An 83,011-nucleotide genomic window follows, 5' to 3' on the forward strand; every position below is an offset into this window, starting at 1 on the left:
CGTCAACCCGGCACCGCCACGGCGGGCAACACCGGGACCGTCCCACCGCAAGGTAGGACATCCGATCATGTGCTCACTTGCGCACCATGAGAGGAACGGCTGCTCGCGTACAAGGAGCGCGCGCGGCCGGCACGGGTTGGCCCGGCCGCTAAGCGCGCTGCTCGCTGAGGTGGCCGCGGCGGTGGACCGGTCGCGGCCGGTGCTCCTGGTGCCGGTGTCAGACACCGCGCCGGCGGCCCGGGCCCGGTACGGCGACCACCTCGACCGGTTGGCCGGCCACGCGGCGGCCCGGCTCCGCGGGGCCGGCTGGCCGGTGCGGGTGGTCCGGCCGCTGCGGGCCCTGCCCCGGCCGGACTCGGTCGCCCTGGACAGCGCGGGCCGGGCCGCGGCGGCGGACTCGGCGTTCCGGCTGCGCCGGCTCGGCGTTGCGCCGCGGGTCGGCGCGGACACCGCGGTGGTGGTGCTGGACGACATCGTCACCACCGGGGTGACCCTGGCCGCGGTGAGCCGAATTTTGCGCCCGGCGGGAATGACGCCAGACGTCGCGGCGGTGCTCGCCGCAACGCAAAAACGACGCCACAGGTGACGCTTCGTGTTTCCGTTTCACCCCTTGGTGTATGAGCTGTGAAAATTCCTGGGCGGTCTCGACAACAAGGGGTGACTGCCGCACGAACAGGAGTTAGCGTTCTGCTGTCGGGGGTAGGAGGTCTTCCCAACCGCCCCCGGCGGTGAGAGGAGGCGTAGCCGTACTGAACCGGTCGACGCCGAACGGGGATCTCCCAGGCGTGCCGACCGGGTACCGGACCGAACGACCGTCCGAACAAGGGAGGTCACGTGGACATCGTGGTCAAGGGCCGTAACGTCGAAGTGCCGGACCATTACCGGGTGCACGTAGCCGAGAAACTCGCGAAGATCGAACGCTACGACCACAAGCTCATTCGGGTCGACGTGGAGTTGTTCCACGAGCGCAATCCGCGCCAGGCCGATCATTGCCAGCGGGTGGAAATCACCTGCGTCTCACGGGGCCCGGTGATCCGGGCCGAGGCCTGCACGCATGATTTCTACAGCGCGCTGGACGCGGCCATCGCCAAGCTGGACACCCGGTTCCGCCGGGCGGCCGACCGGCGCCGGGTCCACCGGGGGCGGCACGCGCCGCTCTCCGTCGCCGCCGCCACCGCGGGTCTGCCGGTCGCCGACCTCGGCGAAGCCGTGCCCGCCGCGCTCGCCGACGGCGCCAAGACGGCCACCGCGGTCGCCGAACGACCCGAGGACAGCTACGAGGAGTACGACGACGATCAGCCGTGGCACATCGCGCGGGAGAAGGTGCACCCCGCCGAGCCGATGACCGTCGACGACGCCCTGTTCCAGATGGAACTGGTCGGCCACGACTTCTACCTGTTCCAGGACAAGGAGTCCGGGCGGCCGAGTGTCGTCTATCGTCGGCACGCCTACGACTACGGGATCATCTCCCTCGACGCCTGACCCCTGACCACCCCGCAGACACCGGCGGCGGAGCCGTGGTGGGCGACCACCACGGCTCCGCGTCGTCTCCCGCCTCAGCGCGCCGCCGGCAGGTCGGCCGCGAGCAGGCCGTACACGACGGAATCGACCCGGGTGCCGTCCGGGCCGGGCAACCGGCCACGGGCCAGCCCTTCCCGGCGGAAGCCGACCTTCTCGAGCACCCGCTGCGACGCGACGTTCTCCGGCCGGGTGCCGGCCCAGAGCCGGGCCAGCCCGACGCCGAGAGCCCAGCCGGCGAGCAGCCCCACCGTCCGGGTGGCCAGCCCCCGCCCGCGGGCCTCCGGCAGCAGGCTGTAGCCGAGCATGGCCTGGCCGGTCGACGGTTCGTCGTACACCAGCGCGCAGCCGCCGGCCACCGCCCCGGTCGCCGCGTCCAGCACGGCGAAGTCGGCCGAGCCGCCGGCCAGCCAGTGGCTCTCCGCCCGCCGGCAGCGCCGCTCGATCGCCGCAGTGGTGGCCGCCACCGGCGGTACCCGGTTCGCCACCACCTCGGGCCGGGTGTGCAGCCGGTACATCGCGTCCACGTCGTCCGGGCCCAGCCGGCGCAGGGTCACCACGCCGTCGGTGAGCCGGCCGTCGGGCAGGTCGGGCAGGAGCCGGGCGGCCGGCCCGGGCGGGTCGTCGGCGAGGCGTACCCAGGCGATCAGGTCGTGCCAGCCACCCCCGCGGACCGGGCTGGCGGACCGGCGTACCCCCTCGTGCCGGAAGCCGGCGGCGAGGGCGACCCGCTGGCTGGCCGCGTTCTCCGGGTGGGTGAGCAGCTCCAGCCGGGCCGTCCCGGTGGCGAAGGCGTGCCCGGCCAGGGCGCGGGTGGCGGCGCTCGCCACGCCGCGGCTCCGCGCCCACGGCGCCACCCAGTAGCCGATCTCCGCCTGCGCGCGGTAGGGCACCACGTGGCTCAGGCCGATGCCGCCGAGCAGCCGGTCGGTGGCCGGATCCGCGATCACGTACGCGCAGCCGCCGCCGGCCCAGGCCGCGGGCGCGCCTTCGGTGATCCACCAGCGGGCGGTCTCCTCGGTGTACGGGTCGGGCATGCCGGGGATGAACCGCTGGGTCAGCGGGTCGGCGCAGCCGGCCGCGGTGTCCGCCACGTCGTCGTCGCGGAACAGCCGCAGCCGGACCCCGTCGGACTCGATCACCTGCGGGGTCACGTCAGCCCTCCCGTGAGGTCCTCGGCGAGCAGGGCGGCGACCCAGGCGTCGCCCCGGCCGTCCCGGGCGGGCAGCACGCCACGGGCGGTGCCCTCGAAGGCGAAGCCGGCCTTCTCGGCGACCCGGCGGGAGGCGGTGTTGCCGGCCAGCGCCCGCCACTCGATCCGCGCCAAGCGCAGTGTGGTGAAACCCCACGCGGTCAGGGCGCCCACCGCGGCGGGCATGTAGCCCCGGCCCCGGGCGCTCGGGGCGGTCATGAAGCCGACGTCGCCGTTGAGCGGGTCGGCGGGTGAAATCCGCAGGTCCACCGATCCGACGTATCGGTCGTCGCTGTCGGCGATGGCGTAGTAGGCGCCGGTGCCCCGGGCCCAGGCGGCCGCGGCGAAGTCCCGCATGAAGCCCTCGGCGTGCGCGCGCTGGTACGGGTGGGGGACCGTGGTCCAGCGGATGGTGTCCTCGTCGCGGCAGGTGGTGACGACGGCGTCGAGGTCCCGTTCCTCCATTGGGCGCAGCCGCAGCTCGGTGGCCCCGGCGGTGGCGAACAGGACGGGCTGCGGCCGGCCGAAGACGGCGGCCCGGCGGGCCTGGAGGGTGTCCGGGCCGGCCGGCGTGGGCTCGCCCGGCGCGGCCAGGTCGGCCGGGAGGAGGGAGCCGATCCAGCCCTCCGGGCGACCGCCGGCCGCCGGGTGGGCCAGTCGCAGCTCGCCCTCGATCCGGAAGCCGGCCCGGAGCGCCACCAGCCGGGAGGCGTGGTTGCCGACCTCGGCCTGCCAGATGACCCGGCGCAGCTTCAGCGCGTCGAACGCCCAGCGGGCCACCGCCCGGGTGGCCCGCACCGCGACGCCCCGGCCGCGGGCCCAGGGCGCGGTCCAGTAGCCCACCTCGGCGGAGTCGAGGCCCCGGTCGATGGAGACGAGGCCGGCGGAGGCGAGCAGTTCGCCGGTCGCCGCGTCGCAGACCGCGAACGGCGCCCCGGTGCCGTCCGCCCAGGCCTTGCCGCTGATCTCGGTGACGAACCCGAGGGCGTGTTCGGGCAGGTACGGGCGGGGTACGGTGGTCCAGCGCTGGATGTCCGGATCCTGGCAGGCGCGGTGCACCGCGTCGGCGTCCTCCGCCCGCCAGGGTCGTAGCAGCAGGCCGTCCTCGGTGATCTCCACAGGCTCCACCCGAGCCATCGTGCCGGATCGTTCGCGCTGGGCGTAACCCGATAAACCGCCGGTCAGGGCGTGGGCCGCACGTTATGTCGGTTTCGCTGCCCCGGACCGCCGCCACCAGTGACCATCGCCGCGGCGGAGCGCCTACGATGGTTCGAGACTGTCTAGGGGAGCGTTGATCCGTGTCGATTCTGGAAAAGGTCCTTAGCGCGGGCGAGGGCCGCATGGTGCGCCGGCTCAAGGCCATCGCCGCCGCCGTCAACTCGATCGAGGACGACTACGTCAACCTCACGGACGACGAGCTGCGCGGCCTGACCGAGCAGTACCGTGAACGGCTCGCCGACGGTGAGACCCTCGACGACCTGCTGCCCGAGGCCTTCGCCACGGTCCGCGAGGCGGCCGCCCGGGTGCTCGGCCAGCGGCCGTACGACGTCCAGGTGATGGGCGGCGCGGCGCTGCACTTCGGCAACATCGCCGAGATGAAGACCGGTGAGGGCAAGACCCTGACCTCGGTCATGGCGGTCTACCTCAACGCGCTCTCCGGCAAGGGCGTGCACGTGGTCACGGTCAACGACTACCTGGCCCAGCGGGACGCCGCCTGGATGGGCCGGGTGCACGAGTTCCTCGGCCTGACCGTCGGCGTGGTGCTGCCGAACCGGCCGGCCAGCGAGCACCGCGCCGCGTACGAGTGCGACATCACCTACGGCACCAACAACGAGTTCGGCTTCGACTACCTGCGCGACAACATGGCCTGGTCGAAGGACGAGCTGGTGCAGCGCGGCCACAACTTCGCCGTGGTCGACGAGGTCGACTCGATCCTCATCGACGAGGCCCGCACCCCGCTGATCATCTCCGGCCCGGCCGAGCACTCGGCCCGCTGGTACCAGGAGTTCGCCGGCGTGGTGGCCCGGCTCCAGCCCGGCACCGACGGCGAGGGCGACTACGAGGTCGACTACGCCAAGCGGACCATCGCGATCAGCGAGCGCGGCGTGGCCAAGGTCGAGGACCGGCTCGGCATCGACAACCTCTACGAGTCGGTGAACACGCCCCTGGTCGGCTACCTGAACAACGCGATCAAGGCCAAGGAGCTCTACAAGCGCGACAAGGACTACATCGTCAGCGACGGCGAGGTCCTGATCGTCGACGAGTTCACCGGCCGCATCCTGCACGGCCGCCGCTACAACGAGGGCATGCACCAGGCGATCGAGGCCAAGGAGGGGGTGGAGATCAAGCAGGAGAACCAGACCCTGGCCACCATCACCCTCCAGAACTACTTCCGCCTCTACGAGAAGCTCTCCGGCATGACCGGCACGGCCCAGACCGAGGCGAGCGAGTTCAACAAGGTCTACAAGGTCGGCGTGGTGACCATCCCGACGCACCGGCCGATGGTCCGGCTCGACCGGGCCGACGTGATCTACAAGACCGAGAAGGCCAAGTTCAACGCGGTCATCGAAGACATCGCCGAGCGGCACCAGGCCGGTCAGCCGGTGCTCGTCGGCACCGTCTCGGTGGAGAACTCCGAGATCCTCTCCACGCTGCTGCGCCGCCGGGGCATCCCGCACTCCGTGCTGAACGCGAAGTTCCACGCCAAGGAGGCGGAGATCGTCGCCCAGGCCGGGCGCAAGGGCGCGGTCACCGTCGCCACGAACATGGCCGGTCGCGGTACGGACATCCTGCTCGGCGGCAACCCCGAGTTCCTCGCCGCCAACGAGCTGCGCCAGCGCGGCCTCGACCCGGTCGAGCAGCCGGAGGAGTACGCCAAGGCGATGGAGGAGGTCCTGCCCCAGTGGAAGCAGGCCTGCGACGTCGAGGCGGAGGAGGTCGCCGCGGCCGGTGGCCTCTACGTGCTGGGCACCGAGCGGCACGAGTCCCGGCGCATCGACAACCAGCTGCGTGGTCGGGCCGGTCGCCAGGGTGACCCGGGCGAGTCCCGCTTCTACCTCTCGCTGCAGGACGAGCTGATGAAGCGCTTCCGGGCCGGCGCGGTCGAGGCGGTGATGGAGCGCTTCAACATCCCGGAGGACGTACCCATCGAGTCGAAGATGGTCACCCGCCAGATCAAGAGCGCGCAGGCCCAGATCGAGGGTCAGAACGCCGAGATCCGGAAGAACGTCCTGAAGTACGACGAGGTGCTCAACAAGCAGCGTCAGGTGATCTACGCCGAGCGCCTCCGGGTGCTCAACGGCGAGGACCTCTCCGAGCAGGTCCGCAACATGATCGACGACGTGATCAGCGCTTATGTCGTGGGCGCCACCAGCGACGGCTACGCCGAGGACTGGGACCTGGACCAGCTCTGGTCCAGCCTCAAGCAGCTCTACCCGGTGGATGTCACCGTCGAGGAGCTGGAGGAGGAGGTCGGCTCCCGCGCCGGCCTCGACCAGGACTTCCTGCTCGCCCGGCTCAAGGAGGACGCGCACGCCGCGTACGACCGGCGCGAGGAGACGCTCGGCGAGGAGGCGGTACGCCAGCTCGAGCGGATGGTGCTGCTGCAGGTCATCGACCGCAAGTGGCGCGAGCACCTCTACGAGATGGACTACCTGCAGGAGGGCATCAGCCTGCGGGCGTACGCCCAGCGCGACCCGGTCATCGAGTACCAGCGCGAGGGCTTCGACATGTTCGCCACCATGATGGACGGCATCAAGGAGGAGACGGTCGGCTTCCTCTACAACCTGGAGGTCCAGGTCGAGGAGCCCGAGCCGGAGGCCGAGGAGGTGCAGCTGCTGGAGAAGCCGGTCGAGATCCGCGCCAAGGGCCTCAACCGCGCCCCGCAGCAGCAGGGCCTGCAATACTCCGCGCCCACCATCGACGGTGAGGCGGGCGCCGGTGCGGTGGCCGTCGAGCCGGCTGAGCAGCAGGCGCCGGCCCTCGGCCTGGGCAGCCCGGAGAAGACGGCCCGGCCGGCCGCCCCGGCCAACCCGTCCTCGCCACGTCGCCCGGCGGCGGCCGGCATGAGCGGCCACGCCGTCGCGGCGAGCACCGCGCGTCGGGCGGCCCCGGGTCAGGTGGACGGCGCCGAGGCGGGCCCGTCCCGCAACGCGCCCTGCCCGTGCGGCTCCGGCCGCAAGTACAAGCGCTGCCACGGCGCGCCGAACAACGGCGCCTGAGCAACCCGCAGCAACGACGGGCCCCGGTCGGAAACGGCCGGGGCCCGTCCGCGTCCGCGCCCGTCCGGCATCCTTCGCCACGCGCGGATTGAACGGAAACTGCTGGCGTGTCATTAGTGATTCTCGGTTCTTCTCAGTGATCATCAGTGGGTGACGTTGTCGGGTGGGCGTGTCGGAATGGTGTGCACTACCAGACCGGTCGTCGTGGGCTCGGACTCGGCGGATGCCGGTGCCGGTGCGTCGAATGGCGACCGGCCGAGGTTGGCGAGGCTGCTGTTGCGGGATCCGGGGGTGACGACGGCCGTGGTCGAGCATCGCGGTCGGCTGGCCCGCTTCGGGGTGCAGGGCTCGTCGTGCGCGCTGGCCGCGACCGGCCGCCGCATCGTCGTCCTCGACGAAGCTGAGGTCGCGGATGAACTGGTGGAAGACGTCGTGGACGCTGTGACCTCTTGCTGTGTCCGCATGTATGGGTGTGGTTCGGCGGCCCGGTAAGGCGGGAGCTGCGATGGAGGCAATTGTGGCGGCCGGATGAGCCGGGTCAGACAAGGTTTCCGGGTCGAGTTGGATCCGACCGTGCAGCAATGTGCCCGGCTGGCTCAGCACGCGGGGTTGTCGCGGGTGGTGGAGAACTTCTGCCTCGCTCTGGTCAAGGCAGCCCTGGATCAGCGCAACGCCGAGCGCACCTACGGCATCGGCGAAGAACGGTTGACGCCGGTGCCGTGGTCGGCGCCGGCGTTGGAGAAGGCGTGGCGGGCGGCCCATCCCACCGCATACCCCTGGTTCACTCAGGCAGGGTTGTCGTCGCGGGTGCCGAAGGAGGCGTGTCGGGTACGGGCGGCCGGGTTGAGGAACTGGGCCGATTCGCGTAAGGGTGCACGCCGGGGCGGCAGGGTCGGGTTTCCGACCTGGCGGAAGCGCAGGCATGGGTTTCGGTTCCGCTATGACGCCGACCGAGCCCACCCCACCGGCCCGAGTATGGTCGCGTTGCCCGGGGTCGGCCCTGTGCGCACCCGGGAGGACATGTCGTGGTTGACCGGACGCATCGGTGACGGCCGGGCCCGGATCATCGGCGCGACGGTGCGCCAGCGGGCGGGACGCTGGTGGGTGTCTTTCCAGCTCGAGATCGATCGCACGGACGTCGACACCCGTCGTGCGGTTGCGGCCGACGCGCCGACCTGTGGCATCGATCTGGGACTCGCCACGTTCGCGGTCATCGCCGACGACACGGGCCAAGTGGAGGAGATCCACGCGCCTCGGGCGTTGAAGGCGGCGCAGCGGAAGCTGCGCCGGGCGAATCAGGCGCTGGCCCGCTGCCAGCGGGGGTCGGCGAACCGGGCCAAGGCCGTCCGGAAGATCGCTTCCGTGCACCTGAAGGTCGCCCACCAGCGGGCCGATTTTCTGCACCAATTGACGACGAGGCTCGCGACATCCAAACGCGCCATCGCCGTCGAGTCCCTCAACGTGGCGGGCATGCTCCGCAACCGCCGCCTGGCCCGCGCCGTCTCCGATGCAGGGTTCGCCGAGTTCGTACGGCAGTTGCAGTACAAGACCACCTGGTACGGGTCGACGGTATGGGCCGCCGACCGCTGGTACCCGTCCACGAAGACCTGCTCCGTCTGTAGGGCGGTCAACGCCGGACTGACCCTGTCCGACCGGTCCTGGACGTGCCGCTGCGGCGCCACCCACAACCGAGACCACAATGCCGCCCGAAATCTCCTCACCGCCATGCACGCCGCCACCTGACACGCAACTGTCGCCGGGCAGTTCCCCGGAGACACGAAACGCCTGTGGAGGACCAGTAAGACCTCGGCTCACCGAGGCATGGACCAACGAAGCAGGAAGAGAATCACTCAGATTCTCTGAACGGTTGACGTCGTTTGCCTCAGTTTCACCATCAGTGGCGTCGCTGAACCAGCGGTGTTCCGGTCGCGTCCGGCCACGACCGACGGGACACACCGGCGGGAAACTTCTCCCGGGCGGGTGCGAGGTGTATGACGGTCACGGCGTAAGGCATCATCGGCGCCCGCGGCCGGCGTCCGCCGGTTGGGGCCTGAGCAGGGGAGACACCGTGACCGACGAGCTTGTCCGGGTGTACGTGCCGGCGACCGTCCCGATGCTGTCGCGGCTGCGCGAGCAGGGACTCGCCGACGGCGAGGCGCACGCGGTCACCCCCCAGCTGCGCGAGTGGTACGCCGAGGGTGACGAGGAGGAGTTGGAGTACGTCGCCTTCACCCGGGCCGCCCAGGACGCGCTGCTCCTGCTCCGGGCCGACCCGGCCGCGCCCCGCCGTCGGGTGGTGGTCTCGGTGGATCTGCCGGCGTCGGCGGTCGGCCGGATGGACGGGGATCTCGGGTCCAGCCTCGTCCGGCTGACCGGGCCGGTGCCGGTGACGTCGGTCGCCGCGATTCACGTTGACGGCGCGGAGGCGGTGGAGGACGTGGCCGCCGCAGCTGAGGTGATCGCCGAGGCGCAGGCCGGCGACCCGGACGCCCAGTTCACGGTCGACGGTGCGGAGGACCACGAGCTGGAGTGGTACGACGTGACCGAGCTGGACCTGTTGCTCCGCTCGGTCTCCTGACCGCGGCCTGCGGCGCGCCGGCCGCCGGACCTCAGCGGGCCGGCTCGTCCTCGGCCGGTTCCGCCTCGTCGGCGCCGGGTGCCGGGCCGAGGGTGCGGCCGAAGGCGATGAGCGTGGTCAGCGCCCCGACGAAGAGTACCCAGATGCCGTTGTCCACCCGCGAGGTGCCGAGCGCGGTCTGCGCGACCGCGTCCGCGTCGCTGAGCGCGGCGGCCAGGTCGAGCAGCGTCCGGCCGCCGACCCGGATGATCACCTCGGTGAGCAGCAGGAGCAGGCCCGGTCCCGCCCCGGCGAGCAGGTAGGCCGGCCAGCGCGGCTGCGGCGCAGCCGGGTCCCGGCGGGCCCGGCGGCGCGACCAGGTCAGGTAGCCGAAGGCGACCAGCCCGGCGAGCAGCCCGGCCAGCAGGGACTCCGTCCGGGAGACCCACTTCGCGGCACTGAGCACCGACTCCTGGGTGTCGCCCGCGCCGAACAGGTCGGAGAGCGGGTCCCGGGCGCGGCTGAAGGCCACCACGAAGATCAGCGCGGCCAGCGCGGCGGTCGCGGTCGCGCCGACCACCCGGGCGTTGCGGGCACCGGCCACCGCGCCGCCGATGATGGCCGCCGCCGCGGTGGTGCCGGCGATCGTGTTGGTGGTTGCGTTGTCGGCGTAGGTCAGGTTGATCGCCACCGCGGCGGCCAGCCCGACCAGCAGGCCGGCGCCGACGGTGGCGAGGAAGCGCAGCGTGGCGCGTTCGGTCCGCCGGGTGAGCGGGTTGGTCACCGCCAGGGCGACCGCGGCGCCGGCGACCAGCGCCGCCGAGATGACACCGGGCAGCGCGTACGCGGAGAGGCTGATCGCGGTGACCCCGGCCGCGGTCGAGTGGATCGCGGCCCGGGTCGACCAGAGCATCGCCGCCAGCCAGCCGACGGCCACCAGCGCGAGCACCACGGCACCGGGCGCGAAGGTGCCCCGTCCGGTGCCCGCCGGCACCGGCCCGGTCGCGTCGACCGGGGCGGTCTCCTCGGCCGGGGCGGCCGTGGGCTGGTCCGGTTCCGCGGCCGTGGAGCTGCCGGGGTGGTTGCTCATCGTCTCCCCTTCGACGGACGCCGGATCGGCCGCGACGGCCGGGCAGGTCACCGGCCATCCAGGGTACGCGTCGCCGGGCGCCCCCCTCCGTCCACGGCCCGGGCCTGCCCGGTGGTCGCCGCCGACGTGGACGGGCCGGGCGGCAGCGGCGCGCCGAAGGATCGCAGGAGCATTGGACTGCTCGCCGACGGTTCGCCCCCTCTGTGGCTGTCCCTGCCTACGGTCCGGTGTGCGGTGGTCCGTCCCGATCATCGGCGGGAGGAACGACGGGCGGGGCCGGCAGAAGCCGGGGTGGGGTGGCCCGAGGGGGGTCGCATGGAAGAATCGGCGCAGGTCCCGCCGCCGCGACCGGTCCACCGCGCGGTGCCCGGCGACCGGCCGTCCGGTCGGTGCCCGCGGGTCCGGTTTCGCCACCGCCGTCGAGATCGCACAGGAGCCTGTGATGGACGCCGTGTTCTCCGTACCCGAGCCGCGCAACGAGCCGGTACGCACCTACGAGCCGGGCAGCGCCGACCGGGAGCGGCTTCAGCGGCGGCTCACCGAGCTGGCCGCCGAGCGGATCGACCTGCCGATGACCATCGCCGGTGAGCAGCGGATGGCCGGCGGCGAGTCGATCAACGTGGTCCAGCCGCACAAGCACGCGCACGTGCTCGGCGTCACCGGCCACGCCACCCACGACGACGCCCGCGCCGCCGTCAAGGCCGCGAAGGACGCCGCCCCGATGTGGCGCGCGCTGCCGTTCGAGGAGCGGGCCGCGATCTTCCTGCGCGCCGCCGAGCTGCTCGCCGGGCCCTGGCGGGACACCCTGAACGCGGCCACCATGCTCGGCCAGTCCAAGACCGCCGTCCAGGCGGAGATCGACGCGGCCTGCGAGTTCATCGACTTCCTCCGGTTCAACGTGCATTTCGCCCGGCAGCTGCTGGAGGCCCAGCCGAAGTCGTCGCCGGGGGTGTGGAACCGGTTCGACCACCGCCCGCTCGAGGGCTTCGTCTACGCGGTCACCCCGTTCAACTTCACCGCGATCGCCGGCAACCTGCCCTCGGCACCGGCCCTGCTCGGCAACACCGTGGTCTGGAAGCCGGGCCCGACCCAGCAGTTCGCGGCGCACTTCACCATGCGGCTCTTCGAGGCGGCCGGCCTGCCGCCCGGCGTGATCAACATGGTCACCGGGCGCGGCGAGGAGGTCTCCGACGTCGTGCTGGCCGACCCGGATCTGGCCGGCATCCACTTCACCGGCTCCACCAAGGTCTTCCAGCACCTGTGGCGGACCGTCGGCGAGAACATCGCCGGCTACCGGGGCTACCCGCGGCTGGTCGGCGAGACCGGCGGCAAGGACTTCGTGGTCGCGCACACCAGCGCCGACGTGGACGCCCTGCACACCGCGCTGATCCGGGGCGCCTACGAGTACCAGGGCCAGAAGTGCTCGGCCGCCTCTCGGGCGTACGTCCCGCGCTCGCTCTGGGAGGGCGGGCTGCGCGACAGGCTGGCCGCCACCACCGACTCGCTGACCTACGGCGACGTCACCGACTTCAGCAACTTCGGCGGGGCGGTCATCGACGACAAGGCGTTCTTCCGGCACACCGCCGCGCTCGAGCTGATCAACAACGACGACACCTGCCGCGTCCTGGCCGGCGGCACGGCGGACGAGTCGGTCGGGTACTTCGTCCGGCCGACCCTGTTCGAGTGCAGCGATGCCGCGCACGAGACCTTCACCACCGAGTACTTCGGGCCGATCCTCGGCGTGCACGTCTTCGACGACGCCCGCTTCGACGACGTGGTCGCCCAGGCCGAATCGATCGCGCCGTACGCGCTGACCGGGTCGATCTTCGCGACCGACCGCCGGGTGGTCGACGCGGTGGCCGAGAAGATGCGCTACGCGGCCGGCAACTTCTACATCAACGACAAGCCGACCGGCGCGGTGGTCGGGCAGCAGCCCTTCGGCGGCGCCCGGGCCAGCGGCACCAACGACAAGGCCGGTTCCTGGCACAACCTGGTGCGCTGGATGTCGCCGCGAACGATCAAGGAGACCTTCGTCCCGCCGACCGACCACACGTACCCGCACATGGGCTGAACCGGCGACGGCCGCCGGTGGCGCACGGAGCGTCACCGGCGGTCGGGCCGGCCCCTCCGGCGGGACGGAGCTGACCGGCCGGTGGAGAGGATCGATGTCCTTGGCGGACTGTCGTCCGCCGACAGTGCACATTGGAAGTCCCATCGGGTGGCGAAAACGGCAAATCCTGGACGCCGGGTCAGCAAAGTGGCAGCTTAGAGGGCATGGCGGAATCCGGAGTCAACCCCACGGCGGCGGCCCTGCTGGGCCTGCTGCACGAGGGCCCGATGACAGGCGGCCAGCTGATGGCCGCCGCTGAACGGCGGCTGGCGCCGTACTGGTCGATGACCCGCAGTCAGGTCTACCGTGAGTTGCCGGTGCTGGCCGAGCGGGGTTTCGTGCGGCTCGGCAAGCCCGGGCCGCGGATGAGTCAGCCGTACGCGATCACCGCGGCCGGGAAACGGACATTTTCCCGCTGGCTGGCGGAGAACCCGGGGCGGGACACCATCCGCAACCCGATCGCGCTGCGGATCGCCTTCGGCGACCTGCACTCGGCGAGCCAGCTGAAGAACCTGTACGCCTCGGCGAACGAGTACCACACGGAGGCCCTGGCGGCGGTCCGAGAGCAGGTGAAGAACGCCAAGAAGGAAGGCGACACCTACGACGCCAGCGCGTTGGAGTTCGCCGTCGCCTACCACAAGGCGGCCCTGTCCTGGCTGAAGAGCGCACCGGTCGGCTGACCTGCCCCGGCGGGTCGGGCGGCTGAGGTGAACGGACCGTCGGGAGCCAAGTACGCTTGTTTGTCGTGACCGCTGCCGATTATGCCGAACAGCTCAAGGAACTCGACGCCACCCTCCGGAACATCGAGGCCGTCCTCAACCTGGACCGGCTGCACGAGGAGAAGGCCCGGCTCGAGGAGCAGGCGTCCGCGCCGGACCTCTGGGACGACCAGGCCAAGGCCCAGGCGGTGACCTCGCAGCTGTCGTACGTCAACGGCGAGATCAGCAAGCTCGGCAGCCTCCGCTCCCGGCTCGACGACGCCGGCGTGCTGCTGGAGCTGGCCGAGGCGGAGTCCGACCCCGGGGTGCTCGCCGAGGTGGAGAGCGAGATCACCGGGCTGACCAAGGCCATCCAGGAGATGGAGGTCCGCACCCTGCTCTCCGGCGAGTACGACTCGCGGGAGGCGCTGGTCGCCATCCGGGCCGGCGCCGGTGGCGTGGACGCGGCGGACTTCGCCGAGATGCTGCTCCGGATGTACCTGCGCTGGGCCGAGCGGCACGGCTACCCGACCGAGGTCTACGAGACCTCGTACGCCGAGGAGGCCGGCCTCAAGTCCGCCACCTTCACCGTGAAGGTGCCCTACGCGTACGGCACGCTCAGCGTCGAGTCGGGCACCCACCGGCTGGTCCGGATCAGCCCGTTCGACAACCAGGGCCGCCGGCAGACCAGTTTCGCGGGCGTCGAGGTGCTGCCGGTGGTGGAGCAGACCGACCACATCGACATCCCCGAGAACGAGATGCGGATCGACGTCTACCGCTCCTCGGGCCCCGGCGGGCAGAGCGTCAACACCACCGACTCGGCGGTGCGGATCACCCACATCCCGACCGGCATCGTGGTCACCTGCCAGAACGAGAAGTCCCAGCTGCAGAACAAGGCCTCCGCGCTGCGCGTGCTCCAGGCCCGGCTGCTGGAGCGCAAGCGCCAGGAGGAGCAGGCCAAGATGGCGGGCCTGAAGACCGACGCCGCCGGGTCGTGGGGCGACCAGATGCGCTCGTACGTCCTGCACCCGTATCAGATGGTGAAGGATCTGCGTACCGAGCAGGAGACGGGCAATCCGTCCGCGGTCTTCGACGGCGAGCTGGACAGCTTCATCGAGGCGGGTATCCGCTGGCGCAAGCAGCAGCAGATGGCCGGCGACACTGTGTGATCAACCGGGGGCGGAGCGCGTCATCGATCTCCACGTCAGGCAGTAAATAGATGACGCGACTCGCTACCGAGGGGCGGGGGGCTTGGCTCTCCGGTTACACCGCGTAGACTACCGACCCGTGATTCAGCTTGAGCAAGTGACGAAGACGTACCCGAAGGCGTCCCGGCCTTCGCTCGACAACGTGTCCGTCTCGATCGAGAAGGGCGAGTTCGTCTTCTTCATCGGTCCATCCGGCTCCGGCAAGTCCACGATCATCAAGATGCTGCTCCACGAGGTCAGCCCCAACAAGGGTCGCGTCGTCGTGAACGGCAAGGACGTCACCTCGATGCGTTCCTGGAAGCGACCCCACTTCCGGCGTTCCATCGGCTGTGTCTTCCAGGACTTCCGGCTGCTGCCCAACCGCACCGCCTACGAGAACGTGGCGTTCGCCCTCGAGGTGATCGGCAAGACCAAGGCGGTCGCCCGCCGGGTCGTGCCGGAGGTGCTGGAGCTGGTCGGGCTCGGTGGCAAGGAGCACCGCTACCCGCACGAGCTCTCCGGTGGTGAGCAGCAGCGGGTCGCCGTCGCCCGGGCGTTCGTGAACCGTCCGCTGATCCTGCTGGCGGACGAGCCCACCGGAAACCTGGACCCGGACACCTCGATCGAGATCATGCGCCTGCTGGACCGGATCAACCGCACCGGCACCACCGTCGTGATGGTCACGCACGACTCCAACATCGTGAACCAGATGCGCCGCCGCGTCGTCGAGATCGAGAGCGGCCGCATCGTGCGCGACCAGGCCCGCGGCGTCTACGGCTGAGCCGGCGCTCGGCCGCGAGCCGTAGACCCTGACGACGAACACCTCATGCCGGAGAGCCGGAGGAATTCCCGATGCGCGTGAAATACGTCCTGTCCGAGGTACTGGTCGGACTGTGGCGCAACGTCACGATGACCATCGCCATGATCATCACGCTGGCGGTGTCACTGTTCATGCTGGGCGGCAGCGGTCTGCTGTTCCAGAAGGTCGGCGACATGAAGGACCTCTACTACGAGAACATCCAGGTCTCGATCTTCCTGAAGACCGACGTCAACGAGCAGCAAAAGAACGATCTCGACGCCAGGCTGAAGGGCGACCCCCTGGTGAAGGAGGTCGTGTACGTCAACAAGGACGAGGCGTACAAGCGCTTCCAGGAGATGTACCAGGACGCTCCGGACCTGGTGAACGCGGTCAAGCCGGACCAGCTGCCCGAGTCCTTCCGGCTCAAGCTGGTCAACCCCGAGCAGTACAAGAAGATCTACGACCAGTACAAGGACACCGAGGGGGTCGACGAGATCGTCGACCAGAGCAAGCTGCTCGACAAGGTCTTCGGCGTGCTCACCGGGATCCAGAACTTCGCGCTGGCCATCGCGATCGTGATGGCGGTCGCCGCGCTGCTCCTGGTGGCCAACACCATCCAGGTGGCCGCCTACAGCAAGCGGCGTGAGGTCGCGGTCATGAAGCTGGTCGGCGCCTCCAACTGGTTCATCCAGGCGCCGTTCGTGCTGGAGGCCGTGGTCGCCGGGCTGATCGGTTCGATCCTCGGCCTGGTCGCGCTGGCCGCCCTGAAGGTCTTCGCCGGCGGCGGGTCGATGCAGGCCCTGGAGGGCCTGATCACGCCGGTCTCGTGGGGGGACATCTTCCTGATGTTCCCGCTCATGGCGGGCGTCGGCGGTCTGGTCAGCGCCGTCACCGCCTGGGTCACGCTCCGGTTCTACCTGCGCGTCTAGTCGCGTACCGGCTCTGACAGGACCCTCCCGCGCCAGGAATAAAGGGCGCGGGAGGGTCCTTGTCATTCGGGTAGCATGATCTCCGCCCCGCGGCCGGCCACCGGTCGTGGGTCAGCCGGAAGGGGGTGGCGCCGATGCCACGGGAAAAGGGTCGCAAGGTGGTCGCCTCCAACAAGAAGGCGCGGCACGACTACGCCATCCTCGACACGTACGAGGCGGGCATGGCGCTGACCGGCACCGAGGTCAAGTCGCTGCGGGCCGGGCGGGCGTCGCTGGTCGACGCGTTCGCCCAGGAGCGCAACGGCGAGCTCTACCTGCACGGCATGCACATCCCGGAGTACACCCAGGGCACCTGGACCAACCACGAGCCCCGGCGTACCCGCAAGCTGCTGCTCAACCGGCTGGAGATCGACCGGTTGATCGGCAAGACCCGCGAGGGCGGCCTGACCATGGTGCCGTTGCAGGTCTACTTCTCCGACGGCTGGGCGAAGGTGGAGATCGCCCTGGCCAAGGGTAAGAAGTCGTACGACAAGCGGCAGGACCTCGCCAAGCGGGACGCCGACCGGGAGATCGCCCGGGTGGCCGGCCGGCGTGGCAAGGGCATGGACGAGTGATTTGCCCGCTTTGTCCTGGTCGGCATGTCCGGCCCCGGGGCTGGGGATGAAACCCGTTGCAGCAGGCGTTAGGCTTGTCAGTGCCACCACGAAGGTGGCCCGTCGAGGGGGTGACTGGTTTCGACTTCGTACGTTGCGGCAGGGGAAGCGAGCCGAGGAAGCCGACGTCGTCTCGAGAATCGTTCGTCGGAAACCAATAAGCGCCAAGAACAATCGCGCTGACTTCGCTCTCGCCGCCTGAGGCGAGTAGTGAGTCTGTCGGCCTGGGAGCGCCTTCGACCCAGTTAGCCGGCATCAGCTAGAAGGCTGGCCAATCGGACCCGGTCGCGGGGTCCGTGCGGCGAGATGAATCAGCGACTGGGCCCGTCACACCAACTCGCTCGCGTGAGCGGTGGGGCCGAGTAGAGGCATAGCGAGCTGCGCTCGGAGAAGCCCTGACAAACCGGCGAAGGACCCGGGTTCGATTCCCGGCACCTCCACCACCTGACTGTGCGCCCCGGTCCACCTGGACCGGGGCGCACAGTCGTCTCCGGACCAGGCGGTCCCACCCCGGTTGCCCGGCCGCCCCACACTGCCGGCGGCGCGCTGGGCACCCGCACCGTCGACCTGGCCACCGCCGAGGTGGCCGCCGGGGCGGTCGCCTACCGGGCCGGGGACGAGGCGTGGGTCCGGGTGGCGATTGTGGTCGCCCGCGACCGGGGCCGGTGAGCGCTGCTGGGGCGGGTGGGACGGATGGGGCAGATGAGGCGTCAGGGGGCCCTGGACAGGGCCGTCGGGCGGGTTCACCATCGCTGTACGCGGTAGCACAGCAGCGCGGGAGGTGCCCATGGTCACCGGTCCGATCCAGCAGCCGTCCACCGCCGTCGCGGCGGCCCCTCCGCCCGTCGCGCGCCAGCACCGGCCCACCCTCCACGGCGAGGTGCGCACTCTCGCCCGGGCGCTCGCCGCGCCCGCCGGAGAACCCCACTGGCGGGAGCGGCTGATCACCCGCCTCGGCCCGGTCCGGCAGGGCTTCGCCGAGCACGTCCAGCTCACCGAGGGACCCACCGGCCTCTACGTGGAGCTGCTGCACCAGGCCCCACGCCTGGACCCGGGGGTCCGCCTGCTCACCCGGGAGCACGCCGCCATCGCCACGGCGATCGCCGCCCTCCAGCACGTCGCCGAGCTGCCCGGCGTACCCGACGAGGAGCTGCGCGGTCGGGCGGGGCAGTTGCTGCGGGCGCTGCACCGGCACCGGCAGCGCGGCGCCGACCTGCTCTGGGAGGCGTACCAGGCCGATCTGGGCGGGGAGACCTGAGCCTCGCTCGCCCGGACGGGAACCGGCGGGGCGGGCGCGGCGTCCAAGCGGCATGCGTCGCGCGATAGCCCTGCTGGGGCTGCCCCTCCTGGTCGCCGCCGGGTGTGCCCCGGCCGGCTCCGGCCCGGCCGCCGGTGGGCCGTCCGCCGGCAGCCCGGACCACCGGTGGGAGGCGTTCGACCAGCGGGCCGTCGAGGTGGCCGAGGCCTGGCGCCCCGGCCCGGCGTGGCGGACCGGGTACGTGCCGTTGCAGGACGCCACGGTGCTGACCGGCGACCCGGGCTTCGGCTCCGACACCGAGGCGGCGTTCCGGGCGGGCTGGTACCGGGACCAGATCGAACTGCCCGCCGCGAAGCCCGGCGACGGGACCGTCCGGTTCCTGGACGGGACCCTACGGGTGCCGCTGATCAGCGCCGCCGACGCGTACGCGCAACTGGACCAGGGCGACCCGCCGCCGTGCGCCGGTCGGCCGAAGGAACCCGGGCGGTCCAAGGGCGGCCCGACCATCGAGCCCGGACCGGACGGCTGGGTCACCAGCCCCGCCGACCCGGGCGCCTGCATCCCGCTGACCGTGACCGCGGTGCGGCTGGGCACCGCCCCGGTACGGACCAGCCGGGGCGTCGCCGACGTGCCGGCGTGGCTGTTCACCGTGACCGAGCTGAAGGCGCCGGTGGCCCGGCTCGCCGTCGCGCCGAGCGCGGTCACCGCCGTACCGCAGGGGGTGGCGCCGACCCGGCCCGCACCCGACGGTGTGGTCGGCGCGCAGGATCTCGCGGCGCCTGCCGAGGGTGCGCGGCTGACCTACCGGCTCGGGGTCGGCGCCTGCGACACCGGCGTCACGCCGCTGGTGCTGGAGCGCGACGACGTGGTGGTGGTCGGCGGGGGCGCGACCCGCTCGACCGGCGTCTGCACCGACCAGCTGCTCATCCACCCGGTCACCGTCACGCTGCGGGCCCCGCTCGGCGCGCGACCGGTCCTCGACGTGCTCACCGGCACGCCGCTGGTGGTCGGCCCGCGCTGACCCGCGCCGGCTGGGGGCTACAGGATGTGCGGCACGTCGGTGCTGATCTGCACCGGCAGCACCGTCGGCCGGTCGGCGGCGAGGGCCGCGCGCAGGGCGTCGCCGAGCCGGTCGAGCGGATCCACCACCTCGGCGGCGCAGCCGTAACCGTGCGCCACCGCGATGACGTCCAGCCCGGGCAGGTCCAGCGCGGGCACGCCGGGCGTGTGCTTCAGCTCGGCGAACGCCTTGAGGATCGCGTACTGATGGTTGACCGGGACCACGACGGGCAGCGGCAGCCGCAGCTGGGCGGCCGTCCAGAGCGCCTGCACGGAGTAGTGGAACGAGCCGTCGCCGATCACCGCCACCACCGGCCGGCCGCGCCCGGTGTCCCGCTCCGCCAGGGCGATCCCCACCGCCGCCGGCAGCCCGAACCCCAGCCCGCCGCTGGCCATCGTGAAGTACGACCCGGGTCGGGTCATCCGCACCCGGCGGCGCAGCGCGGAGAGGTTGGACGGGGACTCCTGCACCAGCACCCCATCGGTCGGCCAGTGCCGCGCCAGCGCGGCGAAGAGGGCGTCCGCACTCGGCGGGTTCGACTCCGCCGGCGGCCCCGGCGCGGGGCGGGCGGCCGGGGCGGGACGGTCCGTCGCCGGCAGCAGGTCCAGCAGGCCCGCCAGGGCCAGCCCCGCGTCGCCGAGCAGGCTCTCCCCGACCGGGGCCCGCGCCGACTCGTCCGGGTCGTCGGTGACGTGCAGCAGCCGCGCGTCCGCCGGCAGGTAGTCGCCCGGCACGTGCGGGTAGTAGCGGAACACCGGCGCGCCGACCACCAGCACCGTGTCGTGCCCGCGCAGCGCCTCCGCCAGCGGCTCGATCGCGTACGGCAGCACGCCCCGGAAGTGCGGATGGTCCTCGGGGAAGACGGCCCGCTCCGGCGCGGGGGAGGCCCAGACCGGCGCGGCCAGCCGCTCGGCCAGGGCTACCGCCGCCGGCCAGGCGTCGGCCCGGTCCACCGCCGCGCCGAGCACCAGCACCGGGGCGCGGCTGGCCGCCAGCACGGCGGCGAAGTCGCGCAGCCGCCCCGGATCCGGCGCGTACCGGGTGGCCACGCCGCGCACCTGCGGCGGACGGTCCGCGGGCCGGGCCCAGTCGTCCATCGGCAGGGAGAGGAAGACCGGCCCGGTCGGGGGCTGCACCGCGGTCGCGTACGCCCGCATCAGCGCGGCCGGGATGTCCTGCGCCCGGGCCGGCTCGTAGCTCCACTTCACGTACGGCTGGGTCAGCTCCGCCGCGCGGCGGCTGGCCAGCCGGGGCTCGATCAGCAGCATCTCGCGCGTCTGCTGGCCGGCGGTGACGATCAGCGGGGTCTTGTTGTGCCAGGCGGTGACCAGGTTGCCCATGCCGTTGCCGGTGCCCGGGGCGGTGTGCAGGTTGACGTGGGCGGGCCGTCCGGTGGCCTGCGCGTACCCGTCGGCCATCGCCATCGCCGACGCCTCGTGCAGCGCGTGGACGTAGCGGAAGTCGGCCGGGAAGCCCTGTAGGAACGGCTCCTCGGTGGAACCGGGGTTGCCGAAGACGGTGGTCAGGCCCAGCTCGCGCAGCAGGTCGTAGGTGATGTCGCGAACCGTTGCCATCGCCGGCTGCCTCCGTCTGTTGTTGCTGCGCCGGAGACGGCTATTGATCAGTCCCCCGACCAGCCGAATCTATCGGGGCGGGCCGGGCTTTTCGGGCACTTCCTAGGTCTCGCGGGGCGCTCTCAGGGCAGCGGGAACGGCAGCTTGATCCCGTCCAGCGCCCGGCCGCAGGGGCAGTCCCGGTCGGCGGGCAGCGCGGCCACCGCGTCCATCAGCACCCCGCGCAGCCGGTCGGTGTTCGCCGCGAAGACCCGGAACACCTCCTCCTGGGTGACCGACTCGCCGCCCTCCACCCCCGCGTCCAGGTCGGTGACCAGCGCGATCGAGGTGTAGCAGAGGGCGAGCTCGCGGGCGAGCACCGCCTCCGGGTGGCCGGTCATGTTGACCACCGACCCGCCGATCGCCGCGAACCAGCGGGACTCGGCCCGGGTGGAGAAGCGCGGCCCCTCGACCACCACCACCGTCCCCCCGTCGACCGCCGGGACATCCCGGCCCGCCGCCGCCTCCAGCAGGGTGCGGCGGCCGGTGGGGCAGTACGGGTCGGCGAACGGGACGTGCACCGCGCCACGGTCGTAGTAGGTCTGGGTGCGCCCGCTGGTCCGGTCGATGAGCTGATCCGGCACCACGAAGGTGCCCGGGCCGAGCTCCGGCCGCAGGCCGCCGACCGCGCAGGGAGCGAGCACCTGGCGTACCCCGAGGGAACGCAGCGCCCAGAGGTTGGCCCGGTAGGGGATCAGGTGCGGCGGGTAGCGGTGGTCGCGTCCGTGCCGGGGCAGGAAGGCCACCCGGCGACCGCCGACGTCGGCGATGGTGACCGGGTCCGACGGCGGCCCGTACGGCGTCTCCAGCACGTGTTCGGTGGCGCCGTCGAGCAGGGCGTAGAGCCCCGACCCACCGATCACCGCCAGCTCGGCCGTCGGCCCCATCGAAACTCCCTCGGTCATGTTCGATCACCCGCCCGTCAGACCTTAGCCACCGTGCGGGGCGCAGGCTATGGTGCCAGGCATGGCGTTGACAGCGCGGATGGTCGACGGCGTCGGGCTCCCTGTCCCGGCGTGCGGGTGACGAATGTCCGACATGCAGGAGGGGCAGGCGATCGGTGGTCGGGCCATGCAGTCGATGACCGGACGGCTGCTGGTCGCGACTCCGGCACTGAAGGACCCGAACTTCGACCGTACGGTCGTGCTGCTGGTCGCCCACGAGCCCGGCGGCGCCCTCGGCGTGGTGCTCAACCGCGCCACCGAGGTGCCGGTGGCCGACGTCCTCGGGGACTGGTGCGACCTGGCCCGTCACCCCGCCGTGCTCTTCGAGGGCGGTCCGGTGCAGCCGGACTCGGCCATCTGCCTGGCCCGGATGCGGCACCCGATCAAGCCGGTGAAGGGTTTCCACCGGGTCTCCGGCGCGGTGGGCACGGTCGACCTCTCGGTGGACCCGGAGCGGCTGCGGGACGCGCTCGGTGGCATCCGGGTCTTCGCCGGCTATTCCGGCTGGGGAGCGGGCCAGCTGGAGCGGGAGATCGAGGAGGGGTCCTGGTTCGTCCTCGACGCGCTGCCCGGCGACGCCTTCGTCGACCGGCCGGACGACCTCTGGCCGATGGTGCTGCGTCGGCAGGGCGGCATGATGGCGGCGGTGGCCCATTTCCCCCCGGACGTGGCCCTGAACTGAGCCCGGCGGAGGGGACCCCCGCGAGATGACCATGCCGACCGGCGTGTGTATAGTTCTCTGCGTGCCCGGGCGACCGGGACGACCGCACGGGGCCGTGGCGCAGCTGGTAGCGCACCACACTGGCAGTGTGGGGGTCAGGGGTTCGAGTCCCCTCGGCTCCACCCGAGCGACCAGGGCGTTCGTCAGACATGACGGACGCCCTTTGTCGTTCCTGCGGGCGGAAGTAGCCAAGCGAGTAGTTGGTGAACTGATGACCCGGCCTCGGAGATTACTGGTAGCGGGGGTTGCCCGCTGGACCGCTCCCAGCTCCGATGCAGCGCCGGTCGGCCGAAGGCCCTGAAGATGTCTCGAGCACCCCGTATGGGCAAACTTCACCCAGTCCGGGTGAGGTCGAACCGCAGGGCACGGGCGTAGCGTCCGGCTCATGGTGCTGGAGCGTCCCACCCCGGCCTATCCAACGCCGACCAAGCCGCGGGACCCGGCACGCCCTGGCGCGCAGGCGCGGGCCCTGCCGCCGGAGCTGGGCCCGAACGCGATCGCCGTGGTCAGCGGTGCCACCTTCATGTACTCGGATCCGGTGGGCGACGTGCCGGCTGGCACGATCGGCGGCCTGGTGCACCGGGACACCCGCCTGCTCAACCACTGGGTGCTCACCATCGACGGCCACCGCCTGCTCGTGCTGCGCTCCCACGTGGTCGACCACTACTCGGCGCAGTTCTTCCTGACCAATCCGGCGCTGCCCGACCTGCCGGCAAACACCATTGTTGTCCGGCGGCTGCGCTACCTGAGCGACGGGTTGCACGAGCGGATCGAAGTCGGCTCCTTCGCCGGCGAGCGGGTCCGGCTGGAATTGCGGCTCGAGGTGGGCAACGACTTCGCCGACATCCTCGAAATCAAGACCAACGTCCGCGACCGGTCGGAGCGGATCCAGCGGCGGCACGCGCGAGACGGCTCGCAGCTGGTGTTCAGCTACGAGCAGGACGGCTTCACCGCGGATACCCGGGTCTGGTCGACCCGCCCGCCGCGGCGGCTGGAGGGCGACCACCTGGTCTGGGCGATCGACCTCGGACCGCGCGGGGAGTGGCAGGTCGACCTCAAGGTGCCGGTGCCGCCCGGCATTGGGGTGACCGAGCCGGTCCGGGGCGATGTCGCCGACGTCTTCCACCACCGGGTGGAGGATCCGGCGGCCCGGTGGCTCGCCCGCGCCGCCGAGCTGACCAGCGACCATCGGGTGCTGGAGCGGGCGACCGCGCAGACCCGCTCGGACATGTCCGCGCTGCGGTTGGAGATGGAGGTCGGGGAGGAACGGATCAGCCTGCCGGCCGCCGGCATGCCCTGGTTCCTCGCCATCTTCGGCCGGGACACCCTGATCACCTCGTACCAGGCGCTCACCTTCGGGCCCCGGATGGCCAAGGGAACCCTGCTGGCGCTGGCACATCACCAGGGCCGGCAGTGCGAGGACTTCACCGACGAGGAGCCCGGCAAGATCCTGCACGAGGTTCGCTTCGGTGAGCTCACCCAGCAGGGACTCATGCCGTACAACCCCAACTACGGCAGCGCCGACGCCACCCAGCTCTGGCTGGTCCTGCTGTCCGAGTACTGGCGCTGGACGCGCGACGACGACCTGGTCCGGTCGCTCCGGGACAACGCACGGGCGGCGGTGAACTGGATCGACCGGTACGGCGACCGGGACGGCGACGGCTACGTCGAGTACGCCACCCGCTCCCCGGAAGGGCTGGGCAACCAGTGCTGGCGCGACTCCTGGGACGGGGTGCGCTTCGCCGACGGGCGGATGCCGGTGCTACCGATCGCCACCTGCGAGATCCAGGGCTACACCTACGACGCAAAGCTACGCCTGGCGGAACTCGCCGACGGGCCGCTGGCGGACCCGGCCCTCGCGGACCGGCTGCGCGCCGAGGCGTACCGGCTGCGCGAGAGCTTCAACCGGGACTTCTGGATCGAGGGGCGGGGCGGCTACTACGCCGTCGGCCTCGACGGCGACAAGAACAAGATCGACTCCATGACGTCCAACCTGGGACACCTGCTGTGGAGCGGCATCGTCCCGCAGGAACGCGCCGCCGCGCTCGCCCGGCAACTGCTCTCCGAGGACATGTTCAGCGGTTGGGGGATCCGGACGCTGTCCCGGGCCGACGCGCCGTACAACGCGCTCGGATACCACCTCGGCACGGTCTGGCCGCACGACAGCTCGATCAGCGTGCTGGGCCTGGCCCGATACGGCTTCCGCGACGAGGCCAACCGAGTGGCCCTCGCCCTGCTCGACGCCGCCGCCGAATTCGGCGACCGACTGCCGGAGGCGATCGCCGGCTTCGCGCGCGAGCGGGCCCTTGCCGCCATCCCGTACCCGACCGCGTGCAGCCCCCAGGCCTGGGCGTCCGGGGTCCCACTGAACCTGATCCGGGCCATGCTGGGGCTCCGCCCGGTCGATGGCCGGCTCGTCGTCGACCCAGCGCTGCCGCACGAGGTCGGCCGGATCCACATCCGCGGCGTCGCCGCGTTCGGGCACCGCTGGGACGTGGAGGCCGTCGGCTCGGAGGGGTACGTGCGGCTGGCCGCCGATTGAGCGCCCCGACTCGCACCGATGTCTCGGGTGTCGGCGGGAACGGCACCCGGGACGACGAAACCCCGTGTGGCGATCGTGGAGGCCGGGCTCGCCGGTCACCACGGCGGGAGTCAGCAGTGAGTCAGCAAACGGCTGGCTACGCGACGACAACGGGCGGAAGAAGCGAGACAGACCCCACCAGGGCCTTTGCCGTTCTGATCTTCTCGGCCCGCCGTGTGCCAGAACCCTGCCTGATCCGGGCCGGGTCCGACCCGACGGGCCGAGGTGTGCCCCGGCCGGCTGCGGGTAGTCGCCGCGGTCGGTGCGGCGAGGACGGGAGGTCCGGTGGACTCGTACCCTGCTGTGGAGGACCACGGCTTGATCGGCGACCTGCAGACTGCGGCGCTGGTGAGCAAGGACGGGACGATCGACTGGTTCTGTGCCCCGCGCTGCTGACGCGAACGCCCTGGAGCGGGAGTCGATCCCGATCCAGGGCGTTCCTCGGTTACCCGCCGCAGGTCACCGCGTACGGCGGCTCTTGGGCAGGTCGAACTGGTCCGCGGCCCGGCAGTCCTTCGGCCCGCCGACGGCGTCCTCGCCGATCCGGTCGAGGGCCTGACGGGCCCGGTACCGGCCCAGGTTCCAGGCATACCAGGGGTCGGGCTCGGCCAGGTCGTCGTCGATCCAGCTCAGCGTGCACCGGCGCACCGGGTCCGGCAGCCGGGTCAGGGCCGGCGTGGCGTCGGCGGAGAGCGCCCGCAGGTACCAGGCGTCGATCTTGCCGGTCTGCTGGTACCGGGCGATGTTGCGCCGGGCGGCGTAGTTCTCCGGGTTGAGCACGGCCAGGCTGAGCAGCATCACCACGGCCAGCCCCACCGTCGCGCCGGGGATCCACCGGCCCCGCCACCGGACCCCGGCGGCCAGGATCATCACGAAGACCGCCCCGAGCAGCAGCTCGAACGCCATCACGAAGATCCGCTCGCCGGTGAAGCTGTAGACCTTCTGGTACGTGTACATGCGGGATAGCGCCGACACCACGATCACCACGCTGAGCGCGCTGAGCAGGCCGAGCAGGACGCGCAGCACGGTGCGTTCGACCTTGCGGTCCCGGCTGGCCCAGCGGCTGACCGCACCGAGCACCGCCACGGTCAGCAGGGTGACGAAGAGCAGCTGCCAGAAGCCGCTGCGGGCGTACTCGGAGTAGCTGAGGCCGGCGACCTTCTGGACGTGTCGCTGGCCGCCGAACAGCACGGTGAACTGCACGACGACGAAGCCGGCGAAGAGCACCGTCAGCGCGCCGATGGCCGGCGCCCACTCCAGCAGGCCGAGGCTGCGGTTGCTCGGCTTGTCCACGGTGGACAGGTCCGGCGGGGCGGGCAGGGTGTAGACGGCGGCGACCGCGATCAGCGCGCCCACCACGGCCAGGAAGATCCAGCGGAACACCGTACCGGCGTTGATCTCCGGGACGATCGCGCCGAGGACCTCGGAGAACGCCGCGTCGGCGGAGGAGAGCAGGCTGCCGAAGACCACCAGCACCACCACGGTCGCCACGACCGAACCGGTCACCCGGCGGACCATGCCCGTGTCGGGGGTGGCGGTGATGTGCCGGCGTACCCAGGGCAGGCCGCGGAGCGCCGCGAACGGCGCGGCGACCAGGCTGAACAGGATCGAGCGGACCAGCCGGCCGCCCACGATGGCCAGCGTCGCGCAGCCGAGCGCGCCGAGGACGCAGAACGTCACCAGCCACCAGGCGTTGCGGAAGGCGAGGACGGCGAGCAGCGCCAGGGCCGCCACCGCCCACCCGCCGCGGACCAGGCGTTCGGTGCGGGGCAGTTTCGCCGTCCCCCGCCGGACCGCGGCGACCACGCCGGCGGTCAGGACGAGCCAGCCGAGGAACCAGCCGATGCCGGTCCGGCTCAGCGGGACGAAGAACGCGATCCCGAGCGCGCCGGCCAGCACGGCGAGCGGCGTGGCCCGGCCGGTGGCCGGCTTCGGCCCCGGCCATCTGGCGCCGAGGAAGGAGGTACGGGGCGTCGACGGGCGGGGCGTCCACGCCACGCCCGGCTGCGGCGGGTGCATCGGCCAGGGCGGTGCCGGCTGCGCGACGTACGGCGGCATCGGGGCCCCCGGGGCGACGTTCGGCTGTGGCGCGGCCCCGCCCGGGACGGGACGCTGCTGCGGCACGGCCGGCGCAGGCCCGGACGGCGCCGCGTCGGCGGCCGTCGGCGCCGCCGCGGGCTGGGCCGCCCCGGCGGACGCGGGCACCGGCTGCGGCGTCCCGGACGGTGCCGGTGGGGTCGCGGGCGGGGCCGGCGTGGCGGAGGGCTCCTCCTCGGCCGTCGCCGCGTCGCCGGAGCCCGTCGCCGTCAGGGCGGCGGTCGGCTGTGCGGACGTACCGGTGGCGGACGTGGAGCCCTCGGCCGTGACCCACGGGACGGCCGGGACCGGGGCGGCCGTCCCCTCGCCGGCGGGGGCCGGGACCAGCGGCAGGAAGACGGCGTAGCCGCGGGTGCCGGCCGGGACGGTGACCGGAATGGCCCAGGCGGGCTGGCCCTCCTGGCCGGGCCACACCAGCCCGGGCGGTGCCCCGTCGGTGGTGGGCATGACGAGCAGGTACGGCGTGGCGTCGGCGGGTGCGTCGCCACCCGTCGGCCCGGCCGCCGGGGCGGTCCGGGGGGAATCTGGCGCCGGTGGCGGCTCGGACACGGGACGCTCCTTGATCACGGGGTGTCGTCACTGTAGGGCCAGACCCGTGCCGGCCGCCGCCCCGCGGGCCACCGTCCGCACCGGAACGACCGTTCGGCCGACCCGCGCCGCCGCGCTGCGCGGGAGTAGCGGAGCCGCGACCCGTCCGGGCAACCGTCGAACCTTTGCCGCGCCCCGCCCGTACCTCTGCCCGGGAGGTCGATCACATGGCCGTACGCCGAATGCTCGCCGCCGTTTCCGCCGTCGCCGCGACCCTGCTGCTCACCGCCGCGCCCGCCGCCGCGCACGGCGCACCGACCAACCCGCTCAGCCGGGCGGCGGCCTGCGGCCCGGAGGGCGGCCGGGCGGCGACGCCGGCCTGCCGTGCGGCGATCGCGGCCGGTGCCGCCGTACGGGAGTGGGACAACATCCGGGTCGCCCGGATCGACGGCCGGGACCGGGAGCGGATCCCCGACGGTGAGCTGTGCAGCGGCGGGCTGTCGGCGTACCGGGGGCTGGACCTGGCCCGTACCGACTGGCCGGCGACGACGCTGACCTCCGGTGGCCGGTACACCTTCACGTACCGGACCACGATCCCGCACAAGGGCACGTTCCGGCTCTACGCGACCACCGCTTCCTACGACCCGAGCCAGCGGCTGACCTGGGCGGACCTCGAGACCCGGCCGTTCCTGACGGCCACCGACCCGCCGATCCGCGCCGGCGCGTACCAGATGTCGGGGCGGCTGCCCGCGGGCCGCAGCGGCCGGCACCTGATCTACATCATCTGGCAGAACTCCGACACCCAGGACACCTACTACTCCTGCTCCGACGTGGTGTTCCGGTCGTCCTCCGGCACCGCCTCCGGCGCCCGTGGCGGCCCGTCGGCCAGCCCGGCCGCCACCACGAAGCGGGCTGCCCCGGGTTCCGTCCCACCGGCCGTCCCACCGGCCGTCCCACCGGCGGCGGAGGCCGGGGTGCCGGTCGCCTCGGTGACCGACCTCGGCGGCGTCCGCTGGCCGCTGGTGGCCGGGGCCGCCGCGGTCGTCACCGTGCTGCTGGCGGCCACCGTCGGGATGCGGCTGCGCCGGGCCGGCAGCGGGCCGGTCGGCCGTCCCTGCGAGGTACGCAACCACCGCGCCGGCCGGCGCCGGATCTGGTGAGCCCGGTCAGTCCCCGGAGTAGCCCCAGAAGTGCAGCTCGGCCGGTTCGCCGGCGGCGTCGTGCAGCACGACGCACCGGCCCATCCACCGCCCCCGGACGAGATCGTCGAGCGCGTCCTGGTGCTCCCGGGTGGGCCGGTCCGTGCCGGTCACAGCCCGGCACTGGGGTCGGGCTGCCAGGGGACCGGGTAGCTCCAGCCGGAGGCGCCCATCGGGCCACCCTTCGTGGTCGGACCGCACCGCCGCCGTCTGGCGACGGACATTGGCGGCGCGGTCCGACAACGCGGGTCAGCCCAGGTGGTGGTCGATCTCGCTCAGCTCCTCGGTGCTGAAGTCGAGGTCGTCCAGCGCGGCCACGTTCGCCTCGAGCTGGGCCACGCTGCTCGCGCCGATGATCAGGCTGGTCATCCGCGGGTCGCGCAGCGCCCAGGCCAGCGCCAGCTGGGCCAGCGACTGGCCGCGCCGCTCGGCGATCGCGCCGAGGGCCCGGATGGTGGCCATCCTCTCCGCGCTGAGGTCGCTCTCGTTGAGGAAGACGCTGGTGCGTACCCGGGAGTCGGCGGGGATGCCGCCCAGGTAGCGGTCGGTGAGCAGCCCCTGCGCGAGCGGGCTGTACGCGATGCAGCCGGCGCCCACCTTCTCCAGCGTGTCGAGCAGCCCGTCGTCCTCGGTCCACCGGTTGAACATCGAGTACGACGGCTGGTTGATCAGCAGCGGCGTACCCAGGCCGCGCAGGATCGCCGCGGCCCGGGCGGTCTGCTCCGAGTTGTAGTTGGAGACGCCGACGTAGAGCGCCTTGCCGGAGCGGACGACGGCGTCCAGCGCGCCCATCGTCTCCTCCAGCGGGGTGTCCGGGTCGAACCGGTGGGAGTAGAAGATGTCGACGTAGTCCAGCCCCATCCGGCGCAGCGACTGGTCGAGCGAGGAGATCAGGTACTTGCGGGAGCCCCACTCGCCGTACGGGCCGGGCCACATCAGATAGCCGGCCTTGCTGGAGACGACCAGCTCGTCCCGGTACGGCTTGAGGTCGGTGGCGAGCATCCGGCCGAAGTTCTCCTCCGCCGAGCCGGGCGGTGGGCCGTAGTTGTTAGCCAGGTCGAAGTGGGTGATCCCCAGGTCGAAGGCGCGGCGGACGATGTCCCGCTGCCGTTCGAACGGGCGGTCCGGCCCGAAGTTGTGCCACAGCCCGAGCGAGATGGCGGGCAGCCGGAGCCCGCTGCGTCCGCTGCGCCGGTAGGTCATGGTGTCGTAGCGCTCATCGGCGGCAAGGTAGGTCACGCCAAGGACCCTAGCCCCGCCCCGACCGGGTTCCGCGCCCAGAGGTGGTGGCGGAAGTGCGCAACGCCCGGGCGTCGGAACGGGCGTGCCGACCGGCCCCGCCGGGTAGCTTCGAGGCCATGCGCTTCGTCCCGCTCGACACCCCCAAGTCCATTTCCAAGATCGGTCTCGGCACCTGGCAGTTCGGGTCGAAGGAGTGGGGCTACGGGGCCGACTACGAGCGCCGGGCCGGGGACATCGTCCGGCGGGCGCTCGACCTCGGGGTCACCCTCTTCGACACCGCTGAGCTGTACGGCTTCGGCCGCAGCGAACGCATCCTCGGCGCGGCGCTCGGCGACGACCGGGCCAAGGTCGTGGTGGCCAGCAAGATCTTCCCGGTGCTGCCGATCGCCCCGGTGGTCCAGCAGCGCGCGGTGGCCTCCGCCGCCCGGCTCGGGGTCAGCAGCATCGACCTCTACCAGGTGCACCAGCCCAACCCGGTGGTCGCCGACACCACCACCATGCGCGGCATGCGCGCGCTCCAGGACGTCGGGCTGGTCGGCGAGGTCGGGGTGAGCAACTACAACCTGCGCCGCTGGCGGTTCGCCGAGGCCGCGCTGGGCCGCCGGGTGCTGAGCAACCAGGTCCGCTACAGCCTGGTCGACCGCGGTCCCGAGGAGGACCTGATCCCGTACGCGGAGCAGGCCGGCCGGATCGTCATCGCGTACAGCCCGCTGGCACAGGGCTTCCTCTCCGGGCGGTACGACGCGAGGAACCCGCCGAGCGGGGCGGTACGCCGGGCCAACCCGTACTTCCTGCCGGAGAACCTGGACCGCGGCACCGCGCTGATCGCCACGCTGCGCGAGGTCGCCGGCGCCCACGACGCCACCCCCAGCCAGATCGCCCTGGCCTACCTGCTGCGCCACCCCAACGTGGTGGCCATCCCCGGCGCGTCCAGCGTGGAGCAGTTGGAACGCAACGCGGCCGCCGCCGAGATCGACCTGACCGACGACGAGTACGCCGCCCTGTCCACCGAGGCCCGGCAGTTCCGCCCGATCACCGGGCTCGCCGCGGTGCCGAAACTGGTCCGCGCCCGTACCGGAAGGTGACCACCATGGATGACATCACCGCCCTCATCCTCGACGACCACGCCGCCTTCCGGCGCGGCTTCGCCCGGCTCGACGACGCCCGCGACGACGCCGAGCTGCTGGCGATCTGGGAGGCGCTCGCGCTGCACCTGGACATCCACGCCGAGGCGGAGGAGACCATCCTCTACCCGCACCTGGTGCGCCGCGGCGACGACGGCGAGGAGGAGACCGAGGACGCGGTCGGCGACCACAACAAGATCCGCGACGCGATCGCCGAGTCCAAGCTGCACCCGGTCGGCTCGGACCAGTGGTGGGCGGCGGTGTGGCGGGCCCGCCGGGAGAACAGCGAGCACCTGGCCGAGGAGGAGGACGAGGCGCTGCCGGACTTCCGCCGGCACGTCGGCGTTGAACTGCGGGCCGAGCTGGGCTCCCGCTGGCTGAAGTTCTACGGCGAGCACAAGAACGGCCGTAACCTCCGCTTCGCCGACAAGGACCCGCGGAAGTACGTCGACGAGCACCGCTGACCGCTGGTCCCGCGGGCGCGGGTGTCCGCCCGGCCGTACCGACTTCGGGCGATCAGGTCCGAACCGGGCGGTCCGGTGCCGGGGCGCGCTAGCGTGGGTCGGGTGACTGCGCCAAACCAGGTTCCCCCGGTCCCGCCCGCCGACCTGCCCGGCACGCTCGGCGAGCTGCGGACGTCCGGCCACCACTACCGCACGGTCAAGGCTGAGATCCGCGACAACCTCCTCGCCCGGATGCGCTCCGGCGAGGACCGCTTCCCCGGCATCGTCGGGTACGAGGACACCGTGCTGCCCGAGGTCGAGCGGGCCCTGCTCGCCGGCCACGACATGGTGCTGCTCGGCGAACGCGGCCAGGGCAAGACCCGGCTGATCCGCTCGCTCGGCGCGCTGCTCGACGAGTGGACCCCGGTCATCGGAGGCTCGGTGCTCAACGAGCACCCGCTGCACCCGCTCACCCCGGCCTCCCGCGCGCTGGTCGCCGAGGCCGGCGACGACCTGCCGATCGGCTGGCTGCACCGCTCGATGCGGTACGGCGAGAAGCTGGCCACCCCGGACACCAGCGTCGGCGACCTGATCGGCGACGTCGACCCGATCCGGATCGCCCAGGGGCGTAGCCTCGGCGACCCGGAGACGATCCACTTCGGGCTGGTGCCGCGTACCAACCGCGGCATCTTCGCCGTCAACGAGCTGCCCGACCTGGCCGAACGCATCCAGGTGGCACTGCTCAACGTGCTGGAGGAGCGGGACATCCAGGTCCGCGGCTACCAGCTCCGGCTGCCGCTGGACCTGCTCCTGGTGGCCAGCGCCAACCCGGAGGACTACACCAACCGGGGTCGGATCATCACCCCGCTCAAGGACCGGTTCGGCGCGGAGATCCGCACCCACTACCCGGTCGACCTGGAGCTGGAGCTGGCCCTGATCCGGCAGGAGGCCGACCTGGTCGCCGAGGTGCCGGAGCACGTGCTGGAGGTGCTGGCCCGGTTCGCCCGCGCGGTCCGCGAGTCGCCGTCGGTGGATCCGCGCTCCGGGGTCTCCGCCCGGTTCCCCATCGCCGCCGCCGAGACGGTCGCGGCCGCGGCGCTGCGCCGGGCCGGCCTGCTCGCCGCCGCTCCCGCACCCGAGGGGGTACGCCCCGAGGCGCCCGTCGCCCGGGTCGGCGACGCCGTCTCCGTCACCTCCACCCTGCGCGGCAAGGTCGAGTTCGAGAGCGGCGAGGAGGGGCGGGAGATCGAGGTGCTGGCCCACCTGCTGCGGACCGCCACCGCCGAGACGTTCCGGGCCCGGCTGGCCGGGCTGGACCTGTCCGGGTTCACCGGGCTGGTCGCCGAGGGCGCGGTGATCGAGACCGGGGAGCTGGTCTCCTCGGCCGAGCTGTTGCGCCAGGTCGGCCCGGTGGACGGGCTGGCCAAGGTGCTCGACCGGCTCGGGCTGGGCGACGCGCCCACCCCCGAGGAGGCCGCCGCCGGCGTCGAGTTCGTCCTGGAGGGGCTGCACCTGACCCGCCGGCTCGGCAAGGACGTCACCGAGTCCGGGCGCACCGTCTACGGCGGCCGGGGCTGACCATGGCCGGCAACCGGTTCCGGTACGGCCAGTGGCGTGGCGGGCCCGACCCGCTCGCCCCGCCGTACGACGTGCGCGCCGCCGTGGACGCGGTCGGCGCGGAGGTGCTGAACGGCGGCAGCCTCCGGGAGGCGCTGCGCGACCTGCTGCGCCGCGGCCCGCGGGGGCGGGGTGGCCTGGACGAGCTGGCCGCCCGGGCCCGGCGGCTGCGCCGGGACGCGCTGCGCCGGGGCGACCTGGACGGCGCGGTGACCCGGGCTCAGGCCCTGCTCGACCAGGCCCTCGCCGCCGAGCGGGACGAGCTGCGCGGCCGCGACGGCGACGACGCCCGCTTCGCCGAGGCGGTGCTGGACAACCTGCCCCGCTCCACCGCCCGGGCGGTCGCGGAGCTGTCCGGCTACCAGTGGGCCAGCGACGAGGCCCGGCAGACGTACCAGCGGATCCTCGACGGGCTCCGCGGCGAGGTGCTGGAGCAGCGCTTCGCCGGGCTGCGGGACGCGGCACGAGCCGCCGGCGACCCGGCTGTCCAGCGGCAGCTCGCCGAGATGATGCGGGACCTCAACGACCTGCTGGGCCGGCACGCCCGCGCCGAGGACACCACCGACGCGTTCGCCGAGTTCATGCGCCAGCACGGCGAGTTCTTCCCGGAACAGCCGAAGGACGTCGACGAACTGGTCGACGTGCTGGCCCGCCGGGCGGCGGCCGGGGAGCGGCTGATGCGGTCGCTGTCCGACCGGCAGCGGGAGGAGCTGGCCGGGCTGATGCGCCAGTCGCTCGGCGAGCAGTTGGCCGGCGAGCTGTCCGCGCTCGACGCCCACCTGCGGGCGCTGCGCCCCGACCTGAACTGGCAGCGCGGGGAGCGGGTCCGCGGCGACCAACCGCTCGGCTACGGCGAGGCGACCGGGGCGCTCGGCGAGATCGCCGAGCTGGACGAGCTGCTGGATCAGCTCGACCAGGAGCACACCGGCGCCACCCTCGACGACGTGGACGTCGACGCGGTGGCCCGGACGCTGGGCCGGGACGCCGCAGACGACGTACGCCGGCTGCGGGAGCTGGAGCGGGAGCTGCGCCGGCAGGGCTGGGTGAGCCGGGACGCGGACGGGTTGACCCTGAGCCCGAAGGCGCTGCGCCGGCTCGCCGGCACCGCGCTGCGCCGAGTCTTCGCCGACCTGACCGCCGGGCCGCGCGGCCAGCACGACCTCCGCTCGGCGGGCGCCGCGGGCGAGGTCAGCGGGGCGTCCCGGCAGTGGGAGTACGGCGACGAGCAACCCCTCGACGTGGTGCGCACCCTCACCCGCGCGGTACGCCGGGCCGGCCCCACGGTCCCGGTGCAGCTCGCGGTCGAGGACTTCGAGGTGGTGGAGACCGAGCGGCGGGCGTCGGCGGCGGTGGCGCTGTGCGTGGACCTGTCGTACTCGATGATCTCGCAGGGGCGCTGGGGGCCGATGAAGCAGACCGCCCTCGCCCTGTCGCACCTGGTGGCGACCCGGTTCCCGCAGGACGCGTTGCAGATCGTCGGCTTCGGCCGGGAGGCGCTGCCGCTGACCCAGCAGGAACTGGCGGCGGTGGAACCGGACATGGAGCAGGGCACCAACCTCCAGCACGCGCTCCGGCTGGCCGGCCGACACCTGCGCCGGCACCCGGGCGCGGAGCCGGTGGTGCTCGTGGTCACCGACGGCGAACCCACCGCCCACCTCGATCCGGACGACGGGGAGGCCTACTTCCACTGGCCGCCGCTGCCGGAGACGATCGAGGCGACCATCCGCGAGGTGGACAAGCTCACCCGCTACGGCGCCACGCTGAATCTGTTCATGCTCGGCGACGACCCGGGACTGCGCCGCTTCGTCGACGCGGTGGCCCGCCGCTCGAAGGGCCGCATGTTCACTCCCGACCTCGACGACCTCGGCGAGTACGTGGTCAGCGACTACCTCCGCGCCCGGCACGGCCGGCGCTGACCCGCCCGTCGCCGGCGGATCACGGTCGTGGGCGAATCCCCTCATCCGGGTGAAACGGGCGCGATAACTCCCTGACCGACGGGTGGGGGCGGGGTTGACTGCGGAGGTGGAGAGCGCGGAGCTGCGGCGGGCGTACGAGGCGGTGCTCGCGGAGGTGGATGCGGGCGGGTTCGGGGCGCCGGCCGAGGGGGAGCTGAGCGCGGAGCAGATCGTGGCGCACCTGGCCGCCAACGACGAGCTGTTGAGCGAGGCGACCGAGGCGGTGCTGGCCGGGTCGCCGTTCGCCTACTACGACCTGGAGACCATCCACCGGCCGCAGCTCGACGCCCTGGTCTCCGAGTGTGGCGGCCTGGACGGGCTGGCCACCCTGCTCCGGGCCACCAGCCAGAAGGTCTGTACCCTCGCCGACCGACTCGGCCCCGCCGCGGACACCCCCGTCGACACCGTGCTGCGGGAGGGCGCCGATCTGAACGTGGACCAGTCCCTGCCCTGGGGTCGCACCCTCGACCTGCACACCCGTGTCCACCTGCCGATGCACCTGACCCAGCTCCGAGTGCTGCGCAACGGTGCGAGCCGCGCACCCGTGGCCGGGTCGTGAGCCGCCCGGCCTGGTGCGGCCCTCCCGCTGGTGGCCGGCCCGCCGAGGAGGTCGCGGCGACCGACGTCTACCTGCACGATGCCCGCGCCGCGCTGCGGCGTCTCGGCCCCCCAGCGGCCGACCCCACCCCCTGACTCCGTTGGCCCGGCATGATCGGCGGGGCTGGACCTGGCCTGCTCGGGGGCGGGCTCAGCGCAGCGGCCCAGGGCCCCCTGTTCCGGCGGAGGCGTCAACAGGGGGCCCGGGTGCCGGTCAGGCGGGCAGGTGCCAGACCTGGTTGGCGCCGCCGAAGCAGTCCCAGATCTGCAGTCGGGTGCCGTCCGCGGAGCTGTTGTCGGTGGCGTCCAGGCACTTGTTCGCCTGCGGGTTGCGCAGCGTGCCGTTGGACTGGGCCTGCCAGACCTGCGCGCCGGTGCCGTTGCAGTCCCAGAGCTGGACCTTCGCGCCGTTGGCGGTGGAGCCGCTGGTCACGTCGGCGCACTTGCCGAGCGCGCGCAGGGTCCCGTCGCTCGCCACGGTCCAGCTCTGCGCGGCGGTGCCGTTGCAGGTGTAGAGCTGGATGGCGGTGCCGTTGGCGGTGCCGGCGGCGGCGACGTCGACGCACTTGCCGCCGATGCCGGTGATCGGGCCGGTGCGGCCGCTCGGCGGCGGGGTGGTGCCGCCCATCACGGTGGTGTAGATCGCGCTGACCAGCGAGGTCGCGCCGGTGGTGTCCTGGGAGAGTTCCCAGTTCATCATCCCGCCGGCGTTGGCCAGTGCCCACTGGGTCTTGCGCTTGATGGTCGGGATGCCGTTGTAGCACTGCTGCGTCCCGCCGACCGTGGTGCAGTCCCGGTTGGCGTTGGCCGGGTCCATCCCGACCAGCGCGGAGTAGGTGTAGTAGCCGGGCCGGCTGTAGAAGGGCACCCCGAGCACCGCCTTGCCGGCGGGCAGGCCGCGCGACTTCCACCCGTTGACGCTGGCGATCGACCAGTCGTAGTTGGCGTGTGGGCTGCCGCCGTCGTACGCCATGATGTTCAGCCAGTCGACGTAGCCGAACACGGCGGTCGGCACGCCCTGCACGTAGTAGCCCTCGGAGACGACGGCGGCGGTGAGCAGCTTGCCCCGGCTGTGCAGGGCGCTGCTCAGTTGCTGCATCAGCAGGCTGTAGTTGGTGGCCGAGGCGCCCGGGTCGGGGTACTCCCAGTCGATGTCGACGCCGTCGAGGTTGTACTGGTTGACGAAGTTGACCACGTTGGTGACGAAGGCGCCGCGGCTGCCCGAGTTGGCGGCGAGCGCTTCGAACGCGGAGTCGTTGCCGTCGTTCCAGCCGCCGATCGCGATGGAGATCTTGACGTTGTTGGCGTGCCCGAGCGAGACCAGCGAGGAGAGCTTGCCGGGGTTCTCCACGGGGCGCAGGCTGCCGTCGTTGTTGGGCAGCGCGAACGCGTAGTTGATGTGGGTGAGCTTGCCGTACTGGACGGTGTTGACGTCGCCGCTCCAGGACGGCAGGTAGCCGACGCTCTTGAAGTTGTTCGGCAGTACGGCGGCCTCGGCGGCGGCCGGGGTCAGGGCGAGGGTGGCGCCGGCGGTGGCCAGCGCGAGCAGGCCGGCGGCGAGCGGCGAGCGGCGGCGGGGACGTGGTGAGGACATCGAGGGCCTTCCCGTGGACGGGTCGCGGCACCGTGCCGCCCGGCGGCGGTCGGATGGGCCGGCCGCCGCCGGGCGTACGGGGTGGGGACGGTTCCTCGAGGAAGCCAAATCTTAAAGAGTGTTAACTGTCACCGTCAATGACGGTTCTCGATGAAAGGGGGAGAGCCGCCGGCCCGAAAGCCGGGTGAGCGGGCGCAGGGGCGGGTCAGAAGGTGTGACGGAAGGTGCGGCGGTAGGTGGCGGGGGCGACGCCGAGGCGATGGTGGAAGTGCTGGCGCAGCGCGGCGGTGGTGCCGAAGCCGGCGTGGCGGGCCACCTGGTCGACGGTCAGGTCGGTGGTCTCCAACAGCAGCCGGGCGTGCTCGGTGCGCTGCTGGAGCAGCCACTGCGCCGGGCTCAGCCCGGTCTCGGAGCGGAAGTGCCGGGTGAAGGTCCGTACGCTCATCCGGGCGTGCGCGGCCAGGTCGCGCAGCGCGACCGGCTCGTGCAGCCGTTGCCGGGCCCACTCCCGGGTCGCCGCGGTGCCGGTCTCCGCCGTCCGGGGGACCGGCCGCTCGATGTACTGGGCCTGGCCGCCGTCCCGCCACGGCGGCACCACGCACCGCCGCGCCGCCCGGTTGGCCACCTCGCTGCCGTGGTCGGTGCGGATGACGTGCAGGCAGAGGTCGATGCCGGCGGCCACCCCGGCCGAGGTGAGCACCCCGTCGTCGATGAAGAGCACCGCCGGGTCCAGGTCGACGTCGGGGTGCAGCCGGCGGAACAGGCTGGCGTACGCCCAGTGGGTGGTGGCCCGGCGGCCCTCGAGGAGCCCGGCGGCGGCCAGCACGAACGCCCCGGTGCAGATCGACATGATCCGGGCGCCCCGGTCATGGGCCGCCCGGAGCGCCGCCGCGACGTCCGGGTCGAGCGTGCCGTCGGTCAGCGCCGACCCGCCGTGGATGCCGGCGACGATAACCGTGTCGGCGGCCTCGATCAGCTCCAGGCCGTGGTCGGGATGCACCTGGAAGCCGGCGGTGCTGCGGACCGGCCGGCCGCCCGGAGTGCAGACGCCGACGGTGTAGAGCTGCTCGAAGTCGGCGGTGCGGGCGGTGCCGAAGACCTGGGCGGGGGTGCCGAGGTCCAGACCGACCACCTGGTCGAGGGCGAGCACCGCGATCCGGTGCGGGGCGAGGGACATGGCCCGATTATTGCGCACGATGGCTTTCCGGCCACTCGTCGTTCCGGCCGAGGTTGCCGAGACTCGTACCGTGACCCGATACCGCCGTCTCCACCCGGCCTGGTCCGTCGCCGCCGTCGCCTTCGTGGCACTGGTCGGCGCGGCCGGCTTCCGCGCCACGCCCGGGGTGCTGCTGCACCCGCTGCACGCGGAGTTCCGCTGGCCGCTGGCGACCATCTCCGCCGCCGTCTCGGTCAACCTCATGCTGTACGGGCTGACCGCACCCTTCGCCGCCGCGCTGATGGACCGCTTCGGCATCCGCCGGGTGGTGGCCGGCGCGCTGGTGCTGGTGGCGCTCGGCAGCGGGTTGACCGTCTTCATGACCGCGAGCTGGCAGCTGATCCTCTGCTGGGGCGTCCTCGTCGGGCTGGGCACCGGGTCGATGGCGCTGGCCTTCGTGGCGACCGTCACCGGGCGCTGGTTCGTCCGGCGGCGGGGGCTGGTGACCGGGGTGCTGACCGCGGGCGGGGCCGCCGGGCAGCTGGTCTTCCTGCCGCTGGTGGCGGTGCTGGTCCGCGACCACGGCTGGCGGGTGGCGGCGCTCGTCGTCGCCGGGGCCGCGCTGGCGGTCGTACCGCTGGTGGTCTGGCTGCTGCGCGAGCACCCGGCGGATCTCGGGCTGCCGGCCTACGGCGCGACCGAGGTGGCGCCCCCGGCGCCGCCGGCCGGCGGCGCGGCGGCCCGGGCGGTCGGCGCGCTGGCCCAGGCCGCGCGGACCCGGCCGTTCTGGCTGCTCGCCGGCGGCTTCGCGATCTGCGGCGCGACGACAAACGGCCTGGTCGGCACCCACTTCGTGCCGGCCGCGCACGATCACGGCATGCCGGAGACGACCGCCGCCGGGCTGCTCGCCCTGGTCGGGCTCTTCGACATCGTCGGTACGGTGGCCTCCGGCTGGCTGACCGACCGGATGGACAGCCGGCTGCTGCTCGGCATCTACTACGCGTTGCGCGGCGCGTCGCTGCTGATGCTGCCCGCCCTCTTCGCCGGTACGGCCGAGCCGAGCATGCTGGTCTTCATCGTCTTCTACGGCCTGGACTGGGTGGCCACCGTGCCGCCGACGGTGGCGCTGTGCCGGGAGTACTTCGGCGCCTCCGGCGCGGTGGTCTTCGGCTGGGTCTTCGCCGCCCACCAGGTCGGCGCGGCGGTCGCCGCCACCGGCGCCGGACTGGTCCGCGACCGGCTCGGCGACTACGCCGTGGCCTGGTACGTGGCCGGTGCCCTGTCGATCGGCGCGGCCGGGCTCTCGCTGCTGCTGCGCCGCCGGCGGGGGCCGCTGCCCGTGCCGATCGCGCTGCCCGTCGCGGCGGGCGGCCGGGCCTGGAGCTACCGGGGCTGAGGCCGTCCCGGTCCGGGCCGGCGCCGTCCCGGCCCGGGGACGGAGCCGGTCAGCCGACCGCCCACTGCTGCTCGGGCGCGCCCGTGCAGGGGGCCTGTTCGAGCTGGTCGCCGGCCTCGGTGCCGGCGTCGTCGACCTGCGCGCACTTGCCGCTGTGCACGGCGACCAGCAGCACCGGGCCGGCCCCGGTCGGGGCGAGCCGCCACTGCTGGTTGGGCTGGCCGTTGCAGGACCACTGCTGCACGTCCACGCCGTCGTCGGTGCGCTGCCCGTCCACGTCCAGGCATTTGCCACTGGCCGCGCTGGTCAGGGTGAACACGTCGGCGGCGACCGCGGTCGCCACCCACTGCTGCTCGGGCCCGCCGGTGCAGTCGGCCAGTTGCGCGTCCGCGCCCTCGGGGTCGTCGTCGGTCACCCCCACGCAGAGCCCGGAGGCGGTGGCCCGGAACACCTTCGGGCCGGCCGCCGGTGCCGGCGGGGTGATCGGCGCGGCGGTGAGCGACGGCGCGGCCGGGGTGGTCGGCGCGGCCGCGGTGGTCGGCGCCGCCTCGGTCGGCCCGTCGGCCGGCGGGGTGGGCGCGGCCGCAGCGGGCAGCACCGGCTCGTCGTCGCCGCCGCCGAGCACGCCGGTGGCGAAGAACGCCCCGAGCAGTACGCCCACCAGCGCCACCCCCAGCGCGATCCGCAGCAGCGGGTCCCGCGGCAGGCCGGGGCGGGCCGTGCGGCGGGCGCCGTACACGGTGCCGGGCGGGTCGGTGTGTGGGTCGGACATGGGGGCATCCTGACCCACCGCGACCGCCGATGGCCAGCCGCCCCGGTGTCGGGGTGACTCAGTCGACGACCCGGACGTCCTTCCAGAAGGCCACCCGGTCACGCACCATCGCCGCCTCCGGTTTCGGGTCCGGGTAGTACCAGACGGCGTCGGCGCTGGTCTTCCCGTCGTGTTCCAGGCTGAAGTACGAGGCGGTGCCCTTCCACGGGCAGACGGTGTGCGTGGCGGAGTCGCGGATCAGGTCGTCACGCAGCGCCGCGCGGGGGAAGTAGTGGTTGCCCTCGACCACCACGGTGTCGTCGCTCTCCGCGACGATCAGGTCGTTCCAGACGGCTTTCGGCATGGGCCCCACGCTATGCCGCCCACGCGCCGGCGGCCAGCGGTCAGCGCGCGGGCTCGGGATCGGTGACGTCGGCGACCGTGGCTCCCAGCCACATGACGGCCGCGTCGGCGTCCACCGCGACGGCCACTCCGGGCTCGCCCGCGCCGAGGGTGATCTCCCGGCCGCGCAGCCGCTCGTCGGCGACGACCGGCCAGGCGGTGGTCGAGCCGAACGGGGTGATCGTGCCGCGCTCGTAGCCGGTGGCGGCCCGGGCGGCCTCGGCGTCCGGCATGGACAGCCGGCTCACCCCGAGCAGGGCCCGCAGCTTGGGCCAGGAGACGACCCGGTCGCCGGGGGTGAGCACGAACAGGTGGTCGTCCTCGCCCCGGCGTACCACGATCGTCTTGACCACGTCGGGGACCGCGACGCCGCGGGCGGCGGCGGCCTCGGCGAGGCTGGTGACCGGGCCGTGCCGGATGACCCGGTAGGCCAGGGCGGCGGCGTCGAGCGCGGCGAGCGCGGGGGACGACATGACCGCAACGCTAACCCGATGGTCGGATGTCTGACGCGAAATGGCCACCGTGGACATCCCACGGATCCGGTGCGTCGGGCGTAATGTGATCTCATGCACGCTGTCCGTGATCATGAGCGGGCGGTGGACACGCTGCGGCGGTCGTATGCCGCGGTGCCCGCCGGCGAGCCCGTACGGCTGGCCAAACGCACCTCCAACCTGTTCCGGCCCCGATCCGCGCCCCGGACCCCGGGGCTGGACGTCAGCGGCCTGACCGGCGTGCTCGCCGTCGACCCGGCCGCCCGCACGGCCGACGTGCAGGGCATGTGCACCTACGAGGACCTGGTCGGCGCGACCCTGCCGCACGGGCTGATGCCACTGGTGGTGCCACAGTTGCGCACCATCACCCTGGGCGGCGCGGTGACCGGGCTGGGCATCGAGTCCACCTCCTTCCGCAACGGCCTGCCGCACGAGTCGGTGCGGGAGATGGACCTGCTGACCGGGGCGGGCGAGATCCTCACCGTCCGGCCGGAGGGCGAGCACGCCGACCTGTTCCGGGCCTTCCCCAACTCGCTGGGCAGCCTCGGCTACGCCACCCGGCTGCGCATCGAACTGCAACCGGTCCGCCGGTACGTGGCGCTGCGCAACATCCGGTTCAACCGGCTGGAGGAGTTGACCGACGCGATCCGCGACGTGGTCGCCAAGGGCGAGTGGGCCGGCGAGCCGGTCGACGCGATGGACGGGGTGATGTTCAGCCCGGGCGAGGCGTACCTGGTGCTGGGGACGTTCACCGACGACGCGGAGCGGCCCAGCGACTACACCGGCCAGGACATCTACTACCGCTCGTTGCGCCGGCGCACCCGGGACGCCCTCACCACGTACGACTACCTCTGGCGCTGGGACACCGACTGGTTCTGGTGCTCGGCGGCGTTCGGGGTGCAGCACCCGGTGGTCCGTCGGCTCTGGCCGGCCCGGTACCGGCGCAGCGACTTCTACCACCGGCTGGTCCGGCTGGAGCACCGCCACCAGGTGGCCGCGCGGGTCGACCGCTGGCGGGGCCGGCCGGCCCGGGAGCGGGTGGTGCAGGACGTGGAGATCCCGCTCGACCGCACCGCCGACTTCCTGCGCTGGTTCACCCGGCACGTCGGGATGACCCCGGTCTGGCTCTGCCCGCTGCGGCTGCGGGAGCCGGCCGGCCCCGGATCCGCCCGGGCCTGGCCGCTGTATCCCCTCCAACCGGGCGAAACCTATGTGAACATCGGCTTCTGGGGAAGCGTGCCGATCGCTGAGGGCGCCGCCGACGGCGACGTCAACCGGGCGATCGAGCGCGCCGTGTCGGAGGCGGGCGGGCACAAGTCGCTCTACTCGGACGCGTACTACGACCGCGCGGCGTTCGACCGGCTCTACGGCGGCGAGACCTGGCGCGCGGTGAAGGACCGTTACGACCCGGACCACCGGCTCACCGGACTCTATGAAAAGGCGGTAGCACGGCAATGAGCCTCATCGACCGTGAACAGGGGGCGGCGAACGCCCCGTCCAGCCCGCCGGCGGGAGGCCGGCGCACGAGCCCGACCGTGGCGGACGTGATCCGCGCGGTCACCACCGGCGCGCTGCCGGTCCGCGTCACCGGGTACGACGGCAGCGCCGTCGGCCCCGCCGACGCCGGGATCACCCTGTCCATCCGCACCGAGCGGGGCCTGTCGTACCTGCTGACCGCCCCGGGTGACCTGGGCATGGCCCGGGCGTACGTCAGCGGCGACCTGGGGCTGGACGGCGTCCACCCGGGCGACCCGTACGAGGCGCTGCGGGTGCTCAAGGACGAGATGCCGCTGCGGTTGCCGTCGGTGGCGGAGGCGCTGGCCCTGGTCCGGGGGCTCGGCTGGGAGAAGCTGATGCCGCCGCCGCCCCCGCCGCAGGAGGCGTCGCCGCGTTGGAAGCGGGTGATGAACGGGCTGCGGCACTCCCGCACCCGGGACAGCACGGCGATCTCCCACCACTACGACGTCTCGAACGCCTTCTACGAGAAGGTGCTCGGCCCGTCCATGACGTACACCTGCGCGGTCTTCCACAGCCCGGACGACACCCTGGAGCAGGCGCAGCAGGCCAAGTACGACCTGGTCGCGAACAAGCTGGCGCTGAAGCCGGGGATGCGGCTGCTCGACGTCGGCTGCGGCTGGGGCGGCATGGTGCGGCACGCCGCCCGGGAGTACGGCGTGAAGGCGCTGGGGGTGACCCTGTCGAGGGCGCAGGCGGAGTGGGCGCAGGCGGCGATCGAGCGGGAGGGGCTGGGCGAGCTGGCCGAGGTGCGGCACCTGGACTACCGGGACGCCCCGCGCGAGCAGTTCGACGCGGTCTCCTCGATCGGGCTGACCGAGCACATCGGGGTGCGCAACTACCCGGCCTACTTCGGCTTCCTGCGGGACCGGCTGCGGCCGGGCGGCCGGCTGCTCAACCACTGCATCACCCGGGCGGACAACCGGGCCCCGCACCGCTCCGGCGCGTTCATCGACCGGTACGTCTTCCCGGACGGCGAGCTGGCCGGGCCGGGCCGGCTGGTCAGCGAGATCCACGACGCCGGGCTGGAGGTGCACCACGCGGAGAACCTGCGGCAGCACTACGCGCTGACCCTCGCGGGCTGGTGCCGCAACCTGGTGGAGCACTGGGACTTCTGCGTCGGCGAGGTGGGCCAGGGCACGGCCCGGGTGTGGGGGCTCTACATGGCCGGTTCGCGGATGGCGTTCGAGCGCAACGGCATCCAGCTGCACCAGGTCCTCGCGACCCACAACGGGCCGGACGGCGTCAACGGCTACCCGCTGCGTCCCGACTGGACGCCGTGACGATCTGACGAGAGGGGCGGCCGCGCGGCCGCCCCTCTCGTCATTCCTATTGACAAAGAAGTTTTGTACGTACAAACTGATTTTGCCATGAGAGACGTCCTGTACCTGGAGCAGATCGAGCAGGCCGAGGCCCTGCTCAAGCCGCAGCGCGTGGAGGTGCTGCGGCACCTGGCCGAGCCACGCACCTGCACCGAGGTCGCCGCCCTGCTCGGGCAGACCCCGCAGCGGGTCTACTACCACGTCAAGCAGCTCGCGGCGGCCGGCCTGGTCGAGCAGGTCTCCACCCGCAAGGTGCGCGGCATCAGCGAGGGCATCTACCAGGCCGCCGCCCGGTCGTACTGGCTCTCGCCGCGGCTCGTCGGGCGGATCGGCGGGCTGCGCCGGGCCAGGGACGAGCTGAGCCTGGGCTACCTGCTCGACCTGATGGAGGAGGTCCAGGCCGACGTCGCGGCGCTCGACCGCACCGCGCCGGAGCTGCCGTCCATCGGCGTCTCCGGCGAGATCCGGGTGCCGGCCGAGCGCCGCCAGGAGTTCCTGCACGACCTGCAGTCGACGCTGCAGGACCTGTTCACGCGCTACGGGGGTGCCGAGGGAGACGCCTTCAAGCTCGCCGTGGCCTGCTACCCGAAAGGCGACAACCATGAGTGACCTGCTGACCGTGCGGGCCCGCCTGGCCGCGCCGGCCGAGGCCGTCCGCCACGCCCTGACCGACCCGGCCGAGCTGCGCGTCTGGCTGGCCGAGCACGCCGAGGTCGAGCTGTCCCGGAGGTACGCGTTCTGGGGCCGCTTCACCCCCGAGGGCGACGCGCCGCACCAGCGGCTGCTCCACGTCGACGAGCACATACTGCGCTTCGCCTGGTTGCTCGACGGGGTGGAGACCACCACCGAGTTCGAGCTGACGCCCGAGGGCGAGAGCACCGTCCTCACCCTGCGGCAGAGCCACTTCGACTTCGCCGAGGCGATGAGCGGCAGCAGTATCCGCGGCGTCCTGCAGACCTACTGGGCCCTGGGGATCGCCAACCTGGCCGCCCACCTGGAGGGCCGGCCGCTGCTGCCGCGCACCGACTTCACCTCCGCCGACCTGCGCGGCGAGCTGACCATCGCCGCGCCGGTGGACCGGGTGTGGGAGTCGCTGACCGACTCGGCGCAGGCCAGCGCCTGGTTCGGGTACCCGATCGGCATCGAACCCTGGGTCGGCGGCCGGTACGCCATGGGCGGCTTCGAGGCCGGCCACGCCGCCAAGGTGGTCGACCTGGAGCCCGGCCGGAAGATGTCCGTCGACTGGGGACCGGTCGGCGTCAGCACCTGGGAGCTGGCCGAGTCCGGCGGGAAGACCAAGCTGACCTTCGTGCAGAGCGGCTTCGACGAGGGCAACCCCCCGTACGCGGCGTGGAGCGGGTCGGTCGCCGGGCTGGCCGAGCTGCGCCGCTACCACGAGATGGCGGACTGGCAGCCGATCTGGCTCTCGGTCGAGATGCCGACGGCTGACGCGACAAGCTGACCACGGATCAGCAGGCCAGGGGTTCCCGTCCCTTCGGGCGCCCGGCAACCAGGGCCGTGACCAGCGGAAACGCGGCCACGGCCCTGGTGCTTCCCTGGGCGGTGGAGCCCGGCCCCGGGGTTCATCGCCGGTGGTGCGCCGCCAATCTGCTCGACCGGCTCGTCCGCGTCCCGGGAGTGGGCCATGGTGAGTTAGTGGACTTCCTGTGTCTCGACTGGTGGCCGACGCTCAACCGCGCCGACACCGCCGGCGGCCGCGTTGGGCGCTAAGGTCGAGACCACCGTCACCGGTCGGGGCGCCGGGGCTCGTATCGCCCTCGCGCTGGCGGTCGCCGCCCCGGCAGTGATCATGCGGCTGGCCGGGGTGGAGTTGGCGCCGGTGGCGGCGGTGGCAGTTTTCGGCGCCGCCGTGCTCGCCTCGGTGGCGCTGCTGATGTGGGCCTCGGAGGCCGCGCGGGTGGACATCTCCGGCAGCCTCGCGCTGGCCATCCTGGCGTTGATGGCGATCCTGCCCGAGTATGCGGTGGACATCTTCTTCGCCTACACCGCCGGTCACGACCCGACGTACGCCGCCTACGCCGCGGCGAACATGACCGGCGCGAACCGCCTGCTCATCGGGGTGGCCTGGCCGATGCTGGTCGTCTTCGCGATCGTCGCGGTACGCCACCGCGGCGTCCGCGGCGAACGCAACGCCGTGACCTTGCAGGCGCACCGCCGCACCGAGATCCTGTTCCTCGCCGTCGCGACCAGCTACGCCCTGGTCATACCGCTGACCGGCCGGCTGGCCTGGTACGACTCGCTGGTGCTCGCCGGGCTGTTCGCCGCCTACCTGTGGCGGCTCCGCGGCAAGGAGGAAGCCGAGGAAGAACTGGCCGGCGTGGCCGCCACCATCGCGGTTCAGCCGGCCACCCGCCGCCGTGGCACCGTCGCCGCACTGTTCGTCGCCGCCGGGATGATCATCCTGGCGACCACCGAGCCCTTCGGCGACGCCCTCGTCGGCGCGGGCGCCGAGCTGGGCATCGACGAGTTCCTGCTCGTCCAGTGGCTGGCCCCGATCGCCTCCGAAGCACCCGAGGTCATCGTCGCGATCACCTTCGCCCTACGCGGACGCGCCGACGACGGCATGGGCGCACTGCTGGCCGCGAAACTCAACCAGTGGACCCTGCTGATCGCCTGCCTGCCGGTCGCCTACTACCTCGGCGGGGGAGAGTTCGCCGGGTTGCCGCTGGACGCCCGGCAGACCGAGGAACTGGTGCTCACCACCGCCCAGACGCTGCTCGGCGTGGCCGTCCTGACCGACCTGCGACTGACCCGCAGTGAAGCCACCCTGCTGTTCGGCCTGTTCGCCGTCCAGTTCGTGCTGCCCGCACCGAACATCCGCTACGTCATCGCCGTCGCCTACACCGTGCTGGCCATCGTGCTGTTCATCCGGCAGCGACGCCACCTCCCCGAGCTGATCAAGTTCCGGTGACACCGGCCCGGGCGGCTTCGGAGCGGTAGCAGGCACTGACGATGGGGGATTTGGCGCAAGACCCCGTACTCCCCTAACGCCAAACGCCAGCCATGCCCTAACCCGGCCCGATAAGGCTGGGGTACACCCCCGATGTCCGATACCGCTGTTTCGGCCTACGGTCGATCCCGGGTCGGGCGATCTTGTCCCAGACCACGTGTCAACAACACCTATCGAGGAGACCGGCAACATGAACGCAGGTGCCAGCACCAATTCCACCGCCGACGTGAACTCGACCTCTGCCGCCGATTGGAACGGCAACACGGAGGTGACCGCCGATACGAGCGCGACCACCAGTGCGGATTCCGCCCCCACCGCGGGGTCGACCGCCGACCTGGGCGCAGCCGCTGGAGTGGTGTCGCCGCAGAGCCTGCAGGACTTCGTATTCGGCCTGCTCACGAACGTCGACGCCCGAGCGGCGTACGAGGCGGACCCGCAGGGCGCGCTGGACAACGCGGGCCTCAACGGCGTGACCCTGGCCGACGTGCAGGACACCGTTCCGCTGGTCGCCGACTACCTTCCAGTTCAGGGCCTCACGGCCGTTCTCGCCGGAGACAGCCTCGGCGTCAGCGCGGGGGCCACCGTCGATGGACTGGGGCTCAGCGGCGTGACCGGTACCCTCGACAGCACCCTCGGCGGACTCGGTCTCACCGGCGTGACCGGCGACGTCGGCGCCACCCTCGACAGCGTGAGCCTGAGTGGCGCGACCGGCACTGTCGACGGCACTGTCGGCGGGCTGGGTGTCAGTGGCGTGACCGGCGATGTCGGGGGCACCGTGCACGGTGTCACGGGCCTGGCGGGCGGCGTGACCGGGGACGTCGGTGGCACTCTCGACGGTGCCGTCGGCGGGCTGGGTGTCAGCGGCGTGACCGGCGACCTCGGCGGCACCGTGCATGGTGTCACGGGCCTGGCGGGCGGCGTGACCGGGGACGTCGGTGGCACTCTCGACGGTGCCGTCGGCGGGCTGGATGTCAGCGGCGTGACCGGCGACCTCGGCGGCACCGTGCATGGTGTCACGGGCCTGGCCGGCGGTGTGACCGGCGACGTCGGCGGACTCGGTGTCAGTGGCGTGACCGGCGACCTCGAGGGCACCGTGCACGGCATTGGCGGCGTCACGGGTGACCTCGGTGTACATGGCGACGCGTTCGCCGGCATGGACGGTGGACTCCTGGGGGCCTGACCGTTGGCCCCCTTTCAGCTGAAGCTCTGCGGAGGCGGAGGCGGAGGCGGAGGCCGGGCCGAGCGGAAACGGCTCGCCCGCCGGGCGGGAGGCGGTGCCGTCACGGGCCCCCGGCGGTCAGGTCGTCGGCGCGCTTGAGCAGCGCCCTGCGTTCGGCGGCGGACTTCACCAGAGCGGCAGCGGCCCGGAACAGCGCGGCGGCCCGGACCGGGTTGCCCGTTCGGGCGGTGAACTCGGCCTCCGCCGTCAGCGCCGGCGGGTAGCGGTCGAGCGCACCGCCCGCGCGGGCCTCGGCGAGCAGCCGCAGCCCGGCCGTCGGGCCGTAGGCGAAGCCGTGGGCCACCGCCCGGTTGAGCTGGATCACCGGGGTCGGGCGGAGCCGCGCGAGCTGGTCGTACCAGCCGGCGATGGCCGGCCAGTCGGTGTCGGCGGCGGTCGGCGCGGTGGCGTGGCAGAGGGCGATCCGGGCCTGGAGGACGTACTGGCCGTCGCCGGCCCGGTCCAGCAGCGACCGGCCCTCCGCGATGGCGGCGTGGTCCCAGCGGGAGCGGTCCTGCACGTCCAGGGCGAGCAGGTTGCCGTCGGCGTCGCGGCGGGCCGCCCGGCGGGACTCGTGCAGCAGGAAGAGCGCCAGCAGCGCGGCCACCTCGGGCTGGTCCGGCATCAGCCGGTCGAGCAGCCGGGCCAGCCGGATCGCCTCCGCGGCGAAGGCGGGCTCGCCGTCGGCGTCGTACCCCCGGGTGAAGAGCAGGTAGAGCACGGCCAGGACGCCGGGCAGCCGCTCGACCAGCGCGGGCCCGGTCGGCACCTGGTACGGGATGCCGGCGGTGGCGATCTTCGTCTTGGCCCGGGTGAGCCGGCGGGTCATGGTGGACTCGGTGACCAGGAAGGCGCGGGCGATGTCGGCGGTCGGCACCCCGGCCACGGTGCGCAGCGTCAACGCGACCCGGGCCTCCAGGGCCAGCGCCGGGTGGCAGCAGGTGAAGATGAGCCGGAGCCGGTCGTCCACCACGTCCCCCTCCGCCTTGGGCGACGCCGGCTCCGGGTCGGTGAGCCGCGCCAGCTCGCGCAGCTTGCGGCGTTCGACGCTGGCCCGGCGCAGCACGTCCACGGCCCGGTTCCGGGCGGCCGTCATCAGCCAGCCGCCCGGATTCGCCGGTACGCCGTCGCGCGGCCAGCGTTCCAGCGCCGTGGCCAGCGCCTCCTGGGCGCAGTCCTCGGCGAGCGTCCAGTCGCCGGTGACGCGGATCAGTGTCGCCACGATCCGCGGGTACGCCTCGGCGCCCGCTTCGGCGACGGCTCCGGCCACATCTCCCATCCAGTCAGGCCAGGTCCACGAGGGGCCGCAGCTCCAGCCGGCCGCTGTACGCCATCGGGTGGGCGCGGGCCACCTCGATCGCCTCGTCCAAGTCGGCGCACTCCAGCAGGTCGAAGCCCACGATCACCTCCTTGGTCTCGGCGAACGGGCCGTCGGTGAGGAGCAGTTCGCCGTCGCGGACCCGGACCGTGGTGGCCGCGGACGCCGGCCCGAGCACGCTGCCCAGCACCCGCTGGCCCTTGCCGTCCCGCTCGGCCACCCACTCCTCGATGTCGGGGGCGGCGGTCGGGTCGGTGTCCGGCTCGGTGTCGGTGCAGACGAACATCAGGTACTTCATCGGTGCGCTCCTCCGTGTCGTGGTTGCAAAAGCCTGACGAACGGCACGAGTGGATCCGGACACCTGCCTACCAGAAATCTTCGGTGGTGATATTCCCGGTCCGGCTGGGTACTGCCGGACGATGTTCTTCATCTTCGGACTTCGTACCAAGGTCGACCGGTCCGGTGTCGTCACCCGGGTGTGCCGCAACTGCGGCAACCAGGCCGCGCAGGTGATCACCCGCCGGGCGACGAAGTTCACCCTCTTCTTCATCCCGCTGATCCCGGTGCGGACCCGGTACACCCAGCAGTGCACCTTCTGCGGCGCCGAGTACGACATCGCCCGGGCTGAGGCGCAGCACCTCCCGGTCGGCTGACCATGGCCCGTTTCCTCTGCTGGCTGATCGGCCGGCAGCCGGTCGTCCAGGCCGCCGCCCCGGTGCACACCGTCTCCCGGCCGCCGTGCACGCCCGGCCGTCGGCGCAGCCGCCGCAGCCGGCCCTCGGCCGGCGCCGAGTCACCCCGCTCGCCCTGGAACCGCTCCGCCGGCCGCTGACCGGCGTGTGATCTTCAACCCGGTACGGACCCCGCTCCGACCTGTGCGAACTACGCTGGGGCCGCCGTCCGAACGGGGAGAACCGTGCGCAATCACCCGGCCGTCGTGCTGGTGACCGTCCTGCTGTCCACCGTCGCGCTCCCGGTCTCGCTGACCGGCGCGTCCGTCGCGCTGCCCGACATCGGCCGGGACCTGCACGCCGGGCTGGCCGGGGTCCAGTGGGTGGTGAACGGCTACAACGCCACCTTCGCCAGCTTCATGCTCGCCACCGGCGCGCTGGCCGACCTGTTCGGTCGCCGCCGGGTCTACGCCCTCGGTGTCGCGGTCTTCGCCGCCGGTGGGCTGCTCGCCACGGTCGCCGGCGGCATCGTGCTGCTCGACGTCGCCCGGGCCCTCGCCGGCGTCGGCGCGGCCGCCGCGGCGACCAGCGCCTCCGCCCTGCTCGCCGGGGCGTTCACCGGCCGTGCCCGGGCCCGCGCGTTCGGTCTCTTCGGTACGGCGATCGGCGTCGGCCTGGCTTTCGGCCCGTCGATCGCGGGCCTGCTCATCGAGGGCTTCGGCTGGCGGGCGGTGTTCGCCGCCCCGGCGCTGGCCGCCTGCGCGGTCCTGGCCCTGGTGCCGCTGCTGCCGGAGTCCCGCCAGCCGCACCCGGGACGGGTCGACTGGGCGGGCACCGTCTCGTTCACCGGTGCGCTGTTGCTGCTCATCTTCGGTTTCGTGCAGGGCCCCGCGTACGGCTGGGGAGCCCCCGGTGATCGTCGGCGCGTTCGCGGCGGCGGCGGCGCTGCTGGTGGTCTTCGTCCGGGTGGAACGCCACCGCGCCGACCCGATGTTCGACCTGGCCCTGCTGGCGAGCCCCCGGTTCCTCGGCATCTGCCTGGCGGCTGCCAGCATCGTCGCGGTGCTGGTGCCGCTGCTGGTCTACCTGCCGTCGTACCTGACCACGGTGGTCGGGCTCAGCCCCGGCGCGGCGGGCGCGACGATGATCCTGCTGACCGCGCCCACCCTGGTGCTGCCGCTGCTCGGCGGGGCGTTGACCCGGCTGGTCCCGGCCACCGCGGTCACCGTCGTCTCCGTGGTGGTGGTCGCCGCCGGCGCGGCCTGGGCCACCGTGCTCGGCCCGGACGCGGACACGGCGACGCTGGCCGGGCCGCTGCTGACCATCGGCGTCGGGGTGGGGCTCTCCATCGGGCTGCTCGACGCGATCGCGATCGGCAGCGTCGCGCCGGCCCGCGCGGCGACCGGCGCCGGGATGATCAACACGGCCCGGTTGACCAGCGAGACCGTCGCCATCGCCGTGGTGGGGGCGGTGCTGGCCAGCACCACCGCCGGCCGGCTCGCCGACCCGGGGTTCACCGGCGGCCTGCGTACGGTGCACTGGTCACTGGCCGGGCTGGCCCTCGCGGCCGCGGTGGCCACCGCCGTGCTGGTCCGCCGCGGCGCGCTCTCGGTCGCACAAGCGGAGAGCGCCTATCCTGGCGGATCATGACGAGCAGCGCGCGGCGACTGGCCGAGATCCGCGGCGGGGTGCCGCCCCGCCGGCACAACGCCCGGACCATCGCCGCGCTGACCGGCAACCCGGGCTGCACCCGGCGGGCGGTGCTGGACAGCGCGGGGGTGGACAAGCCGAAACTGGCCGAGCGGATCGGCTTCCCGGCCCGGTTCGGCCAGTCCCGCTTCGCCATCACCCGGGGCAACGCGTTCGAGGCGCAGGTCAAGGCCGACGGCGGGGTGGAACTGCTGCGGCTGGTCGCGGAGCGGCTGGGCGTACCGGTGCCGGCGGGGGCGAGCTGGACGGACCTCGGCGGCGCCGACGACCTGCCGGACCGGCACGAGCGGTCCCGGGCGGCGCTGACCGACCCGGGCGAGGGCGCCGCGCTGTTCGACCACCCGCTGCTCGGCCTGGACGTCGCCGGCCAGCGGGTGCACCTGGAACCGGACCTGGTCGCCGCCCGGCTCGCCGGCCGGTTCCACGTCGTGGAGATCAAGTCCTTCCCGGTGATCGACGGGCAGGCCGACCCGGCGAAGGTCGCCGCCGCCGCCATCCAGTCCGCCGTCTACGTGCTGGCGCTGCGCGAGCTGCTCGCCGCCGAGGGACACGACCCGGAGCAGGTGTCGCACGACGTGGTGCTGGTCTGCCCGCGCGACTTCGCCAACCGGCCGGTGGCCAGCCTGCTCGACGTCCGCAAGCAACTGCTGGTGCTGCGCCGCCAGCTCGACCGGATGGCCCGGATCGACGCCCTGCTCGCCGACGTGCCGGCGGACTTCACCGCCGACCTGACCGCCGACCCCGCCACCCTGGTCGCCGCGCTGTCCACCGTGGCGGCCCGCTACGCGCCGGAGTGCCTGGCCGCCTGCGAGCTGGCGTACTTCTGCCGGCACGAGGCACGCGGGCACACCACGGCGCTGGGCCGCCCGGTCCGCGAGGCGCTGGGCGGGATCGCCGAGGTGTCCGAGGTGCTGGCGCTGGCCGCCGGCGAACGGGCTCCCGACCCCGAGCAGGCGGAGGCCGCCGCGCTGCTGCGCGCCGCCGCCCGCCTGCGCGCCGACGCCCTCGCGGGAGACCCCGCATGAGTACGCCCCGCCGGCCCGCCGCCGTCCGGCCCGCCGCCTCCCGGGCCGGCAACCCGCCACGCCGGGGTGCCCGGCCCGGCAGCCGGCGGAGGCTCCGGTGAGCACCCTGCGTGCCCTGGCCAAGGCGCAGGCCCTCGCCGCCGGGGTGGCCCAGCCGGTCGCCACGGTCCGGCACCTGCACCTGTCGGAACGCCCGCTGGTGCTGGTGCCGCTCGCCATGGCCGGCGAGGCGAACGCCCCCCTCGCCGCCCTGGTCGGCGCGGCCCCCGACGAGGCGCGGCTGCTGATCGTGCCGCAACCCCGCAACCGGCAGCAGCGGTTCGCGTTCGCCGCCGAACTGGCCGGCATCCTGTTGCCCTACCTGGACTCCTTCCGGGGCGTCACCGAGGCGGTGCCCACCGACCGGGGCCGCGACGTCCGCCACCGGTACGTCGACGCTCCGCAACTGCTGGTGCCCAACCCGGCCGGGGTCACCTTCCTGCGGCTGCTCGGCCGCTCCACCCGGTTCCGGCGGCCGGACGGCGACCACCCGGTGCACCCGTCGGTGCCGCTGCTCGGCCGCTGGCTGACCTTCTTCGCCGAGCGGGCCGAACACCCCGGCTCGGCGGCACTGCTGGCGATGACCGAGGCGCTGACCCTGCACTGGGTGACCGGGCAGAGCGCGGTGGAGGACCTGCACCTGCCGGCGCTGCTCGGCTGGATCGACCCGCCGGCCGGGCTGACCGGCGCGGCGGCGGCCGCCCGGGCCGAGGACCCGACGATCTGCCCACCGGCCGGCCCCGCCACCGACCCCGACTTCGACAACCGGCTGCTGGCCCCGACCATCGCCGCGTACGCCGAGGCCGAGGCGGACCCGGTCGCCCGCGCGGCGGCGTACGCGGAGCTGGAGCGCCTGCTGCGCGATCAGCTCGCGCCCACCTGGGAGCTGATGTGGCGCGGCGTGGCGCTGCTGCGCGCCTTGCCACCGGGGGGCCGGGTGGCCGGACGGTGGGACGGCGACAAGGACGCCTTCACCGGGTACGCCGAGCACCTCGACGCCGGGGGCGGCCCGCAGCCCCGGCGTGACGGGGCGGTGGCCGCCGCCGTCCGCCTGCACCGGCTGGAACGGGCGCTGACCTCGTACGCCGTGCAACGCGCCTACGACGACCCCCTGGTCATGGCCGAGCACCGGCTGACCGGGGAGGCGTTCGTCGGCGACGTGACCCTCGCCGACCCGAAGCGGGTGGACGACACCGGGAAGCGGCCGGTGCTGCGCCCCCGGATCCAGGTGGTCACCACCGAGCCGGTGCCGATGCCGGTCGGGGCGACGTTGTGGTCGCCGGCCCGTCCCGCGCAGAAGGCCCGGGTGGTCTTCGTGACCCCGGGCGCGGACGGCAAGACCGAGGTGGTGCTGGAACTCTCCGGCGGGATGGGCCGCGGCCTGACCGCCCCGCCGGGCGCCGTGCCGGAGGTGGGGGAGCGGCTCTGCCTCACCACCCTGTCGGACGCCTTCCTGCCGGCGGGTAACTTCCCCGCCCCGGAGGAGACCCCCTGGACGCACGGCGGCCCGCCGGCCGCCGCGCCCCCGGTCGACGGAGCTGGCGTCGCGGAGGGTGGCGCCGCCACCGGCAGCGACGTTGACCCGGCGGAGGAGTGGACCTGAGGGCCCGGCAGGGCGACAGCGCGTCACCGTCCTGATCGGGCGGGTGACGGGTGCCGATCGGCTCTGGCGGCGGCATCGGCCGGGTGACTACGCTTGCGCCGTTCGCCGCCCGTGACCGGTCCTCATCGTCGAGGGTGCACATCTGAGAGAGAGCCGGAGCGAATCGTTGTGGTGCCGCAGGACGTGAACCGCGTCGTCGTGGCCCGTCCCACCCTGTCCGGCCGCGTCGGTCTCGTCGCGGCCGCGGTCGTCGTACTCGGGGAAACGGTTTGGCTGGTGGCCGCGCTGCCCGGCGCGGCCGTGGTCAGCGACCTGGGTGCGGTGGCGGTGGCGGCCTGGGCGGCGGTCGCCTGCGTCGGCGCGTCCCGCCGGCACCCGCTGGCGTTGCGCCGGTTCTGGCGGCTGCTCGCGGTCACCATGGCGCTCGCCGCGATCGGTCGGGTGCTGTGGACGGTGCAGCGGCTCGACGGGCACCAACTGCCGCACACCCCGCTGATCGGCGGCGTCTTCACCGCCGGCATCCTCACCGGCACCGCCGCGCTGCTCTGCTCGATGGCCGCCCCGTGCAGCCTGGTCGGGCAGGCCCGAACCCTCCTCGACGGTGTGATCGTCGGGCTGGCCCTGATCCCGATCGGCTGGGTGGTGGTGTTCCACGACGTCGCCGCCGCCGACCTCGCCGACCCGCTGCGCACCCTCGGGCTGCTCTACCCGATGTTCGACCTGATGCAGCTGACCATCCTGGTCGCGGTCGCCGGGCCGTCCCGGCCGAGGTGGCGGCCGTTGACCGTGATCGGGGCGAGCCTGGCCATCCGGGCCACCGCCGACACGGCCTACGTGTCGCTCATCGCGCACGGCAGCTACACGCCCGGCCACCCGATCGACGTGTGCTGGCCGCTGAGCTACCTGCTGATCGGCGCCGCCACCACGTGCCCGCCGCCGGCCGGCGGCGACGGCGGGGACGAGACGGCCGAGTCGCCGCTGCCGCCCTGGTGGCGGGTGGCGCTGCCGTACCTGCCGGTCGGCGGGGCGATCGTCGCGGTGGTGCTCGCCCGCCGGCCCACCGGGCAGACCCCGCACCTGATCTTCCTCGGGATCATGGCGCTGCTCGGCGTGCTGGCGCTGCGCCAGGGGCTGGCCGCCAACGAGAACCTGCGGCTGGTGGCCCGGCTGCGCCGGCTCGCGTACTCCGACCAGCTCACCGGCCTGCCCAACCGGCTGACCTTCAACCGGCGGCTGCGCCGCGCCCTGCGCGACGACGCGCCGGTCGCCGTGCTGCTGCTCGACCTGGACGGGTTCAAGCAGGTCAACGACCGCTTCGGGCACCCCACCGGGGACCGGCTGCTGGCCAGCATCGCCGAGCGGATGCGGGACGCCACCGGCGCCGACGGGATGATCGCCCGGCTCGGCGGCGACGAGTTCGCCGTGTTGGTCCACGGCGACCGGCCGGTGCCGCCGGAGCGGCTCGCCGAGCGGCTGCTCACCGCCCTGGAACCGCTGCCCGGCGAGGAGGACCTCGGCCTCAACCCGTCGGCGAGCATCGGCATCGCCGAGTACGGCCCGCAGCACACCTCCCACACCGACCTGCTCCGCGACGCCGACATCGCCATGTACGCGGCCAAGGCGGCCGGCAAGTCCGCGTACCGGACCTGCACGTCGGCGCTGCGCGAGTCGGCGGTGACCCGCGCGGAGCTGATCGCCGACCTGCGCCGCGCCGTCGACGAGGGACAGCTCCACCTGGAGTACCAGCCCATCGTGGACCTGGCCACCGGCGCGGTACGCAGCGCCGAGGCGCTGGTCCGCTGGCGGCACCCCCGGCTCGGGGTGCTGGCCCCGGAGCGCTTCCTGCCGCTGGCCGAGGAGACCGGGCTGATCCTGCCGGTCGACCGCTGGGTGATCCACGAGGCGTGCCGGGCCGCCGCGGCCTGGCGGAAGCGGGACCCCCAGGTGACCGTCGCGGTGAACATCGCCGCTGCGCACCTGCGCCGGCCCGACCTGATCGCCACGGTCACCGCCGCCACCGGCGGCGCCGGCCTGCCAGCCCGCGCCCTCACCCTGGAACTCACCGAGTCGGCGTTGATCGAGGGGAGCGACGTGGTGCTGGACCGGCTGCGCCAGCTCCGCGAGCTGGGCATCCAGATCGCCATCGACGACTTCGGCACCGGCTACTCCTCGCTGAGCTACCTGCACCGGATCCCGGCCACCGAACTGAAGGTCGACCGCTCCTTCGTGTCCCGCCTGGGCACCGAGGACGCCCGGGCGTACGCCACGGTGGACATGGTCAACCGGCTCGCCGCCGCGTTCGACCTGGCCGTGGTGGCCGAGGGAGTGGAGACCGACGCGCAGCACGCGGCGGTCACCGCGATCGGCTGTGTGCACGGCCAGGGCTTCCGGTACGGCCGCCCGGTCGCCCTGCCGGAGCTGCTGACCACGCTGACCCCGGTCGACGTCGCCCGCTGACCGGCAACCCGGCCCGCCCAGGGGAGGCCGAAGGTCCCGACCAGGACAGGGGGTTCGACCCTGCCCCGGGCGCACGGCGACGGTGACGATGGAACGGTCACCGAAGAACGCCACCATCCCCTCAGCTTGTTCTTTAACCTGCGCGCTGTTTACGTGCGGTGATGCTCAGGTCACGTTTGACGGTCTTCCCGACGTCGTGGCGGGCTGCTGGCCGGCGGTTTCGTGAGCCGGGTGGGCGTCCGGGACCGGGCCGGCCGGGTTTCGGCGCACCGGCTGGCTGGGCGCTCTTCGCGCGCAGGTTCCGGAAGCCCCGCCGGACCCGGGCGGGAGTGAGCCGGTCAGGTGCTGCTGGTCGCTCCCACGGCCGACGCAGGTCCGCGGCGAGGGGTCGGGCGAGACGCAGCTGGGTGTGAGCGGTGATGATCAGCCACGTCCAGCGATCGGCGGCCTCGGGAGTGCGGATCTTCGGCCGGGTCCAGCCCAGGGTCTGCTTGAACAGCCGGAACGTGTGCTCAAGGTCGAAACGGCGCAGGAACGACTGCCACCAGCGGTCCACATCGGTGGCGGTGGCGCTGACGGCCGAGCACCACAGCCATACCGGCTTGGGGTCACGGTCACCGGGTAGGTGATCGACCTGCAGCCGGATCAGGGTGCCCCTCGATGACCGGCAGGTCCCCGTCGTGGTCGATCCAACAGGTGCGGCGGGTCAACCGCGGGTGCAGCCGGCCCCAACTGCAGGCGCGGGCGGTGCCGTAGCGGGTCGTCTCGGTGTTGGTGTGATGCTGCGGCGCCGGCCAGCTGTCCGGCTCGTCCAGACGGAATTCAGGGCCGTGCTTGGGCGGACGGCCGTTCGTCCCCGGCAGCCGGGGCGGCTTCGGTAGCCGTAGCACCCGGTCCGATCGGATCCGGCCGAGCAGGTGCACGGGCAGGTCGGCCAGCACGAACGCCAGCCGGCTGATGTCATAGCCGGCATCAGCGACGATCAGAATCTCGGGATCGCCGTCGCGCCAGTGCCCTGCCTCGATGAGACGGTTGACGACGTCGCGTAACTGAGCCGCGGTCACGGCAGTAGCGTCGTCGGTCGGGCCGAGCCGTTGCGCGTCCAGGATCGCGGTCCACGAGGTGCGCCCGGACTCCAGCGCGGCGACGAACGAGTACGGCCACCCAGGGATCATCTGGGCCTGACCTTTCGCCCGGCCGTAAACATGGCAGAACAGCCGGTCCGCCGATGTTGAGGCGTCCGGGCGCAGCCAGTTACTGACATCGACCGCCAGAACGATCCGACCGTCCGCGGTCCGCGGCAGCGCGAGCCTGCCCAGGGTGGTCCGCAGCCGGGCCAGGTCGATGCAGCCGTTGTTCAACCCGTCGTACAGGGCGCCGTGACCACGCCGGTGCTCCGCCGCAAGCGACAGCCCGACCAGGCTGGTCACCGGCCCGTCGGCGCACAACACCGCATCGGTCAGCTCGAACAACGCATCCGCCCGTCCGGTCAAACACCGGTAGAAGCCTTGCCGGAAGGCCGTTAGCACCGCCGCCGGATCAGCCACCGGCTCGGCCTCAGCGGGCGTGTCGGGCAACCCCAGACCGCCCAGGTAGTCCACAATCGTGGCCACGGCCACCGCCTGATCTTCGCGTCCTTGCAGGGAACCGAAGGATCATCAGACGGTGGCCGTCCTCCGTCCAGCGGACACGCCGCCGTCCATAAAGGACCCCGCCGAACCACGAACGGCGAGGTTAAAGAACAAGCTCAGGAGCCGGACATGAAGCGACGGACGTTGGATCTGCTGTTCAGCATCGGCGGGCTGGGCCTTGCGGTCCTGCTGCTCGTCGTGGGCATCGTCCTCACCACGAACGCCAACCTCGCCAACACCTACGTGCACGACCAGCTCGGCGCCCAGCACATCAGCTTCAAGCCGGCCGACACCCTCACCGACGAGGAGAAGAAGTCCGACTGCCTGCGCGAGTACGCCGGCCAGGCCCTGACCACCGGCAAGCAGGCCGAGTGCTACGCCAACGAGTTCATCGGCCTGCACCTCACGGCGATCGGCGGCGGCAAGACGTACGCCGACCTGGGCGGCCCGCAGACCGCGCTGAAGGAGCAGGTGGCCCAGGCCGAGCAGGCCAGGGCCGCGAACCTGGCCGACCTGCAGAAGCAGCTCGCCGACGTCACCGCGCAGCGGGAGACGGTCTTCAAGGGCGAGACGCTGCGCGGCCTGCTGCTCACCTCGTACGGCTTCAGCGAGTTCGGCCGCAAGGCCGGGCAGGGCGCCCTGGCCATGTACCTCGGCGCGGCGCTGCTCCTGCTGCTGTCGCTCGCCGGCCTGGTGCACGCCTTCCGGACCCCGGCCAGCGCGACCTTCGCCGCCCCGGAGCAGGCCCGGCAACGCGTCACGACCTGACCCGACCAGCCGCACCCGCCGCCCCCGGCCTCCCACCCGCTTCGGGAGACCGGGGGCGCCGTGTTCCCGCTCACGTCCGTCGGCCCGGTCCCAGAATTGGGGTTGACCCTCACGCAACGGCAGGCGGGAGCCTTGGTCGCGGAAGGGAGGGAACCATGGCGTACACGGTGGGTCAGGTGGCGAAGACGGCCCGGGTGACGGTGCGGACGCTGCACCACTACGACGAGGTCGGGCTGCTCTCGCCGAGCGGCCGGACGGCGGCGGGCTACCGCCGCTACGACGACGCGGACCTGGAGCGGTTGCAGCTCATCCGCTACTACCGGGAGCTGGGGTTCCCGTTGGACGAGATCGCGGCGATCCTCGACGACCCGGGCGCGGACCCGGCGGCGCACCTGCGCCGGCAGCACGAGCTGCTCACCGGGCAGATCGGGAAGCTCCAGGAGATGGTCGCCGCGATCGAGCTCGCGATGGAGGCGAGAAGGATGGGGATCCAACTGACCCCGGAGGAGCGGTTCGAGGTCTTCGGGGACTTCGACCCGGACGCGCACGCCGAGGAGGCGGAGCAGCGGTGGGGCGGCACCGACGCGTACCGGGAGTCGACCCGGCGCGCCGCCCGCTACTCGAAGGAGGACTGGCTGCGCAACAAGGCCGAGAACGAGGACTGGGGGCGGCGCGTCGCCGCGATCATGGACTCGGGCGCGCCGGCCGACAGCGCGGCGGCGATGGAGTTGGCCGAGGAGCACCGGCAGCTGATCAGCCGCTGGTTCTACGAGTGCTCGTACGAGATCCACACCGGGCTGGCCGACATGTACGTGGCGGACCCGCGGTTCACCGCGTACTACGAGAAGATCCGGCCGGGGCTGGCCGCGTACCTGAGCGAGGCCATCCACGCCAACGCGATCAGCCGGGCCTGACGTGCCACGATGGCCCTGACGGGTCGGGCTCACCGCAGGAGGCCAGAGTGTTCATCGTTGCCGGCAGTCTCTACGTCGACCCTGACGGCCGGGACGCCTACCTGGCCTCCTGCGTCGAGACCGTCCGACAGGCGCGCTCCGCCCCGGGCTGCATCGACTTCGCGGTGAGTGCCGACCTGATCGAGCCGGGCCGGATCAACGTCTACGAGCGGTGGGAGACCGACGAGCAGTTGCTCGCCTTCCGCGGGTCCGGCCCGTCGGAGGAGCAGACGGTGGCGATCCTCGGCGCCGAGGTGCACCGGTACCGCATCTCCGGCGTCGAGGCCCCCTGAGCGCCAGGGGTCTGGCGCGCCTGCCGTCACCCGCCAGGGCGCGGCGAAGCGCGGCGCGGTTCTCAGTCCGAGTCCCCGGCGGGCGCCTGGTCCGGGTCGGGCAGGGTCGGGTGGTCGGTCGGGTAGAGGCCGGCGACGAAGCCGTAGACCGTGTCGCCGGAGCGCGGCAGCTCGGTGAATTCCCGGATGAGCGCCTCGACGCGTCGCCAGAACTGGGCCGCGCTCTCCTTGGGGATGCGGGCGTGGCGGATCGTCGAGTAGAGCGTGTCCGCCTCGTGGGCCGGCACCGACTCGGCGGCCGCGACGGAGAGGCCGTTGACGCACACGGGTGTCGTCGTGTCGCCCGGGCGCCGGACCACGCCCACGTGGATGGTGCGGCCCGTCCGTCCGTAGTACCGCTCGTCGATGGCGCGCACCCGCCGGGTGCGGACGACGCGGAGCATCCCGGCCTCGAGCAGCACGTTGACGTGGTGGGCGACCGTACTCTTCGGACGGCCGATTGCGGTGGCCAGCTCGGCCACGGTGGCGGCCCGCTCGAGCACCAGGTCGAGGATCGTGGCCCGCAGCGGGTCGGCGATCGCGCGCAACTGCGCGGGTGTGGACGCCTCGACGGTGTCGGGCAGGTCGTAGTCCGGGATTCGGGTATTGCTCGACATTTGTCGAACAGTCTAAAGTTTTGGAGTGTTCGCGGCAAGATCCCATCCGAGACCGGGGAGACCGCATGGCTGAGGTGTTGTTGTTCCATCACGCGCAGGGTCGGACGACGGGCGTCCTCGCCTTCGCCGACGAGCTCCGCCGAGCCGGGCACACCGTGCACACGCCGGACCTGTACGACGGCCACACCTTCATCACGCTGGACGACGGCCTGGCGTACGCCCGGGAGGTGGGCTTCGGCAACCTGCTCGATCGGGGCGTCGGCGCGGCGGACGAGCTGCCCGACGGGCTCGTCTACGCCGGCTTCTCGCTCGGCGTGCTGCCGGCGCAGAAGCTCGCGCAGACCCGGGCCGGCGCGCGCGGGGCGCTGCTGTTCGAGTCCTGCCTGCCCGTCTCCGAGTTCGGGACCGCGTGGCCGGCGGGCGTGCCGGTGCAGATCCACGGCGCGGACGCCGATCCGTTCTTCGCCGGCGAGGGTGACATCGACGCGGCCCGCGCGCTCGTCGAGTCGGCCGAGGACGCGGAGCTGTTCGTCTACCGCGGCGATCGGCACCTGTTCACCGACCCCAGCCTGCCGTCCTACGACGCCGACGCCGCCAAGCTGCTCAGCCGGCGCGTGCTCGACTTCCTCGCCGCCCACTGACCGCGACCGACGGAGGGAGCCACCCTCGCGCTCAGGGCGTCACAAGATCAGGTCGAGCAGCAGGACGCCGACGAAGCCGACCACCGAGATGATCGTCTCCATCACCGACCAGCTCTTGATGGTCTGCCCGACGGTCAGCCCGAAGTACTCCTTGACCAGCCAGAATCCGGCGTCGTTGACGTGCGAGAAGAACAGCGACCCGCAGCCGATCGCCAGCACCAGCAGCGCCACCTCCGGTCCCGGGAGGGTGGCTGCTAGCGGCGCGACGATGCCTGCCGCGGTGATGGTGGCGACGGTGGCCGAGCCGGTGGCCACCCGGATGCCGACGGCGACCAGGAAGCCGAGCAGCAGCGGCGAGAGGTTGGCGTCCTTGGCGTACTCCGCGACCAGGTTTCCCACGCCGGCGTCGACCAGGACCTGCTTGAAACCGCCGCCGGCCGCGACGATCAGCAGGATGCCGGCGATCGGCGGCAGCGACCCGCCGAGGAAGCCGGAGACCTGGCTGCGGCTGAAACCGGTCCGGTAGCCGAGGAAGATCATCGCGAAGATGACGCCGGCGAGCAGGGCGATGATCGGGGTGCCGATGATGTCCAGCGCCTTGCGGCCCGTGGTGCCCTTGTCGAGGGCCAGTTCGCCGATCGCGCGCAGTAACATCAGCACCACAGGCAGCAGGACGGTGATGAACGCGGCCCACAGCGCGGGTGCGCGGCGCGCCCGCACCGCAGCGGTGGCAGCCTCGTCGATCGGCTCGCCAGGGCGGCCGGTACCGGGGTTGACCAGGTCGTCCTCGGCGACCAGGTCCCCGTCGGCGTCCATCCGGGGGCGACCGGTGGCCGCGGGCCCCCGCCCGCCGGCGACCGCCAGCGGTTGCCTGGTGGGCAGCAACGCCTCCGGTGCGGTGGCGGGCACGTAGCGGGCGATGAAGTTGCCGAAGATCGGCCCGGCGATGATCACCGTCGGGATGGCGACCAGCAGCCCGAGCGCGAGGGTCTGGCCGAGGTTGGCGCCGAGCGCGTCGATCGCGACCAGCGGACCGGGGTGGGGCGGGACCAGGCCGTGTAGCACCGACAGGCCGGCCAGCGCCGGAATGCCGATCTTCATCAGCGGTATGTCCACCCGCCGGGAGACCAGCAGCACGATCGGCACCAGCAGCACCACGCCGACCTCGAAGAAGAGCGGCAGCCCGATCAGGGCGGCCACCCCGGCCATCGCCCAGGGCAGGGCGGCACCGCCGACCCGGGCGACCACCCGTTCGACGATGCTGTCCGCGCCGCCGGACTCGGCGAGCAGGCCACCGATCATGGCGCCGAGCGCGATCAGCAGGCCGACCCCGCCCACAGTGGAGCCGACCCCGGCGCTGAACGAGGTGACGATCTTGTCGACCGGCACGGCGGCGACCACGCCGAGCACGGCCGCGCCGAGGATCAGGGACAGGAACGGGTGCACCTTGCCCCAGGCGATGAGCAGCACCACAGCGGCGATGCCCAGCACGGCGGCGGTGATCAGTTGAGCGTCACCGGCGTTGGTGAGCGGTGCCGCCGGTGCGGCGAGCGGAGTGACCACAGCTATCACGACCTTCGGTAGTCGTCCGTGACTGCGGGACGGGCGATCACATGGGTGGGGCGGTGGGTGGTGGCTCCGGCGGCAGGCTCGGCGCCAGCCGTCGCAGCGACGCGAACGTCGGAACGAGCGCGTCGTACAGCTCGGAGAAGAGGGGCAGCAGGGCGGCGTACGTGGCCGCCGAAGCCGGGTCGGGGCGTACCGTCTCGTCGATCTCCACCAGGTCGGCGGCGACGTCGATCGACTCGATCAGGCCGAGGGCCTGCATGCCGAGCAGCGCGGCGCCGAAGCTGGACCCCTCGTACCCGGCGGGGAAGCGCACCGGCATGCCGAGCGCGTCGGCGAGGATCTGCCGCCACAGCGGGCTGCGGGCGAAGCCGCCGCTGCCGCGGATCTCCCGGACCTCGTTGCCGGCCGCCCGCACCGAGCACAGGACCAGGGCGAGCTGCTGGCAGACCCCCTCCAGCGCGGCCCGGACCAGGTGCTCGCGCCGGTGGCCGTGGGTCAGCCCGACATACGCGCCGCGGGGCAGCGCGCTCCAGTGCGGCGCCCGCTCACTGAGTAGATACGGCAGCATGATCAACCCGCCGGAGCCGACCGGCGCCCGGGCGGCCAGCTCGAGCAGTTCCTCCTCGGCGTGCTCGCCCAGCTCCGGGGCGAGCGCGTCGCCGGCCCACTGCAGCACGATGCCGCCGTTGTTGATCGCCCCGCCGACCACCCAGCGGTTCTCGGTGAGCGCGTAGCAGAAGACGCCGCCGAGCGGGTCGACGGCGGGCCGTTCGACGGCCACCCGCATCGCCCCGGAGGTGCCGATCGAGCAGGCCACCACGCCGGGCTTGACCGCGCCGAGCCCGAGGTTGGCCAGCGGGCCGTCCCCGGCGCCGACGACGAGCGGGGTGGCCGCGGGCAGGCCGGTCGCCGCGGCCGCCTCGGCGGTGAGGCCGGGCAGCACGGTGGTGGTGGGGACCAGCTCGGGCAGCTGCTCCTCGGTGATCCCGGCGACGCCCAGCGCCTGCGGGTCCCAGGCCAGCCTGTGGATGTCCATCAGGCCGGTGGCGGAGGCGACCGAGTGGTCGGTGACGAGCGCCGCGGCCAGCCGCAGCAGCACGTAGTCCTTGATGCCGACCCAGTGCGCGACCCGCTCGAAGAGCTTCGGCTGCTGCTCGGCGAACCAGACCAGCTTCGGCAGCGGCGCCATCGGGTGCACCGGCGTGCCGGTGCGGCGGTGCAGGGCCAGCCCGGACGGCGCGGCGCGCAGCCGCTCGGCCTGCCCGCTGGCCCGGGAGTCCGCCCAGGTGACCGACGGGGTGAGCGGGGTGCCGTCGGCGTCCAGGCCGATCAGGCTGTGCATCGCGGTGCTGAACGACAGCCCGGCGATCGGCTCGGGCAGCTCGGCGACCACGGCCCGGACCGATTCGACCACCGCGTCGAGGATCAGCCGGGGGTCCTGCTCGGCGTAGCCCGGGTGCGGCTCGTCGAGCGGGTAGCCGACCGAGTGCATGGCGAGCCGCCGCCCGTCGGTGTCGTACGCGACGGCCTTGGTGCTGGTGGTGCCGATGTCCACGCCGACCACGACGGTGGAGGTCGTGTCGCTCACCGGTCCACCTCCCTCCCCCCGAGGCCACGGCGCACCCCGGCTTGTGGCTGACGTTACCGACGCCGGGACCCCCTCGCATGGTGAAGCGGTCCGACCCGGAGCACCCGGTCCCGGCCGGGAATCGACGCGGCGGACTCCGCCGATTGTGCGGGTCAATCCGCCGATCGGTCAGATTAACGACTTTCGCGTGTCTTGTCGGCCTTCCGTCGCAGTTGATGTGCATGACACCCCGATTGGTGGGCTCGCGCGGCGGAGGAGTCGGCGTGGCGAAGACTGATTCGACGGGTTCCACATGGCGGTACCGGTGGGCGCACCGGCAGAACGACCGGCGGCAGCGGACCTTCCGCGACGCCGACGAGGCGTGGCGACGGCGTGACGACGAACTGCGCCGGCTGCGTATCCTCGCCGGCTCCTTCCAGGGCTCGGCGGAGGCCGGCGTCGGCCTGCCGATCGAGCTGGCCCCCGGCGAGGTCGTCTTCTGGACGCTGCCGGCCGCCCAACTGGTCGAGGTGCGGCACACCGCCGTGTTGCCGGCCCCCGAACTGACCGTCGACCCGGACCCGCCGGCGCTGCGCCCGCGCCGCCCGGAGGGCCTCAAGGTCACCGACGCCGGGCTCGCCGTCCTCACCAACCGCCGGCTGGTGCTGCTCGGCGGGCGCGGCCGGCGCGACTGGGCGTACGGGCGGATGACCGGGCTGGCCCACGACCCGGCGGCCCCGGTCACGCTGATCCAGGTGCTCGACCGGCGGCGCACCTCCGGGCTGCTGCTGCCGACCGGCGCGGTCGCCGACTTCCGGTTCAAGCTGACCCTCGCCTTCGCCGACGCCATCGAGCAGCGCGCCGCCGTGGTCGCCCAGCTCGACGAGCTGATCGCCGAACACGCGCAGGTCCAGCCGTTCCGGCCGGGCATCGTCACCCCGGCGCAGGCCCGGCTCTCCGCCCGGGTGCCGGGCGGCCGCCGTACCGTCGCGGTGGCCGCGGCCCTCGCCCTGGTGGTGCCGGCGATGCTCTTCGAGTCCGACCCGCCGGTGCGGCCCGGCTCGGACGTCGCCTCCGCCGCCACCCCGGCGGCCACCGCGACGCCCGCACCCCGACCGGTCGCCCCCGCCGTGCGGGTGGAGACCACGCTCGCGCCGAAGCCGCGGAAGAAGACCAGCCCCGCGCCGACGCCCGCGCGGTCCCGCACCGCCGCGCCGCAGCCCGCCGGGGAACCGCGCTGCGGCGCCCCGGCGAACCCCTTCGGGTACGACTTCTGCGGCGACGGCTACCGGGTCCGCCGGCCCGCCGCGCGGACCTGCGAGTTCTTCGACTGCGCGCCCGGCTTCTGGTCCGGCAGCGGCTACCTCGTCCAGTGCCGCGACGGGCTGCTCAGCCTGACTGGCGGACAGCGGGAGGCCTGCGCCGGCCAGGGCGGCGTGCGCCGCATCGTCCACACCTGACCGGTCAGCCGCCGAAGTCGGGGACTGTGAGCGTGCCGTCCTCACCCAGGGGGAAGCCGGGGTTCCAGGCGATCTCCCACAGGTGACCGTCCGGGTCGGTGAAGCAGCCGGCGTACCCGCCGTAGAAGGTTTCCCGGGCCGGGCGGGTCACCGTCGCCCCGGCCTCGGCCGCCTCGCGCAGGATCGCGTCGACCTCCTCGCGGCTGCGTACGTTCTGCGCCAGGCTCAGCCCGCCGAACCCGTCGGCGCCCCGATCGGTCAGGCCGGCGTCGTCGGCCAGCTTGTCGCGCCCCCAGAGCACCACGGCCAGCCCGCCGGCCTGGAAGAAGACGGTCTGCTCGACCTCCTGACCCCGCCAGCCGAGCCGCTCGTAGAAGGCGTGGGCCCGGGCCAGGTCGGCCACGCCGAGGGTGACCAGACTGATGCGTTGCTCCATGCCCGGACCGTACCCGCCGGTGGTGCCCGGCGCGACGATCAGCGGGCGGGCCGGGCGAGGGGGAAGAGGCCGGCGAAGACCAGCGCGGCGCCCACCGGCAGCAGGTCCAGCTCGACCCCGATCGCGAGGAAGCCGACCAGGACGAGCACCGGCCCCCAGGCCGGCAGCAGCCGGGGCCGGACGACGGCCGCGCGGACCAGCAGCGTGAGCAGGCCCAGCTGGAACAGCGCCGGCCCGCCGATCAGCACCACGTCCGGCGGCGGCATCGCCTCGGCGAAGCGCGGGAACAGGTCGCCGAGGATCACCCAGCCGAACGCGGCCGCGCCGACCAGCCCGGCCACGGTGGCCACGTCGGTGAGCACCCGCTGCTGCGGCGAGGTGGCGAGCAGCAGGCCGCGCAGCTCCACCACGAGCACGGCGAACAGGACCATGCCGAGCAGGAACAGGGTGTGCCCGGCCAGCCAGGGCCACGCGGACTTGTCGCGGTGCCCGTCCAGGCCGTCGAGGAGGCGGAGGATGCCGTAGCCGAACAGCAGCATCGAGGCGGTCAGGGCCGTCGGCCGCAACCAGGCGTACGGGGCGGGCGCGGTGGCGCGGGAATCGGTGGCGATCATTGCGTCAGCCTGGCAGCGGGACGAGGCGGGGACATCAGGGCTCACCCCCAGCGGCCCCGGAAGGGCCGGCCCGGAGTCCGTCAGGGTCGCGGTAATCCCTTCGCCACCACGACGCGTCGGGCGCTACCGTCCCGGCGTGTCCCGCACCGTGACCCTCCTGCTGGTCGACCAGGTCGGCGCGCCGCTGGGCGCCCTCCCCGCGTACGACGTGCCCGAGCCGTGGTGGCAGGAGGTCGGCTCGGTGGTCACCGAGGCCCGCCGGCGGTACGGCCTCGACGTGCGCACCTGGAACCTTTCGGCGATCTGGCGCCTCGACGGAGGGCACGGCAGCACCTGGCTCAAGCAGGTGCCGGTCTTCCTCCGGCACGAGGGCGCGGTGCTGCGCTGGCTCGCCGACGCCGCGCCCGGCGCCACCCCGACGGTGCTCGCCGACGACGGGGCGGGCCGGGTGCTGCTCGACCAGGTGCCGGGCGAGGACCGCTACCAGGCCGGCGTCGAGGAGCGTGCCGCCATCGCCGCCGACCACCACGCCATCCAGGTCCGCGCCGCCCATGACGTGGCGGCGCTGATCGCGGCCGGCGTACCGGATCGGCGGGGGCCGGTGCTGGCCCGGTGGATCCGCGCCGCCCTCGCCCCGCACGACGTCTCCACCGTGGACGGCCTGCTCGCCGGCCTCGACGACCGCCTCGACGAGGTACGCCGCTGCGGGCTGCCCGACACCCTCGTCCACGGCGACCTGCACCCCGGCAACGTGCGCGGCGACGGCGAACGCCGGGTGACCATCGACTGGGGCGACGCGTTCGTCGGCCATCCTGCCTTCGACATCCTGCGGCTCACCGAAACCCTCGCCCCGGCGACGGCCGCGCCGCTACTGTCCGCGTGGGCGGCCCGGTGGCGGGCCGAGGTGCCCGGCTGCGACCCGGAGCGGGCGGTCGCGCTGCTGCGTCCGGTCGGCCCGTTGCGGCTGGCCGCGGTGTACGCGATGTTCCTCGCCGCGATCGAGCCGAGCGAGCACCCGTACCACGCGGGCGACGTCCCGGCCTGCCTGGCGCGGGCCGCCGCCGAGGGCTGAGAACCTCAGGTTCGCCGCACCGGGATCCACAGCTCGGCGTCGGCCTGCTTCCCGTCCGCCGACACCCGGACCTTCGAGATCTCCGGCCCGGGCCGGCTCTCATACGGGTTCGACGGGAACCACTGGGTGAACACGTCGCGCCACAGGTACTGCAACGCTTGCGGGAACTCCCCCGAGGACTCGAAGACCGCCCAGGTGCCCGCTGCCACCGGCAGGCTCGCCATGTCGTCCGGCGCATCGGCGCCGGTCACCACCCCGTGCCAGTAGTCCAGCTCGGTGCCCTCCTCCCGGCTGCCGGCGAGGTTGTCGCTGACGTTGACGATGCCCTTCGGCTCCTGGTCGGACAGCGCCTCCATCCGGCGTACGGTCTCCGGTCCGATGCTCCGGATGAACGCGACGATGGCCGGGTTCATCCCCTCGTGGACCAGGGGGACGCGGGCCTTGCGGCCGACCAGGCGGAAGTCGTCCTTCTCCACGATCCGGTATTGCATGCTGGTGCTCCCTTCGACGACGAGTCGGAAGGACATCCGGGGCTGGGCGCGAAGCGCCGCCCCCGTACGCCGGGCTTCGCTCGGACCGACGCCGTGCACGGCGCGAAACGCCCGGGCGAACGCCTCGTTCGAGCCGTACCCCCAGCGGACCGCGATGTCGAGCAGCGACTCCTTGCCGGCGAGGACCTCCGCGCCGGCGACGGTGAGCCGCCGCCGCCGGACGTACTCGGACAGGGGGATGCCGGCGAGGGCGGAGAACAGCCGCCGGAAGTGGTACGCCGACGTGACCGCGATCCGCGCCAGTTCGGCCACCTCGACCGGCTGGTCGAGGTGCCGCTCGATGTGCGCCATGGCCTGGTTGAGCCGCTCCAGCACCCGGTGCTCCTTCCGTTTACCGCCACCGACGCTAGGCACCCGGGTGATCCCGGACCCGACATTTTGAGCCCGGCGCGATCGGTTGCGCTTTGACCGACCGGTGGCGGAAGTGTCGCCGAGACGTGACGAACAGCACCAGCACCCTGCGCGTTGACCGTCGTTGGGCTCTTGAGCGATGGCTGGCAGAGCGGCCGGCATCGTCGAGGGGACCCAAAGATGAATGAGCACGCGGAGTGGGACGACCTGCGCGCACGCCGGATGGCGGAGCCGGGCGCCGCAGAGGCGTACGAGGCCGCCCGGATCGCGTTCGAGCTGGGTCGGACGGCGCGGAAGTTGCGGGAGGGCACCGGCCGGATCGCTCTCCGCCGGCGGGCGGCTCGCCCGCCAACACCTTGATGCCCTGAAATGTGCTGGCTCGTGCCACTGATGCACCGGCCCGGGCGACGCAGAAACGTAGCGCGTCGGTCGGTGTGTCGGGCTGTGGCGCGTCTGTCAACCATGCAGTACGACACACCTCCGGCGAGCGCTGCGCGACCCGTCGTGAACGAGTGCGTAGGAGTCAGGCGGCATGACTGGGGCTCACCTCAACACCGCCACCCGCCGCCGCGCGGTGCCGGAGGAGGACTGAGGCGGTCGGCGCTGGCCCGGGCGGTCAGTCTGATCGGCGCACGGTGGCCGGTGGGCCGAACCGGACCGGGACGCCGGGGGAGTAGAGCGCGCTCGCCGGCGATCCGGCCGGCGGCGGCAGCCCGGCGGCGGTGACCAGCTCGTCGTCCAGGTGCAGTAGCTCGGCCCGGTGTAGCGGCCAGCGGGGATGCCAGTTCGGCAGGTGCAGCGTGCGCCCGTACGCCCGGGTGTGCAGGCCCCAGCGGGCGGTGACGAAGTGTTCCAGCGGGGTCGGGTCGGCGATCGGCTCACCCACCCGGACCACCATCCGGCTGGTCGCGCCGACCGGGCCGGGCCAGCGGCGCCGGCATCGGTAGGTCAGGCGCTCACCGTCCCGGTCCAGCCGCATCGTCGACCACTTGTACGGCAGCCGCAAACTCAGCTGCGCTACCAGCACCGGGACCAGCCGGGACGCGTCGAGCGAGCGGAACACCACGGCCCGCCGGCCGGTGTCGTCGACCGAGTACAGCCGGACGTTGGTCTCCCAGAAGCTGCCGAAGTACGGCACTCCCCGGCCCCGTCCGAGGCCCAGCCCGACCATCCGGAAACCGATCAGGCCGACGTAGGTGAGCCCGTCGAGGGTGTCCGGGCGGGCGCCGCCGGGCAGCAGGGGCGCGACGAGTTCCGGCGCGACGGCCCAGTGCAGGAAGGTGAGGTCCTGCCAGCGCTGCCGAAGGACCGCGCACGGGAAGGCCTGTTCGGGCGCGCAGTCGACCGGCTCGATGTCCACGTACCCATCGTGCCCGCTCTGAGCCCCTCGTCGGAGATCCGGTCGGGCCCGGTGATCTCAGGTGAGGAAGGTGAGGAGGTGCCGCGCGGTCTCGTCGGGGGCCTCCTCCGGCAGGAAGTGGCCAGCCTTGACGGGACCTCCGTCGACCTGGTCGGCCCAGGCCCGCCATACCTCCAGCGGCCGGTACCAGCTCGCCACCGGGCCGGCGTGGCTCCACAGCGCCAGGACGGGACACCGGATCCGCCGGTTGCCGCGGTCGGCCTCGTCGTGCTGGTAGTCCAGCCCGGCGGCCGCCCGGTACTGCTCGCAGATCGCGTGGATGACGTCCGGGGCGCTGAGCTTCGCCACGTACTCCGCCCTTACGGCGGCCGGGAAGGCGTCCGGTACCTCGGACAACGAGTCGAGCATGTAGTCGACGATCACCTCCGGCGCCTGGGCGACGAGTCGTTCCGGCACCGGCTCGGGAGCGGCGAGGAACGACCAGAGCCAGAACCCGAGACTGAAGTCCATGTCGGCCCGGCCGAAAGCGTCGCCGGTGGGCACGATGTCGAGCACCGCGAGGCGGGTCACCGTGTCGGGGTGGTCCAGCGCCATCCGGTACGCGCAGCGCGCGCCGCGGTCGTGCCCGACGACGGCGAACGTGTCGTAGCCCAGCAGCCGCATGACCTCCACCTGCTCGCGGGCCACCTCGCGCATGCTGTACGGCGCATGGTCCGGCGTGGTCGGCGGCTTCCCGCTGTCACCGAAGCCGCGCAGGTCGGTGGCCACCACGGTGAACCGTTCCGCGAGTCGCGGCGCGATCCGGTGCCACATGAGGTGGGTCTCGGGCATCCCGTGCAGCAGCAGGACAGGCGGGCCGTCGCCGCCCCGGCGCCCGTGGATGGTCGTGTCCGCGGTGGCGACGTCCACCTCCTCGAAACCCTCGAACACCAGATCCTTCCCCTTCCCCGTCGACCTGCAGACCCGCCTCGGCCGGTTCAACGAGGGGAAACGCCTTACCGCTGCTGGACCATCAGGACCCGCTGCAGCCCGCGAGGGCGGCAGCGGGCCCGCGGGGCTGGCGCTAACCGGCGGAGTACTCCGCCAGCAGCGGCGTGAACCGCTGCACCCACCGGTAGACCGTGACGTGGTCGACCTCCACACCACGCTCGATCAGCAGCGCTTCAACGTCGCGATAGGAGAGGTTGTACCGCAGGTACACCGGACCGCGACGACGATCACCTCCGGCGGGAACCGGAACCCGGCGAATGCCGACTTCGGCGGCAGCCACGGGCGGGGGGCGGGTTGCTGGCTTCGCCGTTCGAGACTGCCTTGATCGGCCGGCCCGACCGGACGATCAGCCGGCGCCCAAAAAACAGGGCCGCGCGACATAGCGCAGGATCAGTTCACAGGGTAGAAACATCCTCATCTACATCTTTCACGGCCTGATACAAGTCGAAGCAGCGGTGAGAGCGCTCTCCAAGGCCTTGCCGCCGGTGTCCGGCCACCCGTCCCCCTGATGAGGCAGGTCCATGGCAATCGTGAGCCACGCCGGCGCGGGAGAAGGCTCGCGCGCCCGTCCCACCACCGGCACCCCTTGGGCCATCTTCATTGCCCGGCATTCAGCCCGACGGCGCTGTGCCCGCAGCGCCGGCCGCCCCGTGGAAAGGACGAACCGCATGACGACCCAGCATCCTGGTGGCGACGAGCCCGCGAGGCGGCACGTCGGCCTCCGGCAACTCGGGCGGGCGTTCGCGCTCGGTCTGGTACTGACGACCGCCGTGATGACGACGGGAGCGGCTGCTGCCGCCTCCCCGCCACCCCCCGCCACCCCGGACTTCGGTTCGAATGTCACCATCTTCGATCCCAGCATGCCGGTCACCGAGATCCAGGCGGCGCTCGACGCGGCGCACGCTGCCCAGGTCGACAACGAAATGGGGAGCCAGCGCTACGCGTTCCTGTTCAAGCCGGGATCGTATGGCACCGCCGAGCACCCGCTGCAGATCAAGGTCGGCTACTACACCGAGATCTCGGGCCTGGGCGCCGCACCCACCGACGTCGTCATCAACGGCAAGGTCGAGGTCTACAACCGCTGCCTGGCGGACGGCGGCACGAGCAACTGCCTCGCGCTCGTCAACTTCTGGCGCACCCTGTCCAATCTGTCGATCAACGTCAACGCGACCGGCCAGGACGGGTGCCGCGCCTCGGCCGACTTCTGGGCCGTCTCCCAGGCCGTGTCCATGCGTCGCCTCAACGTCAGCGGCGCCAACCTGTCCCTGATGGACTACTGCACCGCCGGCCCGCAGTACGCCAGCGGCGGCTTCATCGCCGACTCCAAGCTGCCGTTCGTCATCAACGGGTCACAGCAGCAGTGGCTGACCCGCAACAGCGAAGTCACCGGCTGGTCCAACGGGGTGTGGAACCAGGTCTTCTCGGGTGTTGTCGGTGCTCCGAACGACGCCGCCTTCCCGAACCCGCCCTACACGACGCTGGACGCCACTCCCCTCAGTCGCGAGAAGCCGTACCTGTTCGTCGACGCGCAGGGCAGGTACAACGTCCGGGTGCCCGCCGCGCAGCAGAACAGCCGTGGCATCTCGTGGGCCAACGGCATGACGGCGGGCCGCACGCTACCGATCACCGACTTCTTCGTCGCGAAGCCGTCGGACTCGGTGCAGCTCATCAACAGCCAACTCGCGCGCGGTAAGCACCTGCTGCTCACCCCCGGTGTGTACGACATCGCGCGGAGCATCAGGGTCAAGCGCCCCGACACCGTGGTGCTCGGGCTCGGGCACGCCACGCTCACCGCCGTGAACGGCTCCACCCCACTCGACATCGCTGACGTTCCGGGCGTCGTCATCGCCGGTGTCACGGTCGACGCGGGTCTCGAGGAATCGCCGGTGTTGCTGCGGGTTGGCCAGAAGCACGGCGAGCGTAAGAGCTCGGCGGACAACCCGACGACGCTGTCCGACGTGTACTTCCGGGTCGGTGGACCGCACGTCGGCAAGACCGACATCGCGCTCGAGGTCAACAGCGACAACGTGCTCATCGACCACACCTGGGTGTGGCGTGCCGACCACGGCGTCGAGGGGCTCACCGACACCGAACGCTGGAACACCAACACCGGCCGCTACGGTGCCGTGATCAACGGCGACCACGTGACCGCGACGGGCCTGTTCGTCGAGCACTTCCAGCAGTACAACACCGTCTGGAACGGTGACCACGGCACCACGATCCTGTACCAGAACGAACTGCCGTACGACCCGCCCACCCAGGCCGACTGGATGAACGGCGATGTCGAGGGATACGCCGGCTACAAGGTCGGCGATCACGTGAAGACGCACACCCTCTACGGCGGTGGCGTCTACGTCTTCAACCAGAACAACCCGGCGATCCACACCGAGAACGGCTTCGAGGTTCCCGAGACCCCGGGCGTCAAGCTGCACCACGTCATGACGGTCAACCTCAGCGCCGGAACCATCGACCACGTCGTCAACGGCGTGGGCGATGCGGCCGACACGACCAAGATCGGTGTGCCGGTGTACGTCGTGCAGTACCCGGCGCCGTAGGCCAGCTGCACAAGGCAACAGCATCATGGCGGTTCCCGGGGGCCGGAGCTTCCGAGCTCCGGCCCGACCCCGGCGGTCTGCCGCCACGGGTCCCTGGCCGGTCTCGTTTGGTAGCGTCCGCGCTTATCGTGGGCGGTCCGGGACACTCGCGGGTCTCCGCTGGCAGGTGAGCTGGACCCTCGCGCCCTCGTAGCAGGGGATAGAGCATCGGCTTCCTAAGCCTATGCCCATCGATCCGTCGGAGGCGGCTGGCCTGCTGCTCTGCCTCCTAACGAGCGCTGATTCGGGTCGCATTCGCGTATCCATTGCTCGGTGGGTCGGCCATCGGTCGGAGCTGTCGAGAGTTCAGCTGTCGGGGCTGACGAGGTTGGGCTGCGAGGCTAGTCCGAGGCTAGTCCGGGGGACCGTCGTGGCCACGTGGCCATGGCCGGCGCACGACACGCTCACCGCCGCCACATCACGGGTGCCTGATGTCTCGGCGGCCAGTCATCGTGAACCACAGGGCGGCGGGCATCCCACTGGGGGCGAACTTGTGGGATCTACTGGGTGGCGCTCTCGTAGACAGTCCGCGGTAGGTTGAGCCACCACGAGGCGGCGGCGCGCGCCATGGCGGGGGCCTGATGGTTCTCGCGCACATGTTGGAGCAGGGCCGTGTTGTGTGCCACGCCGAGCCCGTAGATCAGCGCGCTCAGCGCCGAGGCGCTTGTTTTGTTTCGGGTTCGGTCCCAGAGGTGAGCGTGGTGGTTGACGGCACTCTTCCAGTAGCGGTCTTCACTGCTTCCGCCGAGGTGTCCGATGGCCTGTGTGGCCGCGACCGTGATGGGCGGGGGCACTCCGCTTGCCGTGGTCAAACGTTCGATGATCGGGCGCTGCTTTTCGTCGCCTAGGATGCGCAGCGCCTCGATCATGGCGTGGGCAACATCGACGCTGAAGCTTGCGGCATGCTTGCCGAGTTCCAGCGCGAGCGCGACGGCGAGTGGCCGCCGGTAGGGGGTTCCGAAGAGCAGGATCGCTGCGCACAGTCGCACGTCGAACACCGGGCTGAAGAACATCTCGTCGAGCAGTACTGGTAATAACTCGTCGTGGAAGTTGGGCACGTCCCGGGGCATGTTGGCCATAGCGGTGTTCGTGATTCGGGCGATGAGGATTTGGCCCGCCTCCGCTGCGGCCAGCCGGCTCGCAGGCAGTACCTGATTAAGCGTCGGGTCGCCGATCACGACGTGGCGCAGCCTGGCCTTTGCTGCGGCTGGCACGTCGGTCGGCAGTCGGCGGAGGAGTTCGGCGGCGAGCGGTTGAGCGTCCTCGTACCGGGCGGGGTCGAGCGCTAGTTCATTGACGACCGGCACGAGGCGTCGCAGCTGCGGTTCGCTGAAGTGTCCATACCGCAGCTTTCGGATGCTGGCCAGCAGAGCGCCGTACTGTGCCCGATCGTTCGTGGGATGCATGAGCTGGTCGAGGACGTGCCGGCTGGCGTCGGGATGAGCGCTGGCGTCCAACGCGCTTACCGTCTCGACGAACACCTGGTTGGTGCGATCAGCGGCCAGGCTTGCACAGGCCGCTACCGCGTGCTGCTGGCCGACGGGGTGGGCGAGTAGCCGGTTGAGCGCCTCGTAGCGCTGCATCCATGCCACGCCGTCGGCGACGATCATCTCGGCTAACAAACGTTCCGCGATATCGGTCCAGGCTGAGCGTGGCGTGATCATCTGCCGTGGTGCGAAAGCAAGATAGCTGGTCAGCTCGTCCCAGTCCGACCCTGTCAACACGTCCTCGGACCGGGCCGCCTCCAGCAACTCTTCTAGGCGGGCCGCCTGGTGCGGGCTTCCCTCGCGCAGCCCCCTATCCAGCTGCAGGGCGTTGCCGACGGTCGCGGCCGAGTACCGGTAGATCGCGTCGAGCAGCGCGACGAGACCATTGGCGGGTAGATCCAGCAGTTCCTCGTACCGGCGTACCGCCAAGTAGGGGACGCGCACGGTGGCCGTTTCCCAGCGGGAGATCCGGTACACGCTGGTGCGTTCGGGCCAGCAGCCACCTTGGAAAGCTTCAGCGAAGACGGCGCCGCGCTGCCACTGCTCGTTCGGCCCGTACAAGCGGTTGACGCGCAACAGCCAGGCCGCCCGGCCCTGCTGCACGGACCAACCCGGCCGCGCTGCCACCGGGTGGGGCAAACGATGCGGCCGACCGCGCCGACCTCCGGTACCCACCGGCCATTTATCGCACGCGTCACCGTCGGCTGCAACACAGCGGCAGCAAGCCGACACTTTCGGCAACCATTGGTACCGACGCGGGTTCCTGGGCAACGCGGCCATGAACCTGCGGGCATCCAGCTGCCGCCGCCACCGGAGAACGCAGGCACCCGGACGCAGGAGGAATCGTGACTGGTCAGGTGGTCGGTTCGGTTGCGGGCAGCCAGGGTCGCCCGGTGGCGAGGCCGGTGAGGGCTTGCAGGAGGTTGCGGCCGTGGGCGGTGGCGGTGGCGAGGTAGGAGCGGATCAGCGCGAATTGTTGGGCTCCGTCGAGGGTGCGTAAGCACCCGGAGAACTTTTTGCCAGATTTTGACCATGCGGATCTGCTGCTCGGCGGTGTTGTTGTCGAACGGGGACCGCAGATCGACCGCGAAGCGCAGGTAGTCGTTGATGCGGTCACGCATCCGGCGGGCCAGCGCGGCGATTTTTCGGCCGGTCTTGGATGTGTCGTGGTGATGGTCCTTGATCGCTACGAGGGTGGCCTGGCGGAACAGGCCGGTCTGCTCGGTGAGCAGGCCGGGGTCGATCCCGCCTACCGCGTGGGAACGGGCGGTGTCCGCTGCGGTCTTGAGCCGCAGGAGCGCGTCGGCCGCCTGCAGGGCCACACCGCCCGCGGCGCCAGTTCGGCGGCGGCGGTCAGCTCGCGTAGCAGATGCGCGCAGCACAACTGGTGTCCGGCCGGGGTGTAGGTGTCGTACGGCGCCCACGCGTCGTGCACGGCGATCCCGGTCATCGAGCCCATCACCTGCCCGGCGTCGATGCCGTCCCGACCACGTTTCGGGTGTACCCAGACGAGGTGTACTTCCCTGTGGTGGCCACATGCACCCAGTGCAGCCTGCCGGCGACCCGCAGCCCGGACTCGTCGACATGCACCACGCTCGCGCTGGTCGACGCGTCACGGACCTGATCGACGAACTCCGAGTCGGCCAGGGCGTCACCGGCGCGTGCGTGCGCGGCGGCGACCGCGCCGGCCGACATCGGCACCCCGAACAGATCCGTCATCGCCCGCCCGGTCCGCGCCTGCGCCCCGAACAACGCCTGCTGCAGATACACCGCGGCCGCGTTAACTCTCGGCCAGTACTGCACCGGAACATCCCCCCGCTTGGGGCCCGACCGGCGGTCATCTGCCCGCACCGGCACCGACGCGACATGATCCGATGCTCGCTGACCCGCACGCCGATGTCCGGCAGGTCGAACACCTGCCGCACCGCCACCCCTGCCACCACCGCATTGCTCAGATCATCACCGCACCCACCACACCCCGCCGGCTCGTGCGTGAACCGCTCGTGCGGATCAGCCACCTGCCGCAACGTGCGGCCCTCATGACCAGGCTGTCCACCCGGCCGCCGACCCGACCGCGTCCGCAACGACTTCGGCGCCGGCTTGACCGACCCGTCCGACGACGGTGGCCGCGACGAGTTCGACGAGTCCTGCCCGGGCCGAGCCCGCAGATCCGCGTTCTCCGCCCGCAACACCGCGTTCTCCTGCCGCAGCCGAACGTTGTCTCCCTCAAGCTCAACGATCCGGGCCTTCAGACGAGCAACCCGCTCAGGCAGCTCCACGATGGATGGCGCTCCAGACTCCCGACCATGATCCAACCCGGATCCCACAGGTCAAGCCGACCCGCCGACGAGCACCTGATCAGTCACGGCGGCGGAGCTGCTGCATATACCATGATCTGCGGTGAGCCTGGCTGTTTATTGCACGCCTTAAACAAGTGAGCAGCATCCAGGTTGCAACATCGATCCTCGGCAGAGCCTTGACGGTATCGACATCCGGTCGATGCTCTCCCATCGGCAAACCTATCCCGGTCATGCCAGATGCGGAGGTCTGTCTCGTACGAGGAGGAAATCCGATGAGGACACGACGTCGACTTTTCGCGCTACTTCCTGTCGGAGCACTCTCGCTGCTCCTGTTGCTCGGCGCGGCACCTACTGCCGCTTACGCCGACACCACTGTCGGTGGGTGCACAGGGCTAGGGAACGGAACCTGCGTACAGGCGACGACGGGCTCCAAGAACTACACCGACCGCACCCAATGGGTTGGCTGGGTTCGCGCATTCACCTACGGAGGAGTGTCCGGGACCGTGAAGCTTGAGGCTTGGGGTGACGGATTTTACTTCTCCTCCAACACCGATCCGAACAGCAAAGATCCTTGGCGGGAGTGGGGCGCACAGCGCTGGGTAAAGTCCGGCACGAACGTCTGCGCCGCATCTACGGATACGTCCGGACGCCGCGACATTGCCTGTATCGCCATTAGGGTGTGACGACAAGTGGGATGTGAAATCGGCCTCGGCCGGGTTTATCGCGGAGATTCCGGGCATCGCCGATCTGGCGTGGCGCCGGACGGCCGATCGGTGATCGCCGCCGTCGGGTCGCCGGAAAACGAGGCCGGGATCTGGTCGGTCGACTTGGGGACCGGGGAGAGAGGAGGATCGTCGACGACGAGGAGGCGAATCACTCGAGATTCTCGCCTGACGGCAAGCGGTTCGTCTACGTCGAGAAGTTCAGACATCTGAAGTTCGACACTGCTTCTGGGCACGCGCTCACATGAGCACTGACAAGGCCCGGTGCTGGCGGCGCGTCCGAGGATCGGCTGACAAGGGGCCGGCCGGGAAGTGTCTTTCCCGGTCGGCCCCATTCGCGTTCTGCCATGTGATGTGCCGTCTCAACGCCGGTTGTGCCACTCACGCCATCCCGAGCGGATGGAAGCCAGCGGTGCGCGGTAGATGTCTGGGCCTGACCCGCTTTGACGGACATCCGAGATCAGGGACCGAGAGGTCCCGGGAGGATGTCCAGCATCATGGAGAGCATGGGTATGAGCGACCTCGGCCGCGCCGGTCGTTCACGGTGGAGTTCAAGGCCGAGATCGTGGAGTTGTGCCAGCGTGGTGACCGCACGATCGGGCAGGTGTCCAAGGATTTCGACCTGACCGAGACCGCGGTGCGGGAATGGGTGAGGCGGGCCGAACTCGATGTCGGAACCCGCAGTGACGGGCTGACCAGCGACGAGCGGGCGGAGCTGGCGCAAGTTCGAGTATCCCACCATGGCTGCCGGTTTCGGCCTCGCGCGTGAATTCGCGGTGGTCGGTACCAGCCACCTCCAGACCTGGTAGGTACGACATGCGAAAGGTGAATTGACAATGCGGCGTGGGGTGCGCTCGGCCCGGTCGGTGGCGGCAGCGATCGCGATGCTCGTTGGCGTGACGTTCAATGTGTCCTGCGGAGAGCAGTCGGGTGAGGTCGGGCGTACCCCTGCCGGCAACGGGGGAGGCGTCTCCGCCTACCCCGTCGACAGTGGGGACATCACCCTCGAGGAGGGGCTCAAACGCGCGGACGTCACGGTGCCGCTGTGCCTCCGGGACGACCTCCGGTACGCGCTCGTCGACAACGGGTTCGGGTACTACTACCGGGGTCTACCTGGGCATGAACTCCACTGCGGAGTGCTTGGACAGCTTTCTGACGGCCAACGGACTGCGCGATGCGCTGACGGGGTCGAGCCGGGTCGGCGGGCCCGACCAGGAGCGACCGTTTACCAACCGGAGCCCGTGGATGGACAACGAGATTATCTCGGAGCTCGGCTGGCAGATCGGTCCGGATCAGCGGTTCCAGAAGTTCGGTGTCGGCAGGGGCGGCCGCTACACGGTGTTCGCGCTAGTGCGACACGTACCGGACTCGACCGGCGTGCAGGCGTACGTCTATGCCTTCCACGGCGGGTGAGGTGACCGCGCGGCCGGCCCGCTGAGCCGCGCTCGCACCTGACGGGGGTCGGCCTGGATGGGCCGGCCCCCGTTCTCTGGCGGCCGCGCCCTGCAGGTCAGTGGCCACCGGGCGCGGCGCGGGATGAGTTTCGATGCCGGGGGCGCCGGGGTCCGTCGCCTCTATCGGCGGATGCGCACGCGGAAAAGCAAGAACCTCTCCTGGCGGCAACTCGCCGCCGAACTGGGGTGCAGTCCCTCAACGATGACCGCCTGGCCAACGGCTACCGCCCCGACGCCGACGCCTTCATGACCCTCACCCAGTGGCTGAAGATGCCGGCGGAGAAGTTCTGCATCTCCGAAGCAGGGCAGAACCAGGACGACGAACAGCCCGAGCTCCTCGCCGAGGTAGGGGTTTTTCTGCGGGCTCGCAAAGACCTCGGCGAGGAGGAGAAGCACCTGCAGAACGTCCTCGAGGCGGCCATGAGCTGTGTCAAGGATCTTGGACAGTGTCTCGTGGGTTTGCTGGTCAGGCTGCGGTACGGAGTCTTTGGTCGGTGAGAACTTCGGCTGGGGTGCGGTACCCGAGGGTGGAATGCAGGCGCTGGCGGTTGTAGAAGATTTCGATGTATTCAGCGACGGCGAATCGTGCTCTGGCGCGGGTCGGGAACCGTTGCCTGTAGTACATCTCGTTTTTCAGTGTGGCGAAGAATGACTCTGCGGCGGCGTTGTCCCAGCAGACTCCGGTCCGCCCGACGCTGGTCCTGACGTTGATCTGGTCGCAGAAATCCGCGAACTCGGTGGACGTATATTGAAGGGCAGCCGCGATCGGAGTTGAATACGTCGCGGCGTACGTGGGCCTGCTTTTCGCCATCGAGAGTGCGTCGATGATGAGGCCGGTGCGCATGTGTGCGGCGGTCCGCCAGCCGACGACCATGCGGGTGGCCAGGCCGATGACGGTGGCCAGATACAACCAGCCTTCGTCGGTGCGCAGGTAGGTGATGTCGCCGACCAGACGGGTGCCTGGCTGCCGGGCGTTGAACTCACGTCTTGCGGACTAGATGCGGATCGTCCAGCTTTCGTGGCGGTCCCGTGCGCCTGGGCTCGGGCTCGTCGATCAGAGCGTGTTGAGCAGGGCGAGGTCGCGCTCGGCGTAGCGACGGTGTTCGCAGTGTTCTTCCACTACCCAGCGCAGGCAGTCGCCGGCCGAGTGGGACTCGACACCCCGTGCCGGTGCGGGCGCAGCGGTGAGCGTGCAGCGCCATCATCTCGGCGGACGGGCGTCGAGGTTGCCACCGCACACAGCGGCAGCGAGCGTTTTCACGAGGGCGTGCCCACGGCGTGCCGGGTACGGGTCGTCTCCGCACCCGGCACGGAATCAGCATTCACCCGGCGCGGTGAAGCTAGCTGCGGCGCAGCCGCATCCAGCGCAGGCCCAGCGTGATCGCGGCGAGCAGCGGCCACAGCGTCCAGCCGTAGAGCCCGACCAGCCACAGCGTGTCGAACACCGGCGACGCGACCAGCAGGCCGAGGCCGCTGGCCATGCCGGCCGCGGCCAGCACCAGCCCTAACCAGCTTAGAGGGCGCGCAGATAGGTGGGTTTCATGGTCGGCGGGTGGGGCGGGTGTCCCACCGGTGCGAGATCCAGGCCTGCCGGATGAGGCTACGTATAGTGATGATCGCGTCGGCGAGGTCGAAGTAGGCGTGGACGACTGACTCCTTGCGTTCGTAGCAGCGTTGGAGCCGGTTGAAGGCGTTGTGCCAGGCGTTCGTGCGTTCGATGTGCCACCGCTGGGTGGCCTGGATAGGGGCTTTGACGCCCTTGCGGGCAATCTCGCCGGTCAGGCCGCGTTCGGTGAGTAGGTCCCGGCTGGTGGCCGAGTCGTAGCCGGCGTCCAGGTGGACGGTGATGTCGTCGGGTAGCGGGCCGAGGCCGTCGAGTTGCTCCAGGGTGGGTTTGAGCAGTGGGGAGTCGTGGCGGTTGGCGCCGGCCAGGACGCGTCCGAGGGGGATGCCGCGGGCCTCGACCATCA

At 72.2% G+C, this 83,011-nt stretch carries 72 protein-coding genes, 1 tRNA gene, 1 other RNA gene and 7 pseudogenes; 49 read left to right on the forward strand and 32 right to left on the reverse strand.

All coding sequences use genetic code 11. The features are described from left to right. Positions 1–124 precede the first annotated feature (124 nt). Both ACFOYX_RS21710 and hpf read left to right on the forward strand, forming a co-directional pair. Positions 125–586: pseudogene (locus ACFOYX_RS21710) on the forward strand (ComF family protein); the annotation flags it as partial. 248 nt (positions 587–834) lie between these two features. Beyond that, positions 835–1,482 (forward strand): ribosome hibernation-promoting factor, HPF/YfiA family, encoded by a 648-nt coding sequence (gene hpf, locus ACFOYX_RS21715; protein ID WP_322440978.1) that lies wholly within the window; start codon positions 835–837, stop codon positions 1,480–1,482. A 74-nt stretch (positions 1,483–1,556) separates the two neighbouring features. On the opposite strand, the gene ACFOYX_RS21720 is transcribed toward hpf, so the two are convergent. Beyond that, positions 1,557–2,672, reverse strand: a complete 1,116-nt coding sequence (locus ACFOYX_RS21720; RefSeq protein WP_322440979.1) for a GNAT family N-acetyltransferase — start codon at positions 2,670–2,672, stop codon at positions 1,557–1,559. After that, positions 2,669–3,847 (reverse strand): GNAT family N-acetyltransferase, encoded by a 1,179-nt coding sequence (locus tag ACFOYX_RS21725; protein ID WP_322440980.1) that lies wholly within the window; start codon positions 3,845–3,847, stop codon positions 2,669–2,671. The genes ACFOYX_RS21720 and ACFOYX_RS21725 overlap by 4 nt, the downstream gene beginning before the upstream one ends. Positions 3,848–4,008: 161 nt before the next feature. On the opposite strand from ACFOYX_RS21725, the gene secA reads away from it, so the two are divergent. From secA to ACFOYX_RS21745, 4 genes are all read left to right on the forward strand, one after another. Beyond that, positions 4,009–6,930, forward strand: a complete 2,922-nt coding sequence (gene secA, locus ACFOYX_RS21730) for a preprotein translocase subunit SecA (protein WP_322440981.1) — start codon at positions 4,009–4,011, stop codon at positions 6,928–6,930. Between the two features lie 291 nt (positions 6,931–7,221). Continuing rightward, entirely contained in the window at positions 7,222–7,422 is a 201-nt protein-coding gene (locus ACFOYX_RS21735) for a hypothetical protein (RefSeq protein WP_146231100.1), read from the forward strand. A 36-nt stretch (positions 7,423–7,458) separates the two neighbouring features. Next, a complete protein-coding gene (locus ACFOYX_RS21740; RefSeq protein WP_322440982.1) occupies positions 7,459–8,673 on the forward strand; it encodes an RNA-guided endonuclease TnpB family protein in 1,215 nt (404 codons plus the stop codon). A gap of 325 nt (positions 8,674–8,998) precedes the next feature. Continuing rightward, the gene (locus tag ACFOYX_RS21745) at positions 8,999–9,508 is read left to right on the forward strand and encodes a DUF6912 family protein (RefSeq protein ID WP_322440983.1); all 510 of its coding nucleotides are present in this window, start codon (positions 8,999–9,001) and stop codon (positions 9,506–9,508) included. Positions 9,509–9,539: 31 nt separating this feature from the next. Here the strand turns inward: ACFOYX_RS21745 and ACFOYX_RS21750 are convergent, their stop codons facing one another. Then, positions 9,540–10,577, reverse strand: a complete 1,038-nt coding sequence (locus ACFOYX_RS21750; protein WP_322440984.1) for a hypothetical protein — start codon at positions 10,575–10,577, stop codon at positions 9,540–9,542. A gap of 442 nt (positions 10,578–11,019) precedes the next feature. Here ACFOYX_RS21750 and pruA point away from each other — a divergent pair, with 442 nt between their 5' ends. From pruA to ACFOYX_RS21800, 10 genes are all read left to right on the forward strand, one after another. Continuing rightward, positions 11,020–12,648: an L-glutamate gamma-semialdehyde dehydrogenase gene (gene pruA / locus ACFOYX_RS21755; protein ID WP_322440985.1), complete on the forward strand. Its 1,629-nt coding sequence runs from the start codon at positions 11,020–11,022 to the stop codon at positions 12,646–12,648. A 203-nt stretch (positions 12,649–12,851) separates the two neighbouring features. Further along, a complete protein-coding gene (locus ACFOYX_RS21760; RefSeq protein ID WP_109802314.1) occupies positions 12,852–13,367 on the forward strand; it encodes a PadR family transcriptional regulator in 516 nt (171 codons plus the stop codon). A 65-nt stretch (positions 13,368–13,432) separates the two neighbouring features. Beyond that, positions 13,433–14,554 carry a peptide chain release factor 2 gene (gene prfB, locus ACFOYX_RS21765; RefSeq protein WP_109802315.1) on the forward strand — a complete coding sequence of 374 codons (1,122 nt, stop codon included), beginning with the start codon at positions 13,433–13,435 and terminating at the stop codon, positions 14,552–14,554. Between the two features lie 118 nt (positions 14,555–14,672). Beyond that, positions 14,673–15,353, forward strand: a complete 681-nt coding sequence (gene ftsE / locus ACFOYX_RS21770; protein ID WP_109802316.1) for a cell division ATP-binding protein FtsE — start codon at positions 14,673–14,675, stop codon at positions 15,351–15,353. Positions 15,354–15,424: 71 nt separating this feature from the next. Beyond that, positions 15,425–16,300 (forward strand): permease-like cell division protein FtsX, encoded by an 876-nt coding sequence (gene ftsX, locus ACFOYX_RS21775; RefSeq protein WP_322440986.1) that lies wholly within the window; start codon positions 15,425–15,427, stop codon positions 16,298–16,300. Between the two features lie 134 nt (positions 16,301–16,434). Beyond that, a complete protein-coding gene (smpB, locus tag ACFOYX_RS21780) occupies positions 16,435–16,914 on the forward strand; it encodes an SsrA-binding protein SmpB (RefSeq protein WP_109802327.1) in 480 nt (159 codons plus the stop codon). Positions 16,915–17,020: 106 nt separating this feature from the next. Beyond that, positions 17,021–17,396: a transfer-messenger RNA gene (gene ssrA / locus ACFOYX_RS21785) on the forward strand. Between the two features lie 7 nt (positions 17,397–17,403). Continuing rightward, positions 17,404–17,622, forward strand: a complete 219-nt coding sequence (locus ACFOYX_RS21790; protein ID WP_322440987.1) for a hypothetical protein — start codon at positions 17,404–17,406, stop codon at positions 17,620–17,622. Between the two features lie 118 nt (positions 17,623–17,740). Beyond that, positions 17,741–18,211 carry a hypothetical protein gene (locus tag ACFOYX_RS21795; RefSeq protein WP_322440988.1) on the forward strand — a complete coding sequence of 157 codons (471 nt, stop codon included), beginning with the start codon at positions 17,741–17,743 and terminating at the stop codon, positions 18,209–18,211. A 52-nt stretch (positions 18,212–18,263) separates the two neighbouring features. After that, positions 18,264–19,232 carry a hypothetical protein gene (locus ACFOYX_RS21800; protein ID WP_322440989.1) on the forward strand — a complete coding sequence of 323 codons (969 nt, stop codon included), beginning with the start codon at positions 18,264–18,266 and terminating at the stop codon, positions 19,230–19,232. Between the two features lie 17 nt (positions 19,233–19,249). Here ACFOYX_RS21800 and mdlC read toward each other — a convergent pair whose 3' ends face one another. Both mdlC and ACFOYX_RS21810 read right to left on the reverse strand, forming a co-directional pair. Continuing rightward, positions 19,250–20,845: a benzoylformate decarboxylase gene (gene mdlC, locus ACFOYX_RS21805; RefSeq protein WP_322440990.1), complete on the reverse strand. Its 1,596-nt coding sequence runs from the start codon at positions 20,843–20,845 to the stop codon at positions 19,250–19,252. A 122-nt stretch (positions 20,846–20,967) separates the two neighbouring features. Continuing rightward, the gene (locus ACFOYX_RS21810) at positions 20,968–21,771 is read right to left on the reverse strand and encodes an S-methyl-5'-thioadenosine phosphorylase (RefSeq protein WP_322441045.1); all 804 of its coding nucleotides are present in this window, start codon (positions 21,769–21,771) and stop codon (positions 20,968–20,970) included. Positions 21,772–21,913: 142 nt separating this feature from the next. Between ACFOYX_RS21810 and ACFOYX_RS21815 the strand changes: the two genes are divergently transcribed. The 3 genes from ACFOYX_RS21815 to ACFOYX_RS21825 all read left to right on the forward strand — a co-directional run bounded on the left by ACFOYX_RS21815 (position 21,914) and on the right by ACFOYX_RS21825 (position 25,091). Beyond that, positions 21,914–22,510 (forward strand): YqgE/AlgH family protein, encoded by a 597-nt coding sequence (locus ACFOYX_RS21815; protein WP_375373564.1) that lies wholly within the window; start codon positions 21,914–21,916, stop codon positions 22,508–22,510. Positions 22,511–22,598: 88 nt separating this feature from the next. After that, positions 22,599–22,671, forward strand: a tRNA-Ala gene (locus tag ACFOYX_RS21820). 263 nt (positions 22,672–22,934) lie between these two features. Continuing rightward, positions 22,935–25,091, forward strand: a complete 2,157-nt coding sequence (locus tag ACFOYX_RS21825) for a glycogen debranching N-terminal domain-containing protein (RefSeq protein WP_322440991.1) — start codon at positions 22,935–22,937, stop codon at positions 25,089–25,091. A 498-nt stretch (positions 25,092–25,589) separates the two neighbouring features. Here the strand turns inward: ACFOYX_RS21825 and ACFOYX_RS21830 are convergent, their stop codons facing one another. Next, entirely contained in the window at positions 25,590–27,776 is a 2,187-nt protein-coding gene (locus tag ACFOYX_RS21830) for a DUF4153 domain-containing protein (protein ID WP_322440992.1), read from the reverse strand. A gap of 206 nt (positions 27,777–27,982) precedes the next feature. Here ACFOYX_RS21830 and ACFOYX_RS21835 point away from each other — a divergent pair, with 206 nt between their 5' ends. Beyond that, positions 27,983–28,915 (forward strand): lytic polysaccharide monooxygenase, encoded by a 933-nt coding sequence (locus ACFOYX_RS21835; RefSeq protein WP_322440993.1) that lies wholly within the window; start codon positions 27,983–27,985, stop codon positions 28,913–28,915. 6 nt (positions 28,916–28,921) lie between these two features. On the opposite strand, the gene ACFOYX_RS21840 is transcribed toward ACFOYX_RS21835, so the two are convergent. Continuing rightward, entirely contained in the window at positions 28,922–29,068 is a 147-nt protein-coding gene (locus ACFOYX_RS21840; protein WP_322440994.1) for a hypothetical protein, read from the reverse strand. Positions 29,069–29,203: 135 nt separating this feature from the next. After that, positions 29,204–30,193, reverse strand: coding sequence for an L-glyceraldehyde 3-phosphate reductase (gene mgrA / locus ACFOYX_RS21845; RefSeq protein WP_322440995.1), 990 nt, complete (start codon positions 30,191–30,193; stop codon positions 29,204–29,206). Between the two features lie 119 nt (positions 30,194–30,312). Between mgrA and ACFOYX_RS21850 the strand changes: the two genes are divergently transcribed. The 5 genes from ACFOYX_RS21850 (at position 30,313) to ACFOYX_RS21870 (ending at position 35,894) form a co-directional block, all read left to right on the forward strand. After that, positions 30,313–31,281 carry an aldo/keto reductase gene (locus tag ACFOYX_RS21850; protein WP_322440996.1) on the forward strand — a complete coding sequence of 323 codons (969 nt, stop codon included), beginning with the start codon at positions 30,313–30,315 and terminating at the stop codon, positions 31,279–31,281. A gap of 5 nt (positions 31,282–31,286) precedes the next feature. After that, entirely contained in the window at positions 31,287–31,784 is a 498-nt protein-coding gene (locus ACFOYX_RS21855) for a hemerythrin domain-containing protein (RefSeq protein ID WP_109799848.1), read from the forward strand. A gap of 93 nt (positions 31,785–31,877) precedes the next feature. Continuing rightward, positions 31,878–33,341: a sigma 54-interacting transcriptional regulator gene (locus ACFOYX_RS21860; protein ID WP_109799845.1), complete on the forward strand. Its 1,464-nt coding sequence runs from the start codon at positions 31,878–31,880 to the stop codon at positions 33,339–33,341. A gap of 2 nt (positions 33,342–33,343) precedes the next feature. Further along, the gene (locus ACFOYX_RS21865) at positions 33,344–35,296 is read left to right on the forward strand and encodes a VWA domain-containing protein (protein ID WP_322440997.1); all 1,953 of its coding nucleotides are present in this window, start codon (positions 33,344–33,346) and stop codon (positions 35,294–35,296) included. Between the two features lie 106 nt (positions 35,297–35,402). After that, positions 35,403–35,894: a hypothetical protein gene (locus ACFOYX_RS21870; RefSeq protein WP_322440998.1), complete on the forward strand. Its 492-nt coding sequence runs from the start codon at positions 35,403–35,405 to the stop codon at positions 35,892–35,894. A 252-nt stretch (positions 35,895–36,146) separates the two neighbouring features. On the opposite strand, the gene ACFOYX_RS21875 is transcribed toward ACFOYX_RS21870, so the two are convergent. Then, positions 36,147–37,526: a glycosyl hydrolase family 18 protein gene (locus ACFOYX_RS21875; protein WP_109801041.1), complete on the reverse strand. Its 1,380-nt coding sequence runs from the start codon at positions 37,524–37,526 to the stop codon at positions 36,147–36,149. Between the two features lie 205 nt (positions 37,527–37,731). Beyond that, a complete protein-coding gene (locus ACFOYX_RS21880) occupies positions 37,732–38,703 on the reverse strand; it encodes a helix-turn-helix domain-containing protein (RefSeq protein ID WP_322440999.1) in 972 nt (323 codons plus the stop codon). Between the two features lie 70 nt (positions 38,704–38,773). Between ACFOYX_RS21880 and ACFOYX_RS21885 the strand changes: the two genes are divergently transcribed. Beyond that, the gene (locus ACFOYX_RS21885; protein WP_322441000.1) at positions 38,774–40,078 is read left to right on the forward strand and encodes an MFS transporter; all 1,305 of its coding nucleotides are present in this window, start codon (positions 38,774–38,776) and stop codon (positions 40,076–40,078) included. A gap of 49 nt (positions 40,079–40,127) precedes the next feature. Here the strand turns inward: ACFOYX_RS21885 and ACFOYX_RS21890 are convergent, their stop codons facing one another. From ACFOYX_RS21890 to ACFOYX_RS21900, 3 genes are read right to left on the reverse strand one after another with little or no spacing between them, the layout of a single operon-like run. After that, positions 40,128–40,850: an RICIN domain-containing protein gene (locus ACFOYX_RS21890; protein WP_322441001.1), complete on the reverse strand. Its 723-nt coding sequence runs from the start codon at positions 40,848–40,850 to the stop codon at positions 40,128–40,130. A 58-nt stretch (positions 40,851–40,908) separates the two neighbouring features. After that, positions 40,909–41,193, reverse strand: coding sequence for a DUF427 domain-containing protein (locus ACFOYX_RS21895; protein ID WP_109801071.1), 285 nt, complete (start codon positions 41,191–41,193; stop codon positions 40,909–40,911). Positions 41,194–41,233: 40 nt separating this feature from the next. Then, a complete protein-coding gene (locus ACFOYX_RS21900; RefSeq protein ID WP_322441002.1) occupies positions 41,234–41,704 on the reverse strand; it encodes a YbaK/EbsC family protein in 471 nt (156 codons plus the stop codon). A 93-nt stretch (positions 41,705–41,797) separates the two neighbouring features. Between ACFOYX_RS21900 and ACFOYX_RS21905 the strand changes: the two genes are divergently transcribed. The 6 genes from ACFOYX_RS21905 to ACFOYX_RS21930 all read left to right on the forward strand — a co-directional run bounded on the left by ACFOYX_RS21905 (position 41,798) and on the right by ACFOYX_RS21930 (position 48,710). Further along, the gene (locus ACFOYX_RS21905) at positions 41,798–43,180 is read left to right on the forward strand and encodes an FAD-binding oxidoreductase (protein WP_322441003.1); all 1,383 of its coding nucleotides are present in this window, start codon (positions 41,798–41,800) and stop codon (positions 43,178–43,180) included. After that, a complete protein-coding gene (locus ACFOYX_RS21910; RefSeq protein ID WP_322441004.1) occupies positions 43,177–44,520 on the forward strand; it encodes a class I SAM-dependent methyltransferase in 1,344 nt (447 codons plus the stop codon). Before ACFOYX_RS21905 ends, ACFOYX_RS21910 begins: the two co-directional genes overlap by 4 nt. A gap of 87 nt (positions 44,521–44,607) precedes the next feature. Beyond that, positions 44,608–45,168: a helix-turn-helix domain-containing protein gene (locus ACFOYX_RS21915; RefSeq protein WP_322441005.1), complete on the forward strand. Its 561-nt coding sequence runs from the start codon at positions 44,608–44,610 to the stop codon at positions 45,166–45,168. Next, positions 45,161–46,021: an SRPBCC family protein gene (locus ACFOYX_RS21920; protein WP_322441006.1), complete on the forward strand. Its 861-nt coding sequence runs from the start codon at positions 45,161–45,163 to the stop codon at positions 46,019–46,021. Before ACFOYX_RS21915 ends, ACFOYX_RS21920 begins: the two co-directional genes overlap by 8 nt. 258 nt (positions 46,022–46,279) lie before the next feature. Then, positions 46,280–47,491, forward strand: coding sequence for a sodium:proton exchanger (locus ACFOYX_RS21925; protein ID WP_322441007.1), 1,212 nt, complete (start codon positions 46,280–46,282; stop codon positions 47,489–47,491). A gap of 229 nt (positions 47,492–47,720) precedes the next feature. Further along, a complete protein-coding gene (locus ACFOYX_RS21930) occupies positions 47,721–48,710 on the forward strand; it encodes an IniB N-terminal domain-containing protein (RefSeq protein ID WP_322441008.1) in 990 nt (329 codons plus the stop codon). Between the two features lie 100 nt (positions 48,711–48,810). Here ACFOYX_RS21930 and ACFOYX_RS21935 read toward each other — a convergent pair whose 3' ends face one another. Together ACFOYX_RS21935 and ACFOYX_RS21940 are read right to left on the reverse strand one after the other, a co-directional pair. Next, a complete protein-coding gene (locus tag ACFOYX_RS21935) occupies positions 48,811–50,028 on the reverse strand; it encodes a sigma-70 family RNA polymerase sigma factor (RefSeq protein WP_322441009.1) in 1,218 nt (405 codons plus the stop codon). A 4-nt stretch (positions 50,029–50,032) separates the two neighbouring features. Next, on the reverse strand, positions 50,033–50,365 hold the full coding sequence (locus tag ACFOYX_RS21940; protein WP_322441010.1) for a YciI family protein: 333 nt from the start codon (positions 50,363–50,365) through the stop codon (positions 50,033–50,035). Between the two features lie 121 nt (positions 50,366–50,486). On the opposite strand from ACFOYX_RS21940, the gene ACFOYX_RS21945 reads away from it, so the two are divergent. From ACFOYX_RS21945 to ACFOYX_RS21970, 6 genes and pseudogenes are all read left to right on the forward strand, one after another. Then, a complete protein-coding gene (locus tag ACFOYX_RS21945) occupies positions 50,487–50,720 on the forward strand; it encodes a zinc-ribbon domain-containing protein (protein WP_322441011.1) in 234 nt (77 codons plus the stop codon). 2 nt (positions 50,721–50,722) lie between these two features. Next, positions 50,723–50,899 (forward strand): hypothetical protein, encoded by a 177-nt coding sequence (locus ACFOYX_RS21950; RefSeq protein ID WP_322441012.1) that lies wholly within the window; start codon positions 50,723–50,725, stop codon positions 50,897–50,899. Positions 50,900–50,983: 84 nt separating this feature from the next. Then, positions 50,984–52,388: pseudogene (locus ACFOYX_RS21955) on the forward strand (MFS transporter). Continuing rightward, a complete protein-coding gene (locus ACFOYX_RS21960; RefSeq protein WP_322441013.1) occupies positions 52,385–53,473 on the forward strand; it encodes a hypothetical protein in 1,089 nt (362 codons plus the stop codon). The pseudogene ACFOYX_RS21955 and the gene ACFOYX_RS21960 overlap by 4 nt, the downstream one beginning before the upstream one ends. Positions 53,474–53,570: 97 nt before the next feature. Continuing rightward, on the forward strand, positions 53,571–55,115 hold the full coding sequence (locus tag ACFOYX_RS21965; protein WP_322441014.1) for a hypothetical protein: 1,545 nt from the start codon (positions 53,571–53,573) through the stop codon (positions 55,113–55,115). Positions 55,116–55,298: 183 nt separating this feature from the next. Next, positions 55,299–57,572 carry an EAL domain-containing protein gene (locus ACFOYX_RS21970; protein WP_322441015.1) on the forward strand — a complete coding sequence of 758 codons (2,274 nt, stop codon included), beginning with the start codon at positions 55,299–55,301 and terminating at the stop codon, positions 57,570–57,572. Positions 57,573–57,705: 133 nt separating this feature from the next. Here the strand turns inward: ACFOYX_RS21970 and ACFOYX_RS21975 are convergent. Further along, positions 57,706–59,119, reverse strand: a pseudogene (locus tag ACFOYX_RS21975) (NF041680 family putative transposase). Positions 59,120–59,332: 213 nt separating this feature from the next. On the opposite strand from ACFOYX_RS21975, the gene ACFOYX_RS21980 reads away from it, so the two are divergent. The 3 genes from ACFOYX_RS21980 to ACFOYX_RS21990 all read left to right on the forward strand — a co-directional run bounded on the left by ACFOYX_RS21980 (position 59,333) and on the right by ACFOYX_RS21990 (position 61,217). Next, positions 59,333–59,971, forward strand: a complete 639-nt coding sequence (locus tag ACFOYX_RS21980; RefSeq protein ID WP_322441016.1) for a hypothetical protein — start codon at positions 59,333–59,335, stop codon at positions 59,969–59,971. Between the two features lie 155 nt (positions 59,972–60,126). Next, positions 60,127–60,885: a MerR family transcriptional regulator gene (locus ACFOYX_RS21985; protein WP_322441017.1), complete on the forward strand. Its 759-nt coding sequence runs from the start codon at positions 60,127–60,129 to the stop codon at positions 60,883–60,885. Positions 60,886–60,932: 47 nt separating this feature from the next. After that, complete coding sequence (locus ACFOYX_RS21990; RefSeq protein WP_109801059.1) at positions 60,933–61,217, forward strand: putative quinol monooxygenase; 285 nt, start codon at positions 60,933–60,935, stop codon at positions 61,215–61,217. Between the two features lie 62 nt (positions 61,218–61,279). Here ACFOYX_RS21990 and ACFOYX_RS21995 read toward each other — a convergent pair whose 3' ends face one another. Continuing rightward, positions 61,280–61,873: a winged helix-turn-helix domain-containing protein gene (locus tag ACFOYX_RS21995; RefSeq protein ID WP_322441018.1), complete on the reverse strand. Its 594-nt coding sequence runs from the start codon at positions 61,871–61,873 to the stop codon at positions 61,280–61,282. Positions 61,874–61,938: 65 nt separating this feature from the next. On the opposite strand from ACFOYX_RS21995, the gene ACFOYX_RS22000 reads away from it, so the two are divergent. Then, positions 61,939–62,514 (forward strand): dienelactone hydrolase family protein, encoded by a 576-nt coding sequence (locus tag ACFOYX_RS22000; RefSeq protein ID WP_322441019.1) that lies wholly within the window; start codon positions 61,939–61,941, stop codon positions 62,512–62,514. A 39-nt stretch (positions 62,515–62,553) separates the two neighbouring features. On the opposite strand, the gene ACFOYX_RS22005 is transcribed toward ACFOYX_RS22000, so the two are convergent. Both ACFOYX_RS22005 and ACFOYX_RS22010 read right to left on the reverse strand, forming a co-directional pair. Continuing rightward, a complete protein-coding gene (locus ACFOYX_RS22005) occupies positions 62,554–64,077 on the reverse strand; it encodes an SLC13 family permease (RefSeq protein WP_322441020.1) in 1,524 nt (507 codons plus the stop codon). 46 nt (positions 64,078–64,123) lie between these two features. Then, a complete protein-coding gene (locus ACFOYX_RS22010; protein ID WP_322441021.1) occupies positions 64,124–65,671 on the reverse strand; it encodes a gluconokinase in 1,548 nt (515 codons plus the stop codon). A 263-nt stretch (positions 65,672–65,934) separates the two neighbouring features. Between ACFOYX_RS22010 and ACFOYX_RS22015 the strand changes: the two genes are divergently transcribed. Beyond that, positions 65,935–67,110 (forward strand): hypothetical protein, encoded by a 1,176-nt coding sequence (locus tag ACFOYX_RS22015; RefSeq protein WP_322441023.1) that lies wholly within the window; start codon positions 65,935–65,937, stop codon positions 67,108–67,110. A gap of 4 nt (positions 67,111–67,114) precedes the next feature. Here ACFOYX_RS22015 and ACFOYX_RS22020 read toward each other — a convergent pair whose 3' ends face one another. Both ACFOYX_RS22020 and ACFOYX_RS22025 read right to left on the reverse strand, forming a co-directional pair. After that, positions 67,115–67,546 carry a VOC family protein gene (locus tag ACFOYX_RS22020; protein WP_322441024.1) on the reverse strand — a complete coding sequence of 144 codons (432 nt, stop codon included), beginning with the start codon at positions 67,544–67,546 and terminating at the stop codon, positions 67,115–67,117. Between the two features lie 38 nt (positions 67,547–67,584). Further along, complete coding sequence (locus tag ACFOYX_RS22025; protein WP_322441025.1) at positions 67,585–68,160, reverse strand: hypothetical protein; 576 nt, start codon at positions 68,158–68,160, stop codon at positions 67,585–67,587. A gap of 136 nt (positions 68,161–68,296) precedes the next feature. Here ACFOYX_RS22025 and ACFOYX_RS22030 point away from each other — a divergent pair, with 136 nt between their 5' ends. Continuing rightward, entirely contained in the window at positions 68,297–69,232 is a 936-nt protein-coding gene (locus ACFOYX_RS22030; RefSeq protein WP_322441026.1) for an aminoglycoside phosphotransferase family protein, read from the forward strand. A gap of 5 nt (positions 69,233–69,237) precedes the next feature. Here ACFOYX_RS22030 and ACFOYX_RS22035 read toward each other — a convergent pair whose 3' ends face one another. Further along, positions 69,238–70,098, reverse strand: a complete 861-nt coding sequence (locus tag ACFOYX_RS22035; RefSeq protein WP_322441027.1) for an AraC family transcriptional regulator — start codon at positions 70,096–70,098, stop codon at positions 69,238–69,240. 216 nt (positions 70,099–70,314) lie between these two features. Here ACFOYX_RS22035 and ACFOYX_RS22040 point away from each other — a divergent pair, with 216 nt between their 5' ends. Beyond that, positions 70,315–70,494, forward strand: a complete 180-nt coding sequence (locus ACFOYX_RS22040; RefSeq protein ID WP_322441028.1) for a hypothetical protein — start codon at positions 70,315–70,317, stop codon at positions 70,492–70,494. 256 nt (positions 70,495–70,750) lie between these two features. On the opposite strand, the gene ACFOYX_RS22045 is transcribed toward ACFOYX_RS22040, so the two are convergent. The 3 genes and pseudogenes from ACFOYX_RS22045 to ACFOYX_RS22055 all read right to left on the reverse strand — a co-directional run. Beyond that, positions 70,751–71,494, reverse strand: a complete 744-nt coding sequence (locus tag ACFOYX_RS22045) for a DUF2071 domain-containing protein (protein WP_322441029.1) — start codon at positions 71,492–71,494, stop codon at positions 70,751–70,753. Between the two features lie 57 nt (positions 71,495–71,551). After that, complete coding sequence (locus ACFOYX_RS22050) at positions 71,552–72,424, reverse strand: alpha/beta hydrolase (RefSeq protein ID WP_322441030.1); 873 nt, start codon at positions 72,422–72,424, stop codon at positions 71,552–71,554. 154 nt (positions 72,425–72,578) lie between these two features. Then, positions 72,579–72,760, reverse strand: a pseudogene (locus tag ACFOYX_RS22055) (IS6 family transposase); the annotation flags it as partial. 392 nt (positions 72,761–73,152) lie between these two features. Here ACFOYX_RS22055 and ACFOYX_RS22060 point away from each other — a divergent pair. After that, a complete protein-coding gene (locus ACFOYX_RS22060) occupies positions 73,153–75,039 on the forward strand; it encodes an adenylyl cyclase (RefSeq protein WP_377534309.1) in 1,887 nt (628 codons plus the stop codon). 539 nt (positions 75,040–75,578) lie between these two features. Here ACFOYX_RS22060 and ACFOYX_RS22065 read toward each other — a convergent pair. The 4 genes and pseudogenes from ACFOYX_RS22065 to ACFOYX_RS22080 form a co-directional block, all read right to left on the reverse strand. After that, complete coding sequence (locus ACFOYX_RS22065; RefSeq protein WP_322441050.1) at positions 75,579–77,168, reverse strand: hypothetical protein; 1,590 nt, start codon at positions 77,166–77,168, stop codon at positions 75,579–75,581. Positions 77,169–77,626: 458 nt separating this feature from the next. Further along, a pseudogene (locus ACFOYX_RS22070) lies at positions 77,627–77,686 on the reverse strand (hypothetical protein); the annotation flags it as partial. Between the two features lie 128 nt (positions 77,687–77,814). Beyond that, a pseudogene (locus ACFOYX_RS22075) lies at positions 77,815–78,368 on the reverse strand (transposase). After that, entirely contained in the window at positions 78,281–78,892 is a 612-nt protein-coding gene (locus ACFOYX_RS22080; protein ID WP_369294129.1) for a DUF6444 domain-containing protein, read from the reverse strand. Before ACFOYX_RS22080 ends, ACFOYX_RS22075 begins: the two are co-directional and overlap by 88 nt. 1,047 nt (positions 78,893–79,939) lie before the next feature. Between ACFOYX_RS22080 and ACFOYX_RS22085 the strand changes: the two genes are divergently transcribed. From ACFOYX_RS22085 to ACFOYX_RS22095, 3 genes are all read left to right on the forward strand, one after another. Then, positions 79,940–80,356, forward strand: coding sequence for a transposase (locus ACFOYX_RS22085; RefSeq protein WP_322441048.1), 417 nt, complete (start codon positions 79,940–79,942; stop codon positions 80,354–80,356). Positions 80,357–80,727: 371 nt separating this feature from the next. Next, complete coding sequence (locus tag ACFOYX_RS22090) at positions 80,728–81,000, forward strand: hypothetical protein (protein ID WP_322441032.1); 273 nt, start codon at positions 80,728–80,730, stop codon at positions 80,998–81,000. Positions 81,001–81,227: 227 nt separating this feature from the next. Then, positions 81,228–81,539 (forward strand): hypothetical protein, encoded by a 312-nt coding sequence (locus ACFOYX_RS22095; RefSeq protein ID WP_322441033.1) that lies wholly within the window; start codon positions 81,228–81,230, stop codon positions 81,537–81,539. On the opposite strand, the pseudogene ACFOYX_RS22100 reads toward ACFOYX_RS22095, so the two are convergent. From ACFOYX_RS22100 to ACFOYX_RS22110, 3 genes and pseudogenes are all read right to left on the reverse strand, one after another. Further along, positions 81,508–82,029: pseudogene (locus ACFOYX_RS22100) on the reverse strand (IS3 family transposase); the annotation flags it as partial. The gene ACFOYX_RS22095 and the pseudogene ACFOYX_RS22100 overlap by 32 nt on opposite strands. A gap of 352 nt (positions 82,030–82,381) precedes the next feature. Next, complete coding sequence (locus ACFOYX_RS22105; RefSeq protein ID WP_322441034.1) at positions 82,382–82,540, reverse strand: hypothetical protein; 159 nt, start codon at positions 82,538–82,540, stop codon at positions 82,382–82,384. A 40-nt stretch (positions 82,541–82,580) separates the two neighbouring features. Then, on the reverse strand, positions 82,581–83,011 hold a 431-nt coding region (locus ACFOYX_RS22110; protein WP_377534312.1), incomplete at its 5' end, for a transposase.

The sequence above is a fragment of the Micromonospora sp. GCM10011541 genome, assembly GCF_042650725.1.
Lineage (GTDB): Bacteria > Actinomycetota > Actinomycetes > Mycobacteriales > Micromonosporaceae > Micromonospora > Micromonospora sicca.

Bases quoted from the DNA above. Each gene is read 5' to 3' on its own strand.
- ACFOYX_RS21945 (WP_322441011.1), top strand. From the start codon at position 50,487: ATGTTCTTCATCTTCGGACTTCGTACCAAGGTCGACCGGTCCGGTGTC.
- ACFOYX_RS22085 (WP_322441048.1), top strand. From the start codon at position 79,940: ATGTGCCGTCTCAACGCCGGTTGTGCCACTCACGCCATCCCGAGCGGA.
- ACFOYX_RS21895 (WP_109801071.1), bottom strand. From the start codon at position 41,193: ATGCCGAAAGCCGTCTGGAACGACCTGATCGTCGCGGAGAGCGACGAC.
- ACFOYX_RS21740 (WP_322440982.1), top strand. From the start codon at position 7,459: ATGAGCCGGGTCAGACAAGGTTTCCGGGTCGAGTTGGATCCGACCGTG.
- ACFOYX_RS22040 (WP_322441028.1), top strand. From the start codon at position 70,315: ATGAATGAGCACGCGGAGTGGGACGACCTGCGCGCACGCCGGATGGCG.
- ACFOYX_RS21900 (WP_322441002.1), bottom strand. From the start codon at position 41,704: ATGTCGTCCCCCGCGCTCGCCGCGCTCGACGCCGCCGCCCTGGCCTAC.
- ACFOYX_RS21835 (WP_322440993.1), top strand. From the start codon at position 27,983: ATGGCCGTACGCCGAATGCTCGCCGCCGTTTCCGCCGTCGCCGCGACC.
- ACFOYX_RS21875 (WP_109801041.1), bottom strand. From the start codon at position 37,526: ATGTCCTCACCACGTCCCCGCCGCCGCTCGCCGCTCGCCGCCGGCCTG.
- ACFOYX_RS21760 (WP_109802314.1), top strand. From the start codon at position 12,852: ATGGCGGAATCCGGAGTCAACCCCACGGCGGCGGCCCTGCTGGGCCTG.
- ACFOYX_RS21935 (WP_322441009.1), bottom strand. From the start codon at position 50,028: ATGGGAGATGTGGCCGGAGCCGTCGCCGAAGCGGGCGCCGAGGCGTAC.
- ACFOYX_RS21980 (WP_322441016.1), top strand. From the start codon at position 59,333: ATGAAGCGACGGACGTTGGATCTGCTGTTCAGCATCGGCGGGCTGGGC.
- ACFOYX_RS21940 (WP_322441010.1), bottom strand. From the start codon at position 50,365: ATGAAGTACCTGATGTTCGTCTGCACCGACACCGAGCCGGACACCGAC.
- ACFOYX_RS22020 (WP_322441024.1), bottom strand. From the start codon at position 67,546: ATGGAGCAACGCATCAGTCTGGTCACCCTCGGCGTGGCCGACCTGGCC.
- pruA (WP_322440985.1), top strand. From the start codon at position 11,020: ATGGACGCCGTGTTCTCCGTACCCGAGCCGCGCAACGAGCCGGTACGC.
- ACFOYX_RS21960 (WP_322441013.1), top strand. From the start codon at position 52,385: ATGACGAGCAGCGCGCGGCGACTGGCCGAGATCCGCGGCGGGGTGCCG.
- ACFOYX_RS22000 (WP_322441019.1), top strand. From the start codon at position 61,939: ATGGCTGAGGTGTTGTTGTTCCATCACGCGCAGGGTCGGACGACGGGC.
- ACFOYX_RS21950 (WP_322441012.1), top strand. From the start codon at position 50,723: ATGGCCCGTTTCCTCTGCTGGCTGATCGGCCGGCAGCCGGTCGTCCAG.
- ACFOYX_RS21825 (WP_322440991.1), top strand. From the start codon at position 22,935: ATGGTGCTGGAGCGTCCCACCCCGGCCTATCCAACGCCGACCAAGCCG.
- ACFOYX_RS21890 (WP_322441001.1), bottom strand. From the start codon at position 40,850: ATGTCCGACCCACACACCGACCCGCCCGGCACCGTGTACGGCGCCCGC.
- ACFOYX_RS21795 (WP_322440988.1), top strand. From the start codon at position 17,741: ATGGTCACCGGTCCGATCCAGCAGCCGTCCACCGCCGTCGCGGCGGCC.
- ACFOYX_RS21915 (WP_322441005.1), top strand. From the start codon at position 44,608: ATGAGAGACGTCCTGTACCTGGAGCAGATCGAGCAGGCCGAGGCCCTG.
- ACFOYX_RS22060 (WP_377534309.1), top strand. From the start codon at position 73,153: ATGACGACCCAGCATCCTGGTGGCGACGAGCCCGCGAGGCGGCACGTC.
- ACFOYX_RS21910 (WP_322441004.1), top strand. From the start codon at position 43,177: ATGAGCCTCATCGACCGTGAACAGGGGGCGGCGAACGCCCCGTCCAGC.
- ACFOYX_RS21725 (WP_322440980.1), bottom strand. From the start codon at position 3,847: ATGGCTCGGGTGGAGCCTGTGGAGATCACCGAGGACGGCCTGCTGCTA.
- ACFOYX_RS21750 (WP_322440984.1), bottom strand. From the start codon at position 10,577: ATGAGCAACCACCCCGGCAGCTCCACGGCCGCGGAACCGGACCAGCCC.
- smpB (WP_109802327.1), top strand. From the start codon at position 16,435: ATGCCACGGGAAAAGGGTCGCAAGGTGGTCGCCTCCAACAAGAAGGCG.
- ACFOYX_RS21880 (WP_322440999.1), bottom strand. From the start codon at position 38,703: ATGTCCCTCGCCCCGCACCGGATCGCGGTGCTCGCCCTCGACCAGGTG.
- ACFOYX_RS21930 (WP_322441008.1), top strand. From the start codon at position 47,721: ATGAACGCAGGTGCCAGCACCAATTCCACCGCCGACGTGAACTCGACC.
- mdlC (WP_322440990.1), bottom strand. From the start codon at position 20,845: ATGGCAACGGTTCGCGACATCACCTACGACCTGCTGCGCGAGCTGGGC.
- ACFOYX_RS21800 (WP_322440989.1), top strand. From the start codon at position 18,264: ATGCGTCGCGCGATAGCCCTGCTGGGGCTGCCCCTCCTGGTCGCCGCC.
- ACFOYX_RS21905 (WP_322441003.1), top strand. From the start codon at position 41,798: ATGCACGCTGTCCGTGATCATGAGCGGGCGGTGGACACGCTGCGGCGG.
- ACFOYX_RS21865 (WP_322440997.1), top strand. From the start codon at position 33,344: ATGGCCGGCAACCGGTTCCGGTACGGCCAGTGGCGTGGCGGGCCCGAC.
- ftsX (WP_322440986.1), top strand. From the start codon at position 15,425: ATGCGCGTGAAATACGTCCTGTCCGAGGTACTGGTCGGACTGTGGCGC.
- ACFOYX_RS21850 (WP_322440996.1), top strand. From the start codon at position 30,313: ATGCGCTTCGTCCCGCTCGACACCCCCAAGTCCATTTCCAAGATCGGT.
- ACFOYX_RS21855 (WP_109799848.1), top strand. From the start codon at position 31,287: ATGGATGACATCACCGCCCTCATCCTCGACGACCACGCCGCCTTCCGG.
- ACFOYX_RS22025 (WP_322441025.1), bottom strand. From the start codon at position 68,160: ATGATCGCCACCGATTCCCGCGCCACCGCGCCCGCCCCGTACGCCTGG.
- ACFOYX_RS21995 (WP_322441018.1), bottom strand. From the start codon at position 61,873: ATGTCGAGCAATACCCGAATCCCGGACTACGACCTGCCCGACACCGTC.
- ACFOYX_RS21985 (WP_322441017.1), top strand. From the start codon at position 60,127: ATGGCGTACACGGTGGGTCAGGTGGCGAAGACGGCCCGGGTGACGGTG.
- ACFOYX_RS21810 (WP_322441045.1), bottom strand. From the start codon at position 21,771: ATGGGGCCGACGGCCGAGCTGGCGGTGATCGGTGGGTCGGGGCTCTAC.
- ACFOYX_RS21920 (WP_322441006.1), top strand. From the start codon at position 45,161: ATGAGTGACCTGCTGACCGTGCGGGCCCGCCTGGCCGCGCCGGCCGAG.
- ACFOYX_RS21815 (WP_375373564.1), top strand. From the start codon at position 21,914: ATGTCCGACATGCAGGAGGGGCAGGCGATCGGTGGTCGGGCCATGCAG.